Origin of the sequence: Stenotrophomonas geniculata, assembly GCF_034508895.1 — a bacterium.
Lineage (GTDB): Bacteria > Pseudomonadota > Gammaproteobacteria > Xanthomonadales > Xanthomonadaceae > Stenotrophomonas > Stenotrophomonas geniculata.
This window is the reverse complement of sequence record NZ_CP140571.1, coordinates 2,703,580-2,818,394: the sequence shown is the minus strand read 5'-3', so window position 1 is coordinate 2,818,394 and position 114,815 is coordinate 2,703,580. Positions and strand designations below refer to the sequence as shown.

100 protein-coding genes, 1 tRNA gene, 1 other RNA gene and 1 riboswitch (1 of these 103 running past the window's edge) are annotated in these 114,815 nt (G+C 66.6%); of the genes, 43 read left to right on the top strand and 59 right to left on the bottom strand.

The genetic code is table 11. From position 1 onward, the window contains the following. The 10 genes from RI032_RS12975 to RI032_RS12930 all read right to left on the bottom strand — a co-directional run. Window positions 1-1,155 carry the 5' portion of a tetratricopeptide repeat protein gene (locus RI032_RS12975; protein ID WP_057502250.1) on the bottom strand. The gene continues 684 nt to the left of window position 1, outside the view, so only the first 1,155 of its 1,839 coding nucleotides appear in the window; the start codon lies at window positions 1,153-1,155; its stop codon lies off the left edge, out of view. After that, the gene (locus RI032_RS12970; protein ID WP_322547106.1) at window positions 1,152-2,156 is read right to left on the bottom strand and encodes a vWA domain-containing protein; all 1,005 of its coding nucleotides are present in this window, start codon (window positions 2,154-2,156) and stop codon (window positions 1,152-1,154) included. Before RI032_RS12970 ends, RI032_RS12975 begins: the two co-directional genes overlap by 4 nt. Then, window positions 2,153-2,602, bottom strand: coding sequence for a DUF4381 family protein (locus tag RI032_RS12965; protein ID WP_322547105.1), 450 nt, complete (start codon window positions 2,600-2,602; stop codon window positions 2,153-2,155). The genes RI032_RS12970 and RI032_RS12965 overlap by 4 nt, the downstream gene beginning before the upstream one ends. Continuing rightward, the gene (locus RI032_RS12960; RefSeq protein WP_010484067.1) at window positions 2,599-3,528 is read right to left on the bottom strand and encodes a DUF58 domain-containing protein; all 930 of its coding nucleotides are present in this window, start codon (window positions 3,526-3,528) and stop codon (window positions 2,599-2,601) included. Before RI032_RS12960 ends, RI032_RS12965 begins: the two co-directional genes overlap by 4 nt. 8 nt (window positions 3,529-3,536) lie before the next feature. Beyond that, window positions 3,537-4,562, bottom strand: a complete 1,026-nt coding sequence (locus RI032_RS12955) for an AAA family ATPase (RefSeq protein WP_019659996.1) — start codon at window positions 4,560-4,562, stop codon at window positions 3,537-3,539. 226 nt (window positions 4,563-4,788) lie between these two features. Then, window positions 4,789-6,762, bottom strand: a complete 1,974-nt coding sequence (locus tag RI032_RS12950; RefSeq protein ID WP_049437119.1) for a type IV pilus secretin PilQ — start codon at window positions 6,760-6,762, stop codon at window positions 4,789-4,791. 21 nt (window positions 6,763-6,783) lie between these two features. Further along, a complete protein-coding gene (locus RI032_RS12945) occupies window positions 6,784-7,290 on the bottom strand; it encodes a pilus assembly protein PilP (RefSeq protein WP_010484064.1) in 507 nt (168 codons plus the stop codon). A gap of 26 nt (window positions 7,291-7,316) precedes the next feature. Next, window positions 7,317-7,973 (bottom strand): type IV pilus inner membrane component PilO, encoded by a 657-nt coding sequence (locus RI032_RS12940; RefSeq protein WP_049410131.1) that lies wholly within the window; start codon window positions 7,971-7,973, stop codon window positions 7,317-7,319. Then, entirely contained in the window at window positions 7,970-8,860 is an 891-nt protein-coding gene (locus tag RI032_RS12935; RefSeq protein WP_322547104.1) for a PilN domain-containing protein, read from the bottom strand. The genes RI032_RS12940 and RI032_RS12935 overlap by 4 nt, the downstream gene beginning before the upstream one ends. Continuing rightward, window positions 8,860-9,918, bottom strand: a complete 1,059-nt coding sequence (locus RI032_RS12930) for a pilus assembly protein PilM (protein ID WP_010484061.1) — start codon at window positions 9,916-9,918, stop codon at window positions 8,860-8,862. The genes RI032_RS12935 and RI032_RS12930 overlap by 1 nt, the downstream gene beginning before the upstream one ends. Window positions 9,919-10,137: 219 nt before the next feature. Between RI032_RS12930 and RI032_RS12925 the strand changes: the two genes are divergently transcribed. Together RI032_RS12925 and RI032_RS12920 are read left to right on the top strand one after the other, a co-directional pair. After that, window positions 10,138-12,561: a penicillin-binding protein 1A gene (locus tag RI032_RS12925; protein WP_322547103.1), complete on the top strand. Its 2,424-nt coding sequence runs from the start codon at window positions 10,138-10,140 to the stop codon at window positions 12,559-12,561. A 274-nt stretch (window positions 12,562-12,835) separates the two neighbouring features. Then, window positions 12,836-13,480 (top strand): hypothetical protein, encoded by a 645-nt coding sequence (locus RI032_RS12920; protein ID WP_279939327.1) that lies wholly within the window; start codon window positions 12,836-12,838, stop codon window positions 13,478-13,480. Between the two features lie 176 nt (window positions 13,481-13,656). On the opposite strand, the gene RI032_RS12915 is transcribed toward RI032_RS12920, so the two are convergent. From RI032_RS12915 to RI032_RS12880, 8 genes are all read right to left on the bottom strand, one after another. Beyond that, window positions 13,657-14,400 carry a hypothetical protein gene (locus RI032_RS12915; RefSeq protein WP_049453335.1) on the bottom strand — a complete coding sequence of 248 codons (744 nt, stop codon included), beginning with the start codon at window positions 14,398-14,400 and terminating at the stop codon, window positions 13,657-13,659. A 69-nt stretch (window positions 14,401-14,469) separates the two neighbouring features. Continuing rightward, a complete protein-coding gene (locus tag RI032_RS12910; RefSeq protein WP_322547102.1) occupies window positions 14,470-20,004 on the bottom strand; it encodes an ESPR-type extended signal peptide-containing protein in 5,535 nt (1,844 codons plus the stop codon). 63 nt (window positions 20,005-20,067) lie between these two features. Beyond that, window positions 20,068-20,775, bottom strand: coding sequence for a pilus assembly protein (locus tag RI032_RS12905; protein WP_322547101.1), 708 nt, complete (start codon window positions 20,773-20,775; stop codon window positions 20,068-20,070). Window positions 20,776-20,792: 17 nt separating this feature from the next. After that, on the bottom strand, window positions 20,793-21,785 hold the full coding sequence (locus tag RI032_RS12900; RefSeq protein WP_322548271.1) for a CblD like pilus biogenesis initiator family protein: 993 nt from the start codon (window positions 21,783-21,785) through the stop codon (window positions 20,793-20,795). 137 nt (window positions 21,786-21,922) lie between these two features. Next, window positions 21,923-24,646, bottom strand: coding sequence for a TcfC E-set like domain-containing protein (locus tag RI032_RS12895; protein ID WP_322547100.1), 2,724 nt, complete (start codon window positions 24,644-24,646; stop codon window positions 21,923-21,925). Between the two features lie 51 nt (window positions 24,647-24,697). After that, window positions 24,698-25,204, bottom strand: coding sequence for a CS1 type fimbrial major subunit (locus tag RI032_RS12890; protein WP_049453695.1), 507 nt, complete (start codon window positions 25,202-25,204; stop codon window positions 24,698-24,700). Between the two features lie 340 nt (window positions 25,205-25,544). Continuing rightward, entirely contained in the window at window positions 25,545-25,910 is a 366-nt protein-coding gene (locus tag RI032_RS12885) for a NirD/YgiW/YdeI family stress tolerance protein (RefSeq protein WP_029379914.1), read from the bottom strand. 109 nt (window positions 25,911-26,019) lie between these two features. Next, complete coding sequence (locus RI032_RS12880) at window positions 26,020-26,787, bottom strand: alpha/beta fold hydrolase (protein ID WP_322547099.1); 768 nt, start codon at window positions 26,785-26,787, stop codon at window positions 26,020-26,022. A 93-nt stretch (window positions 26,788-26,880) separates the two neighbouring features. Between RI032_RS12880 and RI032_RS12875 the strand changes: the two genes are divergently transcribed. Further along, window positions 26,881-27,654, top strand: a complete 774-nt coding sequence (locus RI032_RS12875; RefSeq protein WP_322547098.1) for an AraC family transcriptional regulator — start codon at window positions 26,881-26,883, stop codon at window positions 27,652-27,654. A 215-nt stretch (window positions 27,655-27,869) separates the two neighbouring features. Here RI032_RS12875 and RI032_RS12870 read toward each other — a convergent pair whose 3' ends face one another. The 9 genes from RI032_RS12870 to gmk form a co-directional block, all read right to left on the bottom strand. After that, window positions 27,870-28,940: a hypothetical protein gene (locus RI032_RS12870; RefSeq protein ID WP_057502244.1), complete on the bottom strand. Its 1,071-nt coding sequence runs from the start codon at window positions 28,938-28,940 to the stop codon at window positions 27,870-27,872. Window positions 28,941-29,233: 293 nt separating this feature from the next. After that, on the bottom strand, window positions 29,234-30,511 hold the full coding sequence (locus RI032_RS12865; protein WP_019338763.1) for a citrate synthase: 1,278 nt from the start codon (window positions 30,509-30,511) through the stop codon (window positions 29,234-29,236). Between the two features lie 296 nt (window positions 30,512-30,807). Then, entirely contained in the window at window positions 30,808-31,050 is a 243-nt protein-coding gene (locus RI032_RS12860; protein ID WP_010484049.1) for a type B 50S ribosomal protein L31, read from the bottom strand. A gap of 88 nt (window positions 31,051-31,138) precedes the next feature. After that, window positions 31,139-32,077 carry a nucleoside hydrolase gene (locus RI032_RS12855; RefSeq protein WP_010484048.1) on the bottom strand — a complete coding sequence of 313 codons (939 nt, stop codon included), beginning with the start codon at window positions 32,075-32,077 and terminating at the stop codon, window positions 31,139-31,141. A gap of 421 nt (window positions 32,078-32,498) precedes the next feature. Beyond that, window positions 32,499-34,610 (bottom strand): ATP-dependent DNA helicase RecG, encoded by a 2,112-nt coding sequence (gene recG, locus RI032_RS12850; RefSeq protein ID WP_143994200.1) that lies wholly within the window; start codon window positions 34,608-34,610, stop codon window positions 32,499-32,501. Window positions 34,611-34,617: 7 nt separating this feature from the next. Then, window positions 34,618-35,004, bottom strand: coding sequence for a RidA family protein (locus RI032_RS12845; RefSeq protein WP_005410875.1), 387 nt, complete (start codon window positions 35,002-35,004; stop codon window positions 34,618-34,620). 196 nt (window positions 35,005-35,200) lie between these two features. Beyond that, complete coding sequence (locus RI032_RS12840; RefSeq protein ID WP_010484045.1) at window positions 35,201-37,363, bottom strand: RelA/SpoT family protein; 2,163 nt, start codon at window positions 37,361-37,363, stop codon at window positions 35,201-35,203. A gap of 105 nt (window positions 37,364-37,468) precedes the next feature. Next, entirely contained in the window at window positions 37,469-37,768 is a 300-nt protein-coding gene (gene rpoZ / locus RI032_RS12835) for a DNA-directed RNA polymerase subunit omega (protein ID WP_005410877.1), read from the bottom strand. Window positions 37,769-37,878: 110 nt separating this feature from the next. Further along, window positions 37,879-38,544: a guanylate kinase gene (gmk, locus tag RI032_RS12830; protein WP_322547097.1), complete on the bottom strand. Its 666-nt coding sequence runs from the start codon at window positions 38,542-38,544 to the stop codon at window positions 37,879-37,881. Between the two features lie 291 nt (window positions 38,545-38,835). Between gmk and fdnG the strand changes: the two genes are divergently transcribed. The 8 genes from fdnG (at window position 38,836) to selD (ending at window position 49,427) form a co-directional block, all read left to right on the top strand. Continuing rightward, on the top strand, window positions 38,836-41,904 hold the full coding sequence (fdnG, locus tag RI032_RS12825; RefSeq protein WP_322547096.1) for a formate dehydrogenase-N subunit alpha: 3,069 nt from the start codon (window positions 38,836-38,838) through the stop codon (window positions 41,902-41,904). A 10-nt stretch (window positions 41,905-41,914) separates the two neighbouring features. Beyond that, window positions 41,915-42,832, top strand: a complete 918-nt coding sequence (gene fdxH / locus RI032_RS12820) for a formate dehydrogenase subunit beta (RefSeq protein ID WP_010484042.1) — start codon at window positions 41,915-41,917, stop codon at window positions 42,830-42,832. Then, complete coding sequence (locus tag RI032_RS12815) at window positions 42,829-43,476, top strand: formate dehydrogenase subunit gamma (protein ID WP_043400330.1); 648 nt, start codon at window positions 42,829-42,831, stop codon at window positions 43,474-43,476. The genes fdxH and RI032_RS12815 overlap by 4 nt, the downstream gene beginning before the upstream one ends. Before the next feature lie 384 nt (window positions 43,477-43,860). After that, the gene (fdhE, locus tag RI032_RS12810; protein WP_010484040.1) at window positions 43,861-44,844 is read left to right on the top strand and encodes a formate dehydrogenase accessory protein FdhE; all 984 of its coding nucleotides are present in this window, start codon (window positions 43,861-43,863) and stop codon (window positions 44,842-44,844) included. 4 nt (window positions 44,845-44,848) lie between these two features. Continuing rightward, the gene (gene selA / locus RI032_RS12805) at window positions 44,849-46,273 is read left to right on the top strand and encodes an L-seryl-tRNA(Sec) selenium transferase (RefSeq protein ID WP_322547095.1); all 1,425 of its coding nucleotides are present in this window, start codon (window positions 44,849-44,851) and stop codon (window positions 46,271-46,273) included. After that, the gene (gene selB / locus RI032_RS12800; RefSeq protein WP_322547094.1) at window positions 46,270-48,201 is read left to right on the top strand and encodes a selenocysteine-specific translation elongation factor; all 1,932 of its coding nucleotides are present in this window, start codon (window positions 46,270-46,272) and stop codon (window positions 48,199-48,201) included. The genes selA and selB overlap by 4 nt, the downstream gene beginning before the upstream one ends. Window positions 48,202-48,225: 24 nt before the next feature. Beyond that, window positions 48,226-48,321: transfer RNA gene (locus tag RI032_RS12795), tRNA-Sec, on the top strand. Between the two features lie 26 nt (window positions 48,322-48,347). Then, window positions 48,348-49,427 carry a selenide, water dikinase SelD gene (gene selD, locus RI032_RS12790; protein WP_322547093.1) on the top strand — a complete coding sequence of 360 codons (1,080 nt, stop codon included), beginning with the start codon at window positions 48,348-48,350 and terminating at the stop codon, window positions 49,425-49,427. 57 nt (window positions 49,428-49,484) lie between these two features. On the opposite strand, the gene RI032_RS12785 is transcribed toward selD, so the two are convergent. Continuing rightward, complete coding sequence (locus RI032_RS12785; protein ID WP_019661992.1) at window positions 49,485-50,345, bottom strand: YicC/YloC family endoribonuclease; 861 nt, start codon at window positions 50,343-50,345, stop codon at window positions 49,485-49,487. A gap of 124 nt (window positions 50,346-50,469) precedes the next feature. On the opposite strand from RI032_RS12785, the gene rph reads away from it, so the two are divergent. From rph to pepQ, 7 genes are all read left to right on the top strand, one after another. Beyond that, window positions 50,470-51,195 (top strand): ribonuclease PH, encoded by a 726-nt coding sequence (gene rph, locus RI032_RS12780; RefSeq protein ID WP_312250482.1) that lies wholly within the window; start codon window positions 50,470-50,472, stop codon window positions 51,193-51,195. Next, the gene (locus tag RI032_RS12775; RefSeq protein WP_019661993.1) at window positions 51,192-51,581 is read left to right on the top strand and encodes a VOC family protein; all 390 of its coding nucleotides are present in this window, start codon (window positions 51,192-51,194) and stop codon (window positions 51,579-51,581) included. Before rph ends, RI032_RS12775 begins: the two co-directional genes overlap by 4 nt. Then, the gene (gene rdgB / locus RI032_RS12770) at window positions 51,578-52,174 is read left to right on the top strand and encodes an RdgB/HAM1 family non-canonical purine NTP pyrophosphatase (RefSeq protein ID WP_111202675.1); all 597 of its coding nucleotides are present in this window, start codon (window positions 51,578-51,580) and stop codon (window positions 52,172-52,174) included. The genes RI032_RS12775 and rdgB overlap by 4 nt, the downstream gene beginning before the upstream one ends. 56 nt (window positions 52,175-52,230) lie before the next feature. Beyond that, a complete protein-coding gene (hemW, locus tag RI032_RS12765) occupies window positions 52,231-53,457 on the top strand; it encodes a radical SAM family heme chaperone HemW (protein ID WP_043400308.1) in 1,227 nt (408 codons plus the stop codon). Between the two features lie 123 nt (window positions 53,458-53,580). Then, the gene (locus RI032_RS12760) at window positions 53,581-55,860 is read left to right on the top strand and encodes a DUF1631 family protein (RefSeq protein ID WP_053443468.1); all 2,280 of its coding nucleotides are present in this window, start codon (window positions 53,581-53,583) and stop codon (window positions 55,858-55,860) included. Next, complete coding sequence (locus RI032_RS12755; RefSeq protein WP_010484030.1) at window positions 55,857-56,231, top strand: PilZ domain-containing protein; 375 nt, start codon at window positions 55,857-55,859, stop codon at window positions 56,229-56,231. The genes RI032_RS12760 and RI032_RS12755 overlap by 4 nt, the downstream gene beginning before the upstream one ends. Before the next feature lie 75 nt (window positions 56,232-56,306). Continuing rightward, on the top strand, window positions 56,307-57,638 hold the full coding sequence (gene pepQ / locus RI032_RS12750; RefSeq protein ID WP_322547092.1) for a Xaa-Pro dipeptidase: 1,332 nt from the start codon (window positions 56,307-56,309) through the stop codon (window positions 57,636-57,638). A gap of 557 nt (window positions 57,639-58,195) precedes the next feature. On the opposite strand, the gene RI032_RS12745 is transcribed toward pepQ, so the two are convergent. Both RI032_RS12745 and RI032_RS12740 read right to left on the bottom strand, forming a co-directional pair. Further along, window positions 58,196-59,518 (bottom strand): aminopeptidase P N-terminal domain-containing protein, encoded by a 1,323-nt coding sequence (locus RI032_RS12745; protein ID WP_100447161.1) that lies wholly within the window; start codon window positions 59,516-59,518, stop codon window positions 58,196-58,198. Between the two features lie 5 nt (window positions 59,519-59,523). Continuing rightward, a complete protein-coding gene (locus RI032_RS12740; RefSeq protein WP_010484027.1) occupies window positions 59,524-60,072 on the bottom strand; it encodes a YecA/YgfB family protein in 549 nt (182 codons plus the stop codon). Window positions 60,073-60,225: 153 nt separating this feature from the next. Here RI032_RS12740 and RI032_RS12735 point away from each other — a divergent pair, with 153 nt between their 5' ends. From RI032_RS12735 to RI032_RS12700, 8 genes are all read left to right on the top strand, one after another. Continuing rightward, window positions 60,226-60,447 (top strand): TIGR02449 family protein, encoded by a 222-nt coding sequence (locus RI032_RS12735; RefSeq protein WP_005410898.1) that lies wholly within the window; start codon window positions 60,226-60,228, stop codon window positions 60,445-60,447. Beyond that, window positions 60,444-60,740: a cell division protein ZapA gene (locus tag RI032_RS12730; protein ID WP_010484026.1), complete on the top strand. Its 297-nt coding sequence runs from the start codon at window positions 60,444-60,446 to the stop codon at window positions 60,738-60,740. Before RI032_RS12735 ends, RI032_RS12730 begins: the two co-directional genes overlap by 4 nt. A gap of 97 nt (window positions 60,741-60,837) precedes the next feature. Beyond that, a non-coding RNA gene (gene ssrS / locus RI032_RS12725) (6S RNA) lies at window positions 60,838-61,023 on the top strand. 83 nt (window positions 61,024-61,106) lie between these two features. Further along, window positions 61,107-61,700 carry a 5-formyltetrahydrofolate cyclo-ligase gene (locus RI032_RS12720; RefSeq protein WP_019338637.1) on the top strand — a complete coding sequence of 198 codons (594 nt, stop codon included), beginning with the start codon at window positions 61,107-61,109 and terminating at the stop codon, window positions 61,698-61,700. Beyond that, the gene (locus RI032_RS12715; RefSeq protein ID WP_322547091.1) at window positions 61,697-62,176 is read left to right on the top strand and encodes an EVE domain-containing protein; all 480 of its coding nucleotides are present in this window, start codon (window positions 61,697-61,699) and stop codon (window positions 62,174-62,176) included. Before RI032_RS12720 ends, RI032_RS12715 begins: the two co-directional genes overlap by 4 nt. A 22-nt stretch (window positions 62,177-62,198) precedes the next feature. Beyond that, on the top strand, window positions 62,199-62,846 hold the full coding sequence (gene rpiA / locus RI032_RS12710) for a ribose-5-phosphate isomerase RpiA (RefSeq protein ID WP_005410902.1): 648 nt from the start codon (window positions 62,199-62,201) through the stop codon (window positions 62,844-62,846). A 21-nt stretch (window positions 62,847-62,867) separates the two neighbouring features. Continuing rightward, window positions 62,868-63,311, top strand: coding sequence for a DUF192 domain-containing protein (locus tag RI032_RS12705; RefSeq protein ID WP_010484023.1), 444 nt, complete (start codon window positions 62,868-62,870; stop codon window positions 63,309-63,311). 182 nt (window positions 63,312-63,493) lie between these two features. Further along, window positions 63,494-64,339, top strand: a complete 846-nt coding sequence (locus tag RI032_RS12700; RefSeq protein WP_010484022.1) for a SirB1 family protein — start codon at window positions 63,494-63,496, stop codon at window positions 64,337-64,339. 78 nt (window positions 64,340-64,417) lie between these two features. Here RI032_RS12700 and RI032_RS12695 read toward each other — a convergent pair whose 3' ends face one another. Further along, window positions 64,418-64,642, bottom strand: coding sequence for a rubredoxin (locus RI032_RS12695; protein WP_014038358.1), 225 nt, complete (start codon window positions 64,640-64,642; stop codon window positions 64,418-64,420). A gap of 34 nt (window positions 64,643-64,676) precedes the next feature. Here RI032_RS12695 and thiE point away from each other — a divergent pair, with 34 nt between their 5' ends. Next, window positions 64,677-65,303, top strand: a complete 627-nt coding sequence (thiE, locus tag RI032_RS12690) for a thiamine phosphate synthase (RefSeq protein ID WP_100446658.1) — start codon at window positions 64,677-64,679, stop codon at window positions 65,301-65,303. Between the two features lie 16 nt (window positions 65,304-65,319). Continuing rightward, entirely contained in the window at window positions 65,320-66,609 is a 1,290-nt protein-coding gene (hemL, locus tag RI032_RS12685) for a glutamate-1-semialdehyde 2,1-aminomutase (protein ID WP_322547090.1), read from the top strand. A gap of 69 nt (window positions 66,610-66,678) precedes the next feature. Here hemL and azu read toward each other — a convergent pair whose 3' ends face one another. After that, the gene (gene azu, locus RI032_RS12680; RefSeq protein ID WP_019338772.1) at window positions 66,679-67,128 is read right to left on the bottom strand and encodes an azurin; all 450 of its coding nucleotides are present in this window, start codon (window positions 67,126-67,128) and stop codon (window positions 66,679-66,681) included. 123 nt (window positions 67,129-67,251) lie between these two features. On the opposite strand from azu, the gene RI032_RS12675 reads away from it, so the two are divergent. Continuing rightward, on the top strand, window positions 67,252-67,854 hold the full coding sequence (locus RI032_RS12675) for an HAD-IA family hydrolase (RefSeq protein WP_019338773.1): 603 nt from the start codon (window positions 67,252-67,254) through the stop codon (window positions 67,852-67,854). A gap of 93 nt (window positions 67,855-67,947) precedes the next feature. Here the strand turns inward: RI032_RS12675 and RI032_RS12670 are convergent, their stop codons facing one another. Continuing rightward, window positions 67,948-69,174, bottom strand: a complete 1,227-nt coding sequence (locus RI032_RS12670) for an acetylornithine transaminase (protein ID WP_010484016.1) — start codon at window positions 69,172-69,174, stop codon at window positions 67,948-67,950. A 63-nt stretch (window positions 69,175-69,237) separates the two neighbouring features. Here RI032_RS12670 and RI032_RS12665 point away from each other — a divergent pair, with 63 nt between their 5' ends. Continuing rightward, window positions 69,238-70,110, top strand: coding sequence for an ion transporter (locus tag RI032_RS12665; RefSeq protein WP_054172451.1), 873 nt, complete (start codon window positions 69,238-69,240; stop codon window positions 70,108-70,110). 64 nt (window positions 70,111-70,174) lie between these two features. On the opposite strand, the gene RI032_RS12660 is transcribed toward RI032_RS12665, so the two are convergent. The 3 genes from RI032_RS12660 to RI032_RS12650 form a co-directional block, all read right to left on the bottom strand. Next, window positions 70,175-71,140 (bottom strand): YiiG family protein, encoded by a 966-nt coding sequence (locus RI032_RS12660; RefSeq protein ID WP_322547089.1) that lies wholly within the window; start codon window positions 71,138-71,140, stop codon window positions 70,175-70,177. 17 nt (window positions 71,141-71,157) lie between these two features. After that, a complete protein-coding gene (locus tag RI032_RS12655) occupies window positions 71,158-72,150 on the bottom strand; it encodes a YiiG family protein (protein ID WP_010484013.1) in 993 nt (330 codons plus the stop codon). Between the two features lie 93 nt (window positions 72,151-72,243). Further along, window positions 72,244-73,062 (bottom strand): SDR family oxidoreductase, encoded by an 819-nt coding sequence (locus RI032_RS12650; RefSeq protein WP_049412060.1) that lies wholly within the window; start codon window positions 73,060-73,062, stop codon window positions 72,244-72,246. A 108-nt stretch (window positions 73,063-73,170) separates the two neighbouring features. Here RI032_RS12650 and RI032_RS12645 point away from each other — a divergent pair, with 108 nt between their 5' ends. After that, complete coding sequence (locus tag RI032_RS12645; RefSeq protein WP_049412063.1) at window positions 73,171-73,854, top strand: hypothetical protein; 684 nt, start codon at window positions 73,171-73,173, stop codon at window positions 73,852-73,854. Window positions 73,855-73,899: 45 nt separating this feature from the next. Here RI032_RS12645 and RI032_RS12640 read toward each other — a convergent pair whose 3' ends face one another. From RI032_RS12640 to RI032_RS12630, 3 genes are all read right to left on the bottom strand, one after another. Continuing rightward, window positions 73,900-74,262 (bottom strand): DUF4288 domain-containing protein, encoded by a 363-nt coding sequence (locus RI032_RS12640; protein ID WP_019338778.1) that lies wholly within the window; start codon window positions 74,260-74,262, stop codon window positions 73,900-73,902. 152 nt (window positions 74,263-74,414) lie between these two features. Next, the gene (locus tag RI032_RS12635) at window positions 74,415-74,903 is read right to left on the bottom strand and encodes a DUF2867 domain-containing protein (protein ID WP_425603798.1); all 489 of its coding nucleotides are present in this window, start codon (window positions 74,901-74,903) and stop codon (window positions 74,415-74,417) included. Between the two features lie 14 nt (window positions 74,904-74,917). Then, a complete protein-coding gene (locus RI032_RS12630; protein ID WP_107380352.1) occupies window positions 74,918-75,580 on the bottom strand; it encodes a serine/threonine-protein kinase in 663 nt (220 codons plus the stop codon). 85 nt (window positions 75,581-75,665) lie between these two features. Here RI032_RS12630 and RI032_RS12625 point away from each other — a divergent pair, with 85 nt between their 5' ends. Beyond that, a complete protein-coding gene (locus RI032_RS12625; protein WP_322547087.1) occupies window positions 75,666-77,660 on the top strand; it encodes a bifunctional DedA family/phosphatase PAP2 family protein in 1,995 nt (664 codons plus the stop codon). Window positions 77,661-77,757: 97 nt separating this feature from the next. Here RI032_RS12625 and RI032_RS12620 read toward each other — a convergent pair whose 3' ends face one another. The 3 genes from RI032_RS12620 to RI032_RS12610 form a co-directional block, all read right to left on the bottom strand. Beyond that, a complete protein-coding gene (locus RI032_RS12620; RefSeq protein WP_019338782.1) occupies window positions 77,758-78,336 on the bottom strand; it encodes an LON peptidase substrate-binding domain-containing protein in 579 nt (192 codons plus the stop codon). Further along, window positions 78,333-79,697: a UDP-N-acetylmuramate:L-alanyl-gamma-D-glutamyl-meso-diaminopimelate ligase gene (mpl, locus tag RI032_RS12615; RefSeq protein WP_019338783.1), complete on the bottom strand. Its 1,365-nt coding sequence runs from the start codon at window positions 79,695-79,697 to the stop codon at window positions 78,333-78,335. The genes RI032_RS12620 and mpl overlap by 4 nt, the downstream gene beginning before the upstream one ends. 328 nt (window positions 79,698-80,025) lie before the next feature. Further along, window positions 80,026-80,589 carry an adenylate kinase gene (locus tag RI032_RS12610; protein WP_010484004.1) on the bottom strand — a complete coding sequence of 188 codons (564 nt, stop codon included), beginning with the start codon at window positions 80,587-80,589 and terminating at the stop codon, window positions 80,026-80,028. 136 nt (window positions 80,590-80,725) lie between these two features. Between RI032_RS12610 and RI032_RS12605 the strand changes: the two genes are divergently transcribed. The 3 genes from RI032_RS12605 (at window position 80,726) to RI032_RS12595 (ending at window position 83,494) form a co-directional block, all read left to right on the top strand. Further along, window positions 80,726-81,982, top strand: coding sequence for a 6-phosphofructokinase (locus tag RI032_RS12605; RefSeq protein ID WP_049412081.1), 1,257 nt, complete (start codon window positions 80,726-80,728; stop codon window positions 81,980-81,982). A gap of 205 nt (window positions 81,983-82,187) precedes the next feature. Then, entirely contained in the window at window positions 82,188-82,982 is a 795-nt protein-coding gene (locus tag RI032_RS12600) for a hypothetical protein (protein WP_010484002.1), read from the top strand. Between the two features lie 119 nt (window positions 82,983-83,101). Further along, complete coding sequence (locus RI032_RS12595) at window positions 83,102-83,494, top strand: DUF488 domain-containing protein (protein WP_010484001.1); 393 nt, start codon at window positions 83,102-83,104, stop codon at window positions 83,492-83,494. Between the two features lie 74 nt (window positions 83,495-83,568). Here RI032_RS12595 and RI032_RS12590 read toward each other — a convergent pair whose 3' ends face one another. Then, a complete protein-coding gene (locus RI032_RS12590) occupies window positions 83,569-84,072 on the bottom strand; it encodes a hypothetical protein (RefSeq protein WP_322547086.1) in 504 nt (167 codons plus the stop codon). A gap of 332 nt (window positions 84,073-84,404) precedes the next feature. On the opposite strand from RI032_RS12590, the gene RI032_RS12585 reads away from it, so the two are divergent. Beyond that, window positions 84,405-86,432 carry a sodium-translocating pyrophosphatase gene (locus tag RI032_RS12585; protein ID WP_109814439.1) on the top strand — a complete coding sequence of 676 codons (2,028 nt, stop codon included), beginning with the start codon at window positions 84,405-84,407 and terminating at the stop codon, window positions 86,430-86,432. A 79-nt stretch (window positions 86,433-86,511) separates the two neighbouring features. Here RI032_RS12585 and RI032_RS12580 read toward each other — a convergent pair whose 3' ends face one another. From RI032_RS12580 to RI032_RS12560, 5 genes are read right to left on the bottom strand one after another with little or no spacing between them, the layout of a single operon-like run. Beyond that, entirely contained in the window at window positions 86,512-87,231 is a 720-nt protein-coding gene (locus RI032_RS12580; protein WP_322547085.1) for an energy transducer TonB, read from the bottom strand. Then, window positions 87,228-87,653, bottom strand: coding sequence for a TonB system transport protein ExbD (gene exbD, locus RI032_RS12575; RefSeq protein ID WP_049412088.1), 426 nt, complete (start codon window positions 87,651-87,653; stop codon window positions 87,228-87,230). Before exbD ends, RI032_RS12580 begins: the two co-directional genes overlap by 4 nt. A gap of 9 nt (window positions 87,654-87,662) precedes the next feature. Next, complete coding sequence (gene exbB, locus RI032_RS12570; protein WP_322547084.1) at window positions 87,663-88,391, bottom strand: tonB-system energizer ExbB; 729 nt, start codon at window positions 88,389-88,391, stop codon at window positions 87,663-87,665. Next, complete coding sequence (locus RI032_RS12565) at window positions 88,378-88,845, bottom strand: YbaN family protein (protein ID WP_019338794.1); 468 nt, start codon at window positions 88,843-88,845, stop codon at window positions 88,378-88,380. Before RI032_RS12565 ends, exbB begins: the two co-directional genes overlap by 14 nt. A gap of 31 nt (window positions 88,846-88,876) precedes the next feature. Next, window positions 88,877-89,464, bottom strand: a complete 588-nt coding sequence (locus tag RI032_RS12560; RefSeq protein ID WP_019338795.1) for a biliverdin-producing heme oxygenase — start codon at window positions 89,462-89,464, stop codon at window positions 88,877-88,879. A 106-nt stretch (window positions 89,465-89,570) separates the two neighbouring features. Between RI032_RS12560 and RI032_RS12555 the strand changes: the two genes are divergently transcribed. Further along, a complete protein-coding gene (locus RI032_RS12555; protein ID WP_057502949.1) occupies window positions 89,571-89,828 on the top strand; it encodes a DUF2789 domain-containing protein in 258 nt (85 codons plus the stop codon). Window positions 89,829-89,949: 121 nt separating this feature from the next. Here RI032_RS12555 and RI032_RS12550 read toward each other — a convergent pair whose 3' ends face one another. The 4 genes from RI032_RS12550 to RI032_RS12535 form a co-directional block, all read right to left on the bottom strand. Continuing rightward, window positions 89,950-92,868, bottom strand: coding sequence for a TonB-dependent receptor (locus tag RI032_RS12550; RefSeq protein WP_322547083.1), 2,919 nt, complete (start codon window positions 92,866-92,868; stop codon window positions 89,950-89,952). Window positions 92,869-93,096: 228 nt separating this feature from the next. After that, entirely contained in the window at window positions 93,097-94,032 is a 936-nt protein-coding gene (locus tag RI032_RS12545) for a FecR family protein (RefSeq protein ID WP_322547082.1), read from the bottom strand. Between the two features lie 104 nt (window positions 94,033-94,136). Then, window positions 94,137-94,637, bottom strand: a complete 501-nt coding sequence (locus RI032_RS12540) for an RNA polymerase sigma factor (protein WP_014038389.1) — start codon at window positions 94,635-94,637, stop codon at window positions 94,137-94,139. Between the two features lie 72 nt (window positions 94,638-94,709). Beyond that, the gene (locus RI032_RS12535; protein ID WP_010483989.1) at window positions 94,710-95,183 is read right to left on the bottom strand and encodes a hypothetical protein; all 474 of its coding nucleotides are present in this window, start codon (window positions 95,181-95,183) and stop codon (window positions 94,710-94,712) included. 183 nt (window positions 95,184-95,366) lie between these two features. Here RI032_RS12535 and ppa point away from each other — a divergent pair, with 183 nt between their 5' ends. Then, window positions 95,367-95,903, top strand: a complete 537-nt coding sequence (gene ppa, locus RI032_RS12530) for an inorganic diphosphatase (RefSeq protein ID WP_005410935.1) — start codon at window positions 95,367-95,369, stop codon at window positions 95,901-95,903. Between the two features lie 152 nt (window positions 95,904-96,055). Then, on the top strand, window positions 96,056-97,177 hold the full coding sequence (locus RI032_RS12525; protein WP_010483988.1) for an HDOD domain-containing protein: 1,122 nt from the start codon (window positions 96,056-96,058) through the stop codon (window positions 97,175-97,177). Window positions 97,178-97,232: 55 nt separating this feature from the next. Here the strand turns inward: RI032_RS12525 and RI032_RS12520 are convergent, their stop codons facing one another. From RI032_RS12520 to thiC, 6 genes are all read right to left on the bottom strand, one after another. Next, a complete protein-coding gene (locus RI032_RS12520) occupies window positions 97,233-97,442 on the bottom strand; it encodes a hypothetical protein (RefSeq protein WP_010483987.1) in 210 nt (69 codons plus the stop codon). 170 nt (window positions 97,443-97,612) lie between these two features. Next, entirely contained in the window at window positions 97,613-100,471 is a 2,859-nt protein-coding gene (locus RI032_RS12515) for a TonB-dependent receptor (protein ID WP_134959004.1), read from the bottom strand. Between the two features lie 49 nt (window positions 100,472-100,520). Beyond that, the gene (locus tag RI032_RS12510; RefSeq protein ID WP_010483985.1) at window positions 100,521-101,420 is read right to left on the bottom strand and encodes a helix-turn-helix transcriptional regulator; all 900 of its coding nucleotides are present in this window, start codon (window positions 101,418-101,420) and stop codon (window positions 100,521-100,523) included. A gap of 114 nt (window positions 101,421-101,534) precedes the next feature. After that, complete coding sequence (locus RI032_RS12505; RefSeq protein ID WP_322547081.1) at window positions 101,535-103,859, bottom strand: winged helix-turn-helix domain-containing protein; 2,325 nt, start codon at window positions 103,857-103,859, stop codon at window positions 101,535-101,537. 260 nt (window positions 103,860-104,119) lie between these two features. Then, window positions 104,120-104,791, bottom strand: coding sequence for an ion channel (locus tag RI032_RS12500; protein ID WP_010483983.1), 672 nt, complete (start codon window positions 104,789-104,791; stop codon window positions 104,120-104,122). A 93-nt stretch (window positions 104,792-104,884) separates the two neighbouring features. After that, window positions 104,885-106,729 carry a phosphomethylpyrimidine synthase ThiC gene (thiC, locus tag RI032_RS12495; protein WP_010483982.1) on the bottom strand — a complete coding sequence of 615 codons (1,845 nt, stop codon included), beginning with the start codon at window positions 106,727-106,729 and terminating at the stop codon, window positions 104,885-104,887. Between the two features lie 82 nt (window positions 106,730-106,811). After that, window positions 106,812-106,913: riboswitch (TPP riboswitch) on the bottom strand. Between the two features lie 245 nt (window positions 106,914-107,158). Between thiC and RI032_RS12490 the strand changes: the two genes are divergently transcribed. Then, entirely contained in the window at window positions 107,159-108,736 is a 1,578-nt protein-coding gene (locus tag RI032_RS12490; RefSeq protein WP_322547080.1) for a BCCT family transporter, read from the top strand. A 594-nt stretch (window positions 108,737-109,330) separates the two neighbouring features. Here RI032_RS12490 and ggt read toward each other — a convergent pair. Next, complete coding sequence (gene ggt, locus RI032_RS12485; protein WP_322547079.1) at window positions 109,331-111,049, bottom strand: gamma-glutamyltransferase; 1,719 nt, start codon at window positions 111,047-111,049, stop codon at window positions 109,331-109,333. Between the two features lie 690 nt (window positions 111,050-111,739). Between ggt and ilvC the strand changes: the two genes are divergently transcribed. Genes ilvC through RI032_RS12470 form a run of 3 tightly spaced genes read left to right on the top strand, consistent with a single transcriptional unit; the run spans window position 111,740 to window position 114,722 of the window. Continuing rightward, window positions 111,740-112,714 (top strand): ketol-acid reductoisomerase, encoded by a 975-nt coding sequence (ilvC, locus tag RI032_RS12480; protein ID WP_010480761.1) that lies wholly within the window; start codon window positions 111,740-111,742, stop codon window positions 112,712-112,714. A gap of 36 nt (window positions 112,715-112,750) precedes the next feature. Next, window positions 112,751-114,487, top strand: coding sequence for an acetolactate synthase 2 catalytic subunit (gene ilvG, locus RI032_RS12475; protein ID WP_043400196.1), 1,737 nt, complete (start codon window positions 112,751-112,753; stop codon window positions 114,485-114,487). Next, window positions 114,471-114,722 carry an ACT domain-containing protein gene (locus tag RI032_RS12470; RefSeq protein ID WP_005410947.1) on the top strand — a complete coding sequence of 84 codons (252 nt, stop codon included), beginning with the start codon at window positions 114,471-114,473 and terminating at the stop codon, window positions 114,720-114,722. Before ilvG ends, RI032_RS12470 begins: the two co-directional genes overlap by 17 nt. Window positions 114,723-114,815 lie beyond the last annotated feature (93 nt).

The following is a 114,815-nucleotide window of genomic DNA, read 5'->3' as shown; positions in this document are numbered from 1 at the left end:
ACTGGCGAAATCGCCATTGCGGTACGCCTGCGCACCTTCGGCCAGACGCTGGTGCTGCACCTGGTCGGCGCGCTTCCAGAGTGTGCCCTGCACCGGCGGTGAAGCCGGCACGGCGGGTGCCTGCGCCTGCACATCACTCATCCACGGCAGCAGGCCCACCGCCAGCACCGCCGCCAGCAGCGCGCGGCGGCGGAAGGCCAGTAGCGCCAGCAGCATCACCGGTGGCAGCAGCCAGAACCCTTCATCACGCCATTGCTTGCCCTCCCCGGGCCGCTGCGCCGCAGTACCTTCGCGTGCATCCAGTACACCCAGTGCGCGCAGATCACTGTCATCGGCGGCGATGCGGGCATAGCGGCCACCACCGGCCGTAGCCACCGCACGCAGGCTGCCTTCATCCAGCGTGGCCTGGCGGATCTGCCCACTGCCATCCCGGTACGCCGCACCGGCAGATGTGCCCAGGCCCAGTACCGACACCTGCAGGCCGAGGCTGCGCGCCTGCGCGGCGGCCAGTGCCGCTTCATCATCCGCCTGATCGCTGACCAGCAGGATCTGCCCCCGCAATGCCCCGATCTGGCGCATCAACCGCGTCGCCCAGTCGATACCGCGGTCGGCACGCTGGCCGTCGCGTGGCATCACATCCGGCGACAACGCGTCCAGATACAGCGCAACGTTGCTGCCGTCGTCGGTCAGCGGCGCCACGGTGTAGGCATCCTCGGCGTAGACCACCAGGCCCACCTGTCCGCCCTGGCGAGCACGCAGCAGCTCACCCACTTTCGCCCGGGCCTGCAGCAGGCGCGACGGCGGCAGGTCGGTGGCATTGATCCGGCTGGACAGATCCAGCACGACCAGCAGCGGTGCGCTGGCCTGGAACATCGGCTGTGCCTGCTGGCGCCAGCTCGGCCCGGCCATGGCCAGCGAGGCCAGCGTCCAGCCCAGCAGCACGGCCCAGGGCAGGCGTGCACGGCGGCGCGTGCCCGCAGCCAGCAGATGCGGCAACAGGTGGGCATCGACTGCTGTTCGCCACACATCGCTGCGCCGCTGCCGGTACAACGCCAGCGCGAGGATCAGCGGCAATGCCAGCAAGGCCCACAGCCATTCCGGGCGCAGGAAGTGCAGCGCATTCCAGTCGGGAAGATGGGATGCCAACGCGATCATCGGCGGCGCTCCGGCCACACCCATGCCAACGCACCCAGCAACAACGCCAGGCCCAACGGCCAGGCATAGCGCTCCTCGCGCGGTCGCAGGCTTGGCCCCTTCGCCGCGATCGGCTCCAGCCGGTCCAGTTCGGCGTAGATGCCGGCCAGCTGCGCGGTATCGCGGGCGCGGAAGAACTGGCCACCGGTCATGCTGGCAATCTTTTTCAACGTGGCCTCGTCGACCGGATCCTGGTCGGCGGAAATGGGAATGCCGAACAGGCGCATGCTGCCATCGCCACCAAACGCGACGGTGTGGATGCGTACACCTTCGGCGCGGGCCACTTCCGCCGCACGCAGCGGCTCCAGCACCCCGGCGTTGCTGACGCCGTCGGTCAGCAGGATCAGCACGCGCTGCCCCTCCGGTTGGCTGCGCAGGCGTTTCACTGCCAGGCCGATGGCATCACCGATGGCCGTCTCGCGCCCGGCCAGGCCGACCACGCTGTCGCGCAGCTGGTCGCGCACGCTGGCCAGATCGGCAGTAAGCGGCGTAAGCGTGTAGGCGCGGTCGCCGAAGATCAGCAGGCCGATGCGATCACCGGCACGACGATCAAGGAAATCGGCGAGCACGGCCTTGGCCGCGGTCAGGCGATCCACCGCCTGCCCGCCCAGCAGCATGTCGCCCTCGCCCATGCTGCCGGACACGTCCATCGCCAGCATCATCTGCCGGCCCTGCTGCGGCGGGGTGATGGCCTCGCCCAACTGCTGCGGGCGCGTGAGTGCGATGCACAGCGCGCACCAGCCCAGCCACAACAGCAGCGTGCGCAGCCACGACACATCGACGCGGCCGCCACCGGCCAGCGCTTCCAGTTCCGTCGCTGCATAGGGCACGCGCAGCGCAGCGCCGGGGTCGGCACGACGCTTCCACCAGCGCATCAGCAACGGCAACGGCAGCGCCAGCAGGGCCAGCGGCCACGCCAGCTGAAGGTCCGGCCATGGCCAGTAACTTGCCAGCAGGTTCATCGGCGGCGCTCCAGCAGCATGGCCAGGTAGCGCTCGCGCGCCCAGCTGCGCAGCGCCGCCACATCGTTGGCGTCCACCCGCGGGCGATAGGCACCTTCGGCCAGCAGACTGCGACGTGCCGCGGGCAGCGTGCCTTCCGGATCCACGCGCTGCCACCAGGCGTCATCGCGCAGGGATTCACTGCCGGGCTGTGCCTGGCGTGCAGCGCGACGCAGCAGCCCTGCGATCGCCGCCAGTTCGGCAGCCGCATCGGCGGTGGTTGCCAGCTCCTGATCAAACAGCTGCAACCAGCGCTGGCGGCGTCGGCGGCGCTGCCACCACAGGAAGGCCATCGCCGCCAGCAACAGCAGCACCACGCCGCCGATCATCAGATAGCCCGGTGCCGGTGGCCACCACGATGGGGCCGGCGGCAGCTGCACATCGCGCAGCGGCAGGTTCGCGCTCATGCCGGCACCTCGGTGGGTGATGGTGCCAGCCAGGCATCGCTGGGCGCATCGGTGGACAGCACCTGTACGTCGACGCGGCGCGCGCCGAGCTGGCGCCGCAGTTCCTGCAGCGGCTCGACAAAATGCGCCTGCCAGTGCGCCTGCACTTCGCTGCGGCGCAGGTCGAGGCCGATGCGCTGGTGCAGGGTCTGGAACTGCAGCGCGGCCGACGGAGGCTGCAGTTCCAATGGATCGACCAGCAGCACCAGGCTGAGGTCATGGTGCTGGGCCAACGCGCTCCAGCGCGCAGGCGGAATACGGATGGCCTGCTGCGGATCGGCCAGCACCAGCACACGTGCACCGGGACGCAGGACGCGACCGGCATGGTCCAGCGCGCGTTCCAGGCCAAGGTCATCGGCCGGGGGCTGCGCATACCAGCGGGTGAGCGCATCCAGCACGCGCAGCACGCCGCGCGGGCCTCCTGCCGGTGCGATCGGGGGTTCACGGTCGCTGCCACGCAGGGCTCCGATGCGATCGCCACGACGTTGCGCCGACCACGCGGCGACGGCGCCTGCACGTGCGGCCTGCACCGATTTGAAGCGCACGCGGGTGCCGAAGTACAGGGCCGGCGAGGTATCGGCCACGATCAGGCTGACCCGCTCGCGTTCGGCCTGGAACAGTTTGGTGTGGGCACGACCGGTCCGTGCGGTCACCCGCCAGTCGATATGCCGCGCATCATCACCGGCCACGTACTCGCGTGACTCGGCATATTCCATGCCACGCCCACGCAGCGGTGACGGCGCCTGCCCGGCGTTGCCGGCACGGCCACGGCGTGGCGGCGGCGGACGCTGTGCAAGGCGGCGCAGCGCCACCAGTTCGGACAGCTGCGGGCGCAGCCCGTCACCGTCGCTGACGGAGGAGGCGTGGTGCAGGGATGGATCGGTCATGCGCAGGCTCAGGGTGCCGGCACCCGGGCCAGCAGCTCCTGCACCAGGCGTTCGCCATCCCAGCCTTCGGCAGTAGCTTCGTAGCTGGGCAGCACGCGATGGCGCAGCACGTCAGCAGCGACCGCACGCACATCATCAGGGGTGACGAAATCGCGGCCGGCCAGCCAGGCGCGCGCACGCGCGCAGCGTTCCAGTGCGATGGAACCGCGCGGGCTGGCGCCCCAGGCAATGCGGCGGCCAAGGCCAGCGTCATAGCGCGCCGGATCACGCGAAGCCAGCACCAGCTCGATCAGGTAGCGTTCCAGCGCCGGCGCCATGTGCAGGTCCAGCACTTCGCGGCGGGCATCGAACACATCCTGCATCGGCAGCTTTTCCGGCGCCGGTGCGGCTTCGCCCAGTGCGCCACGGGCGCGCTCGCGGGCCAGGCGCAGGATCTCCGATTCGGCAGCCTGGTCCGGGTAGCCGATGCGCACATGCATCAGGAAGCGGTCCAGCTGTGCTTCCGGCAGCGGGAAGGTGCCTTCCTGCTCGATCGGGTTCTGCGTGGCCATCACCAAGAACAGCGGCGGCAGCGCGTAGGTGTGGCGGCCAACGGTAACCTGGCGCTCGCCCATCGCTTCCAGCAGTGCGGACTGCACCTTGGCTGGCGCGCGGTTGATTTCATCGGCCAGCAGGATCGGGTGGAAGATCGGTCCGGGTACGAATTCGAAGCGGCCTTCCTGCGGGCGCCAGATCTCGGTGCCGGTCAGGTCGGCCGGCAGCAGGTCCGGGGTGAACTGCACGCGGGCGAAGTCAGCTTCCAGGCGCGAGGCCAGCGCGCGGATCGCCGTGGTCTTGGCCAGGCCCGGAGCGCCTTCCACCAGCAGGTGGCCATCGGCCAGCAGCGCGATCAGCAGGCGTTCGACCAGTGCCGCCTGGCCGACGATCTCGGCCGACAGGGCATCGCGCAGCTGGGTGAAGGCGCCATGCAGGCGGGAGGTGGCCGGCGCGGGCGGCGGCGAGACGGTTTCGGGCATCGGCGGTGGCAGGTTCATGGGGGCCTTTGACCGGCGCGGGACGGCACGGGTTCCCGACATCATCGCAGGGTGCCCTGCGATTGGCATCAAGAACGGCTGAACGGCCCATCCACGCATGGTGTGGATCTACTGGGCTATCCACGCATGGCGTGGATCTACTGGACATGGGCGGCGTGGATCTACGGGTGGAAACGAAGAAGGGCCGCGCATGGCGGCCCTTCTTCGTTTCGCGGGTGGCGCGGGCTCAGTTCTGCTTGGCCACGCGCAACACCTTCGGCGTCACGAACACCAGCAGCTCGGCCTTGTCCTTGTTGCGGCCGCGCTTCTTGAACAGGTTGCCCAGGAACGGCACGTCGCCCAGGAACGGCACCTTGCTGATGCTGCTGCGGTCGGTGAACTCGTACACGCCACCGATGACCACGGTCTGCCCATCCTCGACCAGCACCGCGGTGTTGACCTCGCGGCGGTTGATCGACGGCACCGTGCCGTAGCCCTGCAGTTCGATCAGGCGGTCGACTTCATCCTTCTTCACCTGCATGTTGAGGAACACGCGGTTGTCGTTGGTGATGGTCGGGGTCACCCGCAGTTCCAGCACCACTTCCTTGAACTGCACGTTCGGGGTGGAGCCGGCGCCACCGGCAGCACCGGTGCCGCTGATGGTGACGTAGCCGATTTCCTTGCCTTGCTTGATCATGGCCTCGCGCTGGTTGGTGGTGACCACGCGCGGGTTGGAGATCACCTCACCTCGCGACTCTTCCTGCATGGCCGACAGCTCCACGTCCAGCAGGTAGCCTGCGTTGAGGATCGACAGCGCCAGCGAGCCGGGGTTGCTGGCCGTAGCCACCGGCAGGTTCCAGTTCAGGCCGCGCTTGATGGTCGGGCCGCTGGGAACCGGGGCCGGGCCGACGCTGCCACCCGCCTGCCACTCACGGACCGCCTTGGCGTTGGCCAGTGCCGTATCGACCTGCGACTTGCGGGTTTCCTCGTTGGCAGCGAGGCTGCCGCTGAAGTACACGTTGTCGCGGCTGCCGCTGATGCCGAACTTCGCACCCAGCTCGCGGGCGAAGGTATCGGTGGCGATGACAATGCGGCTTTCGATCAGCACCTGGTCAACCGGACGGTCGATCACACCGATCAGCTCACGCATGCGCGCGATCTTCTTCGGGATGTCGCTGATCATCAGCGTGTTGGTGCGCTCGTCGGCCACGATACGGCCGCGCGAGGACAGGAAACCACTGTCTTCCTGCGACGAACCGCCACCACCGCCATTGCCGCCGCCACTGCCGCCGCCGATGCCCTTGGCCTCGGTCAGCGCTTTGAAGATCTGCGTGGCGCTGTGGTAGTTGATCTGGACGTAATCGGTGACCAGGTCTTCGCGGTTCTCGATGGCGATGCGCGCGTCTTCCTTCTCCTGCTCGAACTTGGCCAGCTCAGCCTGCGGAGCGACCCAGATCACGCTGCCATCGCGACGCTTGTCCAGGCCCTTGGCGCGCAGCACGATGTCCAGCGCCTGGTCCCACGGCACGTTGACCAGGCGCAGGGTCACATTGCCCTGTACCGAATCGGACGCCACCACGTTGAGATTGGATTCTTCGGCGATCAACTGCAGCACGGTGCGCACCGGCACGTCCTGGAAGTTGAAGGTCACCGGCTTGCCGGTAAAGCCACGCTGCCCCACCGCCTTGGCAGCCTGGGTGACGCTGCCGGCGGTGACCGCGCCCACCGCGGCGGGCGCTTGCCGCGGGCTGATCTCCACCACGTACTCGTTGCCGCTCTGGTAGGCCAGCGACTCCACCGCGCCACCGGTACTGAGCACCAGCTGGGTACCGGCACCGGACGGCTTGGCGTCGATGCGCTGCACCGGCGTGGCGAAGTCGGTGACGTTCATCGGCTTCTGCAGGTTGGCCGGCAGCCGGGCGTTACCGACATCGACCACCACGCTGTTGCCCTGCGTCCGCAGGTCCGGGACCGCGCCCTGGCCGTCGAACTGGACGATCAGGCGCCCGGCGCCATCATCGCCGCGCTTGAAATCGATCTTGGCCACCGACAGGCCCGCCGGCGCTGCCGCCGGTGCCACGGTGGCGCCCACCGGCTTCTCGGCCGGTGCGGCGGCCAGCGCCGGAGCGCAGGCCAGCATCAGCGCGACTCCCAACGCGCTGACACGGTTCAAGGTAGAGCGCCGGATGGGACGCAGCCCCTTGGCTTGGTGAAAGGTCATCGTGCTATCCCCAGTAAACGATCATTGATCTTCAAGCGAGAGCGTTGCCGGCCGTTCCAGCCAGCCGCCCGCGCCATCCGGCACCAGTTCGATCAGCTCCACGTGGTCCTCGAAGACCGCCGTGACCCGCCCGTCGCTCTGCCCCAGGTACCCGCCCGGGCGTACCCGGTAGGTCACCTTGTCCGGCCCCATCACCAGCGCCACGGTAGCGGCGCCGGTGCCGATGGTACCGACCATGTCCAGTGCATCCAGCGGGAAGCCTTCCAGCGGCTCCTTGCGCCGGTTCGGATCCGGACGCAATCCGCCATTCCCCTGCTGCGGATTGGTCCAGGCATCGGTGAACGGGTCGCGCAGACCCTGTGCGGAGTATTCGAAGGTTTCGAACTGCTGCATCACCGGCAGCGGCTCCAGCGGCTGCGCCGGTCGGGCACGCTCGCCTTCCACCCACTTTTCAAGGTTCGGCGCATCACCCGGCGTGCTGGTCACATCGCGGCCGCACGCGGCCAGCATCAGCACGACGGCTGCCATCCCACAACGCGCAAAGAGGGAACGGATCACTTCTTCTCCTCCTTGCCGGCGTCAGCCGCCTGCTGTGCCTGCACCTCGGTCTCATCCAGATAGCGATAGGTCTTGACTGTGCCGGACAGTTCCAGCGCACCGCTGCGGGCGTTGCCGCTGGCCTTGTCCTTGGGCTTGAGGTTGATGTCGTGCATGGTCAGGATGACCACGCGCGGCAGCGACGCCACGCCACTGACGAAAGCACCGAACTGGTGGTAACTGCCCACCATGCGCAGCTTGATCGGCTTTTCGGCGTAGAACTCCTTGACCTGCTCCTGCTCCGGCTCGAACAGCTCGTTGGTCAGGCCGCTGGACAACGCCGTCTGCGAGATGTCGATGATCAGGTCCGGCATTTCGGTCTTGCTGGGCAGCTGCCGCAGCATCTGCTGCAGCACCTGTTCCATCTGTGCCAGCTGCTGCTTCAGCGGTGCCAGGTTCACCGCGCGCTCCTGCTGCTTGGTGAACTCGGCACGCAGATCGACTTCCTTCGATTCCAGGCCGGCCAGTTCCTCGCGCTTGCCACTGATCAGCAGCATCCACGCAACGAACATGATCACCAGCGCCAACAGCGAGCAGAAGACGATCTTGGCCTTCTGCGGCCAGTTGCCGATGTCGTTGAAATCCAGGTTCTTCAGATCGATTTTCTGGCTCATGCGCGACCCCCCTGCAGCGGGGCGTTGAAGGCCTGCGGCGGCTGCGCCAGGCGGCTGCCCTCGGGCTTCGGCGCAGGCTTGGCAGCCGGGGCTGCCGGCTGGTTCGGCGCGGCCGGGGTGGCAGCAGGTGCGTTGACCGGCGCGGCGGTGGGGGCGGGTGCAGCCGGAGCAGCAGCGGGCTGGCCTGCGGCCGGTGCAGCAGGCGCCGCTGCATCCGGGCCGGCGGCAAGCGGGGCCACTGCGGGGGGAGCCGGCGTTGCCACCGAACCATCGGCGTTGAGGCCTGGCGTACCGGCCACTTCCTCACTCTGTGCCGGCAGCTTCACCTTGACCACGAACACATAGGGCAGCGCCTTGATGTCGGCCAACGGGCCAACCTTGCCGTCCTTGTCCTTCTCGGGATCACGCGCTTCGATGATCGACAGTTCCGGGTTGGTCATCCAACCGGAGGTCTCCAGGTTGCGCATGTACGCCGAAACACGGGCGTTGGACTGGGTGCGGCCTTCCAGGGTCAGCACGTCGCCTTCCTGCTTCAGCGCGGTCAGCACCAGGCCATCGGGAATCGTGCGCACCAGCGCATCGAACAGGTGCACCATCTGCGAGCGCTTGGCCTGCAGTTCCTCAATGACCTTCTTGCGGGCCAGCAGGCGTTCCTTCTGCGCGTCGAGGCGGTCGATCTCCTTGTTCTGTTCCTTGACCTTTTCGATCTCGGCTTCCAGATAGGCGTTGCGGTCCATCTGGCCGCTCACCTGGCGGTCGTAATAGAACCAGATCACCAGCGACAGCAGCAGGCCACCGATCGCGGCCATGCCCAGCATTGCGTAGAACTCGCGCTGGCGTTGCTTGCGCCGCTCGGCGCGCCAGGGCAATAGATTGATGCGTGCCATCAGTCGAAGCTCCTCAGCGCCAGACCGGTGGCGATCATCAGCGCGGGGGCATCCTGGGCCAGCGCATGTGCGTTCACCTTCGGCCCCAGGGTCATCTGCGCCAGCGGGTTGGCGACCACGGTCGGCACGCCCAGCTGTTCCTCGACCATTTCCGGCAGGCCGCCGAGCACGGCGCAGCCGCCGGCCAGCACGATGTGGTCAACGCGGTTGAACTCGCTGCCTGCGTAGAAGAACTGCAGCAGGCGGCTGATCTGCTGGACCGTGGCTTCCTTGAACGGCTCCAGCACTTCCATCTCGTAGCTTTCCGGCAGCCCACCCTGGCGCTTGGCCAGGCCGGCTTCCTCGTAGCTCAGGCCGTAACGGCGCATGATCTCGTCGGTCAGCTGCTTGCCACCGAACACCTGTTCGCGGCTGTACAGGCTGCGGCCGCCGCGCAGGACGTTGAGGGTGGTCATGGTGGCGCCGATATCGACCAGCGCGACCACGCCCTCGATGGACACCGGCAGCTCACTGGCCACCAGGGCGTAGGCGTTCTCGACCGCGAAGGCCTCCACGTCCATCACCTTGGCCTGCAGGCCCCCCAGTTCCAGGGCCGACTGGCGCAGTTCCACGTTCTCCGAACGCGACGCGGCCAGCAGCACCTGGACCATCTCCGGGTTGTTCGGGATCGCCCCGATCACCTCGAAGTCCAGGTTCACTTCCTCGATCGGGTACGGAATGTAGTTGACCGCTTCCAGCTCGATCTGGGCTTCCATGTCGTTTTCGTCGAGCTCGGCCGGCATCGGGATCACCTTGGTGATCACCGCCGAACCGGCGACGGCGGCAGCGGCCAGCTTGGCCTTGCTCCCCGAGCGGTTCATCGCACGGCGGATGGCCTCACCCACGGCCTCCACTTCCACGATGTTCTTCTCCACCACCGCGTTCGGCGGAAGAGGTTCCACGGCGTAATGTTCCACACGAAAACGGTTGCCACTGCGGGACAGCTGCAAAAGCTTTACCGCAGTCGAACTGATGTCGACGCCTACAAGCGGCGACTGACTTTTTGGGATGAGCCCCACGGTTTCTCCCCTGCCGACGGGCACTTGGACGCAAGACCTGCGCCCGAGCATTAATAACGTATTCTTAGCAAATGGCAACGGCCCTGCTGTGAAGTCCCTCACGGATTCACCATGCAGCCCCTGACTGTTCCCCTTGCGCTCCCCGGCGACGACCCCAGCCGCCACCTTGCGTAATCTATACTCTGCGACCACGAAATTCGCAATCGGAATCTGAACCCGATGACTCGACTCCGCCGCTGGCTGCGCTGGATCTTCCTGATTGTCCTGGTCCTGGCGCTGATCGGCGCGGCCGCCGTAGGCGGTCTGTACTACGCCGTGTCCTCCAAGCTTCCCGACGTGCAGACCCTGCGCGACGTGGAAATGCAGGAGCCGATGTACGTCTACGCTGCCGACGGCAAGCTGATGGCGGTGTTCGGCGAGACCCGGCGTACCCCGATCACCATGAAGGACGTGCCCGAGCGCCTGAAGCAGGCCTTCCTGGCCACCGAGGACGCCCGCTTCTACGAGCACGGCGGCGTGGACTACATGGGCATCGGCCGTGCGGTGTGGCTGCTGGCCACCACCAACGACAAGCGCGTGCCGGGTGGCTCCACCATCACCCAGCAGGTGGCCCGCCAGTTCTTCCTCAGCTCCGAGTACAGCTACACCCGCAAGCTGGCCGAGATCCTGCTGGCGCGGAAGATCGAGTCCGAACTGAGCAAGGACGAGATCTTCGAGCTGTACCTGAACAAGAGTTTCTTCGGCAACCGCGCCTACGGCGTGGCCGCTGCCGCCGAGTTCTATTACGGCAAGAAGCTGAACGAGCTGGACCTGGACGAGATGGCCTCGCTGGCCGGCATCCCCAAGTTCCCGTCCTCGGGCAACCCGATCTCCAACCCGGAGCGCGCCCGCCAGCGTCGTGACAACTATGTGCTGCAGCGCATGGCCGACCTGAAGTTCGTCAGCCAGGCCGAGGCCGACGCGGCCAAGGCCGTGCCGATGCACGCCACCGCGCATGAGCCGCCGGTGCAGGTCGATGCCCCGTACGTAGCCGAGCTGGTGCGCCAGGAAATGATCGCCCGCTTCGGCGGTGACGTGGTCAACAAGGGCTACCACGTCACCACCACGATCGATTCGACCCTGCAGACCGCCGCCAACCAGTCGGTGCGCGACGGCCTGCTGCTGTACGACCACCGCCACGGCTGGCACGGCGTGGAGAAGCAGGTGCAGGTGGGTGCCGGCGAAGACGCCGCCGCCCTGGCCGAGCACCTGCGTGGCCTGTACGGCCAGGCCGGCCTGCTGCCGGCCATCGTTGCCAGCACCGGTGCCGATGGCAGCGCCACCGTGGTGCTGGCCAACCGCAGCGAGATCATGCTGCCGGCCGGTGCCGCCAAGTGGACCAACAAGACCCCGGGCAAGCTGGTGCAGCGCGGTGACATCGTGCGCGTGCGTGCCGGTGCCAAGGAAGGTGAGTGGCTGCTGGATCAGCTCCCGCGCGGCCAGTCCGCGCTGGTCTCGCTGGATGCCCACAGCGGCGCGCTGAAGGCGCTGGTTGGCGGTTTCAGCTTCTCCGGCAACAAGTTCAACCGTGCCACCCAGGCCCGCCGCCAGCCGGGTTCGAGCTTCAAGCCCTTCATCTACGCCGCGGCCTTCGACAAGGGCTACAACCCGGCCTCGATCGTGCTCGACGCCCCGGTCGTGTTCCGCGACCGCCGCGGCAAAACCTGGGCCCCGCAGAACGACGGCGGCGGTTTCCGCGGCCCGATGCGCCTGCGCGAAGCGCTGGTGCAGTCGCGCAACCTGGTCTCGGTGCGTCTGCTCGATGGCATGGGCGTGGACTACGCGCGCAAGTACATCAGCGAATTTGGTTTCGCCGAATCGGAGCTGCCGCCGAACCTGTCGATGTCGCTGGGTACCGCCTCGCTCACCCCGCTGTCGGTGGCCCGTGGCTACGCTGTGTTCGCCAACGGCGGCTCGCGCGTGGACACCTGGCTGATCGACCAGGTGAACGACCGCGACGGCAACCTGGTGTTCAAGGAAAACCCGGCGATGGCCTGCCGCGACTGCGCCGGCAGCAGCGACCAGCCGGTCAACCAGGTGGTGGACGGCTTCAACTTCGGCGCCCCGGCCCCGAAGGTGGACCCGGCTGCTGCGGCCAAGGCCGAAGCCAAGGCCGAGACCCCGGCCGCGCCGGTCAACCCCGATGCCCGCACCGCCCCGCGCGCGATCGACGCCCGCACCGCCTACCAGCTGGTGTCGATGATGCGCGACGTGGTCCAGCGCGGTACCGGCGCCCAGGCCAAGGTGCTCGGCCGCGAGGACGTGGGCGGCAAGACCGGCTCCACCAACGACCACCGCGATGCCTGGTTCTCCGGCTTCGGCGGCCCGTACGTGACCACCGTGTGGGTGGGCCGCGACGACTTCCGCTCGCTGGGCTACCGCGAATACGGTGGCAAGGCCGCCCTGCCGATCTGGATCGACTACATGCGCACCGCGCTGAAGGACACCCCGATTGCGCAGAACGAACCGCCCAGCGGCATGGTCCAGGCCACCCTCAACGGCGCGACCGAGTGGGTGAAGGTGGAAGACATGGACCGCCTGACCGACTACGACCTGAACCTCAATACGCCGCAGGCCGACGCCGCCGCGTTCGATATCTTCTGAGGAAGGATTCGGTGGGTGCCAACCGTTGGTTGGCACTGCCCTTTGTAGAGCCGAGCCCATGCTCGGCTTCGGGGGCCCACGGTAGAGCAGCCGAGCATGGGCTCGGCTCTACAGGATCAACGGCACCCTTTTGCCGTGGTAGATGCCAACCTTGGTCGGCACCTACCAAAGCGTTGGTGGGTGCCAACCGTTGGTTGGCATCTCTGCGCCATACCCACGCAGATGTCACATCCCTGCGCTACTCTGTAGCCAGGTCGCAACAGGGAGTCATCGCATGCATCGCGCCCGTCAGCATGCTGCCAGCCAGACCCGCGAGCGGCGCCACCGCCTCGCCCACGAAGCCGCCCGCCTGATGGCCGAAGGCGGCATCCGCGACTACCACCAGGCCAAGTTGAAGGCCGCCAGCCGGCTCGGCATCCACGACGATGCCTCCCTGCCCCGCAACACCGAGATCGAAGACGCGCTGCGCGAGTACCAGCGGCTGTTTTCCGGGCCCCGGCACGGCAACGAACTGCAGCGCCGCCGAGAGGCTGCCATGCGTGCGCTGGAGTTCCTGCACGGCTTCTCCCCGCGCCTGGCTGGCCCGGTGCTGGACGGCACCGCCGACGCCAACAGCCCCGTGCAACTGCACCTGCACAGCGACGACCCGGAAGCCGTGCACCGCTTCCTGGACGAGCACGGCATCCCCGCCGAATCACGGACGCGCCGCCTGCGCCTGGACCGCGAACGCTGCCTGGACGTGCCGGTGTGGGTGTTCAGTGCCGAGGAACTGACCTTCGACCTGGCCGTGCTGCCGTACGACGCTCTGCGTCAGGCACCGTTGTCGCCGGTCGATGAGAAGCCGATGCGGCGCGCGTCTGTCGCGCAGTTGCGGCAGGTGCTGGCCGAGGCCGAGATCACCGCGTACATCGGCGGATGACGGCAGCGCCGGCCCATGGCCGGCGAGCGCAGCAGTACCTGCCTTTGGTGGGTGCGGACCGTTGGTCCGCACCGTGCTTCAGGCAATCGGTTGCTGGCCGAAGAGCAGTCGAGCGCGGCTCGACTCTACAAAAGCTGCGCTACCTGCTCTGGCAGATGGCGCCCATCATGCTCCCGCTACCAGACGAAACGGGTATCGCGCAGCGGGTCGCTGAGCAACTGTGGCAACCAGGGCGCGGGGGCCCGCTGTGGATACTCCCGCATCATATGCGCATGCATGGCCTGCAGGTCCCGCAGCAAGCCGGCCTGAAAGTAGACGTCGTTGAACGTATCCGACCACCCACTCTTCACCCGCTCACGCTCGCCGCCCTTCAAGAGCGGCATCTGGTCCAGCGGCACGTCCAGGATCGTCGCCAGTGAGGCGTTGATCTGCGCATTCTCCACAGCGGCCTTGCGCACGGGGTCCAACCGATCCCGAATCTGCCGGCAGTCGTAGGGGAAGCACCCGCCTGTGACGTTGATGTAGTCAGCGATGTCCGCCAGCATGTCGGCCTTCAGACGCCACACCACCTCGCTGTCCATCACCTGCCGTACCCGCATCGTGCGCAGCGTACTCGCCCGCACGTCCTCCGGCGTGGTGAACTCGGCCCCCCGCGTGCTGCCAGCGTGACGCACCAGCACGATGCGATGGATCGCCTCGCGGGTGACGCCTTCGATGCGCAGCGCCGCGGCTTTCGGTTGCACGCGCGGCGGCGGTACGCCCAGCATCTGCCACAGGTACCACAGCACCAGCAGCAGACCGGCAATGCATAGCCCGCTCATCAGCGTCCACAGGTCCAGGTTCCGGGTGTAGTAGCGAAAGCGCGCCCGCCAGATATAGAACGTGCGATAGCTGACGATTCCACTTACCCATCTGTACATTGCCTTCTCCTCGGCAAGGACCCCGGCGCGGCGGGGTTCATTACGCGCACCACGCCGGGGCCGCATGGCTTACCAGCCGATGCCCACACCCACGCCCATGCTGCGTTCACCGCTGTTGGTGAACGCACCATTGAGGCTGAAGGTGGCTGAGCCCTTTTCGTTGAGTACACGCTGGTAGCCCACCGCCATGGCCGATTCGCCTTCGGCATAGCCCACGCCCGCGCCGAGGCGGTTGTAGGTGGCCAAGCCAGCGGTGTTCATGGCCATGGCCGTCTGCGCGCTGCTCATCGCCGCCATGCGGTTGAAGCGCTTGTCCATCTTGTCCAGGCGGCGTTCGAAGTTGCTGATGGCACCATTGGTGTACTCGTTGGCGCGGGCCAGCATGTCCTCCAGATCACGTGTACTCACCTGCGGCGTGGGCGACGGCGTGTCGTCCTTCTTCGACTTCGGCTGCGGCGTGGGCGACGTGCCCTCGCCTGCCGAGGCCACCTGCGGCGAATCGCTGGCTTCCGGCGTTGGCGTGACCTGTTCGGTGGGCGCGGCCGAACCCGTGGACAGCGCACGCGACCGCGGCTGACCGTCGACGCGTTGCTCCAGCCCGTCCATGCGGCCATTGAGCTGCTGCTGCACGGCATGCAGCTGGCCACCGTTGACCGCCTCGCGGCTGCCGGCAGCGATCAGGCCGTTGGCCACGTTGGAGATGACCATGCCGTTGGCGCCGGCCAGGGTGAGCTGGGCGGTGCCGTCACTGCGGATGGAGGGCGTTTCCTGGAAGACCGAGCGGAGCTGGGTTTCAACGCGGTCCATGCGGGAACCCGTGGTGACTACGGCGGAATCCAGCGTGGTAAGTGCGTCGTTGACCGTGCTCTGGTGCCGGCCCTGGATGTTGAAGCCGGGGGTGGTGACGTTGCCGTTGGCGTCGATGTTGCCGCCGAGGGCGGACAGGGCGCCGCGGAGCTGGCCGATAGTGGCTGCGTCGTTGGTGTTGCGGCCGTTGGCTAAGCCCGTGAGGCGGCGTTTCAGCCAGTCATTGCCGAAGGAAACAGTGTCTGCATCATCGGCGATAGATTGATAGCCGATGGCAACCGAATTGCTGGCATTAGAACGAACCTCACTCCCTGCACCGAGAGCGATGCCCCCTCTAGCAGCCACTTGGGTCCTGCCACCCACAGCGAAACCATCTTCCGCTTGCTCGTGGACGTAGGACGCGCGCCCCAATGCCACCGAATTTTTTCCTTGGGCCGTTGCCCATGCACCTACAGCCACGCCGCCCTCTGAATGCAATGATGCCTTTGCGTTCTTGCCAATCGCCAACCCAGCTGGGCCTGCTTGAGCTGGATACTCCCAATCCTCGGGGATCCAGCCAAATGCGAAGTTGCTGCCCATTTCTTCAATGGAGCTCAGTCGTAGGTTCGTGCTGTAAAGCTGGCTCCCACGCACCACATCCGAACTATCCGCGGAGAGACGCGCATCGGCGACACCGGTCAGGCGCGCGCCGCCGAAATCGATGAGAGCCCCATCGCTAATCTCAGTCAGCAGATTCTTCTGATCCAAACTCCAATCGCGCTGAACTGCATCAAGGTCGCGTCTGTTACGCTCGATCTTCTGCTCCGCAGCATGCAGCTGATTGCCAGTCACCGCATCACGACTACCTGCAGCAATGCGTCCATCGGCCAGATTCGACAGAACCATGCCCTGCGCACCTGCCAGATTCAGCTGGCCAATTCCATCCACTCTAGCTGACGGCGATGGCTGGAACGTCGCGCGCAAATGATTTTCGATACTCTCTACGCGGCTATCAGCTCTGACTACTGCGCCATCCAGGACGGCCAAAGCGTCTCCGACGTTATTCTGCGTTCCGCCCTGCATTCCATAGACAGGAGCTACAACGCTACCATTTGAATCGACACCTGCACCTCCACCAAGAGCAGAGACAGACTCGCTCAACTGCGCGATGGTTGCGGCGTTGTCACCGGAGGTACCCCGCGCAACATTCGTAAGCCTGCGCTTCAGGGTTGAGCTCCCTATGGATACCACTCGCTCCTCCTCGGCGATCGAATTTGCACCAAGTGCAACCGAGTTAAAGGCACCAGCCCTCACCTCTGAGTATGACCCCAAGGCGACGCCCTGGTCCTGAGCAACCGAAGCGCCAGCACCCAACGCGAAACCCGCATCAGCAATTTCCTCAACTAGCGAGCCACGACCCAGTGCGACTGAGTTTTTGCCCAATGCAGTGGAGTAGCTGCCAACTGCAGTCCCTCCCTCTGTTCGGAGCGACGCCTGCGCACCATTTCCAAGGGCGACGCCAAACAGACCGGATTCTGCATCCATAGCTCCAAGCTCTTTGCCGAAGTCAATGAAGCGATCCTTCAACTCAAGCGCTCCAATCCGAGAGTTGGTCGCAAACAACTGCCCGCCATTCACCGCATCCGTGCTGGTCGCAGAACTGACATCCCCCGCTGCCACCCCCGATACGCGCGCACCTTCCATGTCCACCAAGCGACGATCAGCACTGAACTTGACCACGCCATCCAGATCCGGATCGAAGTTATCGAAGTCCGCACGCAGCGCATCGATCTCGATCCGGTTGTCGGCGATACGCCCGTCCTGATCCGTCAGCTGCTGCGCGTGCCCAGCCAAAGCCTGTCGCTGTGTCTCCACCGTGGCATTGGTCGCAAACAGCTGCTGCCCGGTCACCGCATCGGTGCTGCCTGCACTCAGCGTGCCGTTGGCGATGTTGTAGACGCGTCGCTTGGCTCCGGTCTTGTTGGCGACATCCACAATGGTGCCGGTGTTCTCTGCACCCAGACGGACATTGCCACTGGCAGACACCTGGCCCACCAGTCCGCCCAACGCATCAGCCTTCTGCACAGCGCCATCAGCCACGCCACGGGCGGCGTCGGCCGCCGTTCTCGCCGCGGTTGCCGCCGTGCGCACACTGGTCACTTCGCTGTTGGTGGCATTGAGCTGCTGCCCGGTCACTGCATCCGTGCTGGACGTACTGAGCACGCCATTGGCCAGATTCTGCAGCTTGCGTTTGGCGCCGGTTTTGTTGGCCACGTCGACGACGGTGCCGGTGTTGTCTGCACCCAGGCGCACGTTGCCGCCTGCCGATACCTGCCCCACCAGGCCATCCAACACCGCCACGCGCGCCTGCGCACCGTCCGCGGTCGCCTTCACAGCAGCCACGCTGGTGTTGGTGGCATGCAGCTGCTTGCCGGTCACCGCTTCACTGCTGGACGTACTCAGGGCGGCATCCGCCACGTTGACCACTTTGCGCTTCAACGAACCGTTGCCCACCGAGACCTGATTGGTCCCAGTCGTGGCTGAGCCATTGCCGAGCGCAACAGCGCCCGCATGTGCCGCATTGGCACGATCACCAAGGGCCAACGCGCTCTGCGCCGTGGCGCTGGCCTGATTGCCCACTGCCGAGGCATACAGGCTGCTGGCTAGGGCGCCGCGCCCGACCGCCGTTGCCTGGTTGGCCGACGCGTTGCTCTGGAAGCCCAGAGCGGTGGCGTGCGTGCCTTTACCAGACGCCTCATGGCCAACGGCAACGCCTCGATCACCCGTTGCGACGGCATCCAATCCAAGCGCCACCGCACCGTTGCCACTGCGGGTGCCAGCACCGATGGACACACCCGCGTTGCCACTGATCTTGTTGCCCGCGTCATCCACTGTCGCGCGAGCGTCTGCGCCCATGGCGACGCTCTTGCCGTTGTAGGCTTTGGCGTTGTTACCCAGCGCCGTACTGATGCCGTAGCTGGCCTGCTCCGCGACAGCTCCCGCGCCCAGGGCCACGGCGCTGGCGTTCAGCCGCGCAGCCGTTGCGTCGGCTGCAGCCTGCGCCTTGCTGACATTGGTATTGGTTGCGTTGAGCTGCTTGCCCGTCACCGCCTCGGTGCTGGTCGTGCTCAGCGCCCCATCCTTCAGGCCAGAGATACTGCGAACTGCATTGGACTTGTTGCGCACATCCAGCACGGTGCCGGTGTTCTCGCCGCCAAGGCGCACGTTGCCACTGGCCGAGACCTGGCTGACCAGGCCACTGACCGCATTGGCCTTGGCCAACGCTGTGTTGGCATTGGTATTGGCCGTATTGGCCGTGGACTGTGCTGCCGCGGCTGTCGTCTTCGCTGCGTCGGCAGCGGTCTGGGCCCTGGTCACGTTGGTGTTGGTGGAATTGAGCTGCTTGCCGGTAACCGCATCGGTACTGGTACTGGACAGCCTCGCATCGGCCAGATTGACGATCCGGCGCTTGGTGGCCCCGCTACCTACCGAAACCGTATTTGCTTCGGTCGCAACAGAACCCCGACCCAGTGCAATGGCGCCGGCAGCACTCGTGGATGCGCCGTAGCCAATGGCAATGCTGTCGTGGCTGGCAGTGCTGTTACCGCCGAGGGCAATGGCGCCGTTGTATCCATCTGCGCCCGCGCGCGAATCGGCGCCAATCGCTATCGCGCCCTCGGAACTTCCATTGTCGACACGAGAGCCACTACCTACCGCGACACCATTGCGTCCATTTACATAGGCCGAATTCCCATAGGCTGTCGCACCAATGCCCACCGCACTCGAACGAGTGCCGACGGCGGTTGTGTGAGTACTGCCAGCCAGCGCTTCGAAGCCAACGGCAATTCCATACTCATCACTGGCCAAGGCATATTTTCCAAGGGCAGTCGCTCCTCGCCCTGATGCCTGAGCCCCGCGCCCCATGCCAAGCGCGCCCTCGCCCAACGCCCGCGCTTCATAGCCCAGGGCAATAGCATCATTCTCGGCCTTGGACAGACCGCCCAGTGCGATTGCCCCCGTCCATCCATCCGAGCCGGCAAACGAGCCCCCGCCGATGGCGATGCGAGACACGCCAGCGGAACTGTCCACGGTCTTTGCACTTCGCCCAATTGCTATGGCGTCGTCGCCAATGGCCGTTGCGTGGTTGCCCACTGCGATTGAGTATGCACCGAATGCCTTGGAGACGGGGCCCACCGCCGTCGCGTACTTTGCTGTTGCCTGGCTCAGATACCCGAGCGCGTGAGCGCTATCTGCAGATGCAACGGCCGAGCTTCCAAGCGCGACCGACGACTGCCCACTGGCGGCGGCCTGGCTTCCAACAGCAACTGCACTCGTGGCGGACGCCTTTGAATCCCTGCCCATCGCTATGGCGAAGGACTCGGTTGCCTGAGCGTTGGCACCTGCAGCAACACTCCAGGATGCACTGGCAAGCGCCCTCCAGCCAAACGCAGCGGAGTAGAAGTCCTCGGATCTCGCGTTAGGTCCCACGGCCGAACTTCCATAGCCATTGGCCTTGGCTTGATAGCCAAGCTCCAACGCAAGTCCGCCTGCACGTGGCGTAGCTGAGAACAGCGAGTATGCGGAAGAGGATCCTGCGCGCCCCCCCGCGTTCAGGCACAGCGCCTGCCAGATCGATTCATCGCATTCATCAGCCGCAATGATGTCGCCGGCTTCCGCTGAGGGAACCGCAAGAACAAGCCCAAGCAACACTGCGCCTGCAACCGTTGACCGCGGCTTACCTGCGGTCGACGCCAGTTCGCTGGCGACAACCCAGCATTGACGGGTTCGATTCCACACACGTCTATAGATATGGTTCATTGCTTACTCCTTAACAGCCAGTTCAAGTCAAAACCCGCCAGCGCCGCTGGCGGGGCTGGGGAATCAACCGGCGCTGGGCGCCAGGGTCTGTACGTGCTCGCGATAGCCATCGCGGGTCAGGCGAAAGCGCATCTGCAGCGTGTGTCCGGGCTGCACGGGGAAAGGCAGTTCCAGCGCGCTGCCCGGGTACAGGCTTCGCGACACGTCGTGCGCGGTGCAGCGCGCGCCATCGCAGTCGGCAATGCTGGTGATGCCCACGCGCACCGTGCCGGTGTTGCGCAGACGATTGCCTTCCACCTGTACCGCCATGGCGGGCTGCGCAGGCAGCACATTGACCAGTGCGCCCCAGACCAGGCTGACGCCGATGTTGGCCTGTGCGCGCTCGCCCTCGCCTGGGCGTTCGATCCCTTCAGGGCCACGCACACCTTCGAAGTACACGCGGTAGGCGGTTTCCTTCTCGACCGGCTGCAGCGGAATCACCCGGATCAGGCGATTGCCGCCACCTGCCAGCGCAAACTTGCCGGGGGTGATGGCGATGGCCGCTTCGCCGGGCTCGACCTCGACCTCCTGCTCATCCGCGCTGGCTGGATTGACGATGCGCTTGATCGAGGCCTGCACGTACTGCGGCTGGGTGGACTGCGAATAGATGCGGATCTGCGCACCCTTCTTTACGTCCACCGACGTGCGCATGGGGTGCACGGTGAGATTGGCGTGGACAGGCATCGCCATCAGCAGCGACAAGGGAAGCAGGCAGCGAATGAAAGGCTTCATCGGGGGCTCCATGGGAATCAGGGCGTGACAGTGGGAACGCGCAGTTCCACCTTGAGGTCGCCGTCGTAGTAACCGGGGCGTTTGCTGCTGACCGGCACGCGAGGGGTGTCCAGCGTCAATGGCGTGGGCACGCAGAACACCGGCTGCGTCATGCCGGGCAACAGCACCAGGCGCAGCTTTGCGGTATCGATGCCGTGCAGCAGCTGCTCCACGCCGTTGCGCAGCGGTATGGCGCTGCCGTTGTGATCGAGGGTGACGGTGTAGTCCACGCGCTGCGTGGCGTCGCTGCCGCCGTCGGTATGCCAGACCGAGTAGCCGGAATGCCCCGGAGGACGCGGCCCGCTGTCGCGCACGGTGACGCCCAGATACTGGCTCTGCGAGCCCAGTCCGTCGTACAGGCACATGTCGAGTTGGGCCCGACCGCCGACGGTCTGCGCGATCGGGTCGTACTGCAGGTTCAGGCCGACGTGCGGGGTGACCTGGTCGAAGAGCGGGAAGTAGATGGATACCGCGTTGTGGTCGGTGATGGAGAACTCGAATGCAAAGGTGTATTCGGCCAGCAACGAACCCGCGATTTCGCTGTACATGCCAAGCATCAGCTGTGCGCGCCATTTTCCTGCTACGAGCCGATTCAACTCAGAGACAGGGACTCGGAGGCTAGCTCCAATGCCGGCCGACTGGTCTCTCCCGCAAACATCGATGTCCGCAGCCCAGAGAGGCCTGATTACAGGTGCCCAGTAGTCCGACGAGCAGGCCTGCCCGGTCATGGGGCGGCGTCGGCTACCGATTGCTCGGATTTCCTCTCGCAGGCCAGATCTGGTTTCGATTGCCTGAATCCATATTTCTCCGGCTCCATGCAAGCTCGCCTCTGAGCCGAGCACAGGGCACTTGCCGTTGGATGATTCGCTAGCCGACGAGCAGACAAGATGGGATCTTGCGTAGGGGAGCCCGCCTGTGGATTGGTAGGCGAGCAATGTATCTGCTGCCCACAACTCGATGTCCCCAGGCATCGCAGAGCGGTCCCAGCTCATCACGATGTCGCGATGCTCGCTGGTCGGATGCGTCTCCGGCGGCTGCTGCGCCATCGCCCGTGGCGCCAACACCACCAGCGCGCACAGCACCGCCATCACCCACCACACCCGGCGGTTCACTGCGCACCTCCTGCTGCCGCGGTCTGCGGCGTGGCGGCAATCAAGGCCTGCTCCTGCAGCAGTCGCGTCACCCGTGCCTGATGGCGGATGTCGGCGGGCAGCTGTGCCACGGCCAGCGGTTCGCACTGCACGGTGCCCACCAGCATCACCACGCTGCGGCGCTCGCGCACCTGCAGCGGGCAGTGCAGCAGCCGGTCGTCCTGCAGCAGGTACAGGGTCTTTTCGCGTCGTGGAAAGTCGGCCACGAAGCCTCCGTTGCTGCCGGTGCCGGGCACCGGCGCGTTGAGAATGCGGGCGCCGCGCAGCGGTGCACCGGCAATGTCGTGGGCGTTGCCGATGAAGGTGTAGGTCACTTCAATCGGCACCGGCATGCGCACCAGCCGCCCGGGCGAGAGGAACAGCGGGCGCGCACCGCCCACACCGCTCACACGCACCGCGGCGATGCTGTCCAGTGCGCTGGCGTCCTGCACTTCAGCGCGGTGCGATTGGTAGGCGGACACCGGCAGCAGGCGGCGTTCGCCCAGCTTCAGGCGCTGCCGGCGCAGTCCGCCCACCTGCAGTTCGGCCGCAACGCCGGTCAGGTCCAGATCGTCGGTGCCATCCACCTGCACCGCCAGCCCGGCGTCGGCACCCACGCCTGCGCCCAAGTACAGCCCACGCGAGCCGATGGCCAGGCCGGAACTGTGCGTGGCGCTGTACGCCACTTCGTTGCCACCCTGGTGCTGGTAGCGCGATACCGTGGCACCGGTCTGGCCGATGCGGTTCTGCAGCTGCCCGCTGAGCGTGGCGCTGTAGCGTTCGTTGTTGTTGCCGCGCAGTTCGCCCGACACTTCGCGGTACTGGTCTTCGTATTCCTGGCGCAGGGTCTGGCCGGCGCTGTAGTTGACGTCCGGTCGTGCGTGCTGCGGCTGGCGCACATCCAGGCCGTAACGCCGCTGCGAACTGCCGCGATCACCGCGCTGCAGGCGGTTGAGGCTGACGTTGAAGTAGATGCCGCGGTCACGACCATCGCGCAGGCCGCCGCCACTGGTCTGCTGCCACACGCCGATGCGGCTGGAGACACTGAACTCGGCCCAGCGCTGGCTGCGGCTGTAGCTGGCCTGCCAGGTGCGGCTGAGCTGCGGCACGCGCGTGCGCTGTGGCACCCACGGCGGCAGCAGCGGGTCGAGCCCGGCCAGCGGGTCATCCTCCAGCCCTGGTTGCACGGTGCCTGCGCGCCAGGTCTGGCGGCGGGTGTAGGCCACGTAGGCGTTGCCGCCCGCCACCGGCAGCGCCATCGAGGCGCTGAGCGAATCAGCACAACCGAGCCGGTCGCGTGCGTCGTCCTCGAACTGGCAGGCACGGCCGCGCATGCGCTGGTGGTACACATTCCACGAGGCGCGGCGACGATACGAAAGCTGATGCTGCTGGCCACGGCTGCCATCGCTGCCGTGCATGCCGCCGAAAGTGCCGCGGATCTCCTGGGTGGCGAACACATGGCGCAGGTCCAGCCGCAGTTCGCCATAGCTGAAGCCGCCGAGGTCGGCGATGCCGGCCGTCACGGCCACGTTGCGCGATACCGGCACGCGCAGGCCGGCCATCGCTGCCAGCTCGTCGTTGAAACGGTCGCTGCGGCGCTCGTTACGGCGGCCACCCTGCATGAACCACTGCACGCTGCTGTCGGTCCAGTCGCCACCCTTGTCGAACGGCGCGTCCTCGCTGCGCACCAGCACGCCGTCTTCGTAGATGCGCAGGGTGACGGTGTAGTTGCCCAGCGGAAACCGGCGCGTATCGAGCTGGTTGATACCGGCCTGCAGGTAGAAGGTCTGCAGCAGGCGCTCGCCATCGAACGCATCCACCCGTGCATCGCGTGCCAGCAGCACGGTGAGCGGCGTGGCTTGTACGGCGGCCGCCGAATCCACGTAGGCCTGCGTGGTGCCCAGGCGCAGGCCCTGGAAGCGGTCCATCGGCAGCATGCTGAAGCTGAAGGTGCCGCCCTGCGGGCTGCTCAGGTTGCGGCGGTCCATGCGCCCGGCCTGCAGGTAGTGCTGCTGCCCCAGATCATGGCGGTAATAGGCGTTGTCCAGCTGGAAGTCGCGGTTGGCGCGGCCGCCGCGATAGTGCTGCTGGCTGAAGGTCCAATCGGCAGACAGGTGCCCGCGCTGCAACACGCCCAGCGCGCCCATGCCCTGCGCGGCCAGCGACTGGTAGGCGCGGCCGCCGCTGACGTTGAGCGTGTGCTGGTGCAGGAAGGCATTTTCGGCATTGGCGCTGACCTGGTGGTAGCGCTCGGCGGCTGGTTCGCCGGGAATCCATTGGCGGGCGACGAACAGGCGCACGGCGCCCTCGCCTTCGTCATACAGCGCGCGCACGGCGGTGGGCTCCTCGGGGGGATCGATGTAACCGCAACCGGCGCTGGCGCCACCGTAACGGCAGGCCAGATGGCTGTTGCGCGGCAGCGGCTGCGACAGCGCTGGCAACAACGCGGCCTGTGCCTCGGCGGGCAGCTGCAATGCCCGCAGCGCCTCGGCCGGGGCTTCCAGCTGCACGTGTTCCAGAGTCACGCGCACCGGCACCAGCCCGGTCGAGCGACCGAACAGGCGCACCTCAAGTTGTTCGGTCTGGCCTTCGACCAGATCCTCGAAACCGGCGGGAACGCCTCGCGCCGCGACCAGGGGCGTGGCCAACGACAGGGCGAGCGCGACCGCCAGCCGGGTGACGGCGGGTGCGGGAAATTTCATGGGGGTGTTACCGGAAGCGGCCGGCCCGGGATGCGGGCCGGCGCGGGCGCCTTACGGGCTGGCGGTCTTCTGCTGCATGGCGATGGTGACGATGCCTTCGTAGGTACCGCCCTTGGCGATCGGCGCCTGGGTGGTCTGCGCAATGCGCAGCGGCATCGGGATCGATGCGCCCGGCAGCGCGCCGTCGAACAGGTCGGAGGCGGTGAAGTCCTGTGCGGCCACGGTCAGCGCCTTGCCGTTGAGGCTGACGGTCAGTGGTACCGGGGCGCCGCTGCCATCGGTATTGAGCAGCTGCGGGGCGCTGCCGACGCGCACTTCGATGTCCTTGTCTTCGTCGTTGGAGTAGATGCGCACCTGCTGGGTCCAGGGCACCAGGCCGCTGACCGGGTTGTGGACCAGGTTCACGACGGAGTCCAGCGCGGTGCCATCGGCCTTCAGCAGGGCCAGGGTCGGGTCGACGTTGGCCCAGACCTTGATGTCGGCGTCGAACGCGTTGGCGGACAGCGAAACGGTGGCCAGCGCTGCAGCGAGCGTGGCCTTCTTCAGAATGGCGTGCATGTGTGTCTCTCTCGGACAGGGGGAATTTGAAAGCCCCCCTCCCCAAGGAGAAAGGGAGGGAGGCGCCGCCCGTGGAGGTGGTCACGGGCGACGAGAGAATGGTAGGTAGGCCTACCGCACGCAGGCCATGCAACAATTCCTAAATAGCTGGACGTTAAGAAGAATTCTTGAGGGCTTTCAATGTTTGAGGATTATGCAAATTTCCTCACGACTTGAATGCAAGAAACCTCATTGCGTTGCATTTGTGGCGTCGAGCGATACTCGACTGTCGCTTGAGGCGCACCGTGTGCGCATGAGTCGAGCACGGCTCGACGCTACGTGTAGAAATCGCGAACGACCTTCAATGCGCAGGCACCACGGCGACGTACTCCACGTCGATGTCGGTGGGCTTGAAGCGGTGCGTATCCACCTCACCGTGCAGCTCCACCACGGTGGTCGCGCTGACGGCCTGGTGGCTGGGCAGATCCTTGTCGTCGATTTCCACATCGATCTCGCCGGTGGCGTCCTTGAAGCGGTAGCGCTCGTGGCCGATCCTGGCCACCAGCGTGCCCCGCAACACCACCGGCTGATCGTCACGCTGGGCGCGCGCCTCGGCAACCGTGGTGACGGCATGGGTGGCGCCCGGGCCGGTGTACTGGGCAAAGGCCCCAGCGCTGAGCAGGCTCAACGTGGTGGCGATGAGCGCAAGGGTGAGTCGTCGGTTCATGGTGTTGTCCATGCAGGGATAAGTGCCCACAGCTTCCCTCGCCTCGAAAGTGACGCCCATGCAATAACTCCGAAAAGATGTGAAAACGACATCCCATGTCAGAAACCATTCATCGCGGACCCGACGCGTCTTTCAGGAATGATTCCATCGCCGCCACCAGGGCCAGCGGCGCCTCATTCATCGGGTAATGCCCGGCATCGGCCAGGACATCCATCGTGGCCTGCCGGTAGCGGCGCAGATGGGTGCGCTCCATCAGTGCACGGTTGAAGGTGGGATCGTGCCCACCTACCAGCACCTTCAACCGATGGTTGCCGACGACCTCGCTGCTGAAGTCGGTATCCGCCCACGCCGGAAGATAGGCAGCAAATGCCGCAGGTGACGCATGTGCCGCCGAATACGCGGCCTTCCAGTCGAGCCATTGCGCAGGCAGCCGTCCGCCGGTACTGCGATCGATGATGGTCCGGCGGATGCCGACGTCTCCGGTTGCCGCTTCAAGCAGGCGTCGCGTCGCAGCGTCGTAGGCAATGCCGCCGCAGGGCACCGGCGCAATGGCCACCATGCCGCGCACACGTTCCGGCGCAAGCACCGCCACGCGTTCAATGGCCATGCCGCCCATCGAATGACCTGCCAGGCTGAAGTGTTCAAGGCCGAGGGACGTCATCAGGTCCAATGCGTCGGATGCAATCTCGTCGATGGTGTAGGCCCCTTGCGCATCGCGCATGCCGCCGTAGCCGCGGCAGTCCATGAAGAAGTAGCTGAAGTCATCGCGTGACAGCCATGGCTCGATCGGCTCGAACGCGTGCGCGTCGCCAAACCAGCCATGCAGCACCAGGACAGCGTGAGGGCCGTGCCCCACGCGATGGAAAGTGTTGGCCATGGAGTTCCATTGCAGCTGAGAGGAGTGCTGATGCTAGGCAGCGCGGATCCGGCCCACTGTCGATGACGGGTCAATGACTATAGAATCCGGGCCATGCGCCATTCGCTGCTTGATCCGTACGAAGACCTGCCACGCGATGTCGTGGTCACCTCGAACGACTACGCAGCCGAGTTCACGTTTCCCCGCCATGCCCATCGACGCGGGCAGTTCGCGTTCGCTGCGCGCGGCACCATCAGCGTGACGACGCCACAGGGACGCTGGCTGGTGCCACCGCAGCGTGCCTGCTGGGTACCTGCAGGCCTGGCGCATGAGATGACGATGCGCGGTCCGGTGACGATGCTCAATGCCTTTCTCTCTGTCGGGACGGCGATGGCGGTGGCGCTGCCAATGCAGTGCCGCGTGTATGCGGTATCGCCGTTGTTGCGACAGTTGCTGGAGGCCGCCGTGGATCTGCCTGCGCTGTACGACGAGGACGGGCGGGCAGGCAAACTGATGCAGCTGCTGGTAGCGGAGATCGCGTCGATGCCGGCACTTTCCCTGCACGCACCCCTGCCTTCGGATGCACGCCTTGCACGTGTCTGCCGTGCCCTGTTCGATACTCCCTCGCTGGCGGCCCGCCTCAATGACGTTGCGGCCGACGCAGGCATGAGCCGGCGTACGTTCACCCGCTTGTTCCGCGCCGATACCGGGGTGAGTTTTGCCGAGTGGCGGCAGCAGGTGTGCCTGCTGGCGGCCATCGAGCGGCTGGGACAGGGGCAGGCGGTGACCCGTGTGGCACTGGACCTTGGCTATGCAAGCCCGAGTGCGTTTTCCGCGGCCTTCCGGCGTGCGATGGGGTGTTCGCCGAGCCGGTATGCGCAGTCGTAGTTCAGCTACCGCGTCTTGCTTTTGTAGCGTCGAGCAGGACTCGACGCTACAGACACATGCTCACGCACGACGGGATGGCATCAGGCCGCCGTGCGGCGGCCTGACGGGTCCCACTCAACGATGCAATCTCAGAAGAAGATTGCGTACAGGATCAGCAGCGGAATCGGCACGCCCAACAGCCAGAGCAGAATCATTTTCATCTCAGGTCTCCTCATTCAAAGGTCGCGGCGGCGGCCGCCCCAGGTGGCGCTGAGGCTGGCGAAGAACGCGCCGATCAGCAGGGTGATGAACAGCCACAGCGCGGCATACGCTGCGGCCTTGCGGGCATCGTCGGCCGCCTGCTTGGCGGTGGTCTTTGCCTTCTCCAGCGCGGCACGCATGCGCGTCTGCACATCGGTCACACGGGCCTGCGCTTCGGCCGGGCTCATGCCGGTCTCGCGCGCGATCAGCTGCGAGAGGTACTGGCTGTCGGCCGGGTCCAGGCCCTCGCCCTGCAGGCTGTTGACGATGATGCGGTTCACTTCGGCGCGGACTTCGCGGCGGTCGCCCACCGGGCCGTTGCCCGGCATCGGGCGTGGCGGCGGACCCATGCGCGCGTCGCGCGGGCCGACACTAGCGGCCGGCGGCGGCGGCGAGGGAGCATTCGGATCCATCGGCGCACCCGGCGGCGGCGCTGTCGGATCAGACGGCCCTGCGCTGGTCGCGCTGCGGAACAGCGAATCGACCCAGTAGTTGAGGTCGCCTTCCGGAGCCGCGCCGGCAGCGCTACCGGCACCTGCGGCGGCAACGCCGGCCGTGGATGCGGCAGCGCCCGCAGTGGCGCCGGCCACCTTCGCGCCCGTGCCGAGCACGCCGCCGATGGCCGAGGTCAGCAGGCCCGCAGTCAGCAGCGTGGCCACGGCCCACGACACGAAGCCGTGCGCGGTATCGCGGAAATAGGTTTCATCGCCATGGATCTGTGTCCATTTGGTGCGCAGGCGGCCAGCCAGGTAGCCACCCAGGCCGGAGGCGGCCAGTGCGGTGAAGGTGAGCCAGGCGATGCTGGACCACCCGAAGGTTTCCTTGCTGACGCCTTCGAACGACCACGGCGACACCGAGGAGAGGCCAAGGCCGACACCGAGGATGAGCAGGATGAGGGAGAGTGCGGCGGCAGCGGCGGCACCGGCGAAAATCGCGCCCCAGGAAACGGCGCTTTCGCAGGGAGGCGCGACGATGGGGGCGGTGACGACAGTGGCGACGTCGGGACCAAGCGGGCCGCGCTCGGGTGGGTCGAATCGGGTACTCATCGGGATGGACGCTCCATTTCAGGTGCTGCGGATGCAGCTGGCGTCCTGAGGCTGCGCGAGCGGTCGTGAAGCTGGCGAGACCCTTGAATCACGCGGTCTTGGCGCGGTGAAGCGCGTGCCAACCAAGGTTGGCACCTACCGAAGGCGGATGCGGTGGTAGATCCACGCCATGCGTGGACGATTTTTCCCGGGCGCCGAAATCGTGCGGACCAACGGTCCGCACCTGCCAGGTCCGCGCAAAAAGAAACGCCCCGCGGATGCGGGGCGTTCTTCTCACGAATGACCTCGGGCGATCAGCCCTGGTAGTCGCGCACGTCGCTGCCGGTGTAGACCTGGCGCGGACGGCCGATCTTCATTTCCGGGTCGACCTGCTGTTCCAGCCAATGCGACACCCAGCCGGAGGTACGGCCCAGGGCGAACATGACGGTGAACATTTCGGTCGGGATCTGCAGCGCCTTGTAGATGATGCCGCTGTAGAAATCGACGTTCGGGTACAGCTTGCGGGCGACGAAGTACTCGTCCTGCAGCGCGGCCTGTTCCAGCTTCACGGCCACGTCCAGCAGCGGATCCTGCACGCCCAGCTGCTTGAGCACCTTGCTGGTCATCTCGCCGATGACCTTGGCGCGCGGGTCGAAGTTCTTGTAGACGCGGTGGCCGAAGCCCATCAGGCGGAAGCCGGAGGTCTTGTCCTTGGCCTTGACCACGGCGGACTCGACGTTGTCGGCAGTGCCGATCTCTTCCAGCATCTTCAGCACGGCTTCGTTGGCACCGCCGTGGGCCGGACCCCACAGCGCGGTGACGCCAGCGGCGACCGACGCGTACGGGTTGGCACCGGTCGAACCGACCAGGCGCACGGTCGAGGTCGAGGCGTTCTGCTCGTGGTCGGCGTGCAGGATGAACAGCAGGTCCAGCGCCTTGACCACGTCCGGGTTCAGATCGTACTGGCCGTCAGCCGACTCGAAGGTCTGCTTCAGGAAGCGGCTGACATAGTCCAGCGAGGTGTCCGGCTTGTTGGCCGGCAGGCCCTTGCCGTGGCGGTAGATCAGCGCCGACAGGGTCGGCACCTTGGCGATCAGGCGCACGGCGGCCTGGCGGCGCTGTTCGGCGTCGGACAGGTCCAGCGAGGCGTGATAGATGCCCGACAGCTGCGCGATGGCGGCGGTCAGGATCGCCATCGGATGGGCATCCTTGGCGAAGCTGCCGATCAGGGTGTTGATCGAATCGTCGACGTTGGCTTCGGCAGCCAGCTCATCGGTGAAGGCCTTCAGCTGCTCGGCGCTCGGGCGCTCGCCGTTGATCAGCAGGTAGGCCACTTCGACGTAGCTCGACTTTTCCGACAGCTGTTCGATCGGGTAGCCGCGGTACAGCAGCACGCCCTTGTCGCCGTCGATGTAGGTGATGGCGGACTTGCAGCTGGCCGTCGCGGTGAAGCCGGAATCGTAGGTGAAATACCCCGTTTCCTTGGTCAGCTTCGCGATGTCGACGCAGTCGTTGCCAAGGGTGGGTTTGATGACGGGCAGAACGACCGACTTATCGCCGGCGTTGAGCGTGACCTGATCAAGATCGGACACTGTGTGCGCTCCTTCATGGGAAGGCGCCTGCCCAAGCGCATTGGTCAGGCACGTGAATGACGTCCTCGGCCTGTGCCGGGGATCAGGTCATTATCGCACAGCAGCATTTGCCCGGCGCTAGACAGAAGTCGTATACGACAGGCGACCAGACGCCGGCCGTTGAGCGGCCCGGATCGGCAAAAGTGTTGTCACACGAACGCAGTGTTCCGTCCATCCAAACGCCCGTTGGGTTGGCGTTGGGGAAAAACAAACGGCCGCGCAGAGCGCGGCCGTTGGTTCGAAGCTGGATCGACAGATCAGCGCGCGTAGCGCTTCTGGAACTTGTCGATACGGCCCGAGGTGTCGATGACCTTGTGCTTGCCCGTGTAGAACGGGTGCGAAGCCGAGGAAATTTCAACCTTCACCAGCGGGTAGTCGTTGCCGTCTTCCCACTTGATGGTTTCCTTCGTCGCCATGGTCGAGCGGGTCAGGATCTTGAAATCGGAGGTGACGTCATGGAAGACGACGTCGCGGTAGTTCGGATGGATATCGGCCTTCATGGGCTCACACCGTAAATGGGCTGGTGGTCAAGAGCGGCATTATAAGCACCGGTTGCCGCTCGGGGCAACCGGTGCGGGTCAATCGGCTTCAGTCCGCGCCCAGGGCCTGGCGCACCAGGGCCTCGAAACGCTGCTGGTCGTAGGCCATCAGCAGATCGCAGTTGTCCGGCTGGCCGGTCTGGCGGTTCCAGTCGACGATGGTGGCGCCGCGGCTGAACGTGCCGTTCAGCTCCACGTTCAGCGGGCGCGACTCGACCCGCAGCTGCCCTTCCGGGTTCAGCGCCCAGGCCATGGCCACCGCATCGGCGGTGTACCAGCGGCCGCCCTTGCTGTCTTCGGACAGGCCACGGGTCTTGCGCGAGATCAGCTCGTAGAAGCGGGCGCGATCGGAATCGGCCTGCAGCCACTTCTCGGCGTCCTGCAGCGGCAGGCCATGGGCGACGGTAGCTTCCCAGTCCGACACCAGCAGGTGCTTGAACGAGGTGAACACCACGTGCGCCGCTTCCGGGTCGAAGGCGATGTTGAATTCGGCCGCCGGGGTGATGTTGCCGTGGCAGGTGACCGCGCCGCCCATCACCACGATGCGCTTGATGCGCTGTGGCAGGGTCGGGTCCAGCTTCAGTGCCAGTGCGAGGTTGGTCAGCGGGCCGAGCATCACCAGCATCAGTTCGCCGGCGTGCTCGTGCGACAGGCGCAGGATGGCCAGTGCGGCGTGCTCGGCTTCGGCCTGGCGGCTCGGCGGCGGCAGGTCCACGTCGCCGTAGCCGTCACGGCCATGCACGTGGGCAGCGTCAACGGAGGGATGCAGCAGCGGATCCGGGCTGCCGGCAAACACCGGCACGTCGGCGCGGCCGACGATGTCGCAGAGCTTGAGGGCGTTGCGGACGGTGTATTCGAGGCCGACATTGCCGGCGGCGATGGTCAGGGCGACCACGTCGTGCCGTTCATCGGCGAAGGCCATCAGCAGGGCCAGGGCGTCGTCCACACCGGGGTCGGTGTCGATCAACAGCGGGATCTTGTGGGTCATCGTTGCCGTCTTCAGATCGGCAACGAAGTGTGGACCGGGATGATGACCGTTGCAAGTACGGGGTGTTGGGGTTCTGGCAGGGCTGCGCCCTGCACCTGCCGAATCAACGGCAAAGGCCAGAGCGACCGCAGAAGCTGGTTTCCTGGGGGATGGCGGGGTGGGTCCGGTTGCGGGGGACGCTGCAAGTACGTCCATGTAAGCTCGGTCGCCGCATCCATGCGGCTCACGCCCCCGCAACCGGACCCACCCCGCCTTCGACAGTTCTCCGCAGCTGTTGGTGGTGTCGACCTTGGTCGACACATCCACGCAATGCGTGGATGAACATGGAAATGATCGAAAGCGATGTCTGTAGAGTCGAGCCATGCTCGATTCACGCGCGCAGCGCGAACGGCAGCCGAGCATGGGCTCGGCTCTACAGGGATCAGGCCGAGGCGTAACGCACGGCGGTGCCGATCCAGCGCTGCACCACGCGGTCGGCCAGCGTGGGTTGCTGGGCCAGCAGGCGCTCGGCCAGGTCGTGCACGCCGGGCAGCAGGCCGGCATCGCGGGCCAGGTCGGCGATGCGGAAACCGGCCAGGCCGGTCTGGCGGGTGCCGAGCAGTTCGCCGGGGCCGCGCAGTTCCAGATCCTTTTCGGCAATGACGAAACCATCGTTGGTTTCGCGCATGGTCTGCAGGCGCTCGCGTGCCATCTGCGAGAGCGGTGCCTGGTACAGCAGCACGCAGCGCGACACCGCCGAACCGCGGCCAACACGGCCGCGCAGCTGGTGCAGCTGGGCCAGGCCGAGGCGTTCGGCGTTCTCGATCACCATCAACGAGGCGTTCGGTACGTCCACGCCCACTTCGATGACGGTGGTCGCCACCAGCAGGTCGATCTGCCCGGCCTTGAACGCCACCATCGTGGCCAGCTTTTCCGCAGCTTTCAGGCGGCCATGCACCAGCCCCACGCGTACGCCAGGCAGCAGCGCCTGCAGCGATTCGTAGGTGGCCTGCGCGGGCGTGGCGTCCAGCTCTTCGCTTTCCTCGATGAGCGTGCACACCCAGTACACCTGCCGCCCTTCCTGGCAGGCCAGGGCGATGCGCTCGATCAGCTCCGGGCGACGATCGTTGTTCAATGCGACGGTCTGCACCGGGGTGCGGCCCGGCGGCAGTTCGTCGATGGCCGAGACATCCAGGTCGGCGTATTCGGACATCGCCAGCGTGCGCGGAATCGGTGTTGCGGTCATCACCAGCTGGTGCGGCACGCTGTTGCCGCCTGCGCCCTTGTCACGCAGCGCCAGCCGCTGGTGCACGCCGAAGCGATGCTGCTCGTCGACGATGGCCAGGGCCAGGTCCTGGAACACCACCGCCTCCTGCATCAGCGCGTGGGTACCCACCACCACCTGCGCTTCGCCGCTGGCGACCTGCTCCATCACCTTGGCGCGCGCCTTGCCGGTGACCTTGCCGGCCAGCCAGGCGATGCGCACGCCGAGCGGTTCCAGCCAGCCGCGCAGATTGTTGAGATGTTGTTCGGCCAGCAGCTCAGTCGGTGCTGCCAGCGCAACCTGTTTGCCCTGCTCCACCGCCAGCATCGCCGCCAGCGCGGCGACCACGGTCTTGCCGGAGCCGACATCGCCCTGCACCAGCCGCAGCATCGGGCTGGGGCGCGCGAGGTCCTCGCGGATCTGCTTGAACACGCGCGCCTGTGCGCCGGTCAGGGCGAACGGCAGCTGCTTCAACAGCGCCTTGGCCAGCTTGCCGGGGCCGGCCAGCGGCGGCGCATGATGCGCCTGCAGCGCGATACGCTGGCGACGCAGGCTGAGGTGATGGGCCAGCAGCTCTTCCATCGCCAGGCGACGCTGCGCTGGATGAGTGCCGGCCGCCAGCGCGGCCAGGTCGGCATCCGGCGGCGGCCGGTGCACGGTCAGCAGCGCACTGCGCAGCGACGGCAGGCCGAGGCCATCGAGCCAGCCGCTGGGCAGCAGTTCCAGCGTGCCTTCCTCGGGCAGGCGGTCCAGCGCCTGGCCGATCAGCTTGCGCATGGTCATCGGGCCGACGCCTTCGACGGTGGGATACACCGGGTCGAGGCGGTCACCGAGTTCGGGATCGTCGTTGCGGCCCAGTACCTGGTAGCTGGGGTGGACGATTTCCAGGCCGAGCTGGCCCGGTTTGGGCGTGCCGAAGCAGCGCAGCCGGTTGCCGACCGCGAACTGGCCGACCTGCTGCTGGCGGAAGTGGAAGAAGCGCAGCACCAGGGTGCCCCGCCCTTCGTCTTCCACTGCCACTTTCAGCATCGGCCGGTAGCGCATGCCGCGCTCGACCGCGACCACCCGCCCTTCCACCTGCGCCGGCACGCCGTTACGCAGGTCTTCGATGCGGGTCAGCCGGGTCCGGTCTTCATAGCGCAGCGGCAGATGAAGCCAGAGATCCTGCAGGGTGGCCAGGCCACGCGCCTGCAGTTTGGCGGCCACGGCCGGACCGACGCCCGCGAGCATCGCCAGAGATGCTTCGCCGGACGGTGACAGAACCGGGGTGACCGCCGCCTTGCGTGCCACGTGGCGGTCAGTCGATGACCATCACCGCGTCGACCTCGAAGTTGGCGCCCTTCGGCAGGCCGGAGACTTCGATGGTGGAACGGGCCGGGTACGGGGCCTGGAAGTAGTCCTGCATGACCGCGTTGACCTTGGCGAACTCGCCCAGGTCGGTCAGGTACAGGCCCAGGCGCACGACCTTGTCCAGCGAGCCGCCGGCGGCTTCGGCCACGGCCTTGAGGTTGTCGAAGGCGCGGCGGGCCTGTGCTTCGACGTCACCGGCGCCGACGATGTCGCCGGTGGCCGGGTCGAGCGGGATCTGGCCGGAGAAGTACACGGTGTTGCCGGCGCGCACGGCCTGCGAGTACGGGCCGATGGCGGCGGGAGCCTTTTCGGTGTTGATGATCTGGCGGGACATGGGTCGCTCCGGTGCTTGGGGGAAAACAGAGCGCTGATTGTACCGGTTGGGGGTGCATCCACGCATGGCGTGGATCTACGGCAATCCGGTCATGTGATGCGCCGTCTGTAGAGCCGAGCCCATGCTCGGCTGCCTCGGGCTGGAGCAGCCGAGCATAGGCTCGGCTCTACAGAAAGCATCCACCCATGGCGTGGCTCTACTGCCGGCGTACCGATTGCACGACCGACAGGCGGCGCAGGCGGCGCATCACTTCGGCCAGGTGGTTGCGGTCGCGTACCTGGATGTTGAACGCCAGCACGGCGGCGTTGAAGTCGCGGTCCAGGTAATCCACGCGCTCGATGTTGGAATGGCTCTGCGCGATGGCGGCGGCCAGCTGCGCCAGCACGCCGGTGCCGTTCTCCACTTCCACCACCAGCGAGGTGTCGTAGTCGCCGGAAACGGTGGTGTCCCAGCCGATCGGCACCCAGCGCTCGGGCGACTTGCGCAGCTCGGCCAGGTTCGGGCAGTCCATGCGGTGCACCACGATGCCCTTGCCGGCGGTGTGGTAGCCCATGATCTCGTCGCCGGGAATCGGCTGGCAGCAGCCGGCGAAGGTGACCACGCCGCGCTCGCTGCCGTTGATCAGGATCTTTTCCTGCGAGTGGTGGCGCGAATGCGGGCCGCCACGCAGTTCGGCGTAGGCCATCAGCGCCTGCGCGGCCTGGGTCGGCATCCAGTTGCCCAGTGCGACCTCGGCCAGCAGCGCCTCCAGGCGTGGGAAACGATGCTCGGCCAGGAACGCATCCAGGCGCCCCTTCGGCAGCCGTTCCAGCGACGAATCCATCGCTTCCAGCGCGCGGTCGAGCATGCGGTGGCCCAGCTGCACGGCGTCCTCGTGCTCCAGCTGCTTGAGCTGGTGGCGGATGGCGGTGCGCGCCTTGCTGGTGACCACGAATTCCAGCCACTGCGGTTTCGGCGTGGCCGAGCGTGCGGTGATGATCTCCACCGACTGGCCCGACACCAGCTTGGTACGCAGCGGCACCAGTTTCTTGTCCACGCGCGAGGCCACGGCCATGTTGCCGACGTCGGTATGCACGGCGTAGGCGAAATCGAGCGCGGTGGAGTTGCGCGGCAGCGCCAGGATCTTGCCCTTCGGGGTGAACAGGTAGACCTCGTCCGGGAACAGGTCGACCTTGACGTTGTCGAGGAACTCCAGCGAGGAACCGGCAGCACGCTGCGAATCGATCAGTTCGACGATCCAGGCGTGCGCACGGCTCTGCGCACTGTTGGGTGAATCGCCGCCGAACTTGTAGGTCCAGTGCGCGGCCACGCCGCGTTCGGCGATCAGGTCCATTTCCTCGGTACGGATCTGCACTTCGATCGGCGAGCCATACGGCCCGAACAGCACCGTGTGCAGCGACTGGTAACCATTGGCCTTGGGAATGGCGATGAAATCGCGGAAGCGGCCATCCAGCGGCTTGAAGGTGGCATGCACCGACCCCAGCGCGTGGTAGCAGCTGGGCACGCTGCGCACGACCAGGCGGAAGCCGAACACGTCCATCACCTGGTCGAAGGATTTGTTCTCGTCGCGCATCTTGTTGTAGATGCTCCACGGCGTCTTGATGCGGCTGACCAGGCGGTGCTCGATGCCTTCCTTCGCCAGCCGCTGCGACAGCTGAACTTCCACCTGTGCCAGCGCTTCACGGCGTACCACCGGCTGGCTGCGGATGTGCTTTTCCAGGATCGCGTGGCGCCACGGATACAGCGCCTTGAAGCCCAGGTTCTGCAACTCGCTCTTGACCAGGCTCATGCCCAGGCGCTGGGCGATGGGCGCATAGATCTCCAGCGTCTCGCGGGCGATGCGGCCGCGCGCTTCGCGGCTCTGCGCGCCCAGCGTGCGCATGTTGTGCAGGCGATCGGCCAGCTTGATCATGATCACGCGCAGGTCGCGCGACATTGCCAGGAGCATCTTGCGGAAGCTCTCGGCGGCCGCTTCCTGGCGGTCGCGGAACTTCAGCTTGTCCAGCTTGGTCACGCCGTCGACCAGTTCGGCCACGGCTTCGCCGAACTCGGCAGCCAGCGCCTCACGGGTCAGCGGGGTGTCTTCGATGGTGTCGTGCAGGATCGCGGCGATCAGCGCTTCCACGTCCAGGCCGAGCTCGGCCAGCACCTGGGCCACGGCCACCGGATGGGTGATATAGGGCTCGCCCGACTTGCGCGTCTGCCCAGCGTGCGCGGCGGCTCCGACTTCCCAGGCGCGGCGCAACAGCGGCAGCTGTTCCGGCGGCAGGTAATGGGCGGCGCGTTCAAGCTGGAGGACGTAGTCGGGTACGGCGGCAGCGGGGGCTGCGGCGACCTTGGCAGTGGGGCCTGGGTTCATGCCCGAAGCCTATTCCAGCGCGACGTTTACGGCAAATCCTGAATGCGAAACAGCCCGCACGGGGCGGGCTGTTCGGCGATCCAGCAATGACGTTGATCGATGCGATCAATCGTCGTTCTTGGACATGTCTTCGTCGGCGACCACTTCGGCGGCGGCCCACTCCAGCGCTTCGCGCTCGGCGCGCTCACGCTCGGCCTTCTCGACTTCGTCGATCAGCGCGTTGTCGATCTTGCGGGCGGCGATTTCGCGCAGCGCCAGCACGGTCGGCTTGTCCTCGGTCTCGCTGTTGTCCAGCGTGGCCTGCACGCCGTTGGCGAGCTGGCGGGCACGCTTGGAAGCCATCATGACCAGTTCGAAACGGTTGTTAACGACTTCCAGGCAATCTTCTACGGTGATGCGGGCCATACGGGCTCCCGGCGACCGGTCGGCCGCTCAGTCGAATGAGGGAAAGGGGACGGAGTGTACTGGCAGGGGCTGGACAAAATCAAGCCAACCCTCACCCGATTCTTTTGGAATCAGTCAGTTGCGCCCGAATCAGGGGTCAACAGGGCCTGGATCAGGCCGGCGTGGCGGACCTTCTGGGCCTCCCGGCGCAGGCGGCTGGCGGTGAAGATGGCGCACAGCTCGTCCACGGCGGTGTCGAACACCTCGTTGACGATGACGTAGTCGAACTCGTTGAAGTGCAGCATCTCGTCACGGGCCGCGCCCAGGCGCTGGGCGATGACCGCCTCGCTGTCCTGGCCGCGCTTGCGCATGCGGTCCTGCAGGGCCTGCTTGGACGGCGGCAGGATGAACACGGTGACCGTGCCCGGCACCAGCTGGCGCACCTGCTGCGCGCCCTGCCAGTCGATCTCCAGCAGCACGTCCTGGCCGGCGGCCAGCTGCGGTTCAACTGATTGGCGGGCGGTGCCCTTCCAGTCGCCATGCACCCAGGCATGCTCGAAGAAGTCGCCGGCGGCGATCATTTCCTCGAACCTTTCCGCAGAGACGAAATGGTAGTGCTGGCCGTTCACTTCACCCGGGCGCATCGCACGCGAGGTGAAGGAGATCGACAGGGCGATCTGCGGGTCACGCGCCAGGGTGGCATTGACGATGCTGCTCTTGCCGGCACCGGACGGGGCGGCAACGATGTACAGCGTGCCGCGCGCAACGGCCTCCGACGGCTTCGACGGTGCGCTCATGCGGGGGATCCAACGGGTTGATTTCGCAAAATTTTTCCTCGATGTTCCAGATCCGGCGCGGAGGATCGCGCCAGGACGGCGGGGGCTGCGCGGAACATCCTGGAACCAGGCCCGGCAGACGCTTTCCCCGGGGTGCGGGCACGCAACTTTACCAGAGCCGCCCCGTTGCGCGCCCGCCCGGCAGGCGCCGGGCCTTGTGCCACATGGGCGTGCGGGGGCCTGTGCTATAACCGGGCCGTACCCAACGACAGCCCGGAGGCCTGCGCCTCCCCGCCATCCCAGGAGAACGGCATGCCATCGATGAGCCGCCGCCAGTTCCTGAAAGTGACCGGGACAACCCTGGTCGGCTCCAGTCTGGCACTGATGGGCTTCGCGCCCGGCATCGCGCTCGCGGAGGTCAGGCAGTACAAGCTGACCCGCGCGACCGAGACCCGCAACACCTGTACCTACTGTTCGGTGGCCTGCGGCATCCTGATGTACAGCCTCGGCGATGGCGCCAAGAACGCCGAGCCGAGCATCTTCCATATCGAAGGCGACCCTGACCATCCGGTCAACCGCGGCACGCTGTGCCCGAAGGGTGCCGGCCTGGCCGACATCATCCACAGCAAGTCGCGCCTGCTCTACCCCGAGTACCGCGCGCCCGGCTCGAACGAGTGGAAGCGGCTGAGCTGGGACGATGCACTGGACCGCATCGCACGGCTGATGAAGGAAGACCGCGATGCCAATTTCGTGCAGAAGAACGAGGCCGGGCAGACGGTCAACCGCTGGCTGACCACCGGCATGCTGGCAGCCTCGGCCACCAGCAATGAAACCGCGGTGCTGACCCACAAGGTCGTCCGCTCCCTTGGCATGTTGGCATTCGACAACCAGGCACGTGTCTGACACGGCCCGACGGTGGCAGGTCTTGCCCCGACGCTAGGCCGTGGTGCGATGACGAATCACTGGGTCGACATCAAGAATGCCGACCTGATCCTGATCATGGGTGGCAATGCCGCCGAGGCGCACCCGTGCGGGTTCAAATGGGTGACCGAGGCCAAGGCACACAACAAGGCCCGGCTGATCGTGGTCGATCCGCGCTTCAACCGCTCGGCCGCGGTGGCCGACGTGTACGCGCCGATCCGCACCGGTACCGACATCGTGTTCCTGGGCGGCCTGATCAACTACCTGTTGACCGAGGACCGCATCCAGCACGAGTACGTGCTGAACTACACCGACATGTCGTTCCTGGTGAAGGACGAGTTCGCCTTCAAGGACGGCCTGTATTCGGGCTACAACGAAGAAAAGCGCAGCTACGACCGTTCCAGCTGGGACTACGCCTACGGTGACGATGGCTTCGTGCGCAGCGACCCGACGCTGAAGGACCCGCGCTGCGTCTACAACCTGCTCAAGCAGCACTACGCGCGCTACACCGTGGAGATGGTCGAACGCATCTGCGGCACGCCGGCCGACAGCATCCGGCAGGTCTGGGAGATGATCGCGTCCACCGCCGGCAAGGACAAGGCGATGACCATCCTGTACGCGCTGGGCTGGACGCAGCACTCGGTGGGTGCGCAGAACGTGCGCGCCGGCACCATGGTGCAGTTGCTGCTGGGCAACATCGGCGTGGCCGGTGGTGGCATGAACGCGCTGCGCGGGCATTCCAACATCCAGGGCCTGACCGACATCGGCCTGATGTCCGACCTGCTGCCTGGCTACCTGACGCTGCCGAAGCAGGACGAGCAGGACTACGACGCCTACATCGCCAAGCGCACGCAGAAGCCCCTGCGCGCCAACCAGATGTCGTTCTGGCAGAACTACCCGAAGTTCCACGTCAGCCTGATGAAGTCGTGGTGGGGCGACGCTGCCACCGCCGACAACAACTGGTGCTTCGACCACCTGCCCAAGCTCGACAAGCCGTACGACATGCTGCAGGCGTACGAGCTGATGAACGAAGGCAAGATCCACGGCTACATCTGCCAGGGCTTCAATCCGCTGGCCTCGGCGCCGAACAAGCGCAAGCTGATCAGTGCGTTCTCCAAGCTGAAGTTCATGGTCAGCATGGACCCGCTGGAAACCGAGACCATCGCCTTCTGGCAGAACCACGGTGCGCTGAACGACGTCGACCCGAGCACGATCCAGACCGAAGTGTTCCGCCTGCCGACCACTTCCTTCGCCGAGGAGAACGGCGCGGTGGTGAACTCCTCGCGCTGGCTGCAGTGGCACTGGAAGGGGGCCAATCCGCCGGGCGAAGCGCGCAGCGACATCGAGATCATGTCCGAGCTGTTCCATCGCATCAAAGCGATGTACGAGAAGGACGGCGGTGCGTGGTGGGAGCCGGTGCGCGACCTGGCCTGGAAGTATTCCAACCCGGAACTGCCGACGCCGGAAGAACTGGCGATGGAATACAACGGCAAGGCGCTGGCCGACGTGTTCGATCCGAAGGACCCGACCAAACTGGTGCGCAAGGCCGGCGAGCAGCTGGCTGCGTTCGGCGACCTGCGCGACGACGGCAGCACCGCCTCTGGCTGCTGGATCTACATCGGTGCCTGGGGCCCGGCCGGCAACATGATGGCGCGGCGTGACAACAGCGACCCCACCGGCATCGGCAACACGCTGGGCTGGGCCTGGGCGTGGCCAGCCAACCGCCGCGTGATGTACAACCGCGCCTCGTGCGACGTGGCCGGCCAGCCCTTCGATCCGCGGCGCACGCTGCTGGCCTGGAACGGAAAGAACTGGGGCAGCGTGGACGTGCCGGACTTCAAGGCCGACGAAGACCCCGCCGGCGGCATGGGCCCGTTCATCATGAACCCGGAAGGCATCGCGCGCTTCTTCGCCAAGGCCGGCATGGCCGAAGGCCCGTTCCCGGAGCACTACGAGCCCTTCGATACTCCGCTGCGCAGCAACCCGCTCAGCCCGGGCCAGGCGCAGACGCTCAACAACCCGGCCGCGCGCGTGTTCGCCAGCGACCGTGCCCAGATCGGTTCGCCGGACGAGTTCCCGCACGTGGCCACTACCTACCGCCTGACCGAGCATTTCCACTTCTGGACCAAGCACGGCAAGCTCAACGCCATCATCCAGCCCGAACAGTTCGTCGAAATCGGTGCTGCACTGGCCGACGAGCTGGGCATCAACAACGGCAGCCGCGTGCGCGTGAGTTCCAAGCGCGGCCATATCGAAGCCGTTGCGATGGTGACCAAGCGCATCAAGGCCCTGCAGATCGATGGAAAGACCGTGCACCAGGTGGGCATTCCGATCCACTGGGGTTTCCTCGGTGCGGCCAAACCCGGCTACATCGCCAATACGCTGACCAACGCCATCGGTGACGGCAACTCGCAGACGCCCGAATCGAAGTGCATCCTGGTCAAGGTCGAGAAGGTGTAGGAGACACGCCATGTCACTGCAATCGCTGGACATCATCCGCCGCTCGGCCACCACCACGCCCTCGCCACAGGCGCGCAGCGCGCACACCGGCCAGGTCGCCAAGCTGATCGACGTGAGCAAATGCATCGGCTGCAAGGCCTGCCAGGTCGCGTGCATGGAGTGGAACGACCTGCGCGACGAAGTGGGCAGCTGCGTTGGCAGCTATGACAATCCGCCGGACCTCAGCGACCAGTCGTGGACGGTGATGAAGTTCCGCGAGTACGAGGACGAGAAGGGCAAGCTGGAGTGGCTGATCCGCAAGGAAGGCTGCATGCACTGCAGCGATCCGGGCTGCCTGAAGGCCTGCCCATCGCCCGGCGCGATCATCCAGTACGCCAACGGCATCGTCGACTTCCAGGAAGAAAACTGCATCGGCTGCGGTTACTGCGTGACCGGTTGCCCGTTCGACGTGCCGCGCATTTCCAAGAAGGACCACAAGGCCTATAAATGCACGCTGTGTTCGGACCGGGTGGCGGTGGGCCAGGAACCGGCCTGCGTGAAGACCTGCCCGACCGGCGCGATCACCTTCGGCAGCAAGCAGGCGATGACCGAGCATGCGGCCGGCCGTGTGGAAGACCTGAAATCGCGCGGCTACGAGAACGCCGGCCTGTACGACCCACAGGGCGTGGGTGGCACCCACGTGATGTACGTGCTGCAGCATGTGGACAAGCCCGAGCTGTACGCCGATCTGCCCAAGGACCCACGCATCAGCCCGATGGTGGAGGTCTGGAAGGGCGTGGCCAAGCCGCTGGGCGTGCTGGCGATCGCCGCCACCGCCTTCGCCGGCTTCCTGCATTACATCGGCATCGGCCGCAACACGGTCAATGACGAGGAAGAAGAGGAAGCCGAACACGAGGCGAAGCAGATCGAAGAGGAGCAGCGGCCATGAAGTACGCCCCGCACCCGCGCCAGATCATCCGCTACCGTGCGCCGACCCGCATCAATCACTGGATCGTGGCGATCTGCTTCGTGCTGACCGCGCTGTCCGGGTTGGCGTTGTTCCACCCTGCTCTGTTCCCGTTGACCCAGCTGTTCGGTGGTGGACCGTGGACGCGCATCCTGCACCCGTTCGTTGGCCTGGCCATGGTGGTGGGCTTTGCCTTGCTGGCCTTCCGCATGTGGCGCGATAACCTGCCGACCGCCGACGACCGCGCGTGGATGCGCGGCATGCGCGATGTACTGCGCAACGAGGATGAGAAGCTGCCGCCGGTGGGCCGTTTCAATGCCGGCCAGAAGCTGTTGTTCTGGGCCATCATCGGATGCCTGTCGGCGCTGCTGCTGACCGGCTTCGTGATCTGGCGGCAGTACTTCAGCCACTTCTTCCCGATCGGGGTGATCCGCTTCTCGGTACTTGCCCATGCGCTGTTCGGCTGGGTGCTGATCTGCGCCATCGTGGTGCACATCTATGCGGCGATCTGGATCAAGGGGTCGGTGCGGGCGATGACCCAGGGCAAGGTGACCTACGGGTGGGCGTACAAGCATCACCGGCAGTGGTTCCGGGACATCCTGCGCGGGCGCCGGGAAGAGGGGTAGCGGCAGGGCCTGCGGCCCTGCACCCGCAGAGGCAACGTCAACGTCAACGTCAACGTCAAAAGCTGGCTTCCTGAGGGCTGGCCGGGTGGGTCCGGTTGCGGGGGACGCCGTAAACCCGTCCTTGGGGGCTTGGCCGCGGCATCCATGCCGCGGACACCCCCGCAACCGGACCCACCCCGCCTTCGACAGTTTCCTGCGATCTGTCGGGACGGCGTTCTACGTTGCGATTGGTGGGTGTCGACCTTGGTCGACACGATGAACACGGGAACGACCGAAACCGACTTTTGTAGAGTCGAACCATGCTCGACTGCTCTGCCTCGAACACGCTGGACGCCAGCGCCGACAACGGCGAGGATGGAGGCTGGTTCTTCTGGCTGGCCCTGCATGGCGCAACGCATCCTTGAACCCGGTGAGATCGAGACGCTGGCCTCGCGCGATGTTCCGCGCATCATCCTGCCCGATGTCGCTTCCCTGTTCGCCGAGCGCGCGACGCGCCTGCGCAGCCTGGCTGCGCACAGTGCCATCGGCGGTTACCTGCAGCTGCTGGCGGCGTTGGCAGATGCACAGCAGGCACTGCTGGACGAACTGACACCACAGCAACGCGAAGCGCTGCAATCGCAGGCACGTGCGCAGCAGTCGAGTGCGGCGGCCGGTGCCGGCATGCCGTTGCGGCCGGCCAACACGCTTCACCTGGATGGACGCTGGCGCGACTGGCTGCGCACGCTGTGCCAGCACTGTGCCGACGAGGCCGGGCTGCCGGCGGAAACCCGCCAGGAGTTGCAGCGCGTCGCCGCGGCCGACGATGCCTGGCTGGAGGCGCAGGCCCATGCCGTGCTGGAGCGTGATGATGCGCCGTCGGTGGACGCGGTCGCGGCGCTGCTGGTGATGAACGCACTGCAGGTCTACTGGGCGGTGCTGGCGGACAGCTTCCGCTCCACCGACCTGAAACCGCTGGCCGATGCACCCGGCCTGTGCCCGTTGTGCGGCTCGCTACCGGTGGTCAGCGTGGTGCAGGCACGCCCACCCTATGCGTCCTACCGTTACCTGTCGTGCTCGCTGTGCGCGTGCCAGTGGCACTACGTGCGCGTGCAGTGCAGCCAGTGTGGCACCGCCGGCAAGGACATCGCCTACCGCGCCCTGGCCGATGTGGATGGCGACAGCGGCGAGGCCGTGCGCGAGAGCGCGGTCCGTGCCGAGACCTGCGACCACTGCCACAGCTACCGCAAGATCCTGTACCTGGAAAAGGATCCCTCACTGGAACCGGTCGCCGATGACCTCGGCACGTTGGCGCTGGACCTGCTGCTGGGCGAAGAAGGTTATGCGCGCGCCAGCCAGAATCCGCTGCTGTGGCAATCCGACGGCGAGTGAGGCGATGACAGCCACGCCCTCCACCCCGGCATCGGTATCCGCCCTGCCCTCGCTGGACCGGTTGCTGCGCCTGCCTGCCCTGGCAGCACTGATCGAGGGCCACGGCCATAGTCGTATCACCCGGCTGCTGCGTTCGCACCTGCAGGTGCTGCGCGACCGTATCAGCGCCGGCCAGCTTTCGGCCGCGCAGCTGCAGGAAGCGGTTGGCGGTCCGGCGCTGGTCGCGGCGATCGAGTCCGCACTGGCGGCCGATGCACGGCTGGATCTGCAGCCGATGTTCAATCTGACCGGCACCGTACTGCACACCAATCTCGGGCGCGCATTGCTGCCCGATGCCGCCGTGCACGCGGTCAGCCGCGCGATGACCGCGCCGGTGGATCTGGAGTTCGACGTCATCCGTGGTCGTCGCGGCGACCGCGATGCACGGGTGCAGGCATTGATCTGCGAACTGACCGGCGCTGAAGCCGCCACCGTGGTCAACAACAATGCGGCGGCGGTCCTGCTGCTGCTCAACAGCCTGGCCAACCGCCGCGACGTGGTGGTGTCGCGCGGCGAACTGGTGGAGATCGGTGGTGCCTTCCGCATTCCCGACGTGATGCGCAGCGCCGGTGCCCGGCTGCTGGAAGTGGGTACCACCAACCGCACCCATCCGGCTGACTTCGCCAACGCCATCGGCGCGCGCACCGCACTGCTGATGGAGGTGCACGCCAGCAACTACGCGATCACCGGCTTCACCGCCAAGGTCGACACCGCGGCGATGGCGGCAATCGCGCACGAACATGGCCTGCCGCTGGTGGTGGACCTGGGCAGTGGCAGCCTGTGCGATCTGGCCACGTTCGGCCTACCGCACGAGCCCACTGTGCAGGAAACGCTGGCAGCCGGCGCCGATCTGGTTTCGTTCAGTGGCGACAAGCTGCTGGGTGGGCCTCAGGCCGGCATCATCGCCGGCCGCGCCGACCTGATCGCGCGGATCAACCGCAACCCGCTCAAGCGCGCGCTGCGCATGGACAAGATGGGCCTGGCTGCGCTGGAAGCGGTGCTGGCCCTGTACCGCGAACCGGAGCTGCTGGCACAGCGCCTGCCGACCCTGCGCACGCTGTCGCGCACGCAGGACGACATCGATGCGCAGGCCCAGCGCCTGCTGCAGCCGATGCGTGCCTCGCTGGCGGCGGACTACACCCTCGAGCCTGCTTCGATGCACAGCCAGATCGGCAGCGGCGCGCAGCCACAGGCGCAGCTTGCCAGCGCCGGACTGCGCATTGCCAGCGCACGCCGTGGCGGACTGGATCGCCTGGCCAAGCGCTTGCGTCAGCTACCGCGCCCGGTGCTGGGCCGCATTGCCGATGACGCGTTGTGGCTGGACCTGCGCTGCCTGGAACCCGGGGACGAAGCGGCCTTCCTCGCCCAATGGAGCGCGCTGCAGGCATGATCGTCGGCACCGCCGGGCATATCGACCATGGCAAAACAAGCCTGGTACGCGCACTGACCGGCATCGAAACCGATCGCCTGCAGGAAGAGCGTACGCGCGGCATATCGATCGAACTGGGCTACGCCTATGTCCCGGTGGAAAGCAGGGACGTCGAAGGCTCGGCCGCGACGCTGGGCTTCGTCGACGTTCCGGGCCATGAGCGCTTCGTGCACACGATGGTGGCCGGCGCCACGGGTATCGATGTCGCCCTGCTGGTGATCGCTGCCGACGACGGCGTGATGCCACAGACCCGCGAGCATCTGGCCATCCTGCAACTGCTGGGCGTCGACCGCGGTGCGGTGGCGCTGACCAAGATCGACCGTGTGGATGTAGCGCGCATCGCCCGGGTCGAGATCGAGATCGCTGCGCTGCTGGCCGGAACGCCGCTACAGGATTCCCCTGTATTCGCCTGCAACAGCACCTCAGCCGATGATGCCGGCATCAGTGCACTGCGTACCCAGCTGCACGCGTGGGCGGCGGACGACGCCAGCGCGCGCCAGGCCGCACTGCGCAGCGAACTGTTCCGCATGCCGGTGGACCGCGTGTTCTCGCTGGCCGGCCACGGCACGCTGGTGACCGGCGCGGTACATGGCGGCATCGCCTTGGTGGGTGAGCATCTGCAGCTGATGCCGGCCGCCACTGAAGTGCGCATACGCAGCATCCACGCGCAGAACCAGGCCAGCGACCACGCGATGGCCGGGCAGCGCTGCGCGTTGAACCTGGCAGCCATCGCTCGTGACGACATCCGCCGTGGCGACTGGATCGCCGACCCGCGCGCACTGCTGCCCACCACCCGCGTTGATGTGCGCCTGCGGCTGTCCGCGTTGGCCGCGCCATTGCGCGACTGGGCGCCGCTGCATATCCACTGGGGCACGATGCACCGGCAGGCCCATGTGGTGCTGCTGGAGGACGACGATCACGGCAATGGGCAGTTGGTGCAACTGGTGTTCGATGCGCCGGTCTGTGCGATGTGTGGCGATCGCTTCATTGCCCGCGACTCGGCGGCAACCCGTACGCTGGGCGGCGGTGTCGTACTCGATCCGGATCCGCCACAGCGGCGGCGGCGCAGCCCTGCACGCCTGGCGTGGCTGGTGGCGCTGGAACAGCTGGCCACCAGCGCAGATGTTGGCCCGCTGCTTCAGCAGGCGGCCACCGGAATTCCATTGGCCGCACTGCAGCGCTACTGCCGGCGCGCCGCCGACCGGATCGATCTTCCTGCAGGCGCACAGCGCATCGCCACCCGCGACGACACGGTGGTCGTCCTCGCTGCGCACTGGCAGGTGCTACGCGAACAGGTAATCGCCTCACTGCGTGGCTGGCATGAACGACGCCCTGACGAACCCGGTGTCGACAGCGGGCGCCTGCAACGCAGCACCCTGCCTGCACTGGCAACGAGCCTGTGGAACGCGCTTCTCCAGGACCTGCTGGACGACGGCAGCGTGCAGCGCGTGGGCGCCTGGTGGCGCCTGCCCGGCCATGACCATGCGCCACCGGAACGCGAGCGTCTGCTGCTGGAACGCGTGCTGCCGCAACTGCACGCCGGTGGCTTCGATCCGCCGTGGGTGCGCACCCTGGCCGCCGACATCGGCCTGGCCGAAGACGAGGTCCGCGCCGTCCTGCGCCGCGCCACCACACGTGGCGAACTGTTCCAGGTGGTACCGGACCTGTTCTATGCACCGGCCCGCATTGCCGAGCTGGCCGCGATCGTCGCGCAGCTGTCGCAGGCCAGCGGCGCGGTGGATGCGGCCGCTTTCCGCGATGCCATCGGCCTGGGCCGCAAGCGCAGCATCCAGATCTTGGAGTTCTTCAATCGCGTTGGCTACACTCGACGCGTCGGTGACCAGCATCGGCCGCGTGGCGACCTGCAGTGGAACGCAGCCCGCGACTGAGCCCACCGCTACCGCCGTACTTTCGGAAGGCATGCGCATCCGGGCATGCGGCTGGGCTTCAAACCCAGTAGGGGGCGTCGATCGTTCCCTGGTAGGTTCGACTCCTGCTGCCTTCCGCCATTCGTGTTTCCGCAGGAGATGTCGGCATGGCCACGCACGCGCAGTCCCCCGCCCCTTCAACGGCCGATGCCCCACAACGACTGACCTCTCTCGCGCATGGCGGCGGCTGCGGCTGCAAGATCGCGCCGGGCGTGCTGTCCGAACTGCTGCGCGGCGTGCCGGCGCTTCCGGCACCGGCTGAGCTGCTGGTTGGTCGCGAGACCAGCGACGACGCCGCGGTATACCGCCTTGATGACCGCCAGGCGATCGTCGCCACCACCGATTTCTTCATGCCGATTGTCGACGACCCGTTCGACTTCGGCCGCATCGCCGCCACCAACGCGCTGTCGGACCTGTATGCGATGGGCGCGCGCCCGCTGTTCGCACTAGCCATCGTCGGCATGCCGATCAACAGCCTGCCGCAGGACACCATCCGCGGCATCCTGCAGGGCGGCGAACGTGCCTGCGCCGATGCCGGCATCGTGGTGGCCGGTGGCCACAGCATCGATTCGGTGGAACCCATCTATGGCCTTGCCGCGATCGGCGTGCTCGATCCGCAACGCCTCAAGCGCAATGCCGATGCCCACGCCGGCGATGTACTGGTGCTGGGCAAGCCGTTGGGCGTGGGCGTGTATTCGTCAGCTCTGAAAAAAGAAGCGCTGGATGCCGACGGCTACCGGCAGATGATCGCGTCGACCACCCGACTTAACACCGTGGGCGTGCCGCTGGCCGCGCTGGACGGCGTGCATGCCATGACCGACGTCACCGGCTTCGGCCTGCTCGGCCACCTGCTGGAAGTGTGCCGTGCCAGTGGCGTGGCCGCCGAGGTGGACAGTGCACAGGTGCCGCTGCTGCCACAGGCGCTGGAGCTGCTGCAGCGTGGCTGCGTGACCGGCGCCTCCCACCGCAACTGGACTTCCTATGGCACCGAGGTGCGCTTCGCCGAGGGGTTGCCAGCACATTGGCAGCCGCTGCTGACCGACCCGCAGACCAGCGGTGGCCTGCTGGTGTCTTGCGCCCCGGAAGCGGTGGACGCGGTGCTGGCCTGTTTCCACGACGCAGGGTTCGTCCAGGCAGCCGTGATCGGCCGCTTGAGCGCTGGAACACCGGGCGTCAGCGTGCGCTGATGCGCGGAAACGACAAGGGCGCCCGAAGGCGCCCTTGTCGTTTCGCCGGGTGCAGCATCACTCGATGTTCTGCACCTGTTCGCGGATCTGGTCGATCAGCACCTTCAGTTCCACCGCCGCATTGGACGTGCGGCTGTCCACCGACTTCGAGCCCAGCGTATTGGCTTCGCGGTTGAACTCCTGCAGCAGGAAGTCCAGGCGGCGGCCGACCGGCTCACGCTGCTTGAGCACGCGGCGGATCTCGACGATGTGGCTGCCAAGACGGTCCAGCTCTTCATCCACGTCCAGCTTCTGCAGCCACAGCACCAGTTCCTGCTCAGCGCGGCCGGGATCGACCGGGTGCGGCAGGTCGGCCAGGCGTGCGGCCAGCTTGGCACGCTGGCCGTCGCGAATGGCCGGAATCAGCGTGCGGACTTCGGTGGCGATGCGTTCGATGCCGTCCACGCGCTCGCTGATGGCCGCGGACAACTTGCCGCCTTCACGCTCGCGGGCCTCGACGAAGCCGTCCAGCACCTGGTCCAGCAGGGCCAGTGCCTCGACCTGCAGGGCGGCGGCATCGGTGGCCTCGCCACGGGTCACGCCCGGCAGCTGCAGCAGGTCGGTGAAGCTGACCTGCAGGTTGGGGAAATCGGAGGTCAGGCGGTGGGCCAGGCGGCCCAGCTGGCCCAGCAGGGCCTCGTCCACCTGCAGGTTGGCCGCCGCTTCCGGCGCGCGCAGGCGCATCACCAGATCCAGCTTGCCACGGCTCAGGCGTGCGGCGATGCGCTCGCGCAGCTGCGGTTCGAGCGCCCGCAGTTCCTCGGGCAGGCGGGTGCCGACCTCCAGGAAGCGGTGGTTGACCGAGCGCAGCTCGCAGCCCAGCGTGCCCCACGGGGTGACCCGCTCGCCGCCGGCATAGGCGGTCATGCTTCGAATCATGGATTGTGTCCGGTGCGTGCAAAGGGGGAATGGTACCCTAGCGCCCTCACCAGAGCCCCCTTGCCCGCCCCGTGAAGGCCGCGGGCGTGGCGGCGTACTCCCTCGCCATTACGGAACCCGCACCATGTCCGATTCCCGCCCCAGCGGCCGCCAGCCCGACCAGCTCCGCCCGGTCGTCATCCAACGCGGCTTCACCCGCCACGCCGAAGGTTCGGTCCTGGTGTGCTTCGGTGAAACCCGCGTGCTGTGCACCGCCAGCGTCGAGAGCCGCGTGCCGGGCTTCCTGCGCGGCAAGGGCGAAGGCTGGGTCACCGCCGAGTACGGCATGCTGCCGCGCGCCACCCACACCCGTAGTGACCGTGAAGCGGCCCGCGGCAAGCAGGGCGGCCGCACGCTGGAGATCCAGCGCCTGATCGGCCGCAGCCTGCGCGCGTGCGTGGACCGCAACGCGCTGGGCGAGCGCACCATCACCCTCGACTGCGACGTGCTGCAGGCCGACGGTGGCACCCGCACCGCCGCCATCACCGGCGCCTACGTGGCCCTGGTCGATGCGGTGAACGTGCTGATGAAGCGCGGCGACATCAAGCGCAACCCGATCCTGGGCGCAGTGGCCGCCGTGTCGGTGGGCGTCTACCGCGGCACCCCGGTGCTGGACCTGGACTACGCCGAAGACAGCGACTGCGACACCGACATGAACGTGGTGATGAACGACGGTGGCGGCTTCATCGAGCTGCAGGGCACCGCCGAAGGCCATGCCTTCCGTCGCGACGAGCTGGACGCGCTGCTGGGCCTGGCCGAAAAGGGCGTGCGCGAGCTGCTGGCCGCGCAGCAGGCAGCGCTGTCGGCATGAACCGGCGCCTTGCCCTGACCACCCTGGTGGTGGCCGATTACGACGAAGCCATCGCCTGGTACACCGGCAAGCTCGGCTTCGCACTGTTGGAGGACATCGACCAGGGCCACAAGCGCTGGGTGGTGGTCGGCCCGACCGATGGCAGTGCCGCCGCGCTGCTGCTGGCCCGTGCCAGCAATGAGGAGCAGCGCAGCCGCATCGGCAACCAGACCGGTGGCCGGGTCGCCTTCTTCCTCAACACCGATGACTTCCACCGCGACCACGCGGCGATGCTGGCCGCCGGCGTCGAGTTCCTGGAAGCGCCGCGCGAAGAACCCTATGCAACGGTCGCGGTGTTCCGCGATCTGTATGGCAACACCTGGGACCTGCTGGAGCCCCGTCAATGAAGAAACTGGTACTGGCCAGCCACAACGCCGGCAAGCTGGTGGAGATGCAGGAGATCCTCGCCGACCTGCCGCTGCAGATCACCTCGGCCGCTGAGCTGGGCCTGGGTGACGTGGAAGAGACCGGCCTGACCTTCGTCGAGAACGCGCTGCTGAAGGCGCGCGCCGCCTGCGAAGCAACCGGCCTGCCGGCGCTGGCCGATGATTCGGGCCTGATCGTCGATGCCCTCGGCGGTGCGCCGGGCCTGTACAGCGCGCGCTATGCCGGTCACCCGACCAACGCCGCGGCCAACAACGCCAAGCTGCTGGACGCGATGGCCGATGTTCCCGACGGCCAGCGCAGCGCCCGCTTCTATGCGGTGATCGTGCTGCTGCGCCACGCCACCGACCCGCAGCCGCTGATCTGCGAAGGCCGCTGGGAGGGCCAGATCATCCGCGAGCTGCGCGGCACGAATGGTTTCGGCTACAACCCGGTGTTCCTGGACACCACCCACGGCCTGACCGCCGCGGAAATGGAGCCGGCGCTGAAGAACGCCATCAGCCACCGCGCCCTCGCCCTGCAGCAGCTCAAGCAACAGCTGGCGACGCTGTACTGACGCCACCCGATCGAACCAGGGAAGCCGGCCAGCGGCCGGCACTACCGAAGAAGCCCATGCCGCACGCCCACGACCACTGCAACCACCTGCCCGGCGAAGCCTGCTCCGCTGACCACGACAGCCCGCCGCGGCTGGTGCCGCCACCGCTGTCGCTGTACGTGCACCTGCCGTGGTGCGTGCGCAAGTGCCCGTACTGCGATTTCAATTCGCACCAGGCCAAGGGCGAACTGCCGTTCGATGCCTACATCGACGCGCTGCTGCGTGATCTGGACCAGGACCTGCCACTGGTCTGGGGCCGGGTGGTGCACAGCGTGTTCTTCGGTGGTGGTACGCCCAGCCTGTTCCCGCCGGAAGCGATCGACCGCTTCCTTCAGCAGGCCAGCGCGCGCCTGCGTTTCGCGCCCAATGCCGAGATCACCCTGGAGACCAACCCGGGCACCGCCGAGCACGGTCGCTTCGACCGCTATCGCGCGGCCGGCGTGAACCGCCTCAGCTTCGGCATCCAGAGTTTTGACGACGCGATGCTCAAGCGCCTGGGCCGTATCCACGACAGTGGCGAAGCCGAGCGCGCGGTGAAAATGGCGCAGGACGCGGGCTACGACAACTTCAACATCGACCTGATGTACGCGCTGCCGGAACAGACCCTGGCCGGCGCCGAGGCCGATCTGGAACGCGCGTTCGCGCTGCAGCCGGCGCACATCTCGCACTACCAGCTGACCCTGGAACCGAACACGGTGTTCTTCGCGCGGCCGCCGCAGGGCATTCCCGATGAGGACAACGCCTGGGACATGCAGGAACACTGCCAGGCACTGCTGGCGCAGGCCGGTTTCGGCCAGTACGAAGTCAGCGCCTATGCGCGCCCCGGCCGGCAGAGCGCACACAACCTGAACTACTGGCGCTTCGGCGATTACCTGGGCATCGGTGCCGGTGCGCACGGCAAGATCAGTTCAGGCGCCGAAGAACACGTGCTGCGCCGCTGGAAGCTGAAGCATCCGCAGGCCTACCTGGACAGCGCGGGTACCCCGGCCTCGTTCGGTGGTGACGACGTGATCGCGCCCGAGCGCCTGCCGTTCGAGTACATGCTGAATCTGCTGCGCCTGCACGAAGGTTTCGGCCTGCGCGATTTCGAGTCGCGCACCGGCCTGCCGCGCAGCGTACTGGATGCCCCCCTGGCCGAGGCCGTGCAGCGCGGCTGGCTGGACGTGACGGATGGCCATGTGCAGCCGACCGAGCTGGGCCGCCGCTTCACCAACGATGTGGTGAGCCTGTTCCTGGAAGATTGATCTCGCGTGACAGAGGGCCATGCCTGGCGAACGGAAGGCACATCCACCCTAAAGTAGCGCCGACAGCAGCCGACACGGTAGATTCACCAGATCGATCCGCGGGAATCCGGGTACCGCCTGCCGATGTCAGCCGTCTTTTCCATCACTCCTGCCGACAAGAACCGACTGGCCGCCAGCGACCTGCCACCGCGGGTACGTGAGCTGTTGGGCGCGCTGATCGGCCTGTGCCGGCAGACGCTGGCCGCGCCCCTGATCCTGACGGTGGAGGCGCTGGAGCAGAATCTGCTTCACGACGCCGACCGCGCACGCAATCCGCAGCAGCAGGCCGAGCTGATGGCCCAGCGTGGGCAGCTGCATGCGTTCTCCGGCCACTTCGCCGACCGTATGCTCGACGCCGTGGCCGATGCCCTCGCACGGCTGCGCGAACCGGCCAGCGGTGTCAGCACCAGTGCTACGCCTCCAGCGCTGCCGGGCATGCTCGGGCTGTCGCTGGTCGATGAGCATGAAGTGGATCGCGACCTGCTGCTGACCGAGATGGTGCGGCGCGAGACGCTGCGTTCAACCAACACACTGAACCTGCTGGGCCAACGCCTGGGCGTACTGGCGGCGGCGCCGGCCTTCGAGGCCGACACCCTGCCACTGGCACCGCAGGCACTGTGCGCGATGGTGCGCCGGATTGCCGAACAGGACGCGCTGAGCGTCGAGGTACAGCTGGCGCTGTATCGCAGTTTCGAACGGCAGGTGCTGGAACGGCTGGGCGATATCCTTGACCGTGCCAATGCCCTGCTGGCCCAGTCCGGCGTACTGCCGGGGCTGGTCTACACCCCCTACCTGGCACGCTCGTCGAGCACGCGGCGGATCATCACCCAGTCGGTGGGTGGCGGCCGCACCACGCAGCCGGCCAAGCGCGCCGCAGCCCCGCTGACCGGCTGGAACGGTTCGGCACCGGCCGGCTCCTGGTCCAGCCTGGTACAGGACGCCTTCCACGGGGGCGGCGCAGCCGGCCCCGCCACGCCGGGCGTAACCACGTCCACCGGCGGTGCATTGCATGAACTGCTGCAGCAGGCACGGCATGCCAGCCCTGCCCCTGCGGACAGCGGCGCAGTGCCCAGCGCGGCAGTCGACGCAGTCCTCGCGCGCCTGCAGGCCCAGTCCAGTGCCGCAACCGGAGTGGCCGACCTGCAGGCTGCCGTGGTCGCGCAGCTGCGCAGCGAGCATGGTGCGCAGGCCCAGCTGGGCAGTCACGACCGTGACAACCTCGACCTGCTGCGCATGCTGATGCAGCAGGTGCAACAGCAGCAGCGTCCCGATCCGGTGCCGGCCGCCCTGCTGGCGCGCCTGCAGGTGCCCCTGGCACGCGCGGCCATGGCCGACCCGGGCTTCTTCGTGCGCGACGAACACCCCGCGCGTGAGCTGCTCAACCAGATCGCCGAAGTCGGCGCCAACTGGCTGGGCGATGACGACGTGGACCCACAGCTGCTGCAGCGCATGGCGCAAAGCGTGCAGGGCCTGCTGGGGCAGGATGCACGTGCGCCGGAGGCCTTTGCCGCCGCCAACGAAGACGTGCAGCAGCACCAGCGCGCGGCGGCCCATCGTGCCGAACTGGCCGAGCGCCGCCATGTGGAAGCCGCGCGCGGCAAGGAACGATTGGAACTGGCCCGTCGCCAGGCCACCGCGCAGATCGACCAGTGCTGCGACACGCAGTCGCCGCCGCGCTTCGTGCAGACCCTGCTGCGCCAGGCCTGGGCCGATGCACTGACCCTCACCCGCCTGCGCCATGGCGACGATTCGCCACAGTGGCAGGAGCGCCTGCAACAGACCGAGCGCATCGCTGCCATCACCGCACAGGCCATCGACGCCCCTGGCGGCACCGATACCGCGCTGGCAGCGGAGGTGGAAGCCGCACTGCTGCAGGTCGGCTACCACGCCGAGGAAGCCGCCGCTGTCGCGCGCAGGCTGGCCACGCCCGGCGGCGAGGATGAAAGCACCTCGCGTACCGAGCTCAGCGCACGCCTGAAGGCACGTGCGCGCCTGGGCGAGCACGCCGGCACGAACAGTGGCACCGCACCTGCCACACCGCGCAGCAGTACTGAAGAAGCGGCCTACCAGCAGCTGTCCACGCTGCCGTTCGGCAGCTGGTTCGACATCGACACGGGCGATGGCACGCTGCGCCGCCAGCGCCTGTCCTGGTACAGCCTGCTGACCGGCCATGCGTTGTTCGTCAATGCGCGCGGGCAGAAGATCACCGATACCGACCTGGATACGCTGGCGCGGCAGATCAGTGCCGGGCGCGCGCAGCTGGTCACCGAAGACAAGGGCCGGCTGGTCGACCGCGCCTGGGAAGCCAGCCTCGGTGCGCTGCGTGCACTGGCCACGGGCCGCGCACAGGAGACCCCCGCATGAAAGCCGTACCGCCGCAGGACACCCGCCGCGCGCCGCGCCGCCAGGTCTCGGACCTGGTGCCGGTCACCGACCAGATGCGCGAGTGCGTGGTCGGGCGCCTCGGCAATGTCTCCGAAACCGGCATGCTGATGCTGGCCAGCGTGCCGCTGCGCGAGGATGCGCTGTACCAGCTGCGCTTCCCGTTGCCACTGGGTGATGGCCGCCAGCAGGCCATCGACGTGGGCGTGCATCTGCTATGGAGCGAGCCCGCGCACGTACCCGGGCAAAGCTGGACCGGCTTCCGCTTCCTCACCCTGTCACGCGAGCATCGGCAGCTGCTGCGGCAGTGGGTGGGCGAGGACAGCGACGAGGGACCGGTTTCGACGGCCTGAGTGCCGGTTCCGGCACAGCGGTTTTTCGCGGTATGCGGCAGAATCTAGGGCCGTTTTCCGTGTCGAGCCACCGCAATGATCCAGCAAGACCCCGGCGCCCTGTATTCCGACCACCTGGCCGTGCTGTGCCGACGTGCCGAACAGGCGCTGGCCCGCGGTGGCTTCGATCACCTGGTGGTGCCCAGCGGCACCCTGCACTACCAGGTGTTCGACGACCGCGACTACCCGTATGCGGTCAATCCGCAGTTCAAGGCCTGGCTGCCGCTGACCCGCGTGCCCAACAGCTGGATCGTGTTCACCCCGGGCAAGCGCCCGGCCGTGATCTTCCACCAGCCCTTCGACTACTGGCACGTGGTGCCGGACGCGCCCAGCGGCTGGTGGGTGGAGCACTTCGACATCCACATCATCCGCAAGCCCGAAGAGGCGCTGGCCCTGCTGCCGGCCGACCCGGCGCGCTGCGCGATCCTCGGCGAACCGCAGAGCGCGCTGGGCAACTACGCGCCGAACAACCCGGCGCCGGTGGTGAATTACCTGGAATGGCACCGCGGCAGCAAGACGCCGTATGAGATCGCGCTGATGCGTCAGGCGCAGGTGCTGGGCGTGCGTGGCCACCGTGCCGCCGAAGCCGCGTTCCGCAACGGCGCCGACGAGTTCAGCATCCACATGGCCTATTGCCAGGCCGTCGGCCAGGACGCCAACGAGCTGCCGTACGGCAACATCGTGGCCCTGAACGAGCACGCTGCGGTGCTGCACTACACCGAGCTGGGCCGCAAGGCGCCGCAGCCGCTGCGCAGCTTCCTGATCGATGCCGGTGCCAGCGCCTACGGCTACGCCAGCGACATCACCCGCACCTACGCCGCGCAGGGCCACGACGAGTTTGCTGCGATGATCGCCGCCGTCGACGCCGCCCAGCAGCAGATGTGCGCGGCGGTGCGCCCGGGCTTCGACTACAAGCAGCTGCACGTGGACGCGCATCTTTCGCTGATGGGCGTGCTGAAGGACTTCGGCGTGATCAAGGTATCGCCGCAGACCGCGCTGGAGACCGGCGTCAGCGCCGCGTTCTTCCCGCACGGCATCGGCCACCTGATCGGCCTGCAGGTGCACGACGTGGCGGGTTTCGCGGCCAGCGACGAAGGCGGCCGCATCGAGCGCCCGGCCGGCCACCCTTACCTGCGCCTGACCCGCGTGCTGGAACCGGGCATGGTGGTGACCATCGAACCGGGCCTGTACTTCATCGACATGCTGTTGAACGAAGTGAAGGACGCCGGCCATGGCGACGCGATCAACTGGGAGCGCGTGGACTTCTTCCGCCCGTATGGCGGCATCCGCATCGAAGACGAAGTGCTGTGCACTGATGGCGAGGCGGACAACCTGACGCGGCCGGAGTTTGCGGCGGCCAACGGCTGAGCCCCTCGTGGTTGCCCGTTGAATCAAAAGCCGCGCTTGGCCGGGCGGGGTGGGTTTGCAGGACACGCCGTAAACCCATCCATGGGGGCTCGATGGCGCCATCCATGGCGCCAACGGTCCTGCAAACCCACCCCGCCCAGCCTTTGACAGTTTCCTGCCGCGTCCAACCACGGAAAAGAAAAAAGAAAAGCAGAAGCGGGTCGCTCGCTGCGCTCGCTCTGTGTCGACCAGGGTCGACACCTACCAATCGTCGTTCGTTCCAACAACCGCAATTGCCAGTAGATCCACGCCATGCGTGGATGATTCATTCGATGTCTGATAGATGTGCCGACCAACGGTCGGCACCCACCAACAGCCCCGTGAACCTGTCGAAGGCGGGGTACTGTGGGTTTGCGGGGTGTGAGCCGCATGGATGCGGCGACCAAGCCTCCACGGACGGATTCACGGCGTCCCCGCAAACCCACAGTGCCCCGCCATCCCACGGCTAGCCCGCTGTTGCTGTTGCTCCAGCTGTTGCGTCTGCGGGTGCAGGGCTGCAAGCCCTGCAGAGCCCCCCTTTACCCCGCCATCACCGCTTCGATCTCGTCGGCGCTGCGCGCCAGGCCTTCGGTCAGCACACGATGTCCGTCATCGGTAATGAGCACGTCGTCCTCGGTACGGATGCCGATGCCGCGCCAGCGCGGCTCCACCGTCGTGTCGTCCACGCCGATGTACAGCCCCGGCTCGATGGTGAACGCCATGCCCGGCTCCAGCAGGCGTGAATCACCGGCGAGGCGGTAATCGCCTACATCGTGCACGTCCAATCCGATCCAGTGCCCGGTCTTGTGCCGGTAGAAACGCTGGTACAGGCCCTCGGACAGGTTCTTTTCCAGCGTGCCCTTCAACAGGCCCAGCCGCAGCAGGCCTTCGGTCAGGGTCTGTACCGCCGCCAGGTGGCCAGCCTCATACGGCACGCCCGGCTTGGCCTGGGCCAACGCAGCGGCCTGCGCATCGCCGACCAGGTCGTGCAGTGCACGCTGCTCGGCATTGAAGCGGCCATTCACCGGGAAGGTGCGGGTGATGTCGCTGGCGTAGCCGCGGTATTCGGCACCGGCATCGATCAGCACCAGCTCACCATCGCGCGAACGCGCGTTGTTGTCGCGGTAATGCAGGATGCAGCCGTTGCGGCCGGCGCCGACGATGCTGCAGTACGCCGGCACGGCATCGTTGGCGCGGAACACACGCTCCAGCTCGGCCTGCAGTTCGTATTCGTGGATACCCGCCTTGGCCACCTGCATCGCAGCCAGATGCGCACGCACGCTGATCTGCGCGGCGTGGTGCATCAACGCGACTTCCGCACCCGACTTGAACAGGCGCTGCTCGTGCAGCAGGTGGCCCAGCTCCAGAAACTCATGCGGTGGCTGCGCGCCGTGGCGCACCTGCGAACGCACGCGGTTGACCCAGCCGATCAGCTTCAGGTCGAAGTCGGCATCGCGGCCGAAGTGGTAGTAGACGCGCGAGCGCCCTTCCAGCAGGCCCGGCAGGATGTCGTCCAGATCGTCGATCGGGTAGGCATCGTCCATGCCGTACTGCGCCACCGCGCCTTCCTGGCCGGCGCGGCTGCCGTCCCAGGCCTCGCGCTCGGCATCACGCTCGCGGCAGAACAGGATGGCCTCGCCGTGGCGGCGGCCCGGAATCAGCACCAGCACCGCTTCCGGCTCCGGGAAGCCGCTCAGGTACTGGAAGTCCGAATCCTGGCGGAACGGATAATGGGTATCGAGGCTGCGCACCTTCTCGGCTGCGGCCGGCAGTACCAGGATCGCGTCCTCGCCGGCCATGTCCATCAGCTGGCGGCGACGACGCTTGTATTCGCCGGCCGCGATGCCGGTGCGCTGCTTGATGTCCATCAGTTCAGGCGCTGCCGATGGCGCGAGGCCAGCACCACGTCACCGTGCAGCAGCAGCACCGCCACGCGGATGAATTCCTCGATCTCCGACAGGGCTTCGTCGTCATCATCGCCGCCGGCCTCGAAATCCTCGCTGGAGGCGCGGGCCAGGCTGGCCATGTCGGTCAGCGCTTCCTCGCCCTCTTCGGACAGGGCTGGCCGGTTGCCACCACTGCCCAGACCGAAGCCGCCCAGGAACGAGCGGGTCCAGCTGAACATGGCATCGGCCTGCGCGGACACGTCATCGTTATCGGTCAGCAGCAGTTCGAAGGCGAAGTCACGGTCTTCCAGCTGCTTGATGGTGGCCTGCAGCAGCTGCCCCAACACGCTGTCGGCGGCCACCGGCGGCAGGTTGTCGTCGGCCAGCACGCGCGCCGGCCAGTCGTTGCCGGGGGCGCCGCCGGCGGCCAGCCAGCCACACAGCGCGCCGTGCAGCTCGGCAGCGGTGGCGCCCAGGCCCAGTTCCTGGCTGGCGCGGGTAACGTCGTCGACGGAGGGAAGTTCGGTCATCGTGCGGCTCGTTCGGAAAGGAAACCCGGGGCGCGCACGCGCGCGCCCGTGAGACCCCGTAGTGTAGCAACCCGACGGCATCCTCTCCGCAGCCGTCCAGCCTTGCTGCGACAACGCTTGACCGCCCTTACCCGGCTTGCCTATCGTGCCCGTATGGAACCCGCTGATCCCCTTGCCCAGCTGCAGGACTTCGCCGCCCGCGTGGAAGCGTTGCTTGAACGCAACCAGCGCCTGGCCGAGGAGAACCGCAGCCTGCGCCACCAGCAGGAACAGCTGGTGGCCGAGCGCTCGACGCTGCTGGCCAAGAATGAGCAGGCACGTTCGCGGGTGGAAGCAATGATCAGCCGGCTCAAATCCCTGGAGCAGCACACATGAGCGCCGAACCGGTCAGTGTCCGCATCCTCGATCGTGAATACACCGTGGGCGTCGGCGGCGATGAACGCGACAGCCTGATGGCCGCCGCGCGCCTGCTGGATGCGCGCATGCGCGAGATCCGCGGCAGCAACCGCATGGCCGCGGTCGATCGCGTCGCCGTGCTGGCCGCGTTGAACCTGGCCCACGAACTGCAGCTGCTGCGCGACGAAAACGCCCGCCAGGCGGTGGCCCTGCAGCAGACGCTGGCCGACCTGAACCGGCGTCTGGACCGCGCCATCGACGGCAACGCCTGAAGGTCGTGCACAACGCGTCTTCTCATATCTGAATTGGCACGGACTGTTGCCGACGAACGGCCTATCCAGATCCTGCGTGCTGGCTATAATGGCCACGCGTTCTCTGCGGTACTCGACGGCATGTGCAAACATTCGCCTTGTCCCTTAAGAACGACACCGGGAGCGCGACAGCGCCGGGAGTGCAGGTCCGCCTTGTAGCGGGAAGCCCGATGGTTCTCCAGCGTTCCCACTTGAGCCCCCGGGTTCAAGGTCGTTTCGCATGCATCGACATTGCGGAGAATGCAATATTCCAGCAAGGGCGGCGTCTTCGGGCGTCGCCCTTGTTCTTTGCGGCACAATGACGGCTGATCCTTGCCGCACGCTGCCATGACCGACCCGCGCCAGGCCCTGCGCCACGACCTGCGGCAACGCCGCCGTGACCTTTCCGCCGCTGAGCGCATCGCCGCCGCCGAATCCCTTGCCGATGCCCTGCTGGCGCTGCCGTTCGCCCCGCGCGAAGGCGCCGTGGCTGGCTACTGGGCGCTGGATGGCGAAATCGCCCTGCACCGCTGGCAGCTGCAACTGCCCGAAGGCCTCACCTACTGCCTGCCGGTGCTGGCCGGTGAGGTGCTGCGCTTCGCACCGTGGCGGCCGGGGCAGCCGCTGACCAGCAACCGCTACGGCATTCCCGAACCGGACGTGGCGGTGGAAGACACCCTGGAACCGGCGCAGATGGCGCTGGTAGTGACCCCGCTGGTGGGTTTCGACGCGCAGTGCCGGCGGCTGGGCATGGGGGGCGGCTGGTATGATCGCAGCTTCGCCTTCCGCCACGATCGGCCGGCGCCGCCCTGGCTGGTCGGTGCTGCGTTTGCGGTGCAGCAGGTCGAGTCCTTGCCGGTGGCGTCGTGGGACGTGCCGGTGGATGCGATCTGCACCGAAGACGGCACCCTGTTCCCCTCCGCTGCCCCCGTGAACGCATGACCGCCCGCAAGCGCTACTGGCTGATGAAGTCCGAACCGGACGCCTTCTCCATCGATGACCTGGCCAAGGTCAAGGTCGAACCCTGGAACGGGGTGCGCAACTACCAGGCGCGCAACTTCATGCGCGATGGCATGCAGGTGGGCGACGGCATCCTGTTCTACCACTCCAATACCAAGGTGCCGGGCATCGTCGGCCTGGCCACGGTGGCCAGCACGGCCTACCCGGACGACACCCAGTTCGATCCGAAATCCGACTACCACGACCCCAAGAGCACGCGCGAGAACCCGCGCTGGATGCTGGTGGACGTGGCCTTCGACCGCAAGCTCAAGCAGGTGATCGCGCTGGACGAGATCAAGCAGCACGCTGATGAGCTCGGCGAAGGCTTCCCGCTGGTTGCCAAGGGCAACCGCCTGTCGGTGTTCCCGGTGACGGCCGCGCAGTGGAAGCTGCTGCTGTCGCTGGAAAAGAAATCCTGATTCCCTGCCTGAGAGTTCTCCCATGTCCGAAGCCAAGCGCCTGGCCGCCGAGAAAGCCATCGAGTACGTAGAAGACGGCATGATCGTCGGTGTCGGCACCGGTTCCACCGTGGCCTATTTCATCGATGCCCTGGCCCGCATCCAGCACCGCATCAAGGGCGCCGTATCCAGCTCCGAGCAGAGCACCGCGCGCCTGAAGCAGCACGGCATCGAGGTGATCGAGCTGAACCATAGCGGCAACCTGTCGCTGTACGTGGACGGCGCCGATGAGTGCGACGCCAACAAGTGCCTGATCAAGGGCGGCGGTGCCGCGCTGACCCGCGAGAAGATCATCGCCGAGGCCAGCGAGCGCTTCATCTGCATCATCGACCCGAGCAAGCAGGTGCCGGTGCTGGGCAGATTCCCGCTGCCGGTGGAAGTGATCCCGATGGCGCGCAGCCTGGTCGCCCGCCAGATCCGCGACATGACCGGCGGCCAGCCGACCTGGCGCGAAGGCGTGGTCACCGACAACGGCAACCAGATCCTGGACATCCACAACCTGCAGATCACCGATCCGGAAAAGCTGGAGCGCGAGCTCAACCAGCTGCCGGGCGTGGTCTGCGTCGGCCTGTTCGCGCGCCGTCGCGCCGATGTGGTGATCGTCGGCGGCGAGCCGCCGGTCGTGCTCTGACCCTTTCGAAGGATCCTGACGATGTCGCTGTTGCGTTCGCTGCTGATGCTTCCGCTGCTGGCCCTGGCCGGCTGCGCCACCGATGCGGCCCGCCATTGGGTCGAGCTGGATGGCGCCCGCTACCAGGTCGAGCTGGCCACCAACGATGAAACCCGCGCGCGCGGGTTGATGTTCCGCGACCAGATGGCCGCCGACCACGGCATGCTGTTCATCCACGACCGCGAGGAAATGCAGGCGTACTGGATGAAGAACACGAAGATCGCGCTGGACATCCTGTACTTCGACAGCGAGCGCAGGCTGGTCAGCCAGCAGCGCGACGTTCCGCCGTGCTCGGCCGGCGACATGTGCCCGCCGTATCCCAGCGGTGGCCCGGCCCGGTACGTGCTGGAGCTCAATGCGGGCCAGGCCGAGAAGCTGAAGCTGAAGGACGGCACCGCGCTGACCTTCGGCCCGGGCATCGAGTAGATCCTCGCCCTGCGTTGAGGAGGAGCGGTAGGCGCCGACCTTGGTCGGCACTGACTTTCCGCGCGCTGGCTGGCTGTGGTGTGGACCAAGGTCCACACCCACCGGAAACCCATCGCCCCAGGCCGTGACTTTTTCACGCGGCACCGCTTGAAACCGCCTGCAAATGTCGCCAGTCTGTGGTCATGCAGGACCGGATCTCTCTCCCCGACTGGGATGCACTGGCCGACCTCGAAGACGAGGCGCTGCCACTGTTGCCGACCGCACTGCTGATCGCGCGCGATGAATACCCCGATCTGCAGCCGTCCACCTACGACGCGTTGATCCAGAGCCATGTCGACCACCTCCGCTCGGAAGTGGACAGCATCGACAACAGCCCGCTGAAGATGGCAGCGATCAACCGCCACCTGTTCGACGAGCTGGGCTACAGCGGCGACCACGACGAGTACTACGACCCGCGCAACAGCTACCTCAACCAGGTATTCGAGCGGCGCCTGGGCAACCCGATCTCACTGGCGCTGGTGCAGATGGAAGTCGCGCGCCGGCTGGGCATTCCGCTCGATGGCGTGTCCTTCCCCGGCCACTTCCTGGTGCGCCTGCCGGTGGACGACGGCGTGCTGGTGATGGACCCGTTCAACGGTGGCCGCCCGTTGGACGTGGACGAACTGCGCGAGCGGGCCAAATCACACTTGGGTGGGCAGATGCCGGACGACCAGGTGCTGGCGCAGATCCTTGACCCGGCGCCGGCGCGCGCGATCCTGATGCGCATGCTGCGTAACCTGCATGGCGTGTATGCCGAGGCCGGCGAGTGGGACCGCGCTGCACGCAGTGCAGATCGCCTGCTGAAGCTGGCCCCGGAGCAGGACGACGCGCTGCGGGATCGCGGCCTGGCCTATCTGCAGCTGGAATATCTGGCCGGTGCCCGCCACGACCTGGGGCAGTACCTGAAGCGCAATCCCGAGGCCAGCGATGCGCAGTGGCTGCGTGAGAAGCTGATCGACCTGGGCGGGCCTGTGCCGCGGCTGCATTGAGGGAGTCGGTGTGTGGACCAACGGTCCACACCCACCCCAACGGTCCGCACCCACAGAAGGGCCTGCAGGCCCTACCGGTCAATCGACTTCAACCATCTCGAAATCGGCCTTGGTCACCCCGCAATCGGGGCAGGTCCAGGTCTCGGGGATGTCCTCCCAGCGCGTCCCCGGCGCGATGCCCTCCTCCGGCAAGCCTTCCGCTTCGCTGTAAAGGAAGCCGCAGACCACGCACATCCAGGTGCGCAAGGTGGTGGGGGTGGCATCGCTCATCGGATAATCAGGGCTGGATTCACGGGCCGCCATTGTCCCATCGCGGCCCACGCACCGGTAGCCATCGATGACTTCTGCTTCCCCGGCGCCCCGCGGCGTCTACCTGATCACCCCGGACGAGCCCGATACCGCGCACCTGCTGGCCCGTACCGCGCCGCTGCTGGCCGCTGGCGCCACCTGGCTGCAGTACCGCAACAAGACCGCCAACGACGCGCTGCGGCAGGAACAGGCCACCGCCCTGCAGGCGCTGTGCGCGGAGCGCGGCGTGCCGCTGATCATCAACGACGACCCGGCGCTGGCCAAGGCCGTGGGCGCGGCCGGCGTGCACCTGGGCGGCACCGACGGTGACATCCCCAGCGCGCGCGCCCTGCTCGGCCCCGACGCCATCATCGGCGCCTCCTGCTACGACCAGTTGGCCAATGCCGAGAAGGCCGTGGCTGCCGGCGCCAGCTACGTGGCCTTCGGCGCGTTCTTCCCGACCACCACCAAGATCACCACCAGCCGCGCCCATACCGACCTGCTGCGGCAAAGCGCCGCACTGGGCGTGCCGCGGGTGGCGATCGGCGGGCTGACGCCGGACAATGTCGGTCCCATCATCGACGCCGGCGCCGACCTGGTGGCCGTGGTCAGCGGCATTTACGCCGCGCAGGACCCGGTCGCGACCCAGCGCGCCTACCTCGCCCAGTTCGCGTAACGCCCAGGAAAGCCCCATGAACCACGACCAGTCCCACGCCCTGTTCTCCCGCGCCCAGCAGCTGCTGCCGGGCGGCGTCAATTCGCCGGTGCGCGCGTTCAAGTCGGTCGGCGGCGAGCCGTTCTTCGTCGAACGCGCCGACGGCGCCTACCTGTACGACGTCGACGGCAACCGCTACATCGACTACGTCGGTTCCTGGGGCCCGATGATCGTCGGCCACAACCACCCGGCGGTGCGCCAGGCGGTGAAGAAGGCGATCAACAACGGGCTGTCGTTCGGTGCGCCGTGCGCGGCCGAAGTGACCATGGCCGAAACCATCACCCGGCTGGTGCCGTCGTGCGAGATGGTGCGCATGGTCAACTCCGGCACCGAGGCCACGCTGTCGGCGATCCGGCTGGCGCGTGGCGCCACCGGCCGCAACCGCATCGTCAAGTTCGAAGGCTGCTACCACGGCCACGGCGACTCGTTCCTGGTCAAGGCCGGCAGTGGCATGCTGACCCTGGGCGTGCCGACCTCGCCGGGCGTCCCGGCCGGCCTCAGCGAGCTGACCCTGACCCTGCCCTACAACGATTTCGAAGCCGCCACCGCGCTGTTCGAACAGCAGGGTGACGACATCGCCGGCCTGATCATCGAACCGGTGGTCGGCAACGCCAACTGCATCCCGCCGCGCGAGGGGTACCTGCAGCACCTGCGCGAACTGTGCACGAAGCATGGCGCGCTGCTGATCTTCGATGAAGTGATGACCGGCTTCCGCGTCGCCCTCGGCGGTGCGCAGGCGCACTACGGCATCACCCCGGACCTGACCACCTTCGGCAAGATCATCGGCGGCGGCATGCCGGTGGGCGCCTACGGCGGTCGTCGCGAGCTGATGCAGCAGATCGCCCCGGCCGGCCCGATCTACCAGGCCGGTACGCTGAGCGGCAATCCGGTGGCGATGGCCGCTGGCCTGGCGATGCTGGACCTGATCCAGCAGCCGGGTTTCCACGCCGACCTGGCCGAGCGCACGGCGCGCCTGTGCGCCGGCCTGGAAGCCGCCGCCGCCGAAGCCGGCGTGGCCGTGACCACCACCCGCGTGGGCGCGATGTTCGGGCTGTTCTTCACCAACGAGAAGGTGGAGACCTATGCACAGGCCACCGCCTGTGACATTCCGGCGTTCAACCGCTTCTTCCACGCAATGCTGGACCAGGGCGTGTTCCTGGCACCGTCTGCGTACGAGGCCGGCTTCCTGTCCAGCGCGCACGACGATGCCGTGATCGAAGCAACGCTGGCCGCTGCACGCGTGGCGTTCAAGGCCGCCAAGGGCTGATCGCAAAAAGGGACGGAGCGGATCAAGTCGTTTGTGTACAAACGACTTGATCCGCTCCGTCCCCTTTTTTCAACCGAAGACGAACTTGCCCTTCATCATCGCGAAGTGGCCGGGGAACGAGCAGAAGAAGGTGTAGTCACCGCCCTTCTGCAGGCCCTGGGTAGAGAAACGCACACGCGTGGTCTCACCACCGCCGATCACCTTGGTGTGCGCCAGCACGCGCTTGTCGGCCTTCGGCAGGTAGCTGTCGGCCAGGGTCATGCGCATGCCCGCCATCGCCACCGGCTGATAGTCGGCGGTGCGGGTCAGCACCCAGTTGTGGCCCATCGCGGTAGTGGCCAGCTTGCCGGTGTGGCGCAGGGTCAGGTCCACGGCGGTGCAGTCGGCGGCGACCTTGATCTCGCGGCTGCTGAAGCTCATCTGGTCGGTGCTGTCGATGCTCACCGCACACACCCGCGCCATCGCCGACGGCGCCAGCATCAGCGCGCCCACTCCCACTGCCACCCTCCAAGCCTTCATCGTTGCATCTCCTGCGGATTCAAGCGCCATTCTAGGCAGGCCCCTGTGGCCGCGTCTGCGACCGTCTGTCGCATGGCTGCTCCAGGGTTTCCCGAGTGTTCACTGCAATGGCATGCTCGGCCGATGCGTATCGATCTGTTGCTGTTGGATGTGGATGGCGTGCTGGTGCAGTACCAGCGCGCGCAACGCGTGCTGCACCTGGCCCAGGCGCTGCAGGTTCCGGCGCAGGCCGTGCAGGCCGCGCTGTATGACAGCGGACTGGAAGCGGCGCATGACAATGGCACGCTGGATGGCCCGGCCTATCTGGCGCAGCTGGGGGAGCGTCTGGGCACGACTGTCGATGTGGCTGCATGGACCGCGGCGCGGCGGGCCGCCAGCCATCCGCAGGCTGCCGTGCTGCAGCGGCTGCAGGCCCTACAGCTGCCGATGGCGGTGCTGACCAACAACGGCGCGCTGATGCAGCAGGCCTTGCCCACCCTGCTGCCGGAACTGTTCCCGGCCCTGCGGGAGCGCGTGTTCTGCAGCGCCGGTTTCGGCCTGCGCAAACCCGCACCGGAAGTCTTCCTGCGCACGCTTGAGGTACTCGGCGTGGCGCCTTCGCACACGCTGTTCATTGATGACCTGTTCGCCAATGTGCGCGGCGCACGCGCTGCCGGCCTGCACGCGGAAACCGTGCGCGATGGCCGGGGATTGGGCAAGGTGTTGAAGCGCTATCGGATCGCGTGACGCGCTGTAGAGCCGAGCCCATGCTCGGCTCCTGTTGCCTGACATCGCGATGAGCCGAGCGTAGGCTCGGCTCTACAGATGCCCCTGCAGGCTTCAGCGCGCGGCAATGAACGCAGCAATCGCTGCGCGCAGGCGCTTGAGGCCTTCGGCCACTTCTTCGTCGGTGATGTTCAGCGACGGCACGAAGCGCAGCACGTCCGGGCCGGCCTGCAGGGTCAGCAGGCCCTGCTCGGCGGCGTGGTCGAGGATCGCACCGGCCTGGCCGGCAAAGTCCTTGCTCAGCACCGCGCCCAGCATCAGGCCACGGCCACGCACGTCGCTGAACACGCCGAATTCTTCGTTGATGCGCGCAAAGCCATCGCGCAGCGCCTTCGACTGGCGGCTGACATTGGCGGCGATCTCCGCAGAGGCCAGCTTGCGCAGCGCAACGCGTGCGACCGCAGCGGCCAACGGGTTGCCACCGAAGGTGGTGCCGTGCGCACCGAACTGCATGGTTTCGGCCACCTTCGGGCCGGCCAGCATCGCACCGATCGGGAAGCCGCCACCCAGCGCCTTGGCCAGGGTGACCATGTCCGGCACCACGTCGTCCTGCCAGTGCGCGAACAGCGTGCCGGTGCGGCCCATGCCGGCCTGGATCTCATCCAGCACCAGCAGCGCGTTGTGCTGGTCGCACAGCTCGCGCACGCGCTTGAGGAAACCGGACTTGGCCGGCATCACGCCGCCCTCGCCCTGGATCGGCTCCAGCATCACCGCTGCCACGTCACCGGCGGCCATCGCAGTTTCCAGCTGCACCTCATCGTTGAAATCGATGTAGCGGAAGCCACCGGGCAGCGGCTCGTAGCCTTCCTGGTACTTCGGCTGGGCAGTCGCGGTCACTGCGCCCATGGTGCGACCGTGGAAGCTGCCGCGGAAGGTGATGATCACCCGCTTGTCGGCCGGGCGGCCCTGGCTGGAGGCCCACTTGCGGACCATCTTGATCGCCACTTCATTGGCTTCGGCGCCGGAATTGCACAGGAACACGCGCTCGGCGAAGCGGCTGGCCTTCACCAGCTCCTCGGCCAGGTGCAGCGGCGGCGCGCTGTAGAACACGTTGCTGGTATGCCAGAGCTTGCCGGCCTGTTCGACCAGCGCGGCCACCAGGTCCGGGTCGTTGTGGCCCAGGCCGCACACGGCGATGCCGGCGGCCAGGTCGATGAACTCACGGCCCTGGCTGTCCCACACGCGGGCGCCCTGGCCTCGCTCCAGTACCACCTGGCGGGGCTTGTAGACCGGCAGGTAATAGTGCGAAAGGGAGATCAGCGGATCGGTAGCGGCGGTCATGGCAGTCGGCAGGATTCAGGAATCCCCATTCTCGCGCCGGAACCCCTGCGGCACAATGCGCCCATGCGACCGTTTTCCGCCCCCCAGCTGAACCCCGCCACCGAGACCGGCTGGCGCCGCCGGTGGTTCGACATCATCTACCGCCACGACACCCGCCCTTCGCGCAATTTCGACCTGATCCTGGTGGTGGCAATCGTCGCCAGCATCCTGGTGGTGATGATCGACAGCGTGCAGCACCTGCACGCCGAATGGTCCACCGGCCTGTACATCCTGGAATGGGGCTTCACGATCATCTTCACCGCCGAGTACCTGCTGCGGCTGGCGGTGGTCAAGCGCCCGCTGCGGTATGCGGTGAGCATCTGGGGCATCATCGACCTGCTGTCGATCCTGCCCGCCTACCTGTCGATGTTCATCCCCGGCGCGCAGAGCCTGCTGGTGGTGCGCGCACTGCGCATCCTGCGCGTGTTCCGCATCCTCAAGCTGACCCGCTACATCGAAGAAAGCGGCGTGTTGATGACGTCGCTGTGGCGCAGCCGGCGCAAGGTGCTGGTGTTCCTGTTCACGGTGATCACCATCACCATCATCGCCGGTGCGCTGATGTACGTGATCGAGGGCCCCGAACACGGCTTCACCAATATCCCGGCCAGCATGTACTGGGCGGTGGTGACCATGGCCACGGTCGGCTTCGGTGACATCGTGCCGCAGACCGTGCTCGGCCGCTTCGTCACCTCGGTGCTGATCCTGATCGGCTACAGCATCATCGCCGTGCCCACCGGCATCTACACCGCCGAACTGGCCAGCACCATGCGCGAGGCCGAACAGGCCGCGCGCCGCGATGCGCGTGGCTGCCCGGACTGCGGGCTGGAAGGCCATGAGCCGGATGCACTGCACTGCCGCAAGTGCGGTGGCAAGCTGCCGGATGCGTTCAACCATTGAGGCACATGCCGGCCAGCGGCCGGCACTACCCTGGGCGCTTACGCAGGGATGCGTGCGCCGTTGCTCATCGCATGCGGTTGCTGGTGGTCACCAGATCGTTGTATGCGGCGAGGATCGTTGACTGCGCCCCTTCCGGGTCGGTGGTAAGCCAACTGCCCGACGCCTTCCGCTCTGCCGCCAGCGCTTCGGCGGTGATCGGCTTGTGCTGCTCCAGACGCTCGACGCCGCGTCCCGCGGTACGCACCAGCTTGTCCGCCGAACGCTGCACGTGGCCCCACATCGGGTCGTCCTTGCCGACACCGCCATTCTGGATTTCCGTCACCAGAGCCTGATAGTCAGCCAGCTGCGCGCGCAACGCTGCAACGTCCGGTGCGTCGTGCTGGAACGCGGTGGCCAGTTGCTTGCCATCGCCCAGCAGGCGAAGGTGGTAGTAGGCCAGCGAACGCCCTTCGCTTTCCTCGATCTGCTTCAGCTGCGCGGCACGGCGATCGTTCTCGTTCTTTTCCAGCGCCACATCCATCGCTTCGCTGGCCTTGAAGAAATCGGCGTAGGCCTGCATCAACGGGGCATGCTGGCTGCGCATCCCTTCACCGCCATCACGGCGATAGTCCTCGCGGGTGAAGTAGCCATCGGCACGCTCGACCAGGGTGTTCAATGCCTGGAATGCCTGCTGATAGTCACGCGCGGGGCCATCCATCGGCAGTGCCGGGGTCTTCGCCAGCGCGTCGGTCAGTGGCTGGCCGCAGTACTCCACGCGGTGCGACAGCACCTTTCCGGGCGAACGCGGCTGCGCTTCCTTGCCGGTCGGGCCGGCTTCGGGGTCCTTCATCCAGCTGGTGTAGGCCTGGAAGCCCTCGTGGATGGGCTGTTCAACGCCGTTGTAGCACTCGATGTAGGCGTTCACCTTCTCCAGGCCGGGGTCGGCCACCGGCAGCCCTGCCGATTTGTTGCAGCCGCTCAGGCCCGCCACAGCGCCGATCAGCAGCAGCGGCGCGATACGCAGACAGGACGTCGTCATGGTCTCTCGCATGAGTACTGGCGCGCCGGTCACTGGCGGTTGCTCTGGAAAACGAGCGAGTTGTATTCCTGCATCAGCTTGCTGGCCGAACCGCGCGGCGCCATCGACGGCGAATCAAGCATGCGTCGTTCGAAATCGGTGTAAGGCTTTTTCTCACTGACGCGCTGCAGCCGCTCCTTGCCTTCGCGCCGGAAATTCTCGGCACCACGTTCGAAGCCTTCCCAGTCCGACTTGCCCGGCTCCTGGTCGGCAACCTTGGCGTGCGCTTCATCGGAAATGCGGTTGAAGGCATCCAGGCGTTCGCGGGCCTTGGCCTGATCGAAATCATCCTCGCTCATCAGATCCATGATGGCCTTGGCCTCCAGCATCATCGCCAGACGGTAGTACTCGCGCGTGCGCCCCTCAGCCTGCTCCAGCGCCTTGAGCTGCTCGCGCTGGGCGGCGTCGTTCTGGCGCTCCAGCTCGGCATTGAACCTTTCGCTTGCAGCCACGAAATCCTTGAAGGCGGCCATCAAGGGCGCGTGCAGCTGCTTGCCCTTGGCAAACTGGTCGTCTTCGTAGTCCTGGCGATCGTAGTAGTCGTGCGCGTCCTTGCTGACCGGCACCAGCGCCTTCAGCGCCTGCTGGTAATGGCCTGCAGCAGCATCGAGTTCGGCCAGCGCCGGCTTGGCAGCGATCGCCCCGGTCACCGGAGCGTCGCACTGCTTCATGTCGTAATCGCTGATCTCGAACGGTCCGTACACGTGCGTCTCGCGCCCGGTCGGGCCAGCGTCGACGTCCTTGATCCAGCGCGTGTAGGACTGGATGCTGCCGTGGGTCTTCGAATCCAGCGCGTTGAAGCAGCCGATGTAGGCGTTGAGCTTGGCGGTCAACTGCTGCTGTGTGTCGGACGGCGCCGCGCTGGCGTCCGGCGTGCCGGAGGCAGCGGCGCCGCCCGCAGCTGCGGGGGCCTTGCCACCGCAGGCGGTCAGGATCAACGACAACGAAGCGGCCAGCGCCGCGACGGAAAGAGTGCGTGACATGTGTTCACATCCCTGTTGAAAACGATTACAGCCACGTATTCTAACGCAGCAGGCCAAGGGTCGCAGCCCTCGGCCTCTTCCCGCGATGCGCGATCAATCCAGGAACAGATCCGGCAACAGCGCGCGCGACGGATCCACCGCATAGCCCGAAAGATCGGTAATACCGGCCTGCGCCAGCACTTCATCGTCGATCAGGAACCGGCCGTGGAAGCCGGCCGCTTCGCGCACCAGCACCGCGTGTGCGGCATCGGCCATGATCTGTGGCGTGCGGCAGCCAGCCGCATCCACGCCCGGAATCATGTTGATCGCATCGGTGGCGATGACGGTGCGCGGCCACAGCGCATTCACCGCCACGCCCTGCGGGCCGAATTCCGCGGCCAGGCCCAGGGTGACGAAGCTCATGCCCATCTTCGCCAGCGTGTAGCCGGTATGTGCGCCCCACCACTTCGGCTCCAGGCTCGGCGGCGGTGCCAGGGTCAGGATGTGCGGGTTCGGCGCCTGCAGCAGGTACGGCAGGCAGGCCTGCGCGCACAGGAAGCTGCCGCGCGAATTGACCTGCTGCATCAGGTCGAAACGCTTCATCGGCGTATCCAGCGTGCCGCGCAACCAGATGGCGCTGGCATTGTTGATCAGGATGTCGATGCCACCGAAGGTGTCGACCGTGGCCGCCACCGCCGCCTGCACCTGCTCTTCCTCGCGGATGTCGCACTTCAGCGCCAGGCCCTGCCCGCCTGCAGCCGTCACCGCTTCGGCGGCGGTGTGGATGGTGCCCGGCAGCTTCGGATTCGGCACCGACGACTTGGCCGCAATGGCCACATTGGCGCCGTCGCGCGCAGCGCGCAGTGCGATGGCCAGGCCGATGCCACGCGAGGCACCGGTGATGAAAAGCGTTTTGCCCTGCAGACTGCCCACGTTCCACACTCCAGCGTATGCAATGAGCCGCTAGTATGCCGCGCCGACGCGGAGTTCACCCGCCCTTGACGATACTCGGGCCTCCAGACAACGCACGAGGTCCACGCCATGCGCCGTTCCCGCCTGTTGCTGCCTGCCCTGGGGCTTGCCCTGCTGACCGCCTGCCAGGGCCGTTCGCCGGAACCCGGAAAGGAGCCGCCCGCCGGTGACGCGCCCAGTGCGGAGAAGGCCGCCGCCGACGGCAAGATGCGCTGGAGCGAGGCGGTGGTCTGGGATGGCGACCTCAACGCCTGCCGCCAGGGCGAGAACGCGGCCACCCGGGATTGCCTTCGCGACGCGATGCGCGCCGGTGGCGCCAGTGCCGATGCCATCACTGCGGCCGAGCAGTTGTCCACCGGCGGCGAGTTGGCCTATGTGACCGCATGGCACGAGAACGAAGGACTGGGCATTGCCACGGTCGAGTATCCGTTCCGCGCCAACACCAATGAAGGTACCCGTCTGGTCGATGCCAGCGGCAAGCGCATCGATGTGGATGCCGTGCAGTTGGACGACACCCTGCGTGCCGACCCCACTGTGCAGGAACTGCTGAAGGCCAACCCGCAAGCCACGCCGTTCGCACCGGCGCAGTCGGCCGGCGCCTCGCCATTGGATAACGGCGGCATCCGGCTGCTGTACCGCACACCGCTGCGCGACTGCCACGCCTGCCCGGACGTGGGACAGTTGCAGATCGCCTATGACTTCGACGCCAAGCGCAATTTCATCGGCCAGCAGGTGGTGCCGGCAACGCCGTAAGGCCACCGCCCCCTGTAGAGCCGAGCCATGCTCGGCTCTACATTTCTATTCCTGGTACAGCACTGCCACGCCATCACCACGGGCAAGCCGTTTCACCTGATCCAACGTATCCACCGCCATCACGGAGTACGTGACCTCCACGCCGGAGTGCAGGCGCCCCTCGGCGGTGTCCTGACCAGGCTCCACAGATATCAGCTTGCGGATTCCGGCGAATCGATAAAGGTACGGCCTACCGTCTTCACCCACCAGGCGACCGGTCAGATCCTCATACCCGGAAGCAAGCGCTTCTGCATTCTCAAGAGCGTGTTCATCGTTGTCGGCACTGATCAGGTACACGTTCTCATGCACCAGGAACGAGCCCTGGCTTGGGCTCTCGTAATAGAAAATTGCGTGCGCGCAATACCACATGCATCACCTCGATCATTCTCTTGCGGATTGTCCCTGGATGTCGCGAGCCTTCTGCTGCCGATGGAATCCACATTCATGCGGCACTGGGCAATGAGCCGTTTAGCCGTTGAGCAGCCCGCGGATCACAGACCGCATCCACGCATGGCGTGGATCTACCGGTACAACTGCACCTGCTTCTCCAGCAGATGCGGCACGATCAACCGGTGCACCGGCGCAACCGGCAGCATGTACGCGCGCCCGAACGCGTTGTGCGTATGCACCACGGTCGCCACTTCCAGCACGTCGCCCTGCCACTGCAGGGCCAGCTGCACACGCAAGTGGCGGTCGTTGTCCTCCAGCACGATGGCATCGTCATCCATCGACTGCAGGGTGAAGATGCCCAGCCGCTGGCCCGGTTGAGGATCTTCGACAACCTGCACCGCCCGCAACGAGCCCAGATGCTTCATGCCGAGCAGGCGCATGCCGTGGTTGCGCAGCGCCATCAGCCCATCGAACCAGCCGGGAATGGTCGCCGCCATGTCGCGGTAGGCCTGCAGTGAGGTACGCCCGTCGCGCCGGGTGGTGGCCTGACAGGCGTGCACGAAGTCGGCACCAGGCAACTGCGCACGCAACACATTGCCCGCGCTCGGCGGGCCGGTCACTATCCGCGAAGCCTTCACGGCTTGGGCCCCTGCCCTTCGTTGTCTTCCCAATGCAGGATGCGGCGGGTGACGAAGCGGTAGACCGGCTTGCCGGTAGCAAACCACAGTTCGCGCACCCACGAGGTGCGCTTGAGCAACCGCTTCTCCACCGGCGTAAGCAATTCACGGCAGTACATGCGCTTGTGCTTGAGCAGGTGGCGCAGGTCCTCGCGGGCCAGCAGGCGCATCCAGCGCGAGCGAGGGTTGCCGATCACCGCCAGCTGGAAGTCGATCAGCGCCGGCCGTCCATCTTCAGTGACCAGCCAGTTGGCTTCCTTGGCCAGATCGTTGTGGGCCACGCCGTTGCGATGCAGCTGCTGCAGCAGCCGGCGCGCGGCGCGGAACCAGGCCAGGTCGCCGCGCGGCGGACGCTGGTACATGGCGTCGCCGGCCATGAAGCTGCGATCCAGGTGATGGCCATTCCAGGCCAGCAGCTGCGGTACGTCGGCCATGCCGTGAATGTGCTGCAGCGCGCGGGCTTCACGGCGGGCCAGCCACCACGCAGGCAGCCGCAACCACAGCGGCGTGGCGCCCAGATCACGGCGCACGAAGGGGCCATCGGGCCCTTTCACAAGGAGGATCCGGCCGAAGCTGTCGGCCTTCAAAGCATGCGGTTGAGCGTCAGGCGTATGCGGCATGGGCCCATTCTAGGCGATGGCACTGGTTGCAAACGGTCACGAAGCGGCTGGGAACCAGTCACCTTCACGCCCCTATAATCGGGCAATGGACTCTTCATGGATCGACGCCACCCTCGCGTGGATTGCCGCTCATCCCGTGTTGGCGGGTGCGGTCATTTTTCTGATCGCCTTCTGCGATGCGGTCATCATTCTCGGCGCGATCGTGCCGGCGCTGCCGTTGCTGTTCGCGGTGGGCGTGTTCATCGGCCTGGGCCAGATCTCCGGGCCGTACGCGGTGGCGGCGGCAGCCCTGGGCGCGTTCGCCGGTGACGGCATCAGTTACTGGATCGGCCGCCGCTGGGGCGACCGGCTGCGTGGCGTGTGGCCGTTCAGCCGCTACCCGCAGCTGCTCGACCGCGGCGAGAACCTGTTCCGCCGCAACGCCTTCAAAAGCATCCTGATCGCGCGCTACGTCGGCGCGATCCGCCCGTTCGTGCCGGCCATCGCCGGCATGATGAAGATGCCGGCCAGCCGCTATGTACAGGCCAGCGGCATCGCCAGCATCTCCTGGGCCGTGTTGTTCCTGGCCCCGGGCTGGATCCTCGGTGAGGCGTATGACGCGGTGGCCGCCGTGGCCGGGCGACTGGTAGTGGTGGTCGGCCTGCTGGCGGTGATCCTCGGCCTGGTCTGGGCCATCGTGCTGTATGGCTACCGCTGGTCGGCCGCGCGCATGGACAACTGGCTGGCACGCCTGCTGGACTGGTCCAACCGCCACCCCACGCTGGGCCGCTATACCGTCGGCGTGCTTGATCCCAAGCGCCGTGAATCGGTGCCGCTGGCGATGTTGGCGTTGATGCTGCTGGTACTGGGCTGGGGCTGGTTCGCATTGTTGACCGTGGTGGTCGCGCACGGCGAGCCGCTGGCGATCGACCTGCTGGTGCACCAGGCCATGCTGGCGCTGCGTAATCCGCTGGCCGATTACCCGATGGCCGCGCTGGCATCGCTGGGCGCCTGGCAGGTACTGCTGCCGGCCACCGCTGCAGCGATGGGCTACCTGATCTGGCGCCGGCGCTGGATGGCGGCCGCACATTGGCTGGCCGCCCTCGCCTTCGGCCTGGCGCTGACCATGCTGCTGGGTGCCACCGTGGATGTGGTGCGCCCGGTCGACGCCAGCAGCGGCTTCGGCTTCCCTTCGGTGTCGGTGACCATGGCCACCATCACCTTCGGCTTCTTCGCAGTGCTGATCGCGCGTGAGATGCCCGGCCGCACCCGCGTCTGGCCGTACCTGGTGTCGGGCATCGTGGTCAGCCTGATCGGCTTCTCGCGCCTGTACCTGGGTGCGCATTGGCTGAGCGACGTGATCGGCGGCATGCTGTTCGGCACGTTCTGGCTGCTGGTGCTGGGCATCGCCTACCGCCGCCGCTTCAACCGCTCGTTCTGGGTGAAACCGGTGGCCTGGCTGTTCTATGGCGTCTTCGCCGTGGCGACGATGTGGTACGCGCCGCGCCACATCCCGGTGAAGCTGGAACGCTTCGAGCCAACCCTGCCGGCACCGCAGGCGATGGACATGCAGGCCTGGTGGCAGCACGACTGGGTGCAGCTGCCGGCGCGTCGCAACGAGTTCGACGACGACCAGCGCTGGCCGCTGGACGTGCAGGTGGCCGGCCCGCTGGCCCCGCTGCAGGCGCAGCTGGAGGCACGCGGCTGGAAGCGGCAGGAACAGGCGGGCTGGCAACAGGCGCTGCTGATGCTGGACAAGAACACCGGCGCCGACGAACTACCGGTGCTGCCGGCCACGCTGGACACCCGCGTGGAAGCACTGCTGATGGTGCGCCAGGGCGCGCAGCCGGATGAGCGCTATGTGCTGCGCCTGTGGCCGGCGCCCGCGCAGCTGCAGCCGGGCAGCACGCCGCTGTGGCTGGGCAGCGCGCAGACCCTGCGCTACGAGCGCCACTTCGAATGGATCGGCATGTGGCACCCGCTGCGTGGCGTCGACCCGGCATTGAATGCTGTGAAGGACGCCGTGCAGGACCTGCCGCAGCGCGAGGATGTGCACAGCGAAACCGGGTTGCCGGTGCTGCGGTTGAAGACCACACCGTGATGGAGCCGCCGGGCATGGCCCGGCGCTACCGGAACACGGACGGGTAGCGCCGGGCCATGCCCGGCGGAGGTAGATCCACGCCATGCGTGGATGGCTTCTACGGCATCCAGCCCAGCAACTGCTGCAGTCGCTGGTGCGGGTCGTCCATCTGCAGCAGCTGCAACCGCTGCTGCTCGCTCAGCGGCAACAGCTCGGCCAGCCGCCAGCCGACCCAGCTGGCCTGGTCCAGCAACGCCGGGTTGGCCGGTGCATAGGCTTCACCCGCCTGTTCGATGATGTGCCCCAGCACCGTGGCCAGCAGCGCATGCTGCGGCCGCAGTTCGTCGTCGGGGTCTTCCTCGCACCAGCGCACGTCGGCCACCACCAGCCCGTTGTCGCGCACGCGGGTGCGCTCGACATGGAAACGGCGGGTGCCGCGCAGACGCAACTGCAGCACGCCATCGGCGCCGACATCGAAGTCTTCGATGCGTACCTGCACGCCATACGCGGCCGGCGTTGCCGGGGCTCCCACTTCCTGGCCGTCGAGGATCAGGCAGACACCAAAGCCCTCACCACTGCGGCCGCTGTCGCGCACCAGATCCAGGTAGCGCCGTTCGAACACGCGCAGGCCCACCGCCGCACCTGGCACCAGCGTGGTGTGCAGCGGAAACAGCGGCAGCGAACCGTCGACGCTCATCGGGCCTGCAGCGCGGCAAGGAAGCGGCGCGGTGCGCCGTCGAAGCCACCGTTGGACATGAACACCACGTGGTCACCCCTGCGCGCGCTGGCCTGCAATTGCGCCAGCAGCGCGTCGGTATCGGGCACCGCGTGCGCTTCGCCACGCACTGCGGCGATCACCGCAGCAGCATCCCAGGCCAGTTCCGGGCGATGCAGGAACACCACTTCATCGGCCAGCGCCAGCGAGGGGGCCAGCGCCTGCGCGTGTGCGCCCAGCCGCATCGAATTGCTGCGCGGCTCCATCGCGACCACGATGCGCGCATCGCCCACCTTGGCGCGCAGCCCTTCCAGCGTGGTGGCGATTGCGGTCGGGTGGTGGGCGAAATCGTCGTAGACGGTGATGCCCTCGTGACTGCCGATCACTTCCATGCGGCGCTTGACGCTGCGGAAGCGCGCCAGCGCCGGGATCACCTCGGCCGGCGCGACACCCACCGCATGTGCGGCTGCCAGCGCCGCCAGGCCGTTGAGCACGTTGTGGCGGCCCAGCAACGACCACTGCACATCACCCAGTGCCTGCCCGCGGTGGTGCACGCGGAACGCGCTGCCATCGGCAGCCAGCAGTTCCGCATGCCACTCCAGCGATGGATCGAAGCCGAAGCGCTCGATCGGGGTCCAGCAGCCCATCGCCAGCACTTCGGCCAGATGCTGATCCTCGCCATTGACGATCAGTCGGCCACGCGCCGGCACCGTGCGCACCAGGTGGTGGAACTGGCGCTGGATCGCGGCCACGTCCGGGAAGATGTCGGCGTGGTCGTATTCAAGGTTGTTGAGGATGGCCACCAGCGGCCGGTAGTGCACGAACTTGCTGCGCTTGTCGAAGAAGGCGGTGTCGTACTCGTCGGCCTCGACCACGAACTCGCGGCCCTGGCCCAGGCGGGCGGAGACGCCGAAATCCTCGGCGACGCCGCCGATCAGGAAACCGGGAGAACGACCGGCGCTTTCCAGCAGCCAGGTGAGGATGGTGGTGGTGGTGGTCTTGCCATGGGTACCGGCCACGGCCAGCGTGTCGCGGCCCGGCAGCACCTGTTCGGACAGCCACTGGGCACCGGAAATGTAGCGCTGGCCGGCGTCGAGCACGGCCTCAACGGCGGCATTGCCGCGCGAGAGTGCGTTGCCGATCACCACCTCGTCGGTGCCCGGTGGCACGCTGTCGGCGCGGTAGCCCTGGTCCAGGGTGATACCCAGCTGCTCGAGCTGGGTCGACATCGGCGGATAGATGGCCTGGTCGCTGCCACTGACCGTATGGCCCAGTTCCCGCGCCAGGGCGGCCACGCCGCCCATGAAGGTGCCGGCGATTGCAAGGATATGTACGCTGCTCATGACCGAGGATTGTGACCGATGACGGCTGTATAGGGCCAATGTCCGATCCGGGGTAAGACAAGTCCTACACAGGATGTGAGAAAACTCCAATCATCTGTCAGGGAATTCCCGATAGCGATGTTCTGTGAACCCGGACACAATTCGAACTGCCAGCCGCAGTACCCGAACCGGTCCTACTCCCCAAGAGGCCATCCCCAAGGGAGCTCATGCTGCGGGGCCCTGAGCAAGCCCTCTGCTGGCGCCTATCAAACGACACAGGCCTGGTCCTCGCGGACCAGGCCTGTGTTTTTTGCGCCCGAAGGGCCGGCAGTGCACCGGCCCTGCAGGATCAACCCTTGATCGCCGCCAGGATGCGGGCTTCGATCTCGTCCAGCTCGCCGACGCCATCGACGCGGGCCAGGGTGCCACGGCCGGCGTAGAAGTCCACCACCGGGGCAGTCTGGTCGTTGTAGACCTGCAGGCGCTGGCGCACCGCTTCCGGCGTGTCATCGGCGCGGCCCTGCTCCTTGGCGCGACCGGCGATGCGGTCGACCAGCAGCTCGGTGGCCACGTCCAGCTGCACCACGGCATCCAGCGGCTGGCCGATCTTGGCCAGCAGGCCGTCCATCGCATTGGCCTGGGCCACATTGCGCGGGTAGCCATCGAGGATGAAGCCCTTGGCGACATCGGCCTGGGTCAGGCGCGACTCCAGCATGCCCAGCAGGATGTCGTCCGACACCAGGTTGCCGGCATCCATCACCGTCTTGGCCTGCTTGCCCAGCTCCGTGCCGGCGGCGATTTCCGCGCGCAGCATGTCACCGGTCGAAATGTGGGCGATCCCCAGCTTTTCCTTCAGGCGCGTCGCCTGTGTCCCCTTGCCCGAACCGGGCGGTCCCAACAGAACCAATCGCATTGACCTGACTCCAACGTGTTGAAAACAAAGAAGGTTCGCGTCCCGGACGGACCGGTATCGCTGCACCGCAATAGCGCCACTTTACCGCATCCGGGTAATGTCCCTGCAATGTCCCCTCCCCCGAGCAGGTAGAAGCATGCGCAACGGTACTCTCCTCTACGCCCAGTCCGGCGGTGTCACCGCGGTCATCAATGCCACGGCGGCAGCGGTGATCGAGCAGGCCCGGGCCAAGGGCATCAAGGTCCTTGCCGCCCGCAACGGCATCCTCGGCGCGCTGCGCGAGGAGCTGATCGACACCAGCAAGGAGAGCGCCGCCGCGATCCGCGCCCTGGCCCATACCCCGGGTGGCGCCTTCGGCTCGTGCCGGGTGAAGCTGAAATCGCTGGACGCCGACCGCGCCCGCTACGACCGCCTGCTGGAGGTGCTGCGCGCGCACGACGTGCGCTGGTTCCTCTACAACGGCGGCAACGACTCGGCCGATACCGCGCTGAAAGTCTCGCAGCTGGCCAAGGCCTCCGGCTACGACCTGACCTGCATCGGCGTGCCCAAGACCATCGACAACGACCTGGCAGTGACCGACACCTGCCCCGGCTTCGGCTCGGCGGCCAAGTACACCGCCGTCTCGGTGCGCGAAGCGGCGCTGGACGTGGCGGCGATGGCCGAGACCTCCACCCGCGTTTTCATCTACGAGGCCATGGGCCGCCACGCGGGCTGGCTGGCTGCGGCCGCCGGCCTTGCCGGCAACGGCGATGACGAAGCGCCGCACATCATCCTGCTGCCCGAACGCGCCTATGACGAGGCGGCGTTCCTGGCCAAGGTCAAGGCCGTGGTCGACCGCGTCGGCTACTGCGTGGTGGTGGCGTCGGAAGGCATCGCCACCGCCGATGGCCGCTTCGTCGCCGATGCCGGTGGCGGCAAGGACTCGTTCGGGCACTCGCAGCTGGGCGGCGTGGCCGCGCACCTGGCTGGCCGGGTCAAGGACCAGCTGGGCCTGAAGGTCCATTGGGCGCTGCCCGATTACCTGCAGCGCTCGGCCCGCCACCTGGCCAGCAGGACCGACTGGGAGCAGGCGCAGGCGGTCGGCAAGGCCGCGGTGCAGCTGGCGCTGAAGGGCCAGAACGGGGTGATGCCGGTGATCGTGCGCAGCAGCGACGCACCGTACCGCTGGAAGATCGAAGCGGCGCCGCTGTCGAAGATCGCCAACCATGAAAAGAAGATGCCCGCCGGCTTCATCCGCCGCGACGGCTTCGGTATCACCGCCAAGGCGCGCGCCTACCTGTCGCCGCTGATCAAGGGCGAAGCCCCGCTGCCGTATGGCACCGATGGACTGCCCAGGTACGTCACGCTCAAGAACGTGGCGGTGAAGCAGAAGCTGCCGGCCTTCGAAGGCTGAGCCGAAAAAGGGGACGGAGGGGATTGAGTCGTATACGCCCCTCTGTGCTGAGCCCTGTGCGGAGCGCAGGGCACATTGCGGCGGCCGCCGAAGCACCCCACAATCGGGCTCCGGCCCGGGGCAAAGGGGCCGCCGCAAGCCAGATTCGACGCTGCCCGGCCTTCAAGGCCCGGGCCTGTGCTGCCATTTCACAAGGACTGTAACCATGAAGCACCCGATCCTGATCGCCGCGCTGCTGTGCGGTGCCGCCGCACCCGCCTTCGCTGCGACCTGCGAAAGCAACTTCCAGAAGAAGGGCAATCCCTTCGTCGGCACGACCTTCACTTCATCGGTCACCCATCCGGACCTGACCGTGGCGAGTGCCATCGGCCAGATGCGGGTGATCGCCAAGAACGCCAACATGGATGTCCTCAGCGAGGACGTGGAAGGCGGCTCGATGCTGATCGAAGAGCCGGAATCCATGGCCCACAAGCCGATCCCGATGATCATCAGCGCCACTTCCGAAGGCGGCCAGGGCACCGTCGGCATGGTGGTGAAGGTCAACAAGGGCGCCATTGCCTCGGCCGACGGCGTGCGCGAAGAAATGTGCAAGCTGCTCAACCAGGTCAAGCCGGGCAAGGCTGGCGAACAGGCAGCCAAGGCCACTCCGCAGGCGTCGGTGGTAACGATTGCCGCCGACCGCTTCGGCTTCCAGCTGCGCAACCAGAACAAGGACAACCCGGCCGCGGTCGAGCCGCGCTACAAGGGCAAGACCTACGCCATCACCGGTCGCATCACCACCGTGCTGCGCAGTGGCGGCACCTACAACACCAGCTTCGACCTGCCCAGCGATGGCAGCATCGACTTTGAGCGCGTGGCTATTTCCTGCTCGTTCGCAGCCAACCAGGCCGCGTATGCGCTGGCCCTGCGACCGCGCGAGAAAGTGACGCTGACCGGCGTGGTCGACAGCTACGACCAGATTGGTCGTGTGTTGTGGCTGAAGGACTGCCGCGGCAACTGATCGCTGCAGGCATGGGAATGGCCCGGGTGCGCAGGCGCCCGGGCCTTTTCGTTTCCACAGCGGTTCACGCCTGGCGCACGTGCATCGCAGGATGATGGATGCCCTGCCAGGAGATCGTCATGGCACTGCGTGTTGTTCGACTCGGTACGCCGCGCCAACCCGGCGAGGGACTGCGTATCGGCACCGTCAGGCGCCCACCGCGCGGCGTGCCGCGCAGCGAGTTCGCCCGGCAGGACTGGTACGACGTCTGGTTTCCGCCCCTGTCACCGAGCGCGGAGCTGGTGAAGCGGGCGCATGAAGCGAAGACCGCCGCCGACTGGACTGCCTTCTTCCGCGATTACAAGGCGGAGATGAAGGCGCCGGATGCGGCCCACGCGCTGGACCTGCTGGCCGCGATGTCACGGCACAGCGACATCAGCGTAGGGTGCTACTGCGAGGACGAAGCGCATTGCCATCGCAAGGCATTGCGCGAGTTGCTGGTAGCGCGGGGGGCGAAGCCGGCCGGAGAATGATGGCGCGCCGCAGTAGATCCACGCCATGCGTGGATGCGGCATCGGTGCCGACCAACGGTCGGCACCCACCTGTATCAATTACAGGCCTTGCCTTCCATCTGCAGCTGCGCGGCGAACATGGTCACCTGCGGAATCTGGCCGGCCGCGGCCTGCTTCTTGGCCTCTTCCAGATAGATGCGCGACTGGCCTTGACCGTCCAGCTCGACCTTGTTGCTCGACGGCAGTCGCCACACGCGCACCACCGCCTGCTGTGCCGGGCATGCTGCGCTGGGCACGCGGATCACATCATTGAGCTTCCAGCCCTTGTCGGCACTTGGCTGTGCCTTGGTGTAGTCGACAAAGCGCGCGCGCGGCTGGCACTGCTCGCTGGTCCGCACCGACGCAAAGCGATACGGCTCGGCCGCCTGGCCGGTGAAGGCACCTTCCAGGCGCGCGCAGGCCTCGGGGATCTGCCGCAGGGTGTGCACTGCGCCCACTGCCTGGGGAGCGCCCACGGCGCGCTGCAGCTCCGGGGTTTCCGCGGCGAGTGCCGGTACGGCCGGGACCAGGGCGGCAAGCATCAACAGGGACAGGCGCATGGGGAATCTCCTACGGGACTGTGCGCAGGCTTGCAGAGGCTGGCTTAACGGGGTGCAAAGGCCTGCGGTTCTCGAATCACGCCCATGGACTGGCGGCATGCGCCGCAGCTCGCAGCAGCCCGTCGTGCTCGGCCTCTGAGAGCCAGTCGAGCATGGCTCGACTCTGCAAGTGGCGGCACGCATACTGCGGGTACCAGGGAATGCTGAACACCGCCATACGTCGGACGACCGCCAAGGTCGGTACGGGTTGGTTCCAGGCTGCAGCCCGTCGTCCCCCTCGTGGTGCCGTTCATCGCCACTGGATGCCTACATCCATTCTGCGGAGGGGTCTAATGCTGGAACGTCACGGGCTTTCATTGGCGCTGGGCTGCGCCATTCTCGCGATCCTGTTCGGAATCGTCTCGGCGCGCTGGATCCTGCGCCAACCCACCGGCAATGAACGCATGATCGCGATCGCCACCGCGATCCAGGAAGGCGCGCGTGCCTACCTCAACCGCCAGTACCTGACCATCGGCGTGGCCGGCGTGGTGCTGTTCGTGCTGGTCGGTGTGTTCCTCAGCTGGTACACCGCGATCGGCTTCGCGGTCGGCGCGGTGCTGTCCGGCGCGGCCGGCTACATCGGCATGAACGTGTCGGTACGCGCCAACGTGCGCACCGCCGAGGCCGCACGCCATGGCATCAGTGCGGCGATGGACGTCGCCTTCCGCGGCGGTGCGATCACCGGCATGCTGGTGGTCGGCCTGGGCCTGCTGGGTGTGGCCGGCTATTACGCACTGCTGCTGCGGATGGGCCTGCCGATGGAACAGGCGCTGCACGCGCTGGTCGGTCTGGCGTTCGGTTCGTCGCTGATCTCGATCTTCGCGCGTCTGGGCGGTGGCATCTTCACCAAGGGCGCCGACGTCGGCGCCGATCTGGTCGGCAAGGTGGAAGCCGGCATTCCCGAGGATGACCCGCGCAACCCGGCGGTGATCGCCGACAACGTCGGTGACAACGTCGGCGACTGTGCCGGCATGGCCGCCGATCTGTTCGAGACCTATGCGGTCACCGTGATCGCCACCATGCTGCTGGGCAGCCTGATGCTGGCCGAGGCGGGCGCCAATGCCGTGCTGTATCCGCTGGTGCTGGGCGGTGTGTCGATCATTGCCTCGATCATCGGTGCGCTGTTCGTCAAGGTGAAGCCTGGCGGCTCGATCATGGGCGCGCTGTACAAGGGCGTGATCGTCTCCGGCGTGCTGGCCGCGATCGCGTTCTACCCGATCACCACCGGGCTGATGGCCGACAATGTGCATGGTCCCATCGCGCTGTATGGATGCGCGCTGATCGGCCTGGTCCTGACCGGCCTGATCGTGTGGATCACCGAGTACTACACCGGCACCCAGTACAAGCCGGTGCAGCACGTGGCGCAGGCGTCGACCACCGGCCACGGCACCAACATCATCGCCGGCCTCGGCATCTCGATGAAGTCCACCGCGCTGCCGGTGGTGGCCGTGTGTGCAGCGATCTGGGGCGCGTTCGCGCTGGGCGGCCTGTACGGCATCGCCATCGCCGCCACCGCGATGCTGTCGATGGCCGGCATGATCGTCGCCCTCGATGCCTATGGACCGATCACCGACAACGCTGGCGGCATCGCCGAGATGGCCGAGCTGCCCTCGGAGATCCGCGACATCACCGATCCACTGGATGCGGTGGGCAACACCACCAAGGCGGTGACCAAGGGCTATGCGATCGGCTCGGCGGCGCTGGCCGCACTGGTGCTGTTCGCCGACTACACGCACAACCTGCAGGCCGCGCATCCCGGCCAGGAGTTCCGCTTCGATCTCAGCGACCACACGGTGATCATCGGCCTGCTGATCGGTGGCCTGATCCCCTACCTGTTCGGTGCGATGGCGATGGAAGCGGTCGGCCGTGCGGCAGGTGCGGTGGTGGAGGAGGTACGCCGCCAGTTCCGCGAGATCCCCGGCATCATGCAGGGCACCGGCAAGCCGCAGTACGACAAAGCGGTGGACATGCTGACCCGCTCGGCGATCCGCGAAATGATCGTGCCGTCGCTGTTGCCGGTGGCGGTACCGGTGGTGGTCGGCCTGCTGCTGGGGCCGCGCGCACTGGGCGGCCTGTTGATCGGTACGATCGTGACCGGCCTGTTCGTGGCCATCTCGATGACCACCGGCGGCGGCGCCTGGGACAACGCCAAGAAGTACATCGAGGACGGCCACTTCGGTGGCAAGGGCAGCGAAGCGCACAAGGCCGCGGTGACCGGTGATACCGTCGGTGACCCGTACAAGGACACCGCCGGCCCGGCAATCAACCCGCTGATCAAGATCATCAACATCGTCGCGCTGCTGCTGGTACCGCTGTTGTAGATCCACGCCATGCGTGGATGGCGGCGCCGAATGGGGTCAGCGCCCTCTCCTGCGGAAAGGGATCCGACCCCATCGTCAATCACCCCCCGCGCAGGAAGAAGGACACCGGCACCATCACGTCCACCGGGTCGCCGGCTACCTCGGCCGGCGGCGCCGGTACCGGGCTGGCACGTCGCACGGTGTCCAGCGTCTCCTGGTCGAGCAACGCGAAGCCACTGCTGCGGCCCAGTGTCAGCCCCGAGACCGCGCCATCCCGGGCCACGGCAAAACGCACGTAGACCACGCCCTGCTGGCGCAGCCGCTCGGCCTGGCGCGGATAGCGCCGATGCTTCTGCAGATGCCCGAGCAGGCGCCCCTCCCAGGTGGCCTCGGCGCGACTGCGCTCGCCGGCGGTGGTCTGCGGTGCGGTGTAGCGTGCGGCCGCGTCGGCCGCCACCTGCGGCGGTGCGCTGGTCTGCGCGACATTGGCCTCGGCGGTGTCCGGCGAGGGCGTCGGCTCCGGCGTACGCGGCGGTGGCAGGTCACCCTGCGGCTGCACCGGTGCCTTGGGTTGCTCACGCAGGGCCGGTTTCGGCGCCTGTCGCTGCTGTTGCTGTTGCAGCGGCCCAGTGGCAACCTCGCGCGGCGGCACCGGAGGCGCCTGTGCCATCGGCGCCAGCTCCAGCATCAATGCAGCGGGCGGCGCTGCGGCGGCCACCGCCGGTGCGCGCGCCGCCCACCAGCAGGCCACGCTGACCAGCAACGCATGCACCAGCAGCACGATCGCCAGGCTGGTCGCCCAGCGCCGCAGTCCGCTCATCGCGCGCCCTGCTCCAGTCCAACCAGTGCCACCTTCAGGTAGCCCGCCGCACGCAGCGCATCCAGCGTTGCCATCAGTTCACCGTAAGGCACGCGGGTATCGGCACGCAGGAACAGGCGTTGCGCGGTGTCACCGTGGGTGGCTACCTGCAGCGCAGCGGCCAGCCCGTCGCGTGCCACCGCCTGCTCGCCGACACGCAGCGACAGATCGGCCTGCACGGTCACGTACACCGGCGCCTGTTCCGGCGGCGTGGCACTGGCACTGCTGGCCGGCAGCTGCACCGGTACCGACACGGTGGCCAGCGGTGCCGCCACCATGAAGATGATCAACAGCACCAGCATCACATCGATGAAGGGCGTGACGTTGATCTCGTGCGATTCTTCCGGCGTGTCGTCGCGGTCGGACGCGGTCCTGATGGCCATCGCCGCCTCTCAGTGCACCGCACGCAGCGACGCCGCTGCAGCGCGTGGAAGGGCGCGGTCGAGATCGCGCGAGACCAGCTGCTGCACGGCCGCCGACAGATCGCCGAGCAGGCCACGCAGACCGGCCAGCACGCGACTGAAGTGGTTGTAGACCAGTACCGCCGGGATCGCGGCGACCAAGCCGAGCGCGGTGGCCAGCAGCGCCTCGGCGATGCCGGGTGCGACCACCGCCAAGTGGGTGGTGTTGCTGTGGGCGATACCGATGAAGCTGTTCATGATGCCCCACACCGTGCCGAACAGGCCGACAAACGGCGCCACCGCGCCAATGCTGGCGAGCACGCCGATGCCGCGCCGCTGCACGCGTGCGGCTTCCAGTTCGATGCGGTCCAGGCGCGAGCCGATGCGTTCCTTGATGCCGTCGCGCCCTTCCAGATCCTGCGACAGGCGCAGTTCGGTGCGGGCCGCATCCAACATCGCCAGCGCAGTGCCCTGCTGCACACTGGCATCGGCGCTCTCGCCGGGCAGGCTCGGCGCCTGCAGCAACAGCGCGCGCGCCGCCCGCAGCTGCCGGGCCTGGCGGGCCAGCTCCCAGCCCTTGGCCAGCAGCACCGTCCAGGTGGCCAGCGACGCCAATGCCAGCGCGATCATCACGGCTTTCACCACCACGTCGGCGGCCAGGTACATGCCCCACGGGGTCAATGCGTGGGCGGCCACAGGAGCCAGGTCAGCAGGCAGCATCGTCTCGGTTTCCATCAGCATCAGGGGTCGCCGCGCGACGACGGGCCGCGCGCGGATCATGGGCGTCGTCCACTTCCACAACCGGATGGGGCTCCAGCCGCGGTGCGGGTCGACTGAGCACGTAGCCGGCGCTGACCGCGAAGAACAGGCCCACGCCCAGCAGAAGACGCCACGACGGGTGCGCACCCCAGCAGAACAGGGCAAAGCCCACCGCCATGCCGGCACTGGCGAACGCCTTGCCCTTGCGCGACACCGCGCCCTGCTCACGCCACAGCCGCAGTGACGGTCCGTAGCGCGGATGCGCCAGCAGGCGCTGCTCGAACTTCGGCGAGCTGCGTGCGAAGCAACCCACGGCCAGGATCAGGAAGATGGTGGTTGGCATCACCGGCAGCAACGCGCCGATTACCCCGAGGCCGACCATCAACCAGCCCAGCGCGAACCAGAGCCAGCGCATCAGCGTTGCGCCTGCGGGCGCGCGCCGTGCATCAGGCGAATTCCACTTCGACGTGGCCGTGCACGCTGCGGAACGCGGCATCGGCTGCGTCGATCACCTGCTGCTCCTGCTCGGCACTCAGCGGCACCGCGTCCAGCGCGGCGGTGAACTCACGCCAGTGGCGCGCCGCACCATCCGGGTGCGCGGCCAGGTGGCGGGCGCCGAAGTCACGGTCCAGCCCGAGCTTGGCGGCCATCTTGTAGAGAATGGTGCCGCCCAGGTTGGAGCCTTCGGCTACGTACAGCCAGCCAAGGGCGGCCGGCAGCGCCAGGTCCGAGGGCAGCGCGTCGATGTCCGCGCCTGGCAGGGTCTGCTCCAGGTCCTGCAGGTCGCGCGCGATCTGGGCCAGGCGGCGGCGCTCACCGAGATCGGGCAGCAGTGCGTCCAGCGCAGGGTTGGCATACAGCGCATCGATGCTGCGGTGGAACCGATACTGCACGCGCAGGAAACGGGCGAAATTGCTGCGGTCGGCGAAGATGTCGCCGGCCATGATGCGCTTGTCCAGGGCACCGTGGCTGTCGCGGGTGGCGGCCTTGAGCCGCAGGCTGCGGCTGTCTTCGGGAGCGATGTGTGCGTTCATGGGGGATGCCAAGGGGGTCGTCGTGCTGTAGACGTTCGCCGCGGGGCTTTCCCCAAGGCCGTGTGCGCCGATAATGGACCATCCCTTCTTCCAGCAGGAACCGATGATGATCACCACCGAACCGCGCATGACCAACCTGTTCCTGCAGCTGGGCCTGGACGCCAGCGCCGAGGCCATCGCCCGTTTCATCCGCGAGCACCAGCTGGCCACCGACGTTGAAGTGGTCGAGGCACCCTACTGGAACGATGCCCAGCGCCAGTTCCTGTCCGAATCGCTGCAGGCCGATGCGGCATGGAGCACGGTGGTGGATGAGCTGAACGAGTCGCTGCACGAAGATGCAGTGAAGGCTGCGACCGGGCTGTAAACAGGCGCCGGGCATGGCCCGGCGCTGGCGATCACACGGCGGAAGCGGTGCGAAGTCTTCCGCACTGCAAAGGCGGTGCGGACCAAGGTCCGCACCCACCGAAGGCGCTCTGTGCTGTCGGTCAGTACTTCCAGGTCAACGCCAGGCGCGCGGTGCGGCCCGGGGCCGGCATCACGCCCAGAGCGAGCGGATCCAGGTAGTAGCGGTCGGTCAGGTTGTCCACGCCCGCTTCCACCGACAGCTGGTCGTTGAAGCTCCAGCTGGCAAACAGGTCCACCAGCGTCGTTGGCCGGTACAGCTGCTGGATCGCCGACAGGCCCACGTTCCAGTCCTTGTCCAGCTTGCTGATCGGGCCGGCGTTGTGGACCACGCGGGTGCCGAAGGTCAGGCGCTCGTCGAACAGGCGCGAGCCCAGCGTCAGATTGACCATGTAGCGCGGCGGATTCTGTGTATTGGTGTACGACCCCTCGAATCCGCCGTCCACGCAGTCCGGCGTGTTGGCCAGTTCATCGTTCTTGCGCTGTGCACCATAGGCGCGGCGCTCTGCGGCGATGTCCGGCGCGCAGGTCTTGGCCTTGAAGTAGTAGTGCGCGGAAAGATCGGCAAACACCTTGCCGCTGTCATAGCTGGACTGGAACTCCATGCCCGAGACCTTGAACTGGTCGACGTTGCGGATCAGGCCTGCCGACAGCGTGCGGTAGTCACGGGTGATCAGGTCGTCGATGCGGGTATCGAAGTACGCCAGCTTCAGCGCAAGGCGGTCGCCAGCGGTGAACAGGTCGTAGCGGATGGTGCTGGCACCGATTTCCCAGCTGCGCGCACGCTCCGGCTTCAGCTCGCCCACCGGCTTGGCGGCAGTGAACAGGCCCAGCGTGGTCTCGAACAGGCTCGGCAGCTTGGTGCCTTCGGCGTACTTCACGTAGACCATGGTGTCTTCGCTGAAGCGATAGGCCACGCTGGCGGTCGGCGAGAACGCGGTGTCACGACGGCGGATCGGCTGCGACCAGGTCCAGCTGACCGGTACTTCCAGGTCCTGCGCCTTGCCGGCGTCGTAGAAGTTCCAGCCACCGATGTCGCCCACCGTGCCCTTCTTGTACGGCGAAGCCAGCAGCGACTCCTGGGTGAAGTTGCCGTTGGCGTCCGGGTACCAGTTCAGCAGCGCGATGCGCTTGGCCCGCCACGACGGCAGCGCCGGGTTGCCATTGAGCAGTTCGGTGTAACGGTACTGGCCCTGTACCTCATAGGCGTCGGGCGTGGCCAGGCGGTTGCGGTCATGCACATCCACGCGGTTCCAGCGTCCGCCGGCCAGCAGTTCCCAATGCTCATCGGGCTGCCACTTCAGCGAGGCCACGGCACTGTATTCCTTGCGCTCGGCGTTGCGCAGGAAGCGGTTGTTGACCAGATCGTCGTGCATGACCGGCCCCGAACTGCCCGGCGCGATGTCTTCGTCGCTGTAGGACAGGCCGTAGTCGAAGGTGAACGCACCAGCACGAGTGTCGAACTTCGAGGTGTTGCTGGCATCCAGGCCGAAGCGCTTCTGTCGCAGCGGATTGCGGTAGGCATCCTTGTAGCCGGGGTCGCCGCTGAAGCTGGGCGCGTCATACCACTCGGTGCGGCGGTCGAAGTACCACGGGGTGATGCCGGTCAGGCTGTTGTACATCACGCTGTCGGTATCGGTGTATGTGGCGTTGACACGCAGGTCGACCAGATCGCTGTCCGGATTGAAGCGGTAGCGCAGGGTGTAGCTGTCCATGTCGACATGGCCCGGGTCCCACTGCGGAATGCGATCGCGGTCGACGCGGATGATCTGCGAGGCCATGATCTCGCCGGCGGTGCCTTCGTAGCGGCGGTAGCCCGCTTCCAGCGTCTGCGCATCGTCGATGCGCCAGGTGCCCTTGAGCAGCGCCGACTTCGAACGCGACGAGGTGTTGAACACTTCGGTACGCGGCGGATTCAGCGGTGCCAGCGTGCGACGGGTCTGCGGGAAGTCGTCGTAACCGTGTTTGCCGGAGAAATAGTTGCCGTTGTCGCGGTAAGCATAGGCGGCGACCAGATCGAAGCGGTCCCAGTGACCGGCTGCGGCCACGTTGAAGAACTGGCTGCCGGTGGCGCTGCGGTCGGAACGCGGCGCGGCGCTATAGGACGGCAGGTTGTTGGCGCTGGCGTTGGCCAGGCCGCCACGCACGCGTACGCCGAAGTCACGGCCTTCGCGCAGCACGTCACCGATCTTCAGCGTCTCCATCTCGACCACGCCACCGATGCCACCGGAGGCGTTGGCCTGCAGGCTCGGGCCCTTGGTGATGGTCAGGCTGGAGATCAGGTCCGGGTCGAGGTAGGTGCGCTGTGACTGGCCGGCATAGCCGCGGTAGGTATCCATGCTGGACTGGCCGCCATCGATGATCACCGGCACGCGGCCCTGGCCCTGGATACCACGGATGTTGACGTCGAACCCATTGCCCACGCGCGGGTCACCGGCGGTGACACCGGCCACGCCCTTGACGATGTCGCCGTTGGAAGTGCCGCGGAAACGTTCCAGGTGCGTGCGGCTGAGCGTGGTGGTGGAGCCCACACTGCGATAGCTGTCGAGCAGGCGCGCCTCGTCGCTGGTCGCGCCACTGTCGACGCGGTCGCCGGCCACGCTGAGCGTGTCGGTGACGATCACACCGCTGTCGGCCTGCACCGGCGTCGCCGCTTCCAGAGTGACTGCATCTGCGCTGACGCGGCGCACCGCCAGGCCACTGCCCTGCAGCAGCTGCTGCAGCGCCTCGTTGGCCGGCAGGCTGCCATTGACCGCACGCGAGGTTACGCCCTGGGCCAGGGTGGCCGGATACACGACCTGCACGCCGGACTGGCGCATATAGCTGCGCAGCGCTTCATCCAGCGGCTGCGCTGGAATGTCGAAGCGCTGCACGGGAGCGTGGTTGCCGGTGGCGCCCTGTGCCAGCACGGACGGTGCGGCGCTGGCCAGGCCGGCGGCCAGCAGGGCGATGCACAGGCGGGACGGGCGCAGCGCGCGGCCCGGGCGGTGGGAGTCGAACATGGGGAACCTGTCAGGTAATCGGTGCCGCAGGCGCGGCGTCATCCGCAACACAGGCGGACACGGCGACGTACGTGGCGGCGGCGGGTACGTTCGCGTGGTAAGACGGTTGGGCGCGCGGCAACCCCAAGAGCGATTTGCGGTCGCGGCAGGTGCCGACCGGCCGGTGATCGTGGTGGGTGCCGACCGTTGGTCGGCACACTGGGACCTTCATCCACGCATGGCGTGGATCTACTGGTGAACGATGGCGACGCCGAGCGGCAGGCGGGTGACCTGCAGACCTGCTGTTGCGGCCAGTGCATCCAGCGCCTGCTCCGGGCGATCGATGCGCAATGCGGCACTCACTGCGGGTAGTCGCGACAGATCGCCGCGCACGAAGGTCGGGCCGGCGCGGTAACGCCCCACCCATTGCACGGCGTCGGCGACGCTGGCCTGCTCCAGCAGCAGCTCGCCCTGCCGCCACGCGCCAACGCTGTCGGCAGCCACATCCCGCAGGCGCGTCACGCCGCTGTGCTCGCCATAGACCGCACGCTGGCCCACCTGCAGATAGGTCCAGCCACCGTCGGCCGGGCTGGCCACGCGCACCCTGCCCTGCCCGACCTGGGTTTCAACCTGGTCATCGCCGCGCGCGACGGTGAACGCGGTCGAGATGTCCTCGATCACGCCGTTGCCCGCACGCACGCTGAAACGTCGCTGCGCATCCGGGCTGACCTCGAACCAGGCACGCCCACGCAGCAGCTCGATCTCGCGTGCATGTGCATTGAAGCGCACGGCAATCGCACTGTCCGCATCCAGCACTGCGCGGCTGCCATCGGGCAATTGCACGTTCTGCACGACGTGCGTGCTGCGATGGTCGGCCTGCAGCCGCAACCAGGCCTCCGGCCATGCCACCAGCATCGCCAGCGCGGCTGCAGCGGCCATTGCCCAGCGCATTCGATGCGGCCGCGGGCGTTCGGCGGGCCGGACCTGCGGGCGTGGCCCGACACTGCGCCACAGCGCGCGCTCGTGTTCGAAGGCGCGTCGGTGCCCCGGTTGTGCCAGCCAGCGCTCGAACTCGTGCATGCGCCCTTCGCCGATGTCACCCGAGGCCAGCCACGCGATCCAGCCCCGGGCCTGTTCGGCCAGGGGATCGTCATTGGCGGCGGGCAGCGTGTTCGGCGGGCTCATCGGCTGGCGGACAGGCGCATTCAAGCGCGGGCGGAGGAACTAGACCGCATCCACGGTCCAGTGATCAAGACGTTTCAGCGAGGGCCAGCCCCAAGCCGGGGCCATCATCGGCCGCTGCGTGCCCAGGCCAGGCGCTGCAGGGCGGTGCGCACATGGTTCTCGACGGTCGTCACCGACACCCCGAGACGGCGGGCGATCTCGGCCTGGGTCAGGCCCTGCAGGCGGTTGAGCCGGAAGATGGTGCGGGTCGGCTCCGGCAGGTGCCCCGCCGCATCGAGCACCCGCTGCAGTTCGTCCTGTGCCATGGCCTGTTCCTCGGTCGAGATGACCTCGTCCGGCCCCCACAGGTAGTGGTCGGCCAGCAGGCGGTTGCGCCGGGTCGATTCGCGGCCGTGGTCGGTGGCCAGGTTGGCGGCCAGCCGGTACAGATAGGCCCGCGGGTTGTCGATGGCCTGGCTGTCGTCGACCCCACGGGCCTTGAACCATACGGCCTGGATCACGTCCTCGGCACCATTGTCTCCGCCGAGGATGCGCTGCACCCGGCGCAGCAGTGCCGGCCGCTCACGGATCAGCAGTTCGGTAAGGGAGGCGGCATTGGAGGACATGCGCGGAACCGGGACGACAGACGGAAGGCGCCGCGCATGCTACTCCGTTAATGAGAATCAGTCACGTTCGCATCAGTGGATGCAGCCGGTCAGCCCGTCATAGACGCTCTCCGACGTGCCGGGCAACGGATCATGCAGCGGATTACGGGCCGCCAGCGCCGCATGGAAGTCCTCAACCGGGGTGCCAGGCACCAGCGGCAGCCGGCATAGCCAGGTCGGTTGCCGGGCCACGATCGCACCGTCGTTCCGCGACACGGCCAGGTCACTGGCGGCAAATGCCCAGAGGCACTCACGCACCGTGCCGCGCACCGCATCCACTGAACACCGCAGGCGCAGCGCCCGGATGTCGCTGTACTCGCCCTCGCAGAAGGTGTCGCCGCAGATCCTGTCGAAGCCATGCTGCAACCGGCCTTCCAGGGCAAAGAAGCGGTCCCAGTTGGCTTCCTGGTGCGGATAGTCGATCAGGTCCACGTAGGGAAAGGCCTGGGCGGCGGGCGCGATCAGCAGCGCGCAGAACAGGCCGAGTGACAGGGCGGATGGTTTCATGCGGGAACTCCTCGGGTAGGTGCATCCAGCCTGCGCGCGCACGCCCCCCGGCCCCATCGGTCAACCCCGGCCCGCCGGGTCGGCGCCTTCCACGCCCTGCCGTCGGCCCCCTCCCCTGCACAGCGCCCGGCAAAGGCATAAAATGGGGAGCTATCCGTCTATATCCCCCACCTGGAGCACACCATGGGTCTGGAACTCGTCTCGCCCGGCAAGAACCCGCCGGAAGAAATCAACGTCATCATCGAGATCCCGAAGGACTCGGAGCCGGTGAAGTACGAAGTGGACAAGGAAACCGGCGCGATCTTCGTCGACCGCATCCTGTCCACCCCGATGCGCTACCCCTGCAACTACGGCTACGTGCCGAGCACCCTGTGCGGCGACGGCGATCCGGCCGACGTGCTGGTGGTGCTGCCGCTGCCGCTGGTGCCGGGCTCGGTCGTGCGCTGCCGTCCGGTCGGCGTGCTGAAGATGAGCGATGAGGCGGGCAGCGACGAGAAGATCCTGGCCGTGCCGGTGTCGAAGATCTTCAGTGGCTACGCCCACGTCGAAGACATCGCCCAGGTGTCCAGCCACTGGCTGGAGCGCATCGGCCACTTCTTCGAGCACTACAAGGACCTGGAGAAGGGCAAGTGGGTCAAGCTCGACGGTTGGGGCGGCGCCGCTGAGGCCAAGCAGATCCTGATCGAGGCGCACCAGCGCCATCTCGACAGCAAGGCCTGAGCCTGAACCGGATCGCTCCGGCGGCACCCCGCCGGAGCGATGCGGGTCACGTTTCATGACGACGGCACATCACTCTTGCCGCCGTATTAGGTAAATTGCGTCACTTCACACGTCGTCGACATCCATCGTCGAGACAGCCAGGGGAATGTGTCGTGCGTATTCTGCTTGTTGGGGATGCAGCCAGCCTGCCGGCTGAGCTGACCGAATTCATTGCCGATCTTGGGGAAGACTGGCAGCCGCTGACCGCCACCGATGGCCAGACCGCGATGACCGCGGTGGCCACGCAGGGCGTGGATGCGGTGATCGTCTGCCCGCAACTGCCGGATCTCAATGCCACCACGCTGCTGGGCCAGATCCGGACCTTGCGCCCGGAAACCATCCGCATTGCGCTGGTGGACGCCCAGCACGGCAACCGGCCGCCGCCGGCACGCCTGATCGGCGTGGCCCACCGCTTCCTGCCGTTGCCGCTGGCACCGGAAGTGTTGCTGGAAGCGCTGACCAGCCTGGAAGAGCTGCGTGAAGTGCTGGACAGCCCTCGCCTGCGCGACGCCATCGGCCGTATCGAGAAGCTGCCCTCGCCGCCGCACCTGTACCTGAGCCTGACCCAGGCACTGGAACATGACGACGACGCCGACAGCGCCGACGTCGCCAAGCTGGTGGCCGCTGATCCGGCGATCGCGGCAAAGGTGCTGCAGCTGTCGAACTCGGCGTTCTTCAGCCAGGGCCGCACCATCGCCGACCTGCGCACCGCCGTGACCCGCCTCGGCCTGTCGACGCTGCGCGATCTGGTACTGGCCAGCGAGGTGTTCTCGGCACCGACACTGTCCACGGCCGAGCGCAATTCACTGCAGCAGCGCGCCCTGCTCGCCTCGCGGCTGGCGGCACGCCTGCTGCCCGAATCCAGCGCCGAACTGGGCGCGACCGCCGCGCTGCTGGCCGACATCGGCCTGCTGCTGCCCGGCGTGCGCAACGAGCGCAGCGAACCGTCGCTGGCCGGTGACACCCGCCCGGGCCACGCCGAAGCCGGTGCCTATCTGCTCGGCCTGTGGGGCCTGCCGATGCCGATCATCGAGGCGGTGGCGTTCCATCTGCAGCCGCAGCGTGCCAATACGCGCAGCTTCTGGGTGACCGGCGCGGTGCACGTGGCACTGGCACTGGTCAATGGTGATCCGGTGGACGAGGACTACCTGCAGCGCGCAGGTGTTCTCAACAGGCTGCCGCAGTGGCGGGAGCATGCCAACAGCCTGATGGGACTGGTACCCAGCGAGATCTGAGCTGTCAACGCAGGAAGAACCTCGAAGGCGCGCCCAAAGGCGCGCCTTTTTTGCATCAGCGCGCGCCGCAGGCATCCTGCACGCAGTGGCGATACTGCAGATCGCACAGGACCTTCGACTTGCCTGCAGCCAGGCATTCCTGACGCAGCTCCTCGCAGTACAGCCCGCCCCCACAGACGCCACCGGTCTGGGCAAACACCGCACCCACCAATGTTGCATAGATCAGTGCAGCAGCAGACAGTTTGTGCAACAGCGTGCTCTTCATCGCTCTCTCCATGTGCAAGTGTCCGCAAGTGGACCCAGCAACTGTGTTGATTACGACACGACAGGAACGTGACTTCCCTCACCTTCCAAGATATTTCGGAATTCCCCTACAAAGAAAGAGGGCGGACCTTGCGGTCCGCCCTCCCGGTACTGCTATCGCACTTCGAACTATCAGAAGCGCTGGGTGTACTTCATGTACAGGAAGCGACCGACGTCGAAGCCACCGTAGTAGGCGAAGCTCGAGTTCGGCGCCGAGTACTGCAGCGCACCGCGGTGATCGAACACGTTGTTCGCACCCAGGGCGATGGTGGCATCCCACGGAGCCTTCCAGCTGACCTGCACGTCGTGGAAGGTGTTGGAGCCGGTGTGGCGCAGCGGATCCGGCTCACCATTGGCGTAGTGGTTCGGAGCGTCGCACCATGCGTCGTCGATGCAGCTTTCCTTCATGCCCGAGTAGTAGCGGGCAGTCCAGTTGACGCCGAAGTCACCCATCTCCCAGTTGACACCCAGGTTCGAACGGACGCGGAACAGGCCCGGCTCACCAACGCGACCGATGGTGATGTTCTCACCCTTCTTGTTCTGGCCGGCTTCGTCGTACTTGGCCAGGTAGCTGGTCTGCCAGTCGATGCTGAACTTGCCGATCGACAGTTCCGGCAGGCGGTACTTGACACCCAGATCGTAGCCTTCGGTCTCCATCGAGCCGAGGTTGGCCAGGCCGTAGGTCAGCGCCTCGATATGGCCATCAGCGGCACGGGTGACGCCTTCGCAGCGAGCTGCGTTGCCCAGCACGTAGCAGTCACGCAGGATGCGATCAACGCTGTCAGCGATGATCATGTTCTTCAGCTCGTAGCGGTACCAGTCAAGCGAGATGTCCAGGCCCTGCACCCAACGCGGGCTCCAGACCAGGCCAACCGTCTTGCTCTTGGAGGTTTCCGGCTTCAGAGCCGAATTCGAACCGCTGACGAACTGGTCCGGGGTCGCGCACGGGAAGGTGCTGCAAGGCGCGAAGCCCTGGCCGACCTGCACGTAGTTGGCCGGCACGCCAGCCGCGGCGCAGGCAGCATTGCCAGCGACGTTGCCCGGCGAGGTCGAACCGCACGGATCGGTATAACGCTCGAAGCTCGAGTTGGTGCCGCCGTACAGATCGTCAACGGTCGGTGCGCGGAAGCCTTCTGCGTAGGTACCGCGGACCAGCAGTTCGTCGATCGGGCGCCACACCAGGCCGAACTTCGAGTTGATCGTGTCACCGAAGTTGCTGTAGTCAGAGTAGCGGCTTGCGACGTTGAAGGTCAGTTCCTTGGCAAACGGCAGGTCCGACAGGATCGGCACGTTCAGTTCCAGGTAGAACTCATCCAGCGAGTAGTTGCCCGAGGTGGTGGTCGACGCCAGGCCGGTCGACTGGCCCGACTGACGGAAGGCGTCCGGCACGAAGCGGCCTTCTTCCTTGCGGTGCTCGTAGCCCATGGCCACACCCAGGTCACCGGCCGGCAGCTCGAACAGCGAACCGGACAGGTTGGCGGTGTAGCTGGTGGTCTTGGTCACACCAGTGTCGGTGTAGGTCGGGAACAGGAAGTTCTGCAGATCACGGTCGGCAAGCGAGCCCTGGCCGTTGACGCCGTAAGGCAGCAGCGGGTTCCACGGGCGGCACTGGCTCAGCGGGATCGGATTGGCGGCGGTCCCGCACTGAGCAACGCCCTGGCCGTTGATGAACGACTTGCCAAGTGCCTGCTCGGAAGCGATCAGGCTCATGTCGCCGTAGCCGGTCTTGGTCAGCTCGTTGCGGTTCCACAGCGCGCCAACGTCCCAGTCCCAGGTCTTGCCGGCAAACTCGAAGAAGCCACTCAGGCTCGGCGCGAAGCGCAGGGTCTTGAGGTCGCTCTTGGTGGTACGCGGCACTTCCCACAGGCGGCGACGGAACTCAACGTCCTGGCCGATCGGGTTGAACGCGCTGTCCTTCGACAGCGGGGTACCGAACGACAGCGACTGGTACGGGTAACCCGCGATCTGCTGGTCGGTGGTGCGCTGGTTGTACAGCACGTCAGCATTGAAGGTGATCGAATCAGCCAGATCGTAGCTGCCGTTGACATACACGGACTTACGCTCGATGCCGGTCTGCACCATCATCTGCTGGTTGGCGTTGGAGTACTCGGCCGGAGTCAGCAGGTGGTAGTCGGCCGCATTCTTCGGGTCACCGCCCGGATTCAGGGTCTTCCACTCCGGCTGCGGCTGGCCTGCAGCGCGCGGCTTGCAGTCGCCCCACACGCGCGGGTCGCACCAGGTGCTGTTCTGGCTCAGCGGGCTCCAGTCGGCAGAGGTCGAATTCGGGCCCAGGCCGCCGTCGCGGCTGAACCAACGATCCTTCGCCCACACCGGATCCTGCTTGGAGTACTCGGCCGACAGGGTCACGCCGCCACGCTCGCCTTCAGAGCCGAGGGTGAACGAGTAGGTGTTGGTGTCGCCGTCGCCGCGGCCGTACTGGCCAACGTAGACGCTGGCTTCAGCACCATCGAAGCGCTTGCGGGTGATCACATTGACCACGCCAGCAATGGCGTCCGAACCGTAGATGGCGGAGGCGCCATCCTTCAGCACTTCGATGCGCTCGACGGCGGCCATCGGAATCTGGCTCAGATCCTGGTAGCCGGCAGTGGTCGCGCCCAGGCGCTTGCCGTTCATCAGCACCAGGGTGCGCTGCGCGCCAAGGTTGCGCAGGTCGACGTAGTAGCCGCCAACGTTTTCGCCGGAGGACAGCGAGTCCGCGCGGGAAATGGCCGGCGAACCTGCCGAGGTCAGGTTCTGCAGGACATCGGCGACGGTGGTGTAGCCCTGCTTTTCCAGGTTCTCACGGCTCAGCGTGAGGACCGGCTGCTGGGTCTCCATCGAGGCGCCGCGGATGCGCGAGCCCGTGATTTCGATGCGATCCAGGGTGGTCGCATCCTTTGCTTCCTGCGCAGAAGCAAAGGCGGGCGTCAGCGCCAACGCAATGCCAGCCGGCAGAAGGCCCAGCCGCACTGCGGGATTACGAACGTTCATCTATCTCTCCAAGGTACGTGTTAGCAGCGTGTTAAAACACCCCAGCACGTTACGATTGCGTTGCAGCGCTGTATTTGCGCGAGCCAACCGGAGACTTTGCAGATTGTGGCGGCAGCAAGCCGCCGTTTTCCCTGAAGCGCGATGCGGACTGGCCGTAGCGGGCGCGGAACGCACGCGCGAAGCTGCAGCAGTTGTCGAAGCCACTGGCCGCAGCGACCTCGCCAACCATCATGTCGGTGTCACGCAGCAGGTCGGCCGCCCGTTCCAGGCGCAAACGTGCTGAAAGCGACTGCGGGCTTTCCTCGTACAGGCTCTGGAAGGTCTTGGAGAGATACCAGCTGGAGAAGTTGGTCAGCTCGGCCAGTTCACCGATGCGCACCACGCGGTGGCTGTTGCCTTCCAGGTACAGGCGGGCGCGCTGCATGCGGCCGAATACCTGGCGCTTGCGGCTGCGCGAGCGACCCGGGCAACGCTGCACGTTGTCGGCCAGCCCACGCTGCAGGCCCGCCAGATGCAGCAGCAGCGGGCGCAGTGCCTGTGCCGGCTGGCCACTGGCCAGCGCATCGCGCCACAGGCGCAACGCAACGCGGGCATCGCCACGGCTCATGCGGCCACGCCCGGCGTACAGGCCGCAGTCGGCCATCTCGGCCAGCACGCGCAGCGCTTCGACAGTCAGGTTCAGGCCAACGCACAAGCCGTTGCGGCCTGCCTGCACCAGCGGCCGCGACTCTTTCTCGAAGGCGATCCACTCGCCCTGGCGCAAGCGGAAGCGTCCTTCCTTGGCTTCCACCCAGGAGCTGCCGCGCACCTGCATCCACACAGTGAAGCTGCTGCCTGCGGTCTGCAGGCTACCGAGCCGGGCCACGCCCAGGCAGGTCGGCGCAGCATCGTCGAGCGACCGGTCCAGAGAGACGGTTTGGCCGCGATCGGCCAGCGAGAGTTGACGCATGGGGGCACCACGGTTTGCCTAGTACAGGCCTCCGTTTTGCCAAATCAGGCGGCACCACGTCAGGAAAGTCAGACGAGATCGCCACGAATTCGCGGCGAGGTCGCCACGAAGAAATTACGAAGGCCCATTTCCGTTGAACAACAACAACTTGGAGAACGCCGGAAGCAGCGTCGGCGAGCGCTCGGGCAAGCGCATCACGCCGATGTCGGCACCGTCGCTGACCGCCATTGCCACGAACAGCGTGTGCCCATCGGCGCCGGCACTCAGCCCGTTGCCGGCACTGAGGCGTTCCGCATCCAGGCAGCGTTCCGGTTCCTCGCGCCCGGCCTGGATCAGCACCAGTGTCGTGCCACAACGGGTGGACGTACCGAGGTAGCCGATCGCGTTGTTGCCGGCCACAGTCCAGGCACGGTACCGCCACCGGCTGGGCCGGTCATCGCTGATCTGCTGCACGCTTGCCGGTGCCAACGCCGCATCCACCGACCACAGGCCTCCTGCGGCCAGGCGGGTGAACAGCACACGCCCGCTGCTGCGATCGAACCGCGCCTGCGAAACACCGTCGATGCTGGCCAGGCGGCGCCAGGGCTGCACGCTTCGATCAAACAGGCTCAGCCGGGTCTGTTGCTGGTCATCGCGCTCGACCACCAGCAGCTGGTCCGGGCGTGCCCCGTACAGTGCCTGCAGCGGCTGCTCCGACGGGACAGGCAACGCCTGGACGCGTTCGTCACGTGGGGCGACCTCATAGACCACTGTGCGTCCGTGCTCGTCGCGCCCCACCACCAGCAACCGGCGGCTGTCGGCCGACCAGTCCGGTGCCTGACGTGCCTCGGGCCGCAAGCCTTCGATCGGCCGCAGCGAATCGGGGCGCTCCATGTCCGCCCACCACAGCGCGAAGCTGCCTGAACGATCGGACGTGAACACCAGTTGGCGTCCATCCGGCGCCGCCATCGGCTGCCCATCCCGGCCACTGGACGCAAACAAGCGCTGCGGCGGCGAGCCGCCTTCCATCGGCACCTTGAAGATGCCGAACTGCGCGCGCCGATGGACGAAGGCCAGCATGCCCGCGCGGCGCGCAGTGGCCGGCCACTGTGCGTCGTCGAGCCCGGCATCGCGCAGCGTGCGGCTCTCGACGTCCAGGTAGTACAGGCGCACTTCACTGTCGACACGGCGTCCAAACACGATCGTCCGGCCATCACGCAACCAGGCCCAGCCACGCAGTTCAGCGGCCTCGCTGGTCAGCTGCTCGGGCGTGCCCCCCGCTGCCGGCATGCGCCACAGGTCGCCCAGCTGCGGATTGCGCACGAACACCAGCCACTTGCCATCAGGCGAGTAGCGCGGCGCATAGTCGAAGTCATCCTCGGCAACACCGTAGTCCAGCGCCTCCCATCGGCCACTGGCCAGATCGAGCTTGCGGATGCCCCGATGGGCATAGCGCCCCACCATGCTGCCGAACACCAGGCCACGGCCGTCCGGCGTCCAGTCGAAACTGAGCAGCTCGGTGCCATCGCACCGCGTGGCCTGGCGCAGGGCACCACCGGTCGCGCTGGCGATCAGCACCTGGCAGCCGCCGTTGCTGCTGAACCGCGCGAAGGCGATCTCGCGTCCATCCGGCGACCAGCTCGGGAAGCGGTCAACCGAGCCGGCCGGCGGAGCCAGCAGCTGCCGCGCTGGCGCGTTGCCGGAGGTCTGTACCTTGATCGCCCCCCCACCTTGCCCGTCTTCGTTGGCGCCTTCATAGGCCACCAACGAGCCATCGGGTGAAAGCGTGGGATAGGTTTCAAAACCGCTGGTTGCGGTGATCAACCGATAGGGACGCTGCGGGCTGCCGATCACGCGCGTGCCGTTCTCCACGGCCGCATCCACCGCTGAACTACTGGCCGGTGCCCGCCGCAGCAGCAGCGCGGCCAGCACCACCACCGTGGCCAGCATCAGCACGCCCAGCACCAGCAGCACGCGCCGGCGGACATGGCGCCAGCGGCGGCGCGATGCCTGCACGTGTGCCGGCCTCTCCTCGGCGATGCCCATCACCGGTTGCACGTCCGCGATTCCGTCATCGGCTTCTGAGGACGGTGCCGCCTCGACATCGTCCAGTACCTGCACCGGCACCAGCAGGCGATAGCCGGTCTTGGCGATGGTCTCGATATAGGCCTGGCCGTTGTCGTCGTCGTTGCTGAACGCCTTGCGCAGCTGGGTGACGGCCTGGGTAAGCACATCGTTGGTCGGCAGCGTGTCCGGCCAGACTTCCGCGAACAGTTCATCGCGGGTGACAACACGCCCGGGCTGGCGCAGCAGTACACGCAGCACGCCCAGCGCCTTCGGCGTCAGCCGACGCGGGCGACGCGCACCGACGACCTCGACTTCTCGCGAGGACAGAGTGACAGTGCACTCTCCGATCCGGATCCGATCGAATCCGGGGGGCTGGTTTTCACTGCTGTTCATTTTCCGCTACACAGTAGAGACAGGTCCGGGGCAGCGTTTGCCTTCGATACCCTCCCGTCCTGGGAACAGCAAAAAGCCAGACTCCGCACAAAGCATCGGCGCATACCGCAAAAACAATGAAGCGGGCGAATACTAGCCTATGCGGGTTACCTCGCCTATCGCGTGGTCGACATCCAGGCTCTCTCTCGCCGACGCATTCACATAATTTGCTGCACCATTCGCGCCCTGCGGGGCGCGAAATTTTTATCTGGCGTTCATTTTCACATGCGCCGCAGCATGGTCAATCCGACCAGTCGCGAAACCACCAAAGCCACGTACATCACGCCTGAAAACTGCTCCAGCATGACCAATGCACGCGCCTGCGGATGCAGTGGAACGACGTCGCTCAAACCGACACCCGAGAGCAAACTGAAGCTCAGATAAAGCAGTTCCATCCAGGTGCGCTGTGCACCACCACCGGTGCCCTGGAAACTGCCCGGATACCACTGCTGGCACACGGCGAAAGCAAATGCGAAGGCCCAGGCCAGCAACGTGAATGTCGCACCTGCCGCGAACAGTTCATCGCGGGTGACTTTATGGTCCTGGAGCATGTAGGCGATGAGTGCACCGGCCGTATAGAAGTACAGCAGGCTTTCCAGCAGCTGCGCGGTGGTCAGCAGCGCACTGCGATCCAGCAATGCACCGGCCAGCGAGAACACCACCGAAGGAATGGCCAGCAGCAGCGCCAGCCAGGTGCCCAGCGGGCTGCGCTGGACCACCCACAGCGCCAGGCCCAGTACCGCCATGCCGAACATGCCCAGCGCCGCGCGGCCCGCAGCGGTGTCATCCAGCGCGGGGTACAGCAGCACGGCGATCAACTGGGCTCCCAGCAGCCAGGCCGAAGGATGACGGCGGGCAATGGCCAGCCAGCGGGTGGTGATGGCAACGGGCATGGCGTCCTTTCCCCAGGGTGGTGGGCCGAGGATAGCCGGGAGCGGTGTGATGAGCGGTAGCGCCGGCCGCTGGCCGGCACCCCCGCTTCCGCATCACCCCTGGCGGTAGACCTCGGCACCGGCCGCGCGGAACTCCGCCGACTTCTCCTTCATGCCGGCCTCGGCGTAGTCGCGCACGTCCTGGGTGATCTTCATCGAACAGAAGTGCGGACCGCACATCGAGCAGAAGTGCGCCAGCTTGTGCGCATCCTTCGGCAGCGTCTCGTCATGGAATTCCTTGGCCTTCTCCGGATCCAGGCCAAGATGGAACTGGTCTTCCCAGCGGAACTCGAAGCGCGCCTTGCTCAGCGCGTTGTCGCGCACCTGCGCGCCCGGATGGCCCTTGGCCAGGTCGGCCGCATGCGCGGCGATGCGATAGGCCATGATGCCGTCACGCACGTCCTGGCGATTGGGCAGGCCGAGGTGTTCCTTCGGCGTCACGTAGCAGAGCATGGCGGTACCAAACCAGCCGATCATCGCCGCACCGATCGCGCTGGTGATGTGGTCGTAGCCCGGCGCGATGTCGGTGGTCAGCGGGCCCAGCGTATAGAACGGCGCCTCGCCGCACTCGCGCAGCTGCTTGTCCATGTTCTCCTTGATCAGCTGCATCGGCACATGGCCGGGGCCTTCGATCATGGTCTGCACATCATGCTTCCAGGCGATCTTCGTCAGCTCACCCAGCGTTTCCAGCTCACCGAACTGCGCGGCGTCGTTGGCATCGGCGATGCAGCCCGGGCGCAGGCCGTCACCCAGCGAGAAGGTCACGTCATAGGCCTTCATGATCTCGCAGATGTCTTCGAAATGCGTGTAGAGGAAATTCTCCTTGTGGTGCGCCAGGCACCACTTGGCCATGATCGAGCCACCACGGCTGACAATGCCGGTCACGCGCTTGGCGGTGAGTGGCACGTAGCGCAGCAGCACGCCAGCGTGGATGGTGAAGTAGTCCACGCCCTGCTCGGCCTGCTCGATCAGCGTGTCACGGAAGATCTCCCAGGTAAGTGCTTCGGCACGGCCGTCGACCTTCTCCAGCGCCTGGTAGATCGGCACGGTACCGATCGCCACCGGCGAGTTGCGGATGATCCACTCGCGGGTCTCATGGATGTGCTTGCCGGTGGACAGGTCCATCACCGTGTCACCGCCCCAGCGGATCGCCCACACCAGTTTCTCCACTTCCTCGGCAATGCCCGAGGACACCGCGCTGTTGCCGATGTTGGCGTTGATCTTGGTCAGGAAGTTGCGGCCGATGATCATCGGCTCGCTTTCAGGGTGGTTGATGTTGTTGGGCAGCACCGCGCGGCCGCGTGCGATCTCATCGCGCACGAACTCCGGTGTGATGATCTTCTGGATCGAGGCGCCAAATGCCTCGCCCGGGTGCTGCTGCAGCAGGCCGGCATCGCGGATCGCGTCCAGGCGCTGGTTCTCGCGGATGGCGACGAACTCCATCTCCGGCGTGATGATGCCACGGCGCGCGTAGTGCATCTGGGTGACGTTGGCACCTGCACGCGCACGGCGTGGCAGGCTGCGCGCGGGAAATCGCACCGCATCGAGCTTCGGGTCCTGCTCGCGATCGCGGCCGAACGAAGAACTCAGTCCTTCGAGCTGCTCGGTATCACCGCGCTCTTCCACCCAGCCGCGGCGCAGTTCCGGCAAACCGGCCGACAGATCGATGCGCACCTCCGGATCGGTGTACGGACCGGACGTGTCGTAGACCGTGACCGGTGCGTTCTCTTCGCCGCCGAACAACGTCGGCGTGCGGGTCAACGCGATCTCGCGCATCGGTACCTGCAGATCCGGACGTGAGCCGGGCACGTGGATCTTGCGCGAGCCGGGAATGGGCCGGGTCACGGATTCGGAGAGTTGCTGGGCCTGTTGCTGCAGGGCGGAGAGCTGTGCGTTCATCGGGCATCGTCCAGGAAGGTCAGGGACGAAGCGGCGGCGCACTGCTGCCGCTCCCGGACGGTCCTTGGGCGGAGTCCGGGCATGGCTGCACTGCAAAGCTTCCCTACGCCGGTATGAGCCGGATCAGGTTCCAAGGGACTGTCTCAACCGTGGCCACATGGCCGCGGTACCCCCGCTTCTTGGTCCGCATTAGACCATAGAACGCACCGCAGCTCCTGGCTGTTCCATCCACGCACGGCGTGGATCCGCTGTTTCTGTATTAACAGAACCGTGACATCGCATTCAGTAACGTGCACGCGCATCGTGCCGCTGCGGCCGGTGTTTCCTCGCCGCCTTCGCGGCCCCTGCCCGGTCTGTGCTTCATGTCGCCGGCCCCTCGCAGCAAGCTCTGCTCGCTCCCCTCAATCCCTTGATCGGAGAAGCCCCTTCATGGTGTTTCGCGTTTCCATTGCACTGGTTCTGCTGCTGGTGCTGCTCGCCGGTGTTGCACCCGGTCCCTTCAATACCGTGGTGCAGAGCATCCTCGGCGAACTCATCCGCGGCATCGGCTGGCTCTACCTGCTGGTCGTGTTCCTCGCCCTGGTATTCCTGATGTACCTGGCCTTCGGCCGCTTCGGCAACCTGCGCATCGGTGGCGAAGACGCCGAACCGGAATTTTCGCGGGCCAGCTGGATGTCGATGCTGTTCGCCGCCGGCATGGGCATCGGCCTGGTGTTCTGGGGCGCCGCCGAGCCCATTTCGCATTTCAGCAAACCACCGGAAGGGCTGGCACCTGAAAGCATGGACGCTGCGCGTGCTGCCATGCGCTACGTATTCTTCCATTGGGGCCTGCACCCGTGGGCCATCTATGCGTTGATCGGCCTGGCAATGGCTTGGTTCCAGTTCAACCGCAACGGCCGTGGCCAGGTCAGTGACATGCTGCAACCGATCATCGGCCGTCACCATCGTGGCTGGATCGGGCGTGTGGTCAACATCTCCGCGGTCGTTGCCACTGCGATTGGCGTGGCTACAGCACTGGGCTTCGGCACGGTGCAGATCGCAGCCGGCGTGGAACGCGTATTCGGCGTGCAGGCGGGCGTTCCGCTGCAGTTGACGATCATTGCGATGGCCTTCGTTCTGTACATGGCGTCCACGCTCAGTGGCGTCGGCCGCGGCATGAAATGGCTGTCCAACTTCAACCTTGCACTGGCGGCGCTGCTGTTGGCACTGGTGCTGGTGCTCGGCCCGACTGGCGCGATCTTCAATACCTTCACCACCACGCTGGGCTCCTATCTCAATCAGCTGGTGACGATGAGCCTGCGCATGTCGCCGTTCTCGTCCAGCACCTGGGTGGCCGACTGGACGATCTTCTACTGGGCCTGGTGGATTTCCTGGGCACCGTTCGTGGGCTCGTTCATCGCGCGCATCTCGCGAGGCCGCAGTGTTCGGGAGTTCGTGATCGGCGTGGTGTTGGCGCCGACGCTGCTGGGCTTCTTCTGGTTCTCGGTGTTCGGCGGCACCGCCATCTGGATGCAGATCTTCGGCCAGGCCGACCTGCTGCAGGCGCTGGGCAACGGCTACGAGACAGTGCTGTTCACCATGTTCGACAGCCTTCCGTTGCCTCTTCTTCTGTCGAGCATCGCGTTGGTGCTGCTGATGATCTTCTTCGTGACCTCGGCTGATTCTGCGGTACTGGTACTGGCCAGCATGTCCACGGACGACGCTGGCGAGCCATTGCGCAAGCACAAAGTGTCGTGGGGTGTCGGCATTGCGCTGGTGGCGGGTTCCTTGCTGTTGGCAGGCGGACTGGAGGCGCTGCAGGGCATGATCACCATCGCAGCGCTGCCGTTCGCGCTGCTGATGCTTCTTGTGATGGTGTCGCTGTACCGGGTGCTGGACCAGGAGTACACGCGGGAGCGGCGGCAGGCGCAGCGCCAGAGGCACATGATCGATGCGTGGATCGCACGCGAGATGGCGGCGCAGGAGGAGACCCAGGCGGAGGCAGCGCGCGCGCACGATCAGGATTGAGGGGGTTTTGCAGCCTGCGGCTGCACCGCTTTTCTCAAGCAACGGCAACAGCAACTTCAAAAGCGGCTCTGGATTTCTGCTGGTTTGGCGGGGAGGGGGCCGATGGCGGGACACGCCGCAAGTACGTCCTTGTAGGCTCGGCCACGGCATCCATGCCGTGGACGGTCCCGCCATCGGCCCCCTCCCCGCCTCCGACAATTTCCCGGTGACGTCAGTAGATCCACGCCACGCGTGGATCAGGTGTATCGGAAAACGGATCCGACCCCAACCCACAGCGCGCGGCTGTTGCTGTTGCCTTTGCTCTTGATCTTCTTCTTTCTCTTCCTGCGGTGGCGGCCGCAGGAAACTGTCCGTGGCCGGGCGGGTGGGTTGGCTGGGGGCGTGAGCCGCATGGGCCCGAGGCATGCCTCGGGCGGATTGGGCCGGATGCCCAACCCCGGTCTTGCCGTGTGCGCAGGACAGTGCACACGAGCAAGCGGCGATCGAGCTTGCATGGACGTACTTGCAGCGGCCCCCAGACAATCCACCCGCCTGGCCAAGCCCCGTATCACTGCCATCACCGCAGAGGGGGCTCAGCCCGGTGGCCGGGAAACCTCAATACCCCGCCGCCTGCCCATCCTTGCGGCTCTCCGACGCGCCGTAATACACCCCGGTCTCGGGATCACGCATGATCGCCTGGTAACCGCCATACGGGCCGTCGGCGAACACGATGCGATGTCCCTTGCGCATCAGCGCGCGCACCGTTTCATACGGGAAGCCGGTTTCCAGATTCACTTCGCCGCCGTCGGTCATCGCCGTGGCCTGCCCGGTCGGTTCCGTTGAACCGTCGTGCTGGATGCGCGGCGCATCGCCGGCTTCCTGCAGGTTCATCCCGAAGTCCACCAGGTTCATCACGATCTGCGCGTGGCCCTGCGGCTGCATCGCGCCGCCCATCACGCCGAAGCTGGCGTACGGCTTGCCACCCTTGGTGATGAAGGCCGGAATGATGGTCTGGAACGGGCGCTTGCCCGGCGCATAACCGTTGGGATGATTCTTCTGCAACACGAACATCTCGCCACGGTCCTGCAGGATGAAGCCTAGCCCCGGCGGCGCCATGCCACTGCCCATGCCGCGGTAGTTGGACTGGATCAGCGACACCATCATGCCGTCGGCATCGGCCACGGTCATGTAGATCGTGTCGCCCTCCTCCAGCTGCTTCGGCGTGCCCGGCTGCACTTCCTTCAACGCCTTGTCCATCGAGATCAGCGCGCGGCGCTGCGCGGCGTACTCCTTGGAGATCAGCTTCTGCACCGGTGCCGGCTGGAATGCCATGTCGGCGTAGAAGCGTGCACGGTCGGCGAAGGCCAGCTTCTTCGCTTCAACGAACAGGTGCACATGCTCCGGTGAACCGAACGGGATCTTCGAGAAGTCGTAGCCTTCCAGCACGTTGAGTATCTGCAGCGCAGCGATGCCCTGGCTGTTCGGCGGCAGCTCCCACACGTCGTAGCCACGGTAGTTGCTGCTGACCGGCTCGACCCATTCACCATGGTGGTCGGCCATATCCTGGTAACTCAGGTAGCCACCGTTGGCCTTGAAGTAATCACCGATCGTGCGGGCGATGTCACCTTTGTAGAAGGCGTCGCGGCCGCCGTCGGCGATCTTCTGCAGGGTGCTGGCCAGGTTCGGGTTCTTCCACATCTCGCCCTTGCGCGGGGCATGGCCGTTGATCGTGAACTGCTCCTTGAAGCCCGGGTACTGCGACAACTTCGGCACCGAGCGGTCCCAGTAGTACGCGATCACTTCGGCCACCGGGTGCCCTTCGCGGGCATAGCGGATGGCCGGCGCGAGGTTGTCGGCCATCGGCTTGCGGCCGAAGCGTTCGTGCAGCGCGAACCAGCCATCGACCGCGCCGGGCACCGACACCGGCAGCGGGCCGGTGGCCGGAATGTCCTTCAGGCCACGGCGCTGGAACTCGGCCAGGGTGAGCGATTTCGGCGAGCGGCCCGAGCCGTTGTAGCCATAGAGCTTCTGCGTCTTCGGGTCCCAGACGATGGCGAACAGGTCGCCGCCGATGCCGTTGCCGGTGGGCTCCATCAGGCCGAGCGCGGCGTTGGCGGCAATCACAGCGTCCACTGCCGAACCGCCGCCCTTCATCACGTCCAGCGCGATCTGGGTGGCCAGCGGCTGCGACGTGGCGGCCATCGCGTGCGGGGCGATCACCTCCGAACGGGTGGCGAAGGTCTGGCCGGTAATGCGGTCGGCGGCGAAGGACAGTGCAGGCATGGCGGCGAGCACGGCGGTGGCGAGCAGGGAACGGGCAAGGCGTCGGGACACGGTCGGGTTCCGATGGAAGGGTGGTGCTCCGATCTTCGCCGCTGCGGCCTTCACGCGGTATCGGGCAGAGGTCATGGGCGATGGTCTTTCGGTGGGTGCGGACCCAGGCCCGCACCCACCAAGGCGAAAACAGCCCGGATTCCGCGCAGAAACCGCTCTGAAAGGAGTGAATTCGGGTTCATCGAAACACTTTCAGCGGCAACCATCCTTGTGCCGCAAGCGATTGCGCTGGATGCGCCGGAAACCGATAGAAAATCCGTCGCGAGGGTTGACAGCGCCGAAATGGCTGTGTTTCTCTCGATCACATGTTGCATCACAACACGCCACCGCGACCCCACATCGAAGCCGCCGACATCGGCGCCGCCTCGCTGCGTTCGATTCTTGTGCTCGTACTTATTACCCAGCCAACAGGTGCGGGACGAGCCAGCGTGTAAGCAACAAACACACCGGAACTCATCAAAACCCGCACCCGCCCAGGTGCGGGTTTTTTCATTTCAGGACCTGGTTTCAGACGCAACCACCATGAACAACGCCAACTTCAAAACCTGGACCAGCACCGCCACGACGCCTCGTAGCGGCTGTGCCTGTGCGATGCATGGCGCCTCCTCCACCGCTTTCCCCTGACCGGCCGGCACGTCACCTTCGACGACCGGCCGTTCTTTTTTCTTCCCACCGCAAGGAACCTCCCCCATGAGCACCAACGACCTGCCCCAGACCAAGATCGCCGTCATCGGCTACGGCAGCCAGGGCCGCGCCCACGCACTGAACCTGCGCGAATCCGGCTTCGACGTGGTGGTAGGCCTGCGTCCGGGCGGCCCGACCGAGGTCAAGGCACAGGCCGATGGCTTCACCGTCAAGGCCCCGGCCGATGCAGTGAAGGATGCCGACCTGGTTGCCGTGCTGACCCCGGACATGGTGCAGAAGAAGCTGTACGACGACGTGCTGGCGCCGAACATGAAGCAGGGTGCGGTGCTGTTGTTCGCGCACGGCCTGAACGTTCATTTCGACATGATCAAGCCGCGTGACGATCTCGACGTGGTACTGGTCGCACCGAAGGGCCCGGGCGCGCTGGTCCGCCGCGAGTATGAAATCGGCCGTGGCGTGCCGTGCATCTGGGCGGTCTACCAGGACAAGAGCGGCAAGGCGGCTGAGTACGCCCTGGCCTATGCAGCCGGCCTCGGCGGCGCCCGCGCCAACCTGATCCAGACCACTTTCAAGGAAGAAACCGAGACCGATCTGTTCGGTGAGCAGGCGGTGCTGTGTGGCGGCGCCTCGGCGCTGGTGCAGGCCGGTTTCGAGACCCTGGTCGAAGCCGGCTACCAGCCGGAGATCGCCTATTACGAAGTACTGCACGAACTGAAGCTGATCGTGGACCTGTTCTACGAAGGTGGCATCTCGCGCATGCTGGAATTCATCTCCGAAACCGCGCAGTACGGCGACTACGTCAGCGGCCCGCGCGTGATCGATGCCGGCACCAAGGCACGCATGAAGGAAGTGCTGAAGGACATCCAGGACGGTACCTTCACCAAGAACTGGGTGGCCGAGTACGAAGCGGGCCTGCCGAACTACAACAAGTTCAAGCAGGCCGACCTGGAACACCCGATCGAGAAGGTAGGCAAGGAACTGCGCGCCAAGATGGTCTGGTTGCAAGGTCAAGCCGCGTAACAACGCGGCACCCCCACCCGCTCTGCAAGGTCCCCCATGAACTCTCCCACACACCGCAGCGCGCCGCCCAACGGCGCGCGCTGGCTGACCCAGGCGCTGGAGGCCGAGGGCGTCCGCACGCTGTTCGGCTATCCCGGCGGCACCATCATGCCGTTCTACGACGCGCTGGTGGATTCGTCGCTGAAGCACATCCTGGTGCGCCACGAGCAGGGTGCAGCGCTGGCGGCCAATGGCTTCGCCCGCGCCAGCGGCCAGGTCGGCGTCTGCGTGGCCACCTCCGGCCCCGGCGCCTCGAATCTGGTCACCGGCATTGCCGACGCGATGCTGGATTCGGTGCCGATGGTCTGCATCACCGGCCAGGTCGGCACGCCGCTGCTGGGCACCGACGCCTTCCAGGAACTGGATGTGTTCGGCCTGACGATGCCGATCGTCAAGCACAGCTGGCTGGTGCGCAGCGTCGATGATCTGCCGCGCGTGGTGGCCGATGCCTTCCGCATCGCCCGCGAGGGCCGTCCCGGCCCGGTGCTGATCGACCTGCCCAAGGATGTGCAGCTGGCCGATGCCAGCCATCTGCCGGTGCATGTGCCCAGCAGCGTCGAACCGCCGCCGGCGCCGGCCGAGGCCGCCATCGCCGAGGCGATCGCCGCACTGGCGGCGGCCGAGAAGCCGGTGGTCTACGCCGGTGGCGGCATCGCGCTGGGTGATGCGGTGCAGGACCTGCGCGACTTCGTCGAGGCCAGCGCCATCCCCACGGTGATGACCCTGCGTGGCCTGGGTGCGCTGCCGGCCAGCCATCCGCAGTCGCTGGGCATGCTGGGCATGCATGGCACCCGCGCGGCCAACATGGCCGTGCAGGAAAGCGACCTGCTGCTGGTGCTGGGGGCGCGCTTCGATGACCGCGCCACCGGCAAGCTGGCCGAGTTCGCGCCATTCGCCCGCGTCGTCCACATCGATGCGGACGCTTACGAGATCTCCAAGCTGCGCAGCGCCGACGTCGCCGTGCCTGGCAATGTCGGCCATGCCATCCGTGCCCTGCGTGCGGCCTTCCCCTCCCCCAGGGCCCACCAGGATGCATGGCGCAAGCGTTGCGCGCAGCACCGCGATCGCTTCGCTGCCCGCTACGATGCACCCGGCCAGCACATCTACGCGCCGGCGTTGCTGAAGCGCCTGAGCGAGCTGGCCCCGGCCGATGCGGTGATCGCCTGCGATGTCGGCCAGCACCAGATGTGGGTGGCCCAGCACTGCCGCTTCAACCACCCGCGCAACCACCTGACCAGCGGCGCGCTGGGCACCATGGGCTTCGGCCTGCCGGCGGCGATGGGCGCGCAGTTCGCCTGCCCCGACCGCACCGTGGTGCTGGTGTCCGGCGATGGCAGCTTCATGATGAACGTGCAGGAGCTGGCGACCATCGCCCGCTGCCGCCTGCCGGTGAAGATCGTGCTGCTGGACAACAGTTCGCTGGGCATGGTGCGGCAGTGGCAGGAGCTGTTCTTCGCCGAGCGTTACAGCGAGATCGACCTGTCCGACAACCCGGACTTCGTGGCATTGGCGCAGGTGTTCGGCATCGCCGCCACCCGCGTCGACAACCGCGACGACGTGGAAGGCGGCCTGGCCGCGCTGCTGGCCGAACCGGGCCCGGCACTGCTGCACGTGGCCATCGATGCACGCGCCAACGTGTGGCCGCTGGTGCCGCCGAACACCGCCAACAGCACGATGCTGGAAAGCAACCCCGCCCATGCCCGCCAGGAGACCCCCAATGCAATACCGGCTTGACCTGGTGCTGCACCCGGCCGAAGGCGCGCTGCTGCGCGTGATCGGCATGGCCGAGCGTCGCGGCTTCGCGCCGCGTGCGATCAGCGGTGCGCCGGTGGCCGCCGACGATGGCCGCTGGCACCTGCAGCTGGTGGTGGATGGCCAGCGCCCGGCGGAAACGCTGTGCCGGCAGATCGAGAAGATCTACGACTGCGTGTCCGTACAGGTCACCGCCGTGGAAGGAGTATCGCCATGAACACCCGTACCGTAGCGACCACGGTGCCGGTACGGAGGCGTCTTCTTCGTCGCCCGTGCCCGCACGCGGCGGTCTTCGGCACCGCGCTGGTGG

Excerpts from the sequence above, each read along its gene's own strand:
- RI032_RS12970 (WP_322547106.1), bottom strand. The coding sequence starts at position 2,156 with ATGAACCTGCTGGCAAGTTACTGGCCATGGCCGGACCTTCAGCTGGCG.
- RI032_RS12965 (WP_322547105.1), bottom strand. The coding sequence starts at position 2,602 with ATGAGCGCGAACCTGCCGCTGCGCGATGTGCAGCTGCCGCCGGCCCCA.
- RI032_RS12960 (WP_010484067.1), bottom strand. The coding sequence starts at position 3,528 with ATGACCGATCCATCCCTGCACCACGCCTCCTCCGTCAGCGACGGTGAC.
- RI032_RS12955 (WP_019659996.1), bottom strand. The coding sequence starts at position 4,562 with ATGAACCTGCCACCGCCGATGCCCGAAACCGTCTCGCCGCCGCCCGCG.
- RI032_RS12950 (WP_049437119.1), bottom strand. The coding sequence starts at position 6,762 with ATGACCTTTCACCAAGCCAAGGGGCTGCGTCCCATCCGGCGCTCTACC.
- RI032_RS12945 (WP_010484064.1), bottom strand. The coding sequence starts at position 7,290 with ATGGCAGCCGTCGTGCTGATGCTGGCCGCGTGCGGCCGCGATGTGACC.
- RI032_RS12940 (WP_049410131.1), bottom strand. The coding sequence starts at position 7,973 with ATGAGCCAGAAAATCGATCTGAAGAACCTGGATTTCAACGACATCGGC.
- RI032_RS12935 (WP_322547104.1), bottom strand. The coding sequence starts at position 8,860 with ATGGCACGCATCAATCTATTGCCCTGGCGCGCCGAGCGGCGCAAGCAA.
- RI032_RS12925 (WP_322547103.1), top strand. The coding sequence starts at position 10,138 with ATGACTCGACTCCGCCGCTGGCTGCGCTGGATCTTCCTGATTGTCCTG.
- RI032_RS12920 (WP_279939327.1), top strand. The coding sequence starts at position 12,836 with ATGCATCGCGCCCGTCAGCATGCTGCCAGCCAGACCCGCGAGCGGCGC.
- RI032_RS12915 (WP_049453335.1), bottom strand. The coding sequence starts at position 14,400 with ATGTACAGATGGGTAAGTGGAATCGTCAGCTATCGCACGTTCTATATC.
- RI032_RS12910 (WP_322547102.1), bottom strand. The coding sequence starts at position 20,004 with ATGAACCATATCTATAGACGTGTGTGGAATCGAACCCGTCAATGCTGG.
- RI032_RS12905 (WP_322547101.1), bottom strand. The coding sequence starts at position 20,775 with ATGAAGCCTTTCATTCGCTGCCTGCTTCCCTTGTCGCTGCTGATGGCG.
- RI032_RS12900 (WP_322548271.1), bottom strand. The coding sequence starts at position 21,785 with ATGCCTGGGGACATCGAGTTGTGGGCAGCAGATACATTGCTCGCCTAC.
- RI032_RS12895 (WP_322547100.1), bottom strand. The coding sequence starts at position 24,646 with ATGAAATTTCCCGCACCCGCCGTCACCCGGCTGGCGGTCGCGCTCGCC.
- RI032_RS12890 (WP_049453695.1), bottom strand. The coding sequence starts at position 25,204 with ATGCACGCCATTCTGAAGAAGGCCACGCTCGCTGCAGCGCTGGCCACC.
- RI032_RS12885 (WP_029379914.1), bottom strand. The coding sequence starts at position 25,910 with ATGAACCGACGACTCACCCTTGCGCTCATCGCCACCACGTTGAGCCTG.
- RI032_RS12880 (WP_322547099.1), bottom strand. The coding sequence starts at position 26,787 with ATGGCCAACACTTTCCATCGCGTGGGGCACGGCCCTCACGCTGTCCTG.
- RI032_RS12875 (WP_322547098.1), top strand. The coding sequence starts at position 26,881 with ATGCGCCATTCGCTGCTTGATCCGTACGAAGACCTGCCACGCGATGTC.
- RI032_RS12870 (WP_057502244.1), bottom strand. The coding sequence starts at position 28,940 with ATGAGTACCCGATTCGACCCACCCGAGCGCGGCCCGCTTGGTCCCGAC.
- RI032_RS12860 (WP_010484049.1), bottom strand. The coding sequence starts at position 31,050 with ATGAAGGCCGATATCCATCCGAACTACCGCGACGTCGTCTTCCATGAC.
- RI032_RS12855 (WP_010484048.1), bottom strand. The coding sequence starts at position 32,077 with ATGACCCACAAGATCCCGCTGTTGATCGACACCGACCCCGGTGTGGAC.
- RI032_RS12845 (WP_005410875.1), bottom strand. The coding sequence starts at position 35,004 with ATGTCCCGCCAGATCATCAACACCGAAAAGGCTCCCGCCGCCATCGGC.
- RI032_RS12840 (WP_010484045.1), bottom strand. The coding sequence starts at position 37,363 with ATGAACCCAGGCCCCACTGCCAAGGTCGCCGCAGCCCCCGCTGCCGCC.
- rpoZ (WP_005410877.1), bottom strand. The coding sequence starts at position 37,768 with ATGGCCCGCATCACCGTAGAAGATTGCCTGGAAGTCGTTAACAACCGT.
- gmk (WP_322547097.1), bottom strand. The coding sequence starts at position 38,544 with ATGAGCGCACCGTCGAAGCCGTCGGAGGCCGTTGCGCGCGGCACGCTG.
- fdxH (WP_010484042.1), top strand. The coding sequence starts at position 41,915 with ATGTCACTGCAATCGCTGGACATCATCCGCCGCTCGGCCACCACCACG.
- RI032_RS12815 (WP_043400330.1), top strand. The coding sequence starts at position 42,829 with ATGAAGTACGCCCCGCACCCGCGCCAGATCATCCGCTACCGTGCGCCG.
- fdhE (WP_010484040.1), top strand. The coding sequence starts at position 43,861 with ATGGCGCAACGCATCCTTGAACCCGGTGAGATCGAGACGCTGGCCTCG.
- selA (WP_322547095.1), top strand. The coding sequence starts at position 44,849 with ATGACAGCCACGCCCTCCACCCCGGCATCGGTATCCGCCCTGCCCTCG.
- selB (WP_322547094.1), top strand. The coding sequence starts at position 46,270 with ATGATCGTCGGCACCGCCGGGCATATCGACCATGGCAAAACAAGCCTG.
- selD (WP_322547093.1), top strand. The coding sequence starts at position 48,348 with ATGGCCACGCACGCGCAGTCCCCCGCCCCTTCAACGGCCGATGCCCCA.
- RI032_RS12785 (WP_019661992.1), bottom strand. The coding sequence starts at position 50,345 with ATGATTCGAAGCATGACCGCCTATGCCGGCGGCGAGCGGGTCACCCCG.
- rph (WP_312250482.1), top strand. The coding sequence starts at position 50,470 with ATGTCCGATTCCCGCCCCAGCGGCCGCCAGCCCGACCAGCTCCGCCCG.
- RI032_RS12775 (WP_019661993.1), top strand. The coding sequence starts at position 51,192 with ATGAACCGGCGCCTTGCCCTGACCACCCTGGTGGTGGCCGATTACGAC.
- rdgB (WP_111202675.1), top strand. The coding sequence starts at position 51,578 with ATGAAGAAACTGGTACTGGCCAGCCACAACGCCGGCAAGCTGGTGGAG.
- hemW (WP_043400308.1), top strand. The coding sequence starts at position 52,231 with ATGCCGCACGCCCACGACCACTGCAACCACCTGCCCGGCGAAGCCTGC.
- RI032_RS12760 (WP_053443468.1), top strand. The coding sequence starts at position 53,581 with ATGTCAGCCGTCTTTTCCATCACTCCTGCCGACAAGAACCGACTGGCC.
- RI032_RS12755 (WP_010484030.1), top strand. The coding sequence starts at position 55,857 with ATGAAAGCCGTACCGCCGCAGGACACCCGCCGCGCGCCGCGCCGCCAG.
- pepQ (WP_322547092.1), top strand. The coding sequence starts at position 56,307 with ATGATCCAGCAAGACCCCGGCGCCCTGTATTCCGACCACCTGGCCGTG.
- RI032_RS12740 (WP_010484027.1), bottom strand. The coding sequence starts at position 60,072 with ATGACCGAACTTCCCTCCGTCGACGACGTTACCCGCGCCAGCCAGGAA.
- RI032_RS12735 (WP_005410898.1), top strand. The coding sequence starts at position 60,226 with ATGGAACCCGCTGATCCCCTTGCCCAGCTGCAGGACTTCGCCGCCCGC.
- RI032_RS12730 (WP_010484026.1), top strand. The coding sequence starts at position 60,444 with ATGAGCGCCGAACCGGTCAGTGTCCGCATCCTCGATCGTGAATACACC.
- RI032_RS12720 (WP_019338637.1), top strand. The coding sequence starts at position 61,107 with ATGACCGACCCGCGCCAGGCCCTGCGCCACGACCTGCGGCAACGCCGC.
- RI032_RS12715 (WP_322547091.1), top strand. The coding sequence starts at position 61,697 with ATGACCGCCCGCAAGCGCTACTGGCTGATGAAGTCCGAACCGGACGCC.
- rpiA (WP_005410902.1), top strand. The coding sequence starts at position 62,199 with ATGTCCGAAGCCAAGCGCCTGGCCGCCGAGAAAGCCATCGAGTACGTA.
- RI032_RS12705 (WP_010484023.1), top strand. The coding sequence starts at position 62,868 with ATGTCGCTGTTGCGTTCGCTGCTGATGCTTCCGCTGCTGGCCCTGGCC.
- RI032_RS12700 (WP_010484022.1), top strand. The coding sequence starts at position 63,494 with ATGCAGGACCGGATCTCTCTCCCCGACTGGGATGCACTGGCCGACCTC.
- RI032_RS12695 (WP_014038358.1), bottom strand. The coding sequence starts at position 64,642 with ATGGCGGCCCGTGAATCCAGCCCTGATTATCCGATGAGCGATGCCACC.
- thiE (WP_100446658.1), top strand. The coding sequence starts at position 64,677 with ATGACTTCTGCTTCCCCGGCGCCCCGCGGCGTCTACCTGATCACCCCG.
- hemL (WP_322547090.1), top strand. The coding sequence starts at position 65,320 with ATGAACCACGACCAGTCCCACGCCCTGTTCTCCCGCGCCCAGCAGCTG.
- azu (WP_019338772.1), bottom strand. The coding sequence starts at position 67,128 with ATGAAGGCTTGGAGGGTGGCAGTGGGAGTGGGCGCGCTGATGCTGGCG.
- RI032_RS12675 (WP_019338773.1), top strand. The coding sequence starts at position 67,252 with ATGCGTATCGATCTGTTGCTGTTGGATGTGGATGGCGTGCTGGTGCAG.
- RI032_RS12670 (WP_010484016.1), bottom strand. The coding sequence starts at position 69,174 with ATGACCGCCGCTACCGATCCGCTGATCTCCCTTTCGCACTATTACCTG.
- RI032_RS12665 (WP_054172451.1), top strand. The coding sequence starts at position 69,238 with ATGCGACCGTTTTCCGCCCCCCAGCTGAACCCCGCCACCGAGACCGGC.
- RI032_RS12660 (WP_322547089.1), bottom strand. The coding sequence starts at position 71,140 with ATGCGAGAGACCATGACGACGTCCTGTCTGCGTATCGCGCCGCTGCTG.
- RI032_RS12655 (WP_010484013.1), bottom strand. The coding sequence starts at position 72,150 with ATGTCACGCACTCTTTCCGTCGCGGCGCTGGCCGCTTCGTTGTCGTTG.
- RI032_RS12645 (WP_049412063.1), top strand. The coding sequence starts at position 73,171 with ATGCGCCGTTCCCGCCTGTTGCTGCCTGCCCTGGGGCTTGCCCTGCTG.
- RI032_RS12640 (WP_019338778.1), bottom strand. The coding sequence starts at position 74,262 with ATGTGGTATTGCGCGCACGCAATTTTCTATTACGAGAGCCCAAGCCAG.
- RI032_RS12630 (WP_107380352.1), bottom strand. The coding sequence starts at position 75,580 with ATGCCGCATACGCCTGACGCTCAACCGCATGCTTTGAAGGCCGACAGC.
- RI032_RS12625 (WP_322547087.1), top strand. The coding sequence starts at position 75,666 with ATGGACTCTTCATGGATCGACGCCACCCTCGCGTGGATTGCCGCTCAT.
- RI032_RS12620 (WP_019338782.1), bottom strand. The coding sequence starts at position 78,336 with ATGAGCGTCGACGGTTCGCTGCCGCTGTTTCCGCTGCACACCACGCTG.
- mpl (WP_019338783.1), bottom strand. The coding sequence starts at position 79,697 with ATGAGCAGCGTACATATCCTTGCAATCGCCGGCACCTTCATGGGCGGC.
- RI032_RS12610 (WP_010484004.1), bottom strand. The coding sequence starts at position 80,589 with ATGCGATTGGTTCTGTTGGGACCGCCCGGTTCGGGCAAGGGGACACAG.
- RI032_RS12605 (WP_049412081.1), top strand. The coding sequence starts at position 80,726 with ATGCGCAACGGTACTCTCCTCTACGCCCAGTCCGGCGGTGTCACCGCG.
- RI032_RS12600 (WP_010484002.1), top strand. The coding sequence starts at position 82,188 with ATGAAGCACCCGATCCTGATCGCCGCGCTGCTGTGCGGTGCCGCCGCA.
- RI032_RS12595 (WP_010484001.1), top strand. The coding sequence starts at position 83,102 with ATGGCACTGCGTGTTGTTCGACTCGGTACGCCGCGCCAACCCGGCGAG.
- RI032_RS12590 (WP_322547086.1), bottom strand. The coding sequence starts at position 84,072 with ATGCGCCTGTCCCTGTTGATGCTTGCCGCCCTGGTCCCGGCCGTACCG.
- RI032_RS12585 (WP_109814439.1), top strand. The coding sequence starts at position 84,405 with ATGCTGGAACGTCACGGGCTTTCATTGGCGCTGGGCTGCGCCATTCTC.
- RI032_RS12580 (WP_322547085.1), bottom strand. The coding sequence starts at position 87,231 with ATGAGCGGACTGCGGCGCTGGGCGACCAGCCTGGCGATCGTGCTGCTG.
- exbD (WP_049412088.1), bottom strand. The coding sequence starts at position 87,653 with ATGGCCATCAGGACCGCGTCCGACCGCGACGACACGCCGGAAGAATCG.
- exbB (WP_322547084.1), bottom strand. The coding sequence starts at position 88,391 with ATGCTGCCTGCTGACCTGGCTCCTGTGGCCGCCCACGCATTGACCCCG.
- RI032_RS12565 (WP_019338794.1), bottom strand. The coding sequence starts at position 88,845 with ATGCGCTGGCTCTGGTTCGCGCTGGGCTGGTTGATGGTCGGCCTCGGG.
- RI032_RS12560 (WP_019338795.1), bottom strand. The coding sequence starts at position 89,464 with ATGAACGCACACATCGCTCCCGAAGACAGCCGCAGCCTGCGGCTCAAG.
- RI032_RS12555 (WP_057502949.1), top strand. The coding sequence starts at position 89,571 with ATGATCACCACCGAACCGCGCATGACCAACCTGTTCCTGCAGCTGGGC.
- RI032_RS12550 (WP_322547083.1), bottom strand. The coding sequence starts at position 92,868 with ATGTTCGACTCCCACCGCCCGGGCCGCGCGCTGCGCCCGTCCCGCCTG.
- RI032_RS12545 (WP_322547082.1), bottom strand. The coding sequence starts at position 94,032 with ATGAGCCCGCCGAACACGCTGCCCGCCGCCAATGACGATCCCCTGGCC.
- RI032_RS12540 (WP_014038389.1), bottom strand. The coding sequence starts at position 94,637 with ATGTCCTCCAATGCCGCCTCCCTTACCGAACTGCTGATCCGTGAGCGG.
- RI032_RS12535 (WP_010483989.1), bottom strand. The coding sequence starts at position 95,183 with ATGAAACCATCCGCCCTGTCACTCGGCCTGTTCTGCGCGCTGCTGATC.
- ppa (WP_005410935.1), top strand. The coding sequence starts at position 95,367 with ATGGGTCTGGAACTCGTCTCGCCCGGCAAGAACCCGCCGGAAGAAATC.
- RI032_RS12520 (WP_010483987.1), bottom strand. The coding sequence starts at position 97,442 with ATGAAGAGCACGCTGTTGCACAAACTGTCTGCTGCTGCACTGATCTAT.
- RI032_RS12515 (WP_134959004.1), bottom strand. The coding sequence starts at position 100,471 with ATGAACGTTCGTAATCCCGCAGTGCGGCTGGGCCTTCTGCCGGCTGGC.
- RI032_RS12510 (WP_010483985.1), bottom strand. The coding sequence starts at position 101,420 with ATGCGTCAACTCTCGCTGGCCGATCGCGGCCAAACCGTCTCTCTGGAC.
- RI032_RS12505 (WP_322547081.1), bottom strand. The coding sequence starts at position 103,859 with ATGAACAGCAGTGAAAACCAGCCCCCCGGATTCGATCGGATCCGGATC.
- RI032_RS12500 (WP_010483983.1), bottom strand. The coding sequence starts at position 104,791 with ATGCCCGTTGCCATCACCACCCGCTGGCTGGCCATTGCCCGCCGTCAT.
- thiC (WP_010483982.1), bottom strand. The coding sequence starts at position 106,729 with ATGAACGCACAGCTCTCCGCCCTGCAGCAACAGGCCCAGCAACTCTCC.
- RI032_RS12490 (WP_322547080.1), top strand. The coding sequence starts at position 107,159 with ATGGTGTTTCGCGTTTCCATTGCACTGGTTCTGCTGCTGGTGCTGCTC.
- ilvC (WP_010480761.1), top strand. The coding sequence starts at position 111,740 with ATGAGCACCAACGACCTGCCCCAGACCAAGATCGCCGTCATCGGCTAC.
- ilvG (WP_043400196.1), top strand. The coding sequence starts at position 112,751 with ATGAACTCTCCCACACACCGCAGCGCGCCGCCCAACGGCGCGCGCTGG.
- RI032_RS12470 (WP_005410947.1), top strand. The coding sequence starts at position 114,471 with ATGCAATACCGGCTTGACCTGGTGCTGCACCCGGCCGAAGGCGCGCTG.